The 115,343-nt window shown below is 58.2% G+C and carries 92 protein-coding genes, 1 tRNA gene, 1 pseudogene and 1 riboswitch (2 of these 95 only partly in view); of the genes and pseudogenes, 37 read left to right on the forward strand and 57 right to left on the reverse strand.

From position 1 onward, the window contains the following. The 4 genes from I6J19_RS09875 to rho all read right to left on the reverse strand — a co-directional run. Nucleotides 1–238, reverse strand: partial view of an L-threonylcarbamoyladenylate synthase gene (locus tag I6J19_RS09875; protein WP_038628463.1) — the start only. 419 nt of this gene lie to the left of the window's left edge; only the first 238 of its 657 coding nucleotides appear in the window; it begins with the start codon at nucleotides 236–238; its stop codon lies off the left edge, out of view. A 37-nt stretch (nucleotides 239–275) separates the two neighbouring features. Further along, a complete protein-coding gene (gene prmC, locus I6J19_RS09880) occupies nucleotides 276–1,220 on the reverse strand; it encodes a peptide chain release factor N(5)-glutamine methyltransferase (RefSeq protein WP_038628461.1) in 945 nt (314 codons plus the stop codon). Then, nucleotides 1,207–2,280 (reverse strand): peptide chain release factor 1, encoded by a 1,074-nt coding sequence (gene prfA, locus I6J19_RS09885; RefSeq protein ID WP_038628459.1) that lies wholly within the window; start codon nucleotides 2,278–2,280, stop codon nucleotides 1,207–1,209. Before prfA ends, prmC begins: the two co-directional genes overlap by 14 nt. Nucleotides 2,281–2,394: 114 nt before the next feature. Next, nucleotides 2,395–4,377, reverse strand: a complete 1,983-nt coding sequence (gene rho, locus I6J19_RS09890; RefSeq protein ID WP_187402570.1) for a transcription termination factor Rho — start codon at nucleotides 4,375–4,377, stop codon at nucleotides 2,395–2,397. Between the two features lie 514 nt (nucleotides 4,378–4,891). Between rho and I6J19_RS09895 the strand changes: the two genes are divergently transcribed. Next, complete coding sequence (locus I6J19_RS09895) at nucleotides 4,892–6,610, forward strand: long-chain fatty-acid--CoA ligase (protein ID WP_038628455.1); 1,719 nt, start codon at nucleotides 4,892–4,894, stop codon at nucleotides 6,608–6,610. A gap of 45 nt (nucleotides 6,611–6,655) precedes the next feature. On the opposite strand, the gene thrB is transcribed toward I6J19_RS09895, so the two are convergent. The 4 genes from thrB to argS all read right to left on the reverse strand — a co-directional run bounded on the left by thrB (nucleotide 6,656) and on the right by argS (nucleotide 11,999). Continuing rightward, on the reverse strand, nucleotides 6,656–7,582 hold the full coding sequence (gene thrB / locus I6J19_RS09900) for a homoserine kinase (protein ID WP_038628453.1): 927 nt from the start codon (nucleotides 7,580–7,582) through the stop codon (nucleotides 6,656–6,658). Continuing rightward, nucleotides 7,583–8,917, reverse strand: a complete 1,335-nt coding sequence (locus I6J19_RS09905; protein ID WP_038628451.1) for a homoserine dehydrogenase — start codon at nucleotides 8,915–8,917, stop codon at nucleotides 7,583–7,585. Continuing rightward, the gene (gene lysA, locus I6J19_RS09910; protein ID WP_049180808.1) at nucleotides 8,914–10,332 is read right to left on the reverse strand and encodes a diaminopimelate decarboxylase; all 1,419 of its coding nucleotides are present in this window, start codon (nucleotides 10,330–10,332) and stop codon (nucleotides 8,914–8,916) included. Before lysA ends, I6J19_RS09905 begins: the two co-directional genes overlap by 4 nt. A 65-nt stretch (nucleotides 10,333–10,397) precedes the next feature. Further along, entirely contained in the window at nucleotides 10,398–11,999 is a 1,602-nt protein-coding gene (argS, locus tag I6J19_RS09915) for an arginine--tRNA ligase (RefSeq protein ID WP_222867213.1), read from the reverse strand. 263 nt (nucleotides 12,000–12,262) lie between these two features. Here argS and I6J19_RS09920 point away from each other — a divergent pair, with 263 nt between their 5' ends. The 3 genes from I6J19_RS09920 to I6J19_RS09930 are packed head-to-tail and all read left to right on the forward strand — an operon-like array spanning nucleotide 12,263 to nucleotide 15,359. After that, the gene (locus tag I6J19_RS09920; protein ID WP_038628447.1) at nucleotides 12,263–13,051 is read left to right on the forward strand and encodes a (Fe-S)-binding protein; all 789 of its coding nucleotides are present in this window, start codon (nucleotides 12,263–12,265) and stop codon (nucleotides 13,049–13,051) included. Then, nucleotides 13,051–14,625: a LutB/LldF family L-lactate oxidation iron-sulfur protein gene (locus I6J19_RS09925; RefSeq protein ID WP_038628445.1), complete on the forward strand. Its 1,575-nt coding sequence runs from the start codon at nucleotides 13,051–13,053 to the stop codon at nucleotides 14,623–14,625. The genes I6J19_RS09920 and I6J19_RS09925 overlap by 1 nt, the downstream gene beginning before the upstream one ends. 2 nt (nucleotides 14,626–14,627) lie before the next feature. After that, nucleotides 14,628–15,359, forward strand: coding sequence for a LutC/YkgG family protein (locus I6J19_RS09930; protein WP_038628444.1), 732 nt, complete (start codon nucleotides 14,628–14,630; stop codon nucleotides 15,357–15,359). Nucleotides 15,360–15,508: 149 nt separating this feature from the next. Here I6J19_RS09930 and I6J19_RS09935 read toward each other — a convergent pair. The 10 genes from I6J19_RS09935 to I6J19_RS09980 all read right to left on the reverse strand — a co-directional run bounded on the left by I6J19_RS09935 (nucleotide 15,509) and on the right by I6J19_RS09980 (nucleotide 28,208). Next, nucleotides 15,509–15,581 (reverse strand) — tRNA-Arg (locus I6J19_RS09935). A gap of 93 nt (nucleotides 15,582–15,674) precedes the next feature. Next, complete coding sequence (locus I6J19_RS09940; protein WP_038628441.1) at nucleotides 15,675–16,466, reverse strand: ABC transporter ATP-binding protein; 792 nt, start codon at nucleotides 16,464–16,466, stop codon at nucleotides 15,675–15,677. After that, entirely contained in the window at nucleotides 16,466–17,641 is a 1,176-nt protein-coding gene (locus I6J19_RS09945; RefSeq protein WP_038628438.1) for a FecCD family ABC transporter permease, read from the reverse strand. The genes I6J19_RS09940 and I6J19_RS09945 overlap by 1 nt, the downstream gene beginning before the upstream one ends. 30 nt (nucleotides 17,642–17,671) lie before the next feature. Further along, nucleotides 17,672–18,874 carry an ABC transporter substrate-binding protein gene (locus I6J19_RS09950; RefSeq protein WP_038628435.1) on the reverse strand — a complete coding sequence of 401 codons (1,203 nt, stop codon included), beginning with the start codon at nucleotides 18,872–18,874 and terminating at the stop codon, nucleotides 17,672–17,674. A 169-nt stretch (nucleotides 18,875–19,043) separates the two neighbouring features. After that, entirely contained in the window at nucleotides 19,044–19,496 is a 453-nt protein-coding gene (locus tag I6J19_RS09955; protein WP_038628433.1) for a MarR family winged helix-turn-helix transcriptional regulator, read from the reverse strand. A 69-nt stretch (nucleotides 19,497–19,565) separates the two neighbouring features. Further along, on the reverse strand, nucleotides 19,566–20,057 hold the full coding sequence (locus tag I6J19_RS09960; protein ID WP_187402569.1) for a MarR family winged helix-turn-helix transcriptional regulator: 492 nt from the start codon (nucleotides 20,055–20,057) through the stop codon (nucleotides 19,566–19,568). A 14-nt stretch (nucleotides 20,058–20,071) separates the two neighbouring features. Continuing rightward, nucleotides 20,072–22,729 (reverse strand): ATP-binding protein, encoded by a 2,658-nt coding sequence (locus I6J19_RS09965; RefSeq protein ID WP_049180812.1) that lies wholly within the window; start codon nucleotides 22,727–22,729, stop codon nucleotides 20,072–20,074. Between the two features lie 3 nt (nucleotides 22,730–22,732). After that, complete coding sequence (locus tag I6J19_RS09970) at nucleotides 22,733–23,908, reverse strand: metallophosphoesterase family protein (RefSeq protein WP_038628425.1); 1,176 nt, start codon at nucleotides 23,906–23,908, stop codon at nucleotides 22,733–22,735. 2 nt (nucleotides 23,909–23,910) lie between these two features. After that, nucleotides 23,911–24,969 carry a hypothetical protein gene (locus I6J19_RS09975; protein WP_038628422.1) on the reverse strand — a complete coding sequence of 353 codons (1,059 nt, stop codon included), beginning with the start codon at nucleotides 24,967–24,969 and terminating at the stop codon, nucleotides 23,911–23,913. Then, a complete protein-coding gene (locus I6J19_RS09980; RefSeq protein ID WP_038628419.1) occupies nucleotides 24,969–28,208 on the reverse strand; it encodes a DEAD/DEAH box helicase in 3,240 nt (1,079 codons plus the stop codon). Before I6J19_RS09980 ends, I6J19_RS09975 begins: the two co-directional genes overlap by 1 nt. Before the next feature lie 593 nt (nucleotides 28,209–28,801). Between I6J19_RS09980 and putP the strand changes: the two genes are divergently transcribed. The 3 genes from putP (at nucleotide 28,802) to I6J19_RS09995 (ending at nucleotide 31,672) form a co-directional block, all read left to right on the forward strand. After that, nucleotides 28,802–30,325 (forward strand): sodium/proline symporter PutP, encoded by a 1,524-nt coding sequence (gene putP, locus I6J19_RS09985; protein WP_080972811.1) that lies wholly within the window; start codon nucleotides 28,802–28,804, stop codon nucleotides 30,323–30,325. Nucleotides 30,326–30,457: 132 nt separating this feature from the next. Further along, nucleotides 30,458–31,063 carry an HNH endonuclease family protein gene (locus I6J19_RS09990; protein ID WP_235191244.1) on the forward strand — a complete coding sequence of 202 codons (606 nt, stop codon included), beginning with the start codon at nucleotides 30,458–30,460 and terminating at the stop codon, nucleotides 31,061–31,063. 108 nt (nucleotides 31,064–31,171) lie between these two features. Continuing rightward, on the forward strand, nucleotides 31,172–31,672 hold the full coding sequence (locus I6J19_RS09995) for a DUF2269 domain-containing protein (protein ID WP_187402568.1): 501 nt from the start codon (nucleotides 31,172–31,174) through the stop codon (nucleotides 31,670–31,672). Nucleotides 31,673–31,868: 196 nt separating this feature from the next. On the opposite strand, the gene I6J19_RS10000 is transcribed toward I6J19_RS09995, so the two are convergent. Next, nucleotides 31,869–34,016 carry a DEAD/DEAH box helicase gene (locus tag I6J19_RS10000; protein WP_038628407.1) on the reverse strand — a complete coding sequence of 716 codons (2,148 nt, stop codon included), beginning with the start codon at nucleotides 34,014–34,016 and terminating at the stop codon, nucleotides 31,869–31,871. Between the two features lie 579 nt (nucleotides 34,017–34,595). Between I6J19_RS10000 and I6J19_RS10005 the strand changes: the two genes are divergently transcribed. Beyond that, nucleotides 34,596–35,660: a bile acid:sodium symporter family protein gene (locus tag I6J19_RS10005; RefSeq protein ID WP_141737470.1), complete on the forward strand. Its 1,065-nt coding sequence runs from the start codon at nucleotides 34,596–34,598 to the stop codon at nucleotides 35,658–35,660. Here I6J19_RS10005 and I6J19_RS10010 read toward each other — a convergent pair. Further along, nucleotides 35,657–37,039, reverse strand: coding sequence for an MFS transporter (locus tag I6J19_RS10010; protein WP_070431928.1), 1,383 nt, complete (start codon nucleotides 37,037–37,039; stop codon nucleotides 35,657–35,659). The two genes, I6J19_RS10005 and I6J19_RS10010, sit on opposite strands and share 4 nt — an antisense overlap. Before the next feature lie 120 nt (nucleotides 37,040–37,159). Here I6J19_RS10010 and I6J19_RS10015 point away from each other — a divergent pair, with 120 nt between their 5' ends. Together I6J19_RS10015 and I6J19_RS10020 are read left to right on the forward strand one after the other, a co-directional pair. After that, the gene (locus I6J19_RS10015) at nucleotides 37,160–37,552 is read left to right on the forward strand and encodes a (deoxy)nucleoside triphosphate pyrophosphohydrolase (RefSeq protein WP_038629499.1); all 393 of its coding nucleotides are present in this window, start codon (nucleotides 37,160–37,162) and stop codon (nucleotides 37,550–37,552) included. Between the two features lie 41 nt (nucleotides 37,553–37,593). Continuing rightward, nucleotides 37,594–40,482, forward strand: coding sequence for a DUF3427 domain-containing protein (locus I6J19_RS10020; RefSeq protein WP_052155596.1), 2,889 nt, complete (start codon nucleotides 37,594–37,596; stop codon nucleotides 40,480–40,482). 98 nt (nucleotides 40,483–40,580) lie between these two features. On the opposite strand, the gene I6J19_RS10025 is transcribed toward I6J19_RS10020, so the two are convergent. Continuing rightward, nucleotides 40,581–41,720 (reverse strand): trypsin-like serine protease, encoded by a 1,140-nt coding sequence (locus I6J19_RS10025; protein ID WP_224786573.1) that lies wholly within the window; start codon nucleotides 41,718–41,720, stop codon nucleotides 40,581–40,583. Nucleotides 41,721–41,975: 255 nt separating this feature from the next. Next, nucleotides 41,976–43,058, reverse strand: coding sequence for a chymotrypsin family serine protease (locus I6J19_RS10030; protein WP_235191243.1), 1,083 nt, complete (start codon nucleotides 43,056–43,058; stop codon nucleotides 41,976–41,978). Between the two features lie 277 nt (nucleotides 43,059–43,335). Between I6J19_RS10030 and I6J19_RS10035 the strand changes: the two genes are divergently transcribed. After that, on the forward strand, nucleotides 43,336–43,890 hold the full coding sequence (locus I6J19_RS10035) for a hypothetical protein (RefSeq protein ID WP_038628397.1): 555 nt from the start codon (nucleotides 43,336–43,338) through the stop codon (nucleotides 43,888–43,890). A 28-nt stretch (nucleotides 43,891–43,918) separates the two neighbouring features. Here the strand turns inward: I6J19_RS10035 and I6J19_RS10040 are convergent, their stop codons facing one another. Together I6J19_RS10040 and I6J19_RS10045 are read right to left on the reverse strand one after the other, a co-directional pair. After that, the gene (locus I6J19_RS10040; RefSeq protein ID WP_038628393.1) at nucleotides 43,919–44,752 is read right to left on the reverse strand and encodes a hypothetical protein; all 834 of its coding nucleotides are present in this window, start codon (nucleotides 44,750–44,752) and stop codon (nucleotides 43,919–43,921) included. A gap of 198 nt (nucleotides 44,753–44,950) precedes the next feature. Beyond that, complete coding sequence (locus I6J19_RS10045) at nucleotides 44,951–45,763, reverse strand: (2Fe-2S)-binding protein (RefSeq protein ID WP_038628390.1); 813 nt, start codon at nucleotides 45,761–45,763, stop codon at nucleotides 44,951–44,953. Between the two features lie 186 nt (nucleotides 45,764–45,949). On the opposite strand from I6J19_RS10045, the gene I6J19_RS10050 reads away from it, so the two are divergent. From I6J19_RS10050 to I6J19_RS10060, 3 genes are all read left to right on the forward strand, one after another. Beyond that, the gene (locus I6J19_RS10050; RefSeq protein WP_224783718.1) at nucleotides 45,950–46,768 is read left to right on the forward strand and encodes a hypothetical protein; all 819 of its coding nucleotides are present in this window, start codon (nucleotides 45,950–45,952) and stop codon (nucleotides 46,766–46,768) included. Nucleotides 46,769–46,859: 91 nt separating this feature from the next. Next, nucleotides 46,860–50,705 carry an ABC transporter ATP-binding protein gene (locus I6J19_RS10055; protein ID WP_235191242.1) on the forward strand — a complete coding sequence of 1,282 codons (3,846 nt, stop codon included), beginning with the start codon at nucleotides 46,860–46,862 and terminating at the stop codon, nucleotides 50,703–50,705. A gap of 103 nt (nucleotides 50,706–50,808) precedes the next feature. Continuing rightward, nucleotides 50,809–54,477: a multifunctional oxoglutarate decarboxylase/oxoglutarate dehydrogenase thiamine pyrophosphate-binding subunit/dihydrolipoyllysine-residue succinyltransferase subunit gene (locus I6J19_RS10060; protein WP_038628381.1), complete on the forward strand. Its 3,669-nt coding sequence runs from the start codon at nucleotides 50,809–50,811 to the stop codon at nucleotides 54,475–54,477. Nucleotides 54,478–54,894: 417 nt separating this feature from the next. On the opposite strand, the gene I6J19_RS10065 is transcribed toward I6J19_RS10060, so the two are convergent. Next, nucleotides 54,895–55,650, reverse strand: coding sequence for a type 2 periplasmic-binding domain-containing protein (locus tag I6J19_RS10065; RefSeq protein WP_038628378.1), 756 nt, complete (start codon nucleotides 55,648–55,650; stop codon nucleotides 54,895–54,897). Nucleotides 55,651–55,693: 43 nt separating this feature from the next. Between I6J19_RS10065 and I6J19_RS10070 the strand changes: the two genes are divergently transcribed. Beyond that, the gene (locus I6J19_RS10070) at nucleotides 55,694–56,917 is read left to right on the forward strand and encodes a magnesium and cobalt transport protein CorA (protein ID WP_049180822.1); all 1,224 of its coding nucleotides are present in this window, start codon (nucleotides 55,694–55,696) and stop codon (nucleotides 56,915–56,917) included. 43 nt (nucleotides 56,918–56,960) lie between these two features. Here I6J19_RS10070 and I6J19_RS10075 read toward each other — a convergent pair whose 3' ends face one another. Beyond that, nucleotides 56,961–57,443: a YflT domain-containing protein gene (locus I6J19_RS10075; RefSeq protein WP_038628373.1), complete on the reverse strand. Its 483-nt coding sequence runs from the start codon at nucleotides 57,441–57,443 to the stop codon at nucleotides 56,961–56,963. 319 nt (nucleotides 57,444–57,762) lie between these two features. On the opposite strand from I6J19_RS10075, the gene I6J19_RS10080 reads away from it, so the two are divergent. Beyond that, on the forward strand, nucleotides 57,763–58,896 hold the full coding sequence (locus I6J19_RS10080) for an Mrp/NBP35 family ATP-binding protein (protein WP_038628370.1): 1,134 nt from the start codon (nucleotides 57,763–57,765) through the stop codon (nucleotides 58,894–58,896). Between the two features lie 281 nt (nucleotides 58,897–59,177). Here I6J19_RS10080 and tatB read toward each other — a convergent pair whose 3' ends face one another. The 4 genes from tatB to sigE all read right to left on the reverse strand — a co-directional run bounded on the left by tatB (nucleotide 59,178) and on the right by sigE (nucleotide 62,290). After that, entirely contained in the window at nucleotides 59,178–59,762 is a 585-nt protein-coding gene (gene tatB, locus I6J19_RS10085) for a Sec-independent protein translocase protein TatB (RefSeq protein ID WP_187402567.1), read from the reverse strand. Nucleotides 59,763–59,874: 112 nt separating this feature from the next. Beyond that, the gene (locus I6J19_RS10090) at nucleotides 59,875–61,194 is read right to left on the reverse strand and encodes a S1C family serine protease (protein WP_038628365.1); all 1,320 of its coding nucleotides are present in this window, start codon (nucleotides 61,192–61,194) and stop codon (nucleotides 59,875–59,877) included. Then, nucleotides 61,194–61,586, reverse strand: coding sequence for an anti-sigma factor family protein (locus I6J19_RS10095; protein WP_052155595.1), 393 nt, complete (start codon nucleotides 61,584–61,586; stop codon nucleotides 61,194–61,196). Before I6J19_RS10095 ends, I6J19_RS10090 begins: the two co-directional genes overlap by 1 nt. A 50-nt stretch (nucleotides 61,587–61,636) precedes the next feature. After that, entirely contained in the window at nucleotides 61,637–62,290 is a 654-nt protein-coding gene (gene sigE, locus I6J19_RS10100) for an RNA polymerase sigma factor SigE (protein ID WP_038628362.1), read from the reverse strand. A gap of 158 nt (nucleotides 62,291–62,448) precedes the next feature. Here sigE and I6J19_RS10105 point away from each other — a divergent pair, with 158 nt between their 5' ends. Continuing rightward, nucleotides 62,449–63,123 carry an O-methyltransferase gene (locus tag I6J19_RS10105; protein WP_038628360.1) on the forward strand — a complete coding sequence of 225 codons (675 nt, stop codon included), beginning with the start codon at nucleotides 62,449–62,451 and terminating at the stop codon, nucleotides 63,121–63,123. A 311-nt stretch (nucleotides 63,124–63,434) separates the two neighbouring features. On the opposite strand, the gene glgC is transcribed toward I6J19_RS10105, so the two are convergent. Beyond that, nucleotides 63,435–64,652 (reverse strand): glucose-1-phosphate adenylyltransferase, encoded by a 1,218-nt coding sequence (gene glgC / locus I6J19_RS10110; RefSeq protein WP_038628357.1) that lies wholly within the window; start codon nucleotides 64,650–64,652, stop codon nucleotides 63,435–63,437. A gap of 112 nt (nucleotides 64,653–64,764) precedes the next feature. On the opposite strand from glgC, the gene glgA reads away from it, so the two are divergent. The 3 genes from glgA (at nucleotide 64,765) to budA (ending at nucleotide 68,577) form a co-directional block, all read left to right on the forward strand. Beyond that, complete coding sequence (gene glgA / locus I6J19_RS10115) at nucleotides 64,765–65,961, forward strand: glycogen synthase (RefSeq protein ID WP_038628355.1); 1,197 nt, start codon at nucleotides 64,765–64,767, stop codon at nucleotides 65,959–65,961. A gap of 200 nt (nucleotides 65,962–66,161) precedes the next feature. After that, complete coding sequence (locus I6J19_RS10120) at nucleotides 66,162–67,685, forward strand: glycoside hydrolase family 5 protein (RefSeq protein WP_038628352.1); 1,524 nt, start codon at nucleotides 66,162–66,164, stop codon at nucleotides 67,683–67,685. Between the two features lie 151 nt (nucleotides 67,686–67,836). Continuing rightward, nucleotides 67,837–68,577 carry an acetolactate decarboxylase gene (gene budA / locus I6J19_RS10125; protein WP_049180867.1) on the forward strand — a complete coding sequence of 247 codons (741 nt, stop codon included), beginning with the start codon at nucleotides 67,837–67,839 and terminating at the stop codon, nucleotides 68,575–68,577. A 3-nt stretch (nucleotides 68,578–68,580) separates the two neighbouring features. On the opposite strand, the gene I6J19_RS10130 is transcribed toward budA, so the two are convergent. The 6 genes from I6J19_RS10130 to I6J19_RS10155 all read right to left on the reverse strand — a co-directional run bounded on the left by I6J19_RS10130 (nucleotide 68,581) and on the right by I6J19_RS10155 (nucleotide 73,937). Beyond that, on the reverse strand, nucleotides 68,581–69,456 hold the full coding sequence (locus I6J19_RS10130; RefSeq protein WP_038629489.1) for a methyltransferase domain-containing protein: 876 nt from the start codon (nucleotides 69,454–69,456) through the stop codon (nucleotides 68,581–68,583). Between the two features lie 303 nt (nucleotides 69,457–69,759). Continuing rightward, entirely contained in the window at nucleotides 69,760–69,927 is a 168-nt protein-coding gene (locus tag I6J19_RS10135) for a DUF3117 domain-containing protein (protein ID WP_005509573.1), read from the reverse strand. Nucleotides 69,928–70,149: 222 nt separating this feature from the next. Then, nucleotides 70,150–70,962 (reverse strand): dihydropteroate synthase, encoded by an 813-nt coding sequence (gene folP, locus I6J19_RS10140; protein ID WP_038629488.1) that lies wholly within the window; start codon nucleotides 70,960–70,962, stop codon nucleotides 70,150–70,152. A gap of 45 nt (nucleotides 70,963–71,007) precedes the next feature. Continuing rightward, complete coding sequence (locus I6J19_RS10145; RefSeq protein ID WP_038628347.1) at nucleotides 71,008–71,835, reverse strand: LOG family protein; 828 nt, start codon at nucleotides 71,833–71,835, stop codon at nucleotides 71,008–71,010. Nucleotides 71,836–71,904: 69 nt separating this feature from the next. Continuing rightward, nucleotides 71,905–73,041 carry a succinyl-diaminopimelate desuccinylase gene (gene dapE / locus I6J19_RS10150; protein WP_038628344.1) on the reverse strand — a complete coding sequence of 379 codons (1,137 nt, stop codon included), beginning with the start codon at nucleotides 73,039–73,041 and terminating at the stop codon, nucleotides 71,905–71,907. Between the two features lie 5 nt (nucleotides 73,042–73,046). Then, nucleotides 73,047–73,937, reverse strand: a complete 891-nt coding sequence (locus tag I6J19_RS10155; protein ID WP_235191241.1) for a hypothetical protein — start codon at nucleotides 73,935–73,937, stop codon at nucleotides 73,047–73,049. Nucleotides 73,938–74,020: 83 nt separating this feature from the next. On the opposite strand from I6J19_RS10155, the gene I6J19_RS10160 reads away from it, so the two are divergent. The 3 genes from I6J19_RS10160 to dapD all read left to right on the forward strand — a co-directional run bounded on the left by I6J19_RS10160 (nucleotide 74,021) and on the right by dapD (nucleotide 77,628). Next, nucleotides 74,021–75,013: a 2,3,4,5-tetrahydropyridine-2,6-dicarboxylate N-succinyltransferase gene (locus I6J19_RS10160; RefSeq protein ID WP_038628339.1), complete on the forward strand. Its 993-nt coding sequence runs from the start codon at nucleotides 74,021–74,023 to the stop codon at nucleotides 75,011–75,013. Nucleotides 75,014–75,121: 108 nt separating this feature from the next. Continuing rightward, complete coding sequence (locus I6J19_RS10165) at nucleotides 75,122–76,540, forward strand: amino acid permease (protein WP_038628336.1); 1,419 nt, start codon at nucleotides 75,122–75,124, stop codon at nucleotides 76,538–76,540. A gap of 116 nt (nucleotides 76,541–76,656) precedes the next feature. Then, nucleotides 76,657–77,628, forward strand: a complete 972-nt coding sequence (gene dapD, locus I6J19_RS10170; protein ID WP_038628333.1) for a 2,3,4,5-tetrahydropyridine-2,6-dicarboxylate N-succinyltransferase — start codon at nucleotides 76,657–76,659, stop codon at nucleotides 77,626–77,628. On the opposite strand, the gene I6J19_RS10175 is transcribed toward dapD, so the two are convergent. The 7 genes from I6J19_RS10175 to typA form a co-directional block, all read right to left on the reverse strand. Further along, nucleotides 77,621–78,565, reverse strand: coding sequence for a pseudouridine synthase (locus I6J19_RS10175; protein WP_038628331.1), 945 nt, complete (start codon nucleotides 78,563–78,565; stop codon nucleotides 77,621–77,623). The genes dapD and I6J19_RS10175 overlap by 8 nt on opposite strands. Nucleotides 78,566–78,654: 89 nt before the next feature. After that, entirely contained in the window at nucleotides 78,655–79,782 is a 1,128-nt protein-coding gene (gene dapC / locus I6J19_RS10180) for a succinyldiaminopimelate transaminase (RefSeq protein ID WP_038628328.1), read from the reverse strand. 53 nt (nucleotides 79,783–79,835) lie between these two features. Further along, on the reverse strand, nucleotides 79,836–80,159 hold the full coding sequence (gene fdxA, locus I6J19_RS10185; RefSeq protein WP_005509435.1) for a ferredoxin: 324 nt from the start codon (nucleotides 80,157–80,159) through the stop codon (nucleotides 79,836–79,838). A 244-nt stretch (nucleotides 80,160–80,403) separates the two neighbouring features. Further along, on the reverse strand, nucleotides 80,404–80,925 hold the full coding sequence (locus I6J19_RS10190) for a hypothetical protein (RefSeq protein ID WP_038628324.1): 522 nt from the start codon (nucleotides 80,923–80,925) through the stop codon (nucleotides 80,404–80,406). Beyond that, nucleotides 80,918–81,871 (reverse strand): N-acetyl-1-D-myo-inositol-2-amino-2-deoxy-alpha-D-glucopyranoside deacetylase, encoded by a 954-nt coding sequence (gene mshB, locus I6J19_RS10195; RefSeq protein ID WP_038628321.1) that lies wholly within the window; start codon nucleotides 81,869–81,871, stop codon nucleotides 80,918–80,920. The genes I6J19_RS10190 and mshB overlap by 8 nt, the downstream gene beginning before the upstream one ends. 8 nt (nucleotides 81,872–81,879) lie before the next feature. Beyond that, nucleotides 81,880–84,024, reverse strand: a complete 2,145-nt coding sequence (locus I6J19_RS10200; RefSeq protein WP_038628319.1) for an ABC transporter family substrate-binding protein — start codon at nucleotides 84,022–84,024, stop codon at nucleotides 81,880–81,882. An 83-nt stretch (nucleotides 84,025–84,107) separates the two neighbouring features. Further along, complete coding sequence (typA, locus tag I6J19_RS10205; protein ID WP_038628316.1) at nucleotides 84,108–86,021, reverse strand: translational GTPase TypA; 1,914 nt, start codon at nucleotides 86,019–86,021, stop codon at nucleotides 84,108–84,110. A gap of 635 nt (nucleotides 86,022–86,656) precedes the next feature. Between typA and I6J19_RS10210 the strand changes: the two genes are divergently transcribed. The 5 genes and pseudogenes from I6J19_RS10210 to I6J19_RS10935 all read left to right on the forward strand — a co-directional run. Beyond that, nucleotides 86,657–87,349: an Rv1157c family protein gene (locus I6J19_RS10210; protein WP_038628314.1), complete on the forward strand. Its 693-nt coding sequence runs from the start codon at nucleotides 86,657–86,659 to the stop codon at nucleotides 87,347–87,349. 96 nt (nucleotides 87,350–87,445) lie between these two features. Continuing rightward, entirely contained in the window at nucleotides 87,446–88,090 is a 645-nt protein-coding gene (locus I6J19_RS10215) for a ribonuclease FAU-1 family protein (RefSeq protein WP_038628311.1), read from the forward strand. A gap of 30 nt (nucleotides 88,091–88,120) precedes the next feature. Continuing rightward, a complete protein-coding gene (locus tag I6J19_RS10220; RefSeq protein ID WP_038628309.1) occupies nucleotides 88,121–88,732 on the forward strand; it encodes a suppressor of fused domain protein in 612 nt (203 codons plus the stop codon). A 107-nt stretch (nucleotides 88,733–88,839) separates the two neighbouring features. Continuing rightward, a complete protein-coding gene (locus I6J19_RS10225; RefSeq protein WP_038628306.1) occupies nucleotides 88,840–89,337 on the forward strand; it encodes a hypothetical protein in 498 nt (165 codons plus the stop codon). 14 nt (nucleotides 89,338–89,351) lie between these two features. Next, a pseudogene (locus tag I6J19_RS10935) lies at nucleotides 89,352–89,483 on the forward strand (amidohydrolase); the annotation flags it as partial. Between the two features lie 383 nt (nucleotides 89,484–89,866). Here the strand turns inward: I6J19_RS10935 and I6J19_RS10230 are convergent. The 6 genes from I6J19_RS10230 to I6J19_RS10255 form a co-directional block, all read right to left on the reverse strand. Then, on the reverse strand, nucleotides 89,867–91,051 hold the full coding sequence (locus I6J19_RS10230; RefSeq protein WP_038628303.1) for an acyl-CoA dehydrogenase family protein: 1,185 nt from the start codon (nucleotides 91,049–91,051) through the stop codon (nucleotides 89,867–89,869). Between the two features lie 107 nt (nucleotides 91,052–91,158). Next, a complete protein-coding gene (locus tag I6J19_RS10235; RefSeq protein ID WP_038628300.1) occupies nucleotides 91,159–92,004 on the reverse strand; it encodes a YdcF family protein in 846 nt (281 codons plus the stop codon). Further along, a complete protein-coding gene (locus tag I6J19_RS10240) occupies nucleotides 92,004–92,519 on the reverse strand; it encodes a nucleoside/nucleotide kinase family protein (RefSeq protein WP_038628299.1) in 516 nt (171 codons plus the stop codon). The genes I6J19_RS10235 and I6J19_RS10240 overlap by 1 nt, the downstream gene beginning before the upstream one ends. A gap of 19 nt (nucleotides 92,520–92,538) precedes the next feature. Further along, a complete protein-coding gene (locus I6J19_RS10245) occupies nucleotides 92,539–93,357 on the reverse strand; it encodes an energy-coupling factor transporter transmembrane component T family protein (RefSeq protein ID WP_038628296.1) in 819 nt (272 codons plus the stop codon). Continuing rightward, nucleotides 93,354–94,970 carry an ABC transporter ATP-binding protein gene (locus I6J19_RS10250; protein ID WP_038628292.1) on the reverse strand — a complete coding sequence of 539 codons (1,617 nt, stop codon included), beginning with the start codon at nucleotides 94,968–94,970 and terminating at the stop codon, nucleotides 93,354–93,356. The genes I6J19_RS10245 and I6J19_RS10250 overlap by 4 nt, the downstream gene beginning before the upstream one ends. A 9-nt stretch (nucleotides 94,971–94,979) precedes the next feature. Continuing rightward, a complete protein-coding gene (locus tag I6J19_RS10255; RefSeq protein WP_038628289.1) occupies nucleotides 94,980–95,588 on the reverse strand; it encodes an ECF transporter S component in 609 nt (202 codons plus the stop codon). Nucleotides 95,589–95,746: 158 nt separating this feature from the next. Here I6J19_RS10255 and I6J19_RS10260 point away from each other — a divergent pair, with 158 nt between their 5' ends. Further along, on the forward strand, nucleotides 95,747–97,798 hold the full coding sequence (locus I6J19_RS10260; protein WP_038628287.1) for a DUF2339 domain-containing protein: 2,052 nt from the start codon (nucleotides 95,747–95,749) through the stop codon (nucleotides 97,796–97,798). Between the two features lie 88 nt (nucleotides 97,799–97,886). Next, nucleotides 97,887–98,084, forward strand: coding sequence for a hypothetical protein (locus I6J19_RS10265; protein WP_038628285.1), 198 nt, complete (start codon nucleotides 97,887–97,889; stop codon nucleotides 98,082–98,084). Between the two features lie 169 nt (nucleotides 98,085–98,253). Here I6J19_RS10265 and I6J19_RS10270 read toward each other — a convergent pair whose 3' ends face one another. The 3 genes from I6J19_RS10270 to I6J19_RS10280 all read right to left on the reverse strand — a co-directional run bounded on the left by I6J19_RS10270 (nucleotide 98,254) and on the right by I6J19_RS10280 (nucleotide 102,535). Next, a complete protein-coding gene (locus I6J19_RS10270) occupies nucleotides 98,254–99,597 on the reverse strand; it encodes an alpha-amylase family protein (protein ID WP_038628282.1) in 1,344 nt (447 codons plus the stop codon). A gap of 4 nt (nucleotides 99,598–99,601) precedes the next feature. Further along, complete coding sequence (locus I6J19_RS10275; protein ID WP_038628279.1) at nucleotides 99,602–101,017, reverse strand: M20 metallopeptidase family protein; 1,416 nt, start codon at nucleotides 101,015–101,017, stop codon at nucleotides 99,602–99,604. A gap of 135 nt (nucleotides 101,018–101,152) precedes the next feature. Further along, nucleotides 101,153–102,535, reverse strand: coding sequence for a M18 family aminopeptidase (locus tag I6J19_RS10280; RefSeq protein ID WP_038628275.1), 1,383 nt, complete (start codon nucleotides 102,533–102,535; stop codon nucleotides 101,153–101,155). A gap of 264 nt (nucleotides 102,536–102,799) precedes the next feature. On the opposite strand from I6J19_RS10280, the gene I6J19_RS10285 reads away from it, so the two are divergent. After that, nucleotides 102,800–102,997, forward strand: coding sequence for a hypothetical protein (locus tag I6J19_RS10285; protein WP_038628272.1), 198 nt, complete (start codon nucleotides 102,800–102,802; stop codon nucleotides 102,995–102,997). Between the two features lie 2 nt (nucleotides 102,998–102,999). Here the strand turns inward: I6J19_RS10285 and I6J19_RS10290 are convergent, their stop codons facing one another. From I6J19_RS10290 to thiC, 3 genes are all read right to left on the reverse strand, one after another. Next, a complete protein-coding gene (locus I6J19_RS10290) occupies nucleotides 103,000–104,475 on the reverse strand; it encodes a glycosyltransferase family 87 protein (RefSeq protein ID WP_235191240.1) in 1,476 nt (491 codons plus the stop codon). A 180-nt stretch (nucleotides 104,476–104,655) separates the two neighbouring features. After that, nucleotides 104,656–105,639, reverse strand: coding sequence for an HtaA protein (locus I6J19_RS10295; RefSeq protein WP_236658483.1), 984 nt, complete (start codon nucleotides 105,637–105,639; stop codon nucleotides 104,656–104,658). 380 nt (nucleotides 105,640–106,019) lie between these two features. Next, a complete protein-coding gene (thiC, locus tag I6J19_RS10300; RefSeq protein ID WP_038628270.1) occupies nucleotides 106,020–107,726 on the reverse strand; it encodes a phosphomethylpyrimidine synthase ThiC in 1,707 nt (568 codons plus the stop codon). After that, nucleotides 107,725–107,846, reverse strand: a riboswitch (TPP riboswitch). It overlaps the preceding gene by 2 nt. A gap of 383 nt (nucleotides 107,847–108,229) precedes the next feature. Here thiC and I6J19_RS10305 point away from each other — a divergent pair. From I6J19_RS10305 to I6J19_RS10965, 5 genes are all read left to right on the forward strand, one after another. Beyond that, complete coding sequence (locus tag I6J19_RS10305; RefSeq protein ID WP_224792285.1) at nucleotides 108,230–108,760, forward strand: hypothetical protein; 531 nt, start codon at nucleotides 108,230–108,232, stop codon at nucleotides 108,758–108,760. Continuing rightward, nucleotides 108,757–110,604, forward strand: coding sequence for a hypothetical protein (locus tag I6J19_RS10310; RefSeq protein WP_038628264.1), 1,848 nt, complete (start codon nucleotides 108,757–108,759; stop codon nucleotides 110,602–110,604). The genes I6J19_RS10305 and I6J19_RS10310 overlap by 4 nt, the downstream gene beginning before the upstream one ends. A 237-nt stretch (nucleotides 110,605–110,841) precedes the next feature. Then, nucleotides 110,842–112,338 carry an MFS transporter gene (locus tag I6J19_RS10315; protein WP_038628262.1) on the forward strand — a complete coding sequence of 499 codons (1,497 nt, stop codon included), beginning with the start codon at nucleotides 110,842–110,844 and terminating at the stop codon, nucleotides 112,336–112,338. Beyond that, complete coding sequence (locus tag I6J19_RS10320; protein WP_239122786.1) at nucleotides 112,325–112,711, forward strand: TetR/AcrR family transcriptional regulator; 387 nt, start codon at nucleotides 112,325–112,327, stop codon at nucleotides 112,709–112,711. Before I6J19_RS10315 ends, I6J19_RS10320 begins: the two co-directional genes overlap by 14 nt. Before the next feature lie 24 nt (nucleotides 112,712–112,735). Beyond that, a complete protein-coding gene (locus tag I6J19_RS10965; RefSeq protein ID WP_262384452.1) occupies nucleotides 112,736–112,870 on the forward strand; it encodes a hypothetical protein in 135 nt (44 codons plus the stop codon). Nucleotides 112,871–112,876: 6 nt separating this feature from the next. Here the strand turns inward: I6J19_RS10965 and I6J19_RS10325 are convergent, their stop codons facing one another. After that, nucleotides 112,877–114,079, reverse strand: a complete 1,203-nt coding sequence (locus I6J19_RS10325; RefSeq protein ID WP_038628255.1) for an alpha/beta hydrolase — start codon at nucleotides 114,077–114,079, stop codon at nucleotides 112,877–112,879. A 387-nt stretch (nucleotides 114,080–114,466) separates the two neighbouring features. On the opposite strand from I6J19_RS10325, the gene I6J19_RS10330 reads away from it, so the two are divergent. After that, nucleotides 114,467–115,343, forward strand: partial view of a Re/Si-specific NAD(P)(+) transhydrogenase subunit alpha gene (locus tag I6J19_RS10330; protein WP_038628253.1) — the 5' portion only. Its footprint extends 713 nt past the window's final position; the window shows 877 of its 1,590 coding nt (coding positions 1–877); its start codon is at nucleotides 114,467–114,469; its stop codon lies beyond the right edge, outside the window.

Genomic DNA, 115,343 nt, shown 5'->3' on the forward strand with positions numbered 1-115,343 from the left:
GGACGAGCCCCTCAATCGTGCTCCAGGAACCCACCAGCACCGGCACCGGCATATCTGGGCCGCGGTGTTTAGCACGCAGCAAGGAGGCAACGGCCTGGTTATCAAAGGCATCGCAGCCAAGGCCGTAGACGGTATCGGTAGGCATTACGACCAGCCGTCCTGCCTTCACAGCATCTACTGCTGCTGCAATTGCGCGTTCGCGGTTTTCATCTGTGCTGCAGTCCATAATCCTGCTCATCAGATTTTTGCTCCTGCTTCAAAGTTTGCTTTTAAGATCAATTCTTGCGTCCCACCGTAAAACGATCACGGCCTGCAAAGTCACGGCGGACCTCTACATCAGCGTAATCCCAGGTTTCCTTCAGCAGTGAACTGACATCACTGCCCGAAGAGTCATCGTGCTCAATGCCGATGACTCCACCCGGCCGCACCAGCGCATCCACTAGGTTAATCATAGGTCGAATGACATCTAGCCCATCATCGCCGCCAAAGACCGCAGAGTGCGGATCAGCTCTCACCTCGGGGTCAACCTCCGTGTCTTCGGGCACATATGGAGGGTTGGACACAACAATGTCGGTCTCGCCTACCCAATCTGCGAGCTCACCGCCATCATCAATCAGCTGAACATCCGTGACATCGCCAGAAACTAGGTGCACACGCCCATTGCCATACGTCTCGATGTTCTTCGCAGCCCACGCCCGTGCCCGCTCAGAGAGCTCTACAGCCACCACGTCCGCTTCGGGTACGGCGTCGGCAATCGCCAACGCCAGCGCCCCAGATCCGGTACACAGGTCAACGATTTTCGGCTTGACGACGCCACTTGCGACCAGTTCACGGGCTCGATCGATTGCCCACTGCGCAAGCAGTTCCGTCTCTGGCCGGGGCACAAAAACACCGGGCCCAACCTGTAGTTCCAGGCTCATCATCGGCGCTGTACCGATGATGTGCTGCAGTGGCTCACGAGCCACTCTGCGGGCCAGCATCTCTGCCAAATGCTTGCGACCGGCCTCATCGGTGTACGGTTCGTCTCCACGGAAGATAATGTCTGCCGGTCCCGCATTGACTGCGGCTGCAAATAGCGCCCGTGCGTCGGCATCCGGAGAAGCCAGCGCCGCGTCGTTAAGCGTGCGACGCGCATAGCGAAACAGCTCGCCGAGAGTACGGACGGAATCCGGTAACGTCGGCGAGCTATTTTCTGCGGGCGTGGGACTACTCGGCTTCAAGACGCTCAGCGCGCTCCGCGTCGTGGAGGGCCTTGAGCAGGTCATCCATGTCGCCGCCCAGCACCGAGTCCAGGTTATGAGCCTTGTAACCGATGCGGTGATCGGACACGCGGTTCTCCGGGAAGTTATAAGTGCGGATGCGCTCGGAGCGATCCATGTTGCGCACCTGAGACTTACGCTGGTCAGAGGCGGCCTCGGCGATCTCCTCCTCCTTCATCTGCTGCAGTCGAGCAGCAAGGACCTGCATAGCGCGGGCCTTGTTCTGAATCTGAGAGCGTTCCTTCTGACAGGTAACAACCAAACCAGTCGGCAGGTGCGTCAGACGAACCGCGGAGTCCGTGGTGTTAACACCCTGACCGCCCTTACCGGAGGAGCGGTAGACGTCGACACGCAGATCCTTCTCATCAATCTGGATGTCTTCGACCTCGTCGGGCTCCGGGTAAACCAGAACACCAGCGGCGGACGTCTGAATACGGCCCTGCGATTCGGTGACCGGAACGCGCTGCACGCGGTGGACGCCACCTTCAAACTTGAACACGCTCCACGCACCGTCGCGGGACGGAGTCTTAGCTCGGACGGACATAGTCATGTCCTTCACACCGCCGAGATCAGACTCGGACAGGCCGAGGATCTCGGTGGTAAAGCCGTGCTTTTCGGCATAGCGCTGGTACATGCGAGCGAGCTCACCTGCGAAGAGCGCTGCCTCCTCACCGCCGGCACCGGACTTGAGCTCCATCACGATGTCATCGCTGTCGTGCGGATCGCGCGGAGCCAGCAGGTCAGCGAGCTTCTCCTCGAGCTCCTCTGCCTCGGCAGCGAGACGCTCAGCCTCAGCTGCAAACTCGGAGTCCTCGTAAGCCATCTCGCGCGCTGCCTCCAGGTCATCCTGGACTTCAGTCAGCTTCTTGTGAGTCTGAATGACCGGCTGCAACTCATTGAAGCGCTTGCCGACCTTACGGGCAGCCTTCGGGTCGTTGTGCAGTTCGGGGTCAGCCAGCTGAGCCTCGAGCCCGTGATACTCGGAGAGGATGTCGTCAACTGCGGAAACCTGATTAGCCATTGAATATTCCTTCAGATTGTGATGGGTGAAATGCTGGTTGGTGCTGTGGTTTCGGACGGGGTGGCGCTGTCGCACCGCTGGCACTGTGGCACCGCCCCTTGTGGCTAACCCCAGCTAAAGCATGTCATCCACATCAACGTCGGCGGCCATTGGCGCAGAAGAAGCCACCTGCATCAGGAATTCCTTGTTATTTCGGGTCTTCTTCAGCTGCTTAATCAGCAGGTCGATAGCAGCCTGCGACTCCAGCGCGGAGAGGATGCGACGCAGCTTGTGCATAATGCGCGCCTCCTCGGTGCTGAGCAGCAGCTCATCCTTACGAGTACCCGACGGGTTGACATCCACTGCCGGGAACACGCGGCGCTCGGAGATTTTACGGTCGAGCTTCAGCTCAGCGTTACCGGTGCCCTTGAACTCCTCGAAGATAACGGTGTCACCTGCGGAACCGGTCTCTACCATCGCGGTGGCGATGATGGTGAGGCTGCCACCTTCTTCGATGTTTCGAGCAGCACCCAAGAAGCGCTTCGGTGGGTACAGAGCGTTGGAGTCCACACCACCGGAGAGGATTCGTCCCGATGCCGGCGAAGAGTTGTTGTACGCACGTCCAAGGCGGGTAATGGAGTCCAGCAGTACGACGACGTCCTGCTCCTGTTCCACCAGACGCTTTGCGCGCTCGATAGCCAACTCGGCCACTGCTGTGTGATCTGACGGCGGGCGATCGAAGGTGGAGGCAATGACCTCGCCACGGACACTACGCTGCATGTCGGTGACTTCCTCCGGGCGCTCGTCGACAAGCACGACCATCATGTAGCACTCGGGATTGTTCGTCGCGATAGCGTTCGCGATGTTCTGCAGGATCGTGGTCTTACCAGCCTTTGGCGGCGAAACGATGAGCGCACGCTGCCCCTTACCAATCGGCATAATCAGGTCGATGACGCGAGTGGTGAGGATCTTCTGCTCGGTCTCCAGACGCAGACGACGGTTCGGGTACAGCGGAGTGAGCTTAGCGAAGTTCGGGCGCTGCTTTGCCTGCTCCAGATCGAGGCCGTTTATGGTTTCGACCTTGACCAGCGGGTTGTACTTGCGACGATTACGGCCGTTGCCATGAGTGACCTGGCCTGAGCCATTCTCGCGCGGCATGCGGACCTGCCCCGTGACGGCATCGCCCTTGCGCAGGCCGTACTTACGAACCATTTGCGCGGACACCAGCACATCGTTAGAGCCCGGCAGGTAGCCGGACGTGCGCACGAATGCGGTCTTGTTATCTAGCACATCGACGATGCCAGCCACCGGCTGAAGAACGTCATCCTCACGGATCTCGTCCTGACCACCGTGTCCCCCACCGTTGTTATCGCGTCCGCGACGGTCGCGGCGATTGCGACGGTTGCGGCGGTTACGGTTGCCACGACCTTCATCGTCATGGTTGTTGCGATCGTTATTTCGATTGTTGTTGCGGCCACGACGGTTGTTGCGGTTGCCACGACCGTCATCGTCGTTGTCTCGATCGTGGTTGTTGCGATCGTTGCGGTTATTGCGGTCGTTGCGATCACCGCGTTCATTACGATCATTGCGGTTGTCCTTACGATCACCGCGATCACCGCGATCATTACGATTGTCGTTACGCTCACCGCGGTCGTTGCCGTTATCGGAATCGTCGCGGCTATCGTTACTGCGATCGTCCTGATTCTCCTGGTCGCGCTGACGAGCACGGTTACGACGATTTCGACGCTGCTGAGAGCGGGACATCTCCTCGCGACCATCCGCGTTGGCGTCGTCACGCTTGTCGTTGCCCTTGTCGCTCTTGTCGGCGCTCTTGCTGGAATCCCTGTCCGCGCTTTCCGACGGCGATTCCTTGGCATCCTTCACCTTGGAACCGGTATCCGCAGCCCCAGCCGCAGCCTTCTTCGCGCGGGATTTCCGAGCAGGCGCGGAACCAGCAGCCGGGGCACCATTCTTGATGGCCTCAATCAGCTCATGCTTGCGCATGGCGGAGATGCCGCGAATGCCCTTGCTGGAAGCGATTTCACGCAGTTCTGCCATTCGGAGGGCCGCAAGATTCTCTGGGCCGCCTGCCGTGGCAGTGGTGTCCGTATCGGTCACGGATGTCCTTTCATCGACCTTCCCTGCAGTCACTCTCTACAGGGGCTATGTCATTGACACTTTTTCGTTCTTACTGCCCGCCACCGCGTGTGCTCCGTCGTCGAACCTTTACCACGGGCGGAAAAATATCCGCAGCTGGCGGGAAATTATCGAAAAAGCCAGGCAAAAGGCCTCGACGTTGAAACTAAACCGAGGCATCTTGCCTACATTATTTCCGCATCTCAAACCCGAGCGTCCAGGTCGAAGATAGTTAGGAAATTTTAGGTCCACAGCACCGCAAGACTATGTAGTCGCACTACTGATTTATGTGTTTTCAATGTCACGTTGCGCCATCGCGTTGTGTGAGCAACAGCGAAGGTCAACGGCATGCGGAGTACATGAAGAAGTACGTATCTAACCGCGTATTGAAAACGACCTATTGCCCAAGGATAGTCACCAAATAGTCAGGTAGCAACACTAGTTCTCACCTGCGTTTCGCTAGGTCGCGCGGCTGCGAGTCGGTACTGTAGAGCTTATGCGCAGTACGATGCCTCATATTCCTCTCAATATCGCTCAGATTGTGGAATACGGTCGCACCATTCACGGTCGGACTCCGGTGACCTCCTGGAACAGTGACGGACCCGAGACCACCACTTTTGCCGCCATCGCCGCGCGCGCAAGTGCGCTGGCACATGCACTTCGAGATGAGCTCGGTATCGACGGCGACCAACGCATCGCTACCCTGATGTACAACTGCGCAGAACACTTCGAGGTCTTCCTCGGCGTTGCCTCTATGGGCGCAGTATTCCAGCCGCTGAACAAGCAGCTCATGCCGGATCAGATTGTGCACATTATCAATCACGCCGATGACCAGGTCATTATCGCGGACCAGACCGAGATTGAACTGCTCGCCGAAGTTCTTCCGCACTGCCCGTGCGTCCGCGCTGTCATCATTATCGGTATCGGAGATCTGTCCGACGTGGCCGAGCACCTGCCAGATGGCATCCCGTGGTACTCCTACGAATCACTCATCGACGGACGCCCTAGCCGCTTCGACTGGCCTGAGCTCGACGAAAACTCCGGCGCAGCCATGTGCTACTCGACGGGTACCGAGGGCGCACCTAAAGGTGTCGTCTACAGCCACCGCTCGCTGTACTTGCACAGCCTGAATATGCGCACCACTGACTCCTTTTCAATTTCGCACGGAAACCCGTGGCTGTGCTGTGTGCCCATTTATCACGTCCTGTCCTGGGGCGTGCCGCTGGCCTCCTTCATGTGCGGGGCATCGCTGATTTTCCCCGGCGCGGACCTCTCCGCGCCACGTCTGGCAGAAATCATCGAATCCTCAATGCCACGCGTAGCTCAGGGTGTGCCGACGCTGTGGATTAACCTCATGGCGCACTACCTCAGCAATCCTCCGAAGCGCATGAGTCTGCAGGAGATTTTCTCGGGCGGGTCCCCTGTTCCACCTGCGCTGATTCGACTATGGGAAGAGCGTTACGGTGTCGACGTCATCCACTTCTGGGGCATGACCGAGACTTCGCCTATCGGTACCGTGGCACGCCCTCCGTACGGAGCCTCCGGTGAGGCCCGCGAACGCTACCGTGTCAGCCAAGGGCGTTTCCCGGACATCATGCAGTTCCGCATTGTTGATGACAACGACCGCGTGCTCGACCTGCATGACCGCAACCAGGGGGAGCTGCAGGTGCGCGGCAACACGGTCACCGGAGGCTACTACAGCTCTCCGGAGGCTCAAGCTGGAGGCACCGCTCACTTCTTCCGCGGTGCGGAGGTCGACGAGGCTAGCGAACAGTTCACCGAGGACGGCTGGCTACGCACTGGCGATGTCGGCTCGATTACTCACGACGGCTACCTGACTATTCATGACCGTGCTCGCGATGTCATTCGCTCTGGTGGCGAGTGGATCTACTCTGCCCAGCTGGAGAACTTCGTAATGGAAAGCCCACAGGTACTCGAGTGCGCGATTATCGGCATGCCAGATAAAAAGTGGGGTGAGCGCCCGCTGGCAATTACGGTGCTGATGCCGGAAGTTGAACCGAGCAAAGAGACCGCGGAAATGCTCCGCGATGAGCTGCGGCCAAAGCTGCCGAAGTGGATGCTGCCGGAATACTGGGCCTTCGTGGACTCAATCGATAAGACCTCAGTGGGCAAGTTCGACAAGAAAGACCTGCGCTCGCACTTGAGCGCAGGCCAGTACAGCATCGTGAAACTGAAAGGGCCGGGCGAAAAGTAGGTGGTAGGCTAAGCCACCGGCTCGGCAGCTGTCCGCAGTAACGGCTTAGCCGTCGACCACGACCTTAACCGGCTCGCCGATTCCCAGCTCCATGACCTTGATGCCAGCCTCGCGGGCATCGTCCAAGATCTTCTCATCCACTGCAGTAGTTCCCAGAACCATACAGGTCGGGCCAGCGCCCGAGAGGAATGCCGCGTAGCCACGGTTGCGCAGGCGGTTGACCCACTCTGCGGTCACCGGCAGCACGTCGGAGCGGTACGGCTGGTGCAGGCGATCTCGCGTTCCCTCCCACAGCAGTTCCGGGTGGGACTGCAGCGCTGCGGTCATAACCGCAGTACGGGAGACATTGAAACGAGCGTCGACATGCGAAACATCGCTCGGCAGCACCTGACGGACCGCATTCGTGGAGGCGTGAAATGCCGGTACGAGTGCAGTCGCCTGAATGGATTTATGCACCGGAATGCTCACTGCTCGGTACTGAGGTGCAGTGCGACCATCGACAGGCTTGTCAGTCCAGCTGACCACTGCTCCGCCGAGGACGGATGCGCCAGCGTTATCCGGGTGGCCCTCGAAGATCGAGGATTCCTGGATTACCTGGTCGTCGGTAAGCGGGAAGCCGGCCAGACCGTTAGCTGCAGCGACACCAGCGACGGCGGCTGCTGCGGAAGAGCCCAGGCCGCGCGACTGCGGAATGGTGTTATGGCAAATAACCTTCAGCCCCGGTGCCTCGACACCTGCGGCGCGAAGGCCCGCGCGAATCGCGCGCACTACCAGATTAGACTCGTTGCGCGGCAGGTCGACTTCGCCCTCACCGTGAATCTCAACGACGACACCCGATTCGATGACCTCGACCTCGACAATGTCGTAGAGCGCGACGGCCAACCCCAGGGTGTCGAAGCCCGGGCCCAAGTTCGCTGACGAACCTGCAACCGTGACAGTGACCTTCTGCCCCGGGAAAAGCTCCTGTGCCATTTAGATATCCATTCCTTCGATACGAATGACGTTGTTGACGGCCAGAACCGCGTCGTTGGCGCGCAATTCGTCGACCGTTGCTTCCAAATCCTTCTCCAGCGCCTTGTGAGTCACGATGACCAGGCGAGCACCGTTGGCGCCCTCTTCCTGGCGGACGGTGCGCAGGGAGATGTTGTGATCAGAGAAGGTGCGAGCGACATCGGCAAGTACTCCGACTCGATCGTCGACGTGCAGGTCGATGTGGTAGCGGGTGCGAACGTCACCGAAGTCGAGAATCGGCAGGTTAGCGTAGGTGGAATCCCCCGGTGCGCGACCACCGTGGACAATGTTGCGAGCGGCGGCAACAAGGTCACCGAGCACTGCGGAGGCTGTCGGGTTACCACCGGCGCCGTTGCCGTAGAACATCAGGCGACCAGCGGCCTCGGCCTCAATGAATACAGCGTTGAAAGACTCACGCACAGTTGCCAGCGGGTGACGACGTGGAATCAGCGCTGGGTACACGCGGGCGGAAATGGACTCCTTGCCATTCTCGTCCGTGACCCGCTCACAGGTAGCCAGCAGCTTAATGGTGCAGTCTGCGCTCTTGGCGGCTGCGATGTCATCAGCGGTGATCTCGGTAATGCCCTCGCAGTGAACGTCATCAGCAGTCACGCGGGTGTGGAATGCCAGGCTGGCCAGAATAGCTGCCTTGGAAGCGGCATCGTGGCCCTCGACGTCTGCAGTCGGGTCGGCCTCGGCATAACCCAGGCGGGTGGCCTCTGCCAGCATCTCGTCGTAGTCCGCACCGGTGGAGTCCATCGCATCAAGGATGAAGTTAGTGGTGCCGTTGACAATGCCCATGACCGTATTGACAGTGTCACCGGCCAGCGAACGGCGCAGCGGCCCGACGACCGGAATAGCTGCAGCCACAGCAGCCTCAAAGAAAAGGTCGACGCCTGAGGAATCGGCAGCCTCAGAGAGCTCCTCACCGTGAGCTGCGACAAGTGCCTTATTGGCCGTCACGACCGACTTGCCCGCACGCAGTGCCTCCAGCACAACGCGACGTGGGTAATCAATGCCACCGATGACCTCGACTACCAGGTCAACGCCATCGCGCTGGACCAGCGAAAAAGCATCGTCGGTAAGAAGATCCTGATCCACATTCGGACGCGGCTTGGTCTTGTCGCTCACAGCAATACCAACGACCTCGACCGGGCCGCCGATGCGGCGCTCGAAGTCCTCAGCCTTCTCGTTGAGCAGGCGGTAAACCTCAGTACCGACTGTGCCAAGACCTAAAATAGCGACACCAACTTTGTGGCCCTCGCCCTTTCCAGGATTATTCGTTGCGGCAGTCATCGTGGCGTTTCACACTCCAGGCTTAGTAAGTCTTGTACGGTTTCTCGTCTTAATATTTGGGTCACTTGACCATCGCATACCGACACTACTGGTGGTCGCGTCAGCATGTTGTAGCGGCTGGCCATTGCGTAACAGTATGCCCCAGTAGCAGCCAGCGCGAACAGATCACCCTCAACAATGTCGTCCGGGTAGTTCGCGTCATTAATCAGAATGTCTCCCGATTCACAGTGCTTTCCGACGACACGGGTGGGAATCCTGGAACCTGATACTTCGCGATTAACGACGCGACCATCATAGTTCGAGCCGTAAAGCGCCGGACGAATATTGTCGCTCATTCCACCATCGACCGATACATAACGACGGGTCATGCCTTCATCGATGGTCACATCCTTCAAAGTGCCCACTTCGTACACCGTGACCATGGACGGGCCAACGATGGCACGACCCGGTTCAACAGCCACTGTCGGAGTTTCAATGCCGATACGCTGCGCAAGCTTGTCCACAGCAGTGAGGATCTCGTCGGCAAGCGGAGCAACGTCAAGGGGCTGCTCGCCTGCGGTGTATGCAATACCGAAACCGCCACCGAGGTCAAGGGTGTTGAAGTGTTTCGAGATTTCAGTGCCGTGGCGTTCGACGAGCTTTTCCACCAGCGAGAACACGCGCTCGGCCGCGAGAATGAAACCGTCGGAATCGACAATCTGGGAGCCGATGTGACAGTGCAGACCAATCAGGCGCAGATTGTCGTCCTCTTCTACGAGGTTGGCAGCTTCCAGCGCTGAACCGGACGCGAGGGAAAAGCCGAACTTCTGATCCTCGTGCGCGGTAGCGATGAACTCATGGGTGTGTGCTTCCACACCGGGCTTCACGCGGACGAGCACGTCCTGCACCACGCCTGCTTCAGCCGCCACCTGGGACAGGCGACGCAGCTCCGAACGGGAGTCAAGCACAATTTTGCCGACGCCAGCTGAGATAGCATCGCGCAGCTCTGCGGTGGACTTGTTATTGCCGTGGAAGGTCATGTCCTTGGCTGGGAAGCCCGCAGCAAGAGCGATAGCCATCTCGTTGCCCGAGGCGACATCGAGATGCAGCCCCTCCTCCATTACCCAGCGGGCAATGGTCTTCGACAGAAAAGCCTTGGACGCGTAGTGGACATTCTCCGCGCCGCGGAAGGCCTTGGCCATCGAGCGGCAGCGGGAGCGGAAGTCCTGCTCATCGACGACAAAAACCGGAGTGCCAAATTCTTTGGCAATGTCGATCAGGCTCACTCCGCCAATTTCCACTGAGCCGGGATTCTCTTCGTCATTACCCCGACGACGGGCGGTAGTTGGCCAGACATGCGCTGGTAGTTCATTAAATTGAGTGGAATCGGGCCGGGTGTAGCCACCCAGCTCGAAACCATTGCCGTCGATAGGCACGAAACAGCTCTCTTTCTCCGTTACCCGGGCGGAGCAACGGGGTGTAGTTTTACGGGCGCGTTCGACTACATGCGCTCAGGTGCGGTAACACCGAGCAGCTGCAGAGCATTGGCCAGCGTCTGGCGGGTAGCCTCAGCCAGGCCGAGACGAGCACGGTGCAGCTCGGATACCTCTTCGTCGGCCTTAGGCAGAATCTGGCAGGTGTCGTAGAAGCGGTGGAAGACACCGGCGAGCTGCTCAGCGTAACGGGCAATGCGGTGTGGTTCCCGCAGGTCAGCAGCGGACTTGATGATCGCCGGAAACTCACCGATAGTGCGGATGAGCTCACCTTCACGGTCCTCTACCAGCAGGGAGAAGTCGGCATCTTCGCTGGTCACACCAGCCTCTTCGGCACGGCGGCCGATTGAGCACAGACGAGCGTGGCCGTACTGGACGTAGTAGACCGGGTTGTCGCTGGACTGCGAAGCCCACAGCCCCAGGTCAATATCCAGGCTGGAGTCCACGGAGGAACGGATTAGCGAGTAGCGAGCAGCATCGACACCGATTGCCTCAACCAGGTCGTCCAAGGTCACTACTGTGCCCGCGCGCTTGGACATCCGGACAGCCTTGCCGTCGCGAAGCAAGTTGACCATCTGACCGATGAGCACCTCGACACCGTCTGCGTTGTAGCCGAGCGCGGCAGCGGCGGCACGCAGACGTGCGATGTAGCCGTGGTGATCGGCACCCAGCATGTAAATGCACAGGTTGTGGCCGCGGTCGAACTTGTTCTTAACGTATGCGATGTCACCCGCAATGTAGGCTGCATCGCCGTCGGACTTGATGACCACGCGGTCCTTATCGTCACCGTAATCGGTGGACTTCAACCACCACGCGCCGTCAGCTTCGTAGAGTTTGCCGTTTTCCTTCAGGGAGTTGACAGCTGCTTCCACCTGACCGGACTCGAACAGCGAGTTTTCGTGGAAGTAAACATCGAAATCGGTGCCGAACTCGTGCAGAGACTCCTTGATGTGCTCGAACATCATGTCCACACCGATGACGCGGAAGTGCTCCTGGACCTCCTCCTCAGAGCCCTCGAGTGCCTGCGGATTCTTCTCCAGCACAGCAGCAGCAATGTCCTGGATGTACTCTCCGCCGTAGCCATCCTCCGGGGTCGGCTGGTTCCGAGCGGCGGCAACCAGGGAGTCGGAGAAGCGGTCAATCTGGCGACCGTGGTCATTGAAGTAGTACTCGCGGGTGACCTTGGCGCCCGTGGCGGACAGGACACGACCAAGAGCGTCACCGACTGCTGCCCAGCGGGTACCACCCAGGTGAATCGGCCCGGTCGGATTTGCGGAGACAAACTCCAGGTTCACGTCGAGGTTGGAGTTGAAATCGGCATGACCCCACTTCTCCCCCGCTGCCAAGACGTCCTCGACGATCTTGCCCTGGGCATCGGAGGCCAGGCGGATGTTAATAAAGCCCGGGCCTGCGATGGTTGCTTCATCGATACCCTCAGAGGCGCCGAGCGCTGTGGCAATTTCAGTTGCCAAGTCACGCGGCACCATACCGACACGCTTGCCCAGCTGCATAGCGATATTGGTTGCATAGTCGCCGTGCTCAGGGTTACGCGGACGCTCGACAGTCGGGTTTTCCGGCACGATAGAGACATCGGCATCGTGGGAAGTCAAAACCTCGACGGTGACTTTTCGGACTAGTACAGCAAGATCAGCAGGATTCACGATTGCCTATCCTATTAGGTCAATCGCAGTCGTGGAAACATCAGCCACCAAAAGATTCATTTGAGGGGCATCTGCAGGTCGTGGAGTCCGACTGCAACTAGCCATTTTCACGATCCAGGCGAATTTGCGTTGAGAACAGATTTAATCCGGGCCTAGGCGTAGCATTCAGGTAGGAAATTATTGCCTTATCCTCAACCCATTTTGGAGCGACCGTGAAAGTAGCACTTTTCGCGACCTGCATCGGGGACATGATGTTTCCGGATGCAGTGAGTGCGACAGCCAGAGTTCTCACGCGGCTCGGATGTGATGTGGTCTTTCCGCCACAGCAAACCTGCTGCGGACAAATGCACGTCAACACCGGATACCAGAAGGAAATCCTTCCTCAGCTAGACACCTACGCTGATGCTTTTGCGGATTCCTCGATTGACTACGTTGTCGCCCCGTCCGGTTCCTGCGCCGGCGCCGTTCGCCACCAGCATCCGATGATCGCGGGCCGCTACGGTACCCGTGCCCAAACCCATGCGGCACAGGCCTGCGCGAACAAGACGCTGGATCTCTCCGAGTTCATCACCGATGTCGCTGGTGTGACTGACGTCGGTGCTTACTTCCCCCACTCAGTGACCTACCACTCCACCTGCCACAGCTTGCGGGTGCTCAAAGTGGGTGACCGTCCGTGGCGGCTACTCAGTGCAGTCGATGGAATCGATTTGCGCGAGCTGCCCGGCGCGGCGGAGTGCTGCGGTTTCGGCGGCACCTTCTCGGTGAAGAATGCGGAGACTTCCGCTGCAATGGTTGCCGACAAGACAGCCAATATCCGCGCTACGGAAGCGGAGTTCGTGACCGCTGGCGATGCCTCCTGCTTGCTCAATATCGGGGGTGCGCTGCGTCGCCAGGACTCTGGCGTGCATGCCATCCATATGGCCGAGATTCTGGCCTCCACCAAGGAGACCCCGTTTGATGTGGACAACCGTCAAGAAGCTTCCCTGCGAGGTGAGCAGTAATGGTCGCAATTAACGTCGGCATGCCAGCCCTTCCTCCACGCGCGCCGCACAACGTCGGGCATCTGCGCGGTACGCGCGGGTTCACGGCCGCGGCGCACGAGGAACTCAAGAACACTCGCATGCGTGAAAATGTCGGTCATGCCACGCGTTCGATTCGTAAGAAGCGCGCGCATGTCGTAGCGGAGAAGAATGACTGGGAGCAGCTGCGGCTCGCGGGCAGCCACATCAAGCGCGATGTGATGGCGCGTCTGCCAGAACTGCTGGAGCAGTTCGAAGAGTCAGTGACGAATGCCGGCGGTCACGTCCACTGGGCGCGGGATGCCGCTGAAGCAAACCGCATCATTACGGATTTGGTGAAAGAGACCGGCGAAGAAAAGGTCGTCAAGATTAAGTCGATGGCCACGCAGGAAATCGGCTTGAACGAAGCGCTTGCCGACGCCGGCATCACCGCCCGCGAAACCGACCTGGCGGAACTCATCGTTCAGCTTGCCGACGACATGCCGAGCCACATCCTGGTTCCTGCTATCCATCGCAATCGCGAGGATATCCGCGAGATCTTCCTCAATGGAATCCCCGGAGTCGACCCGGATTTGAAAGCCAATCCGGCCGATCTGGCCGAGGCATCCCGTAAGTTCCTGCGCGAGCAGTTTATGGAGGCCAAGGTCGCGATTTCCGGTGCCAACTTCGGTGTGGCCGAAACCGGTACGGTGGCTGTCGTCGAGTCAGAGGGCAATGGCCGCATGTGTCTCACGCTGCCGGAAACACTGATTTCGGTGATGGGGATTGAGAAGCTGCTTCCCACTTTCCAGGACTTGGAAGTATTCTTGCAGCTGCTGCCACGGTCGTCGACAGGCGAGCGTATGAATCCCTACACCTCCCTGTGGACGGGAACCACGGACGGCGACGGCCCGAAGAATTTCCACATTGTGTTGCTGGACAATGGGCGCTCGGCCACCCTTGCAGATCCGATTGGGCGTGAAGCGCTGAAGTGCATTCGCTGCTCGGCATGCCTGAATATCTGCCCGGTGTACGAGCACGTGGGCGGGCACGCTTACGGTTCGGTCTACCCGGGTCCGATTGGTGCAATTTTGTCCCCGCAGCTCACCGGCATGGACTCCTACGATGATCCGAATGCCTCCCTGCCCTATGCATCCTCGCTGTGTGGAGCTTGCTTTGAGGTCTGCCCGGTGCGAATTGATATCCCCGCGGCGCTGCTGGAGCTGCGACACCGTAAGGTCACGGAGCACCGCCCGCCGGTGGAGGGCAAACTCTTTGCCACGCTCGGGTTCATCATGGGCAATCAGAAGCTGTGGGACATGAGCGCTAAGATGACCTCCCTCGCCCGCGTACTCGGGTTGAAGGACGGCGAGATTCACACCCTGCCACTTTTCCTCAGCGGGTGGTCGGATGTGCGTGATACTCCGATTCCGCCGAAGAAGCCGTTCCGCTCACTGTGGGGTTCGGAGGATTTCTCGGCGCAGCTGTCTCGTGAATCGGCAAATCAGGTTCCGACGAAGATTAATGGGCTGTCGGATGACAACAAGCAGCCCGACATGTCCGGCAAGGAGGCCTAGCGATGTCCCATTCCTCAGCATCCGCGAACATTGCCAAAAGCGAAATCCTCGAGCGTATCCGCAATGCTCAGAAGATCGCCTTCGAAGGCCGTGACTTGGCCTCTGACGCAGGCATCGTCACCGGCGAGCCCGGTACACATTTCAACATCCCCCGCGATTACGAACGCTCCTCCGACCTGACGGCCAAGGAGATCATTTCGCTTGCCGACGAACGCATCGCCGATTACAAAGCCGATGTGCGCCGCTGTGGGAGCTCGGCAACTGAAATCAATGAAGCTGTGAAGAAGGCAATTGCTGATGTCGGGGCTTCATTGATTGGTATTCCCGAAGGCCTAGACCGCGAGTGGGTTGCGGGGTTGGAGTCTGGTGGGGGTAAGGCCACCGCCGAGATTCGCGTCGATACAGGTTTCACCGCCGAAGAGCTGGACGAGCTCGACGCGATTGTCACCAGCTCTGCTGTTACCTGCGCCGAGACCGGCACCATTGTTCTGGACGGTTCGGCCACTTCTGGCCGCCGCGCGCTGACCTTGGTGCCGGATATTCACATCTGCGTTGTGCCGGCTTCCACGGTTGTCTACGGCATCCCGGAGGCAATTTCCCGTCTACGCGAGAGTGATCCCACCGCTCCCATCACCATGATTTCGGGACCTTCTGCAACCTCGGACATCGAGCTTGCCCGAGTCGAAGGTGTCCATGGGCCACGCACGCTGATTGTGATTATTGCTGGCCAGTAGCACCAAGGTGAATTGTCATGGGCGACTCGAATTCCTCCGCCAGGCTGTTCCGCTGGAAGAACGGTAACTAAACGTTTCCGCTAGGTGGCCGCTAAAACAAAAATCCCTCAAGCAACCAGGAAAAACCTAATCACTTGAGGGATAGAACGTGCCCCCGAGAGGAGTCGAACCTCCGACCTTCGGTACCGGAAACCGGCGCTCTATCCACTGAGCTACGGGGGCGTGTGGCACAAGTACAACAAGTGCAACGAGAAAAGATGTTACCACTTGGCTGGGGCGATTAGCGAAATGCCCCGCGCCCCAGCCAAATCTCCACTACGCGGCTTCAGAAACCTGGTCTTCCTCAATAGGACACACCACGGGCACGCCCTCGTCATCGAGTACGCGGGCTCGAATTCCATAGACGCGGGCCAAAAGGTCCGGAGTGAGAACGTCAACAGGACTCCCCTGGGCAACCACGTGGCCGTCGTGAAGCATGACAAGCTCATCGCAGTAGCGGGCGGCGAGATTCAGATCGTGGATTGCAACGAGTGCCAAGGAGCTCCGTGAGGCGACCTCCGCGCGGACGAGCTTTAGGAGTTCCACCTGGTGACGCAGGTCGAGGGCGGAGGTGGGTTCGTCGAGAAGCATGATCTCGGGATCGCGGACAAACATCTGCGCGACGGCGACGAGCTGCCGCTGACCGCCGGAGAGCTCGCCGACGAATCTGTCGGCAAGGTGTTCAATGCCAACCTTTCGGAGAGCCACCGCCGTGTGCTCAATCTCTGAGCCACGCACCCGCAGACGCCCGGCGCGCCGCCCGGAGACCAGTACCGATTCGAATGCGGTCAGCGAGGCGCTGGCCGGTAGATCCTGCGGTACGTAGCCGACGACTTCGCGCAGTTCGGAACCGATAACCCGTTCATTGTCACGGGTCAGAACAATCTCCCCGGACATGGGCTTTCGAATCCCCGCCAGCGTGGTCATCAGTGTGGACTTGCCCGCAGCGTTTGGCCCGAGCAAACCCGTCACCGTACCTGGCTTCAGCGTGCGTATTGACGCCCCGCGCAGCACCTTTCGCTTGCCATAGCCTGCAGCTACGTCATTGACATCGAGAAATACGCCCATTAGTTCCACACCGTCCTCTTACGCAGAAAAACCAAGCCGACAAAGAATGGGACACCGACGATTGCGGTAATGATGCCAATCGGCACTGCCACACCCGGCACCACCGTGATGGATACCGCATGAGCTGCCGCAAGCAGCGCCGCGCCCGCCGCCATCGATGCCGGGGCAAAGAAGCGCTGTTCTTCACCGACCAGCATGCGTGCAATGTGTGGGCCGACCAGTCCGATGAAGCCGATGATGCCGGCGAAGGCCACTGCGGTTGCTGCCAGCAGCGAGGCTACAATCAGCGTCGCAATGCGCAGCCTATCCACATTGATGCCCACGGCTTTTGCTCGGGCATCGCCAAGCCGCAACACCGTCAGCGCCCACGCATAGCGGATAGTGAACGGAATAGCGATTAGCAGCGCCGCCGCAATGATACCGTTGGCCACCCAGTTCGCGCGCTGTAGCGAGCCCATCGTCCAGAACACAATCTGCTGGAGCGCCTCGGTAGTCGCGCGGTATTGCAACAGCGCCAACAGCGCTTGGAATAGAAACACCAGACCAATGCCGAGCAGAATCATCGATTCCTTACCCGAGCCGCGCCATACCGACGCCGCCGCCACAATCGCCACAGCGACGACGGATGATACCCAGGCCACGGCCGCCAGGTTGAACTGCGCATGCGGAATAATCACCCAGCCCAGCACAATCGATGCCGCCCCACCGAACGCCGCTGCAGCCGAGATACCGAGCGTAAACGGCTCCGCCAGAGGGTTATCGAGGATTGTCTGCATCTGTGCACCGGCAAGCGACAGCGCTGCACCAATCAGCACTGCCATCACCGATGCAGGCAGACGCAGCTTCCACAGCACCGTACGAGTGGTTTCGTCCACATCATTCGGGCTCACGATGCCACGGACGACGTCCCCCACGCTCAGTGCCATCGGCCCCACAATCGTCGCCACCACAAACGCGCACACGGCCAGCCCCACCAGCACCGCAATGATGGCGATTTTCCGTGCCGAGCGTCGTCGGTACTGTCGCGCAGAGTCGTAGGTCGTGCTTGACGACGGACACTCGTGCTGTTCGGTGGCGGGCTGCGACTCTTGACCTCCACTGCCGTTGGTGGAGGTGGACTCGCGGGGTTCGTCGTCAAGCCCTGACGCGGGAGCGTGCAGATTGGTGTAAGTCATCGGATTCCTTCTTCGATGGTGGAAGATGGGTTACTTGGTCGGCTCCAGCGCGGTGAAGAAGGTGCCGCTGAGTTCGAAGGGCAGGTAGTCCTTGTGGAACTTGGCGAAGTCAGCGACCGGGTCGAGGTCAGCGAACTCCTCTGGGTGAATCCACTTGGCGAATTGCTCGAGCGCGAAGACGTTGTACGGCGAGTCGTAGAACTGGTGGAAGGCGGCGTACAGATCACCCTTCTTCGGCGCGGTCAGGGTGTCAAAACCCGGAGTCTTCAGCAGGCCTTCCAGAGTGCGCTGTGCGGTCTCTGGGGTGGCGGTGTAGCCGAGTTCGACGTGTGGCAGCACTTCCGGCTTCTTCGGATCGAGCGCCCAAGAACCACCGGTGGCGATGATCTTCTCCGGCTGGACGGACAGGACCTTCTCTGCGGTCACGTCGCCCGATTCGGTGTCGAGGAGGCTGTCTCCGAGGTTCTCACCGCCGGCTGCTGTGACAAGGTCACCGAGGTTGGACTTGTTGACGGTCGAGCAGCAATCCTTGAGACCGGCTGCTCGCCAGACGAAGGTCTTTGGCTTGTCTTCGAGCTTGGCGGCACGTTCGGTGATCTCGTTGACGCGCTTTGTGTAGAAGTCGGTGAACTTCTTGGCATTGTCCTGCTCATCGACGATCTGGCCGAGGAGCTCGACGGACTTGGCGGTATTCTCCAGGGGCTTTTGCCGGAAGTCGGTGAATACGTACTTCAGACCTGCCTGATCGAGCTTGGTGAGGAAACCGGACTGCTCCGCGGCCTTCTTGTGGTCAAGGGTCATGACGACCACGTCTGGGTCGTGGGAGATGAGGTTTTCAACTGTGACATCGCCCTTGGCGATATTGCCGATGGTCGGCATGTCTTTCAGCTCGGGGTTCGTCTCGAAAAGCTTGGTTTCAAACGACGGCGCGCCCGAATGCAAATCGCTGCCCATGGCGACAACGTGGTCACCCGGGTTTTCGTGGTCAAGCATCGCGGTGACAAACATGGCGCGGCCTTCACCGAGCACGACTCGTTCTGGCTGCTTGTCGAAGGTCACAGTGCGACCTGCGACATCAGTGACAGTGAGTTCTCCTTTGTTGTCGGCAGCCTCGTTCGACTCTGCGTCCGCACCGCATGCTGTAGCGACGAAGCTCAGCGCTGCACACCCGATTGCGGCCAGAGTTTTGGTCTTTGGCGCGGTTTTAGCCTTGGCGAAAATATTGACTCTCATGCGTTTCAGTTTCTGCCTTGTTTATTTCTGCGTAGTTTTTGGTACTTAGGGTGCACAAAGAGAAGTGAGCACTCACCCCTTTGCTTTAGGCACGCCTTACTTTACAACTTGAAACGTAGAGAAAAAAGCGCCCTGCTAGTGATTGTTTTACTAGCAGGACTTGGAAGTCTTATTTCCTTTCGAGAACCGACTGGAAGCACCTCAGCATCACTTCGCGGTCTTCATCAGCAAGTGGTGAAATAACTTCCTGGCGAACAGTGTCTACATAATCCGGCGCCGCCTCGGCAAACACGTGCCGACCAACGCCTGTTAAGACGACGACATAATCCGAATCCGGGTCTTCGCCGTGGTCTTCGGTGTGAATAAATCCGCGCTTTTCCAACCTGTTGGTATGTAGCAGCGCGCGGGGATGGTTCCACTTCAGTCGATCACAAATCTTGTCAACATGCAGAATCCCCTCCTCTACCTCATGCAGAGCGATGAGCAGGGTAAAGTCCGCGAACGTCAGCCCGGTTCGAGTGCGTAGGCTCCGCTCGATATTGCGCTCTACCTCGCGAAAAGCAGCTACCATCGACTGCCAAAAGAGCTGTTCATCATCACTCAGCCATTCAAATGAGTTCATACTGCTCTAGGCTAATGGTGAGAGCCTCGTAGCGGAGACAAATGAGAAAACACTCACAAAAACTTTTGGCTACTCTGCTTGTCCGTCGACTGAATCGGTGACCGTAGCATTGGCGGTCTCTGCAATCTTATCGAGCACAGCGGAAATCCCCTGATAGTCGATATTTTCACCGAGCACATCAAACAAAACATGGCGCACAAGCTTCACATGGTTCGGCGCCGCTTTCTCAATCACAGTTCGACCGTGTTCAGTAAGCGTGACATCGATACCACGGTTATCGCAGGCGCAGCGTTCCTTAGTTACTAGCCCGCGTCGCTCCATACGAGTAATTTGGTGTGACATTCGGCTGCGGTCCCACTCCAGGGATTCACACAGGGTGCGCATGCGCACTACATTGTCTTCAGCCTCGGAGAGAACAACCAGAACCGAAAAATCTGCAGTGGAAATATCGAGAGAATCTTGCAGCTGAAGGTCGATTGACCTGTCAACGGCCCGTTTAGCGTTCAGAATTGAGCGCCATAACCGCTGCTCTTCATCACTTAACCACGGAATATCTTGCATATGTACAGAGCCTACTATCTTGAAACCAAATCCTGAATTTTCATAAACTCCGCTCCTGTCACACGATCAAAGCGGGCTTCATCGCACGTCAGGACTAATACCTGCATATCGCGCCCCGCTTTGGCAAGAGCATTATTCATCCGCCGCAAACGGTGTTCGTCTGAATAACCTAATGCATCATCAATAATCACCGGAGCGCCTTGCCCGCCCTCCATGACACCGGCAACGGCCAAGCGCAGCAGAATGTCCAGCTGCTCCTGCGCTCCACCAGATAGCTCATCGACATCGAACTTGCCATCGGCATTGGACCGTGACTCAATCTGCAAGTCCTCATTCATCGTGAACTGAGTTCCCGCACCGAACACACCGCCACCGTACTCTTCGAGCTTGCGCAGCAAGGGGTCAGCCAGCGCATTCCGCGATGCCACACGTGCCTGTGTCATTACCTCCATGAGAGTCTTGGCGGCAGCTGCACGTCGACGCATTGAATTCCGATCTCGCTGTGTTCGCTCCACTACTCCCTCAGCTGCTGCCAGTTTCTCATTCGCGCTGTCGAAATAGTCCAAGTGCACCCGAATCTCTTGCCGACGCTTTTCCAGCTCAGCCAGGCGATTCTCAACTGCATCCCGTCGCTGCTTAGCGCCCGCGAGCGATGCTTCCACGTCGTCGGCATCCCGCTGCGCCAGCTTCTTCTGAGCCGCAGCCAGTTGCTCTTCTGCCGCCTCATAGTCCTTGCCTCGGTTTTCCACCGCAGCAAAGATCTCGGCGTCCGAGGCTTTTTCTCGCGTCGCCGTGAGCGAATCTTCGCGGACCTTCAGAACGGACCGAGCCCCTTCAAGCTCGCTGCTGGCCTTCGTATAGTTGGCGTGTGCAGGACGCTTCTCCAGCTTCGATAAGCGCATATCAGCACTGTCGCGCTCCGACTCGGCATCCCTACGCCCCACTGCAGCTTCTTCCAGCCGGGACTTTGCCGATACCAAGTCAATCTCCGTCGGCGCATCCTCGCCCGCAAGTTCCTGATACCGCTCGCCGTGTACTCGTGCTTCTTCCTTCGCATCATCCAACTCTGCTGTGAGCTGGTGATACTCCACACCGTCGGACACCGCAGTTATGGATGTCTCCACCTGGAATTTTGCTTTTTCCGCTTCCCGACGTCGTGTGTATGCCTTTTGTGCTTCCGCGACGGAATCAGCGCCTGCAACCTCAAGCTGTTCTTTGAGCGATGTCTCTGCTTTTTCTAGCTTGCGCTGCTGCGAATCTGAGCCGTCTCCGGGCTGTATAGCAACCGTGACGTCGCCGACTTCGATGGCCAATGGCTTAGTAACCGCGCGTTGAACTGTCTCAGCCTCCGGAGCTAGCCCCACTTTCTCGCCGTCGACCGTGACCTCCTGCGCACTACTAGCCGAGAGCTGCACACTCGGGCTCGATGCCTCCAGCACAGCGGCGGCTGTTGCAACTTCGCGTTCGCAGGTCAACAGTTTTTCCATTACCTCTTCGGTAACGGAATTCCGAGTAATTATCTCCTTGTGCTCTGCCAATTGCGCGCGGAGCGCATCGAGTTTCTTCACTCGCTTCGACAGAGCTTCAACCAAACCGCGCTTCTCTCCCAATGCAACTTCAGCTGCGGCCAGTTCTTCTGCCTTTCGAGCTTCGCGGTACGTGTTTACAACCGCATCGCGATCTTCCTGCGCCTTCTTTAAAGCTGCGACCTCCTTATCGAACGCTTCCTTAAATTCAGCAACTTTCTTCTCTGCGGCAGAATGCTGATCCTTGGCTTCTTGTGCCTGCTGAATGAAAGCTTCGCGCTCTTGCTGAGCCTGTTTAGCTAAGTCCAGCTGCTGCTTCGCCGCTGCAGAGACCTCCTGTGCCTGGGAGACGGCAACCCTGAACTTTTCGAGTTCTTCTAGTGCCTGGCCCCAGTGCTCGACTTCGTTTTGGGCTTCTGGCAACGATGCCCGCTGCGTTTGCTGGCTTTCTTCATTACGAGCAGCTTCCTCATTGAGCGCTTCGAATTCCCGGACCTTTTTCGCCGCTTCGTCGCGCACCTGCTGGGCTTCCGCCAGCTCCTTGTCTACGTCGGTAAGCTGCTTGCGCTCTTTGCCATTTTTTTGGAAATAGTTGCCGTATTCGGCTTCAACGGCTTCAAAAAGGCCTACCTCTTCTGCGGTTTCCGCGCGCTGCCCCGATGCCGACTGCAATGCGCTAGTGACTTGTACATAACCGCCCAAGGAGAGGGTCTTTTGTGCTTGCCCCTGTTCAGCAACGAAAACCTGCCACAGGTTCTTGGTATCTGCATTGTGCATTCGGGCGGCCAGCCACTCCTCCGCCTGGTCATCTTTGAGAACCTCGGCTGTCGGAGAGTGGACGGTGACGATTGTGCCGGTGTCCTTGGTGCCACCAAAGATCTTGTCCAGCGTAAATTCGTAGCCGTCAAGCTCCAGCCGGAGCTTAACCTGCGGCTTTTCCTGGCTGGAGTGACTGTTCAGACTAAGCGCTTCGCTTGACCTGGACTTCCATTTTGTCGTCAGTGCAACGTGAATAGCTTTGGCGATTGTCGTCTTACCCGACTCATTTTCACCGGAAATCACTACCACGCCGCGCTCGGCGAGCCCTGTGATTGAGAGTGAATCAATCGCACGTACATTGTGTAATTCGATGTCGTGAAAACGCATGATTTATTCCTTCTCTCCGGCTAGGCGGGCCAGCAAGCGAAGCGCATCAGCTGCTGCGGTGGTTTCAGATTCTGATAGGGGGCTACCGCTCTCGGTTCGCCCTTTACTCAAGACCGTTAGTTTTTCTGCAGCTATGAGCGGATAACCGGTGAGATTGAGATTAGAGATATCTCCTTCGGACGGAACCACCGTTAAATCGGAGCCACTTTCCCGGCGATAAAGTGCAGCGAAAAGCTGTTGGTACTGCTCAAGTCGGTTTTCAAAGGTAGTCGACTCTGACAGTGTCACGGTTCCTCGCAATGAATACTTCACCGCTGTGTCTGTCTTCGCCTCGATACCGTCCAGTTCAGCAAAGAACTCATCGAGGTCTTCCGCGCCAGTGATATCCATGTCGATGGCATGAAAAGCCCACTGCCCCACTCGGTGGGAGGCCACGGTAACTGAGCCCTTTTCGGGGTCGTCCTCTGCAATGTCGACGACTAGCGCATTGCCGGAATCCCGTTCTTTGTCGTCATACGCTGTGGTTTCGTGCGCGCCGGAGAAATAAACTCTGCCAGCATGGTCAAGTTGGCTCGTGGAGTGGGAATCCCCCAGCGCCACATAGTGCAACGCCCCACGGTCAATAGCCTGTTCCAAGCTGGTCAAATCAATGGTGGCTCCCGCATCAGCACCAAAGCCTTCTACTTGGCCGTGTGCGACCATCACTCGGATTCCATCGGCCGGCTCAAGCTCCGTGGCTATTTCCGCCACGATGTCGTCTGCCGAATACTTGCCGTGTACTGGCACACCGATGAGTTCCACCCCGTCACGGATGGAAATGGGCTCGCTGTCGCGAATTACGTAAACTCCTCGGTCTTCCAAAGATTCGAAAGCGCTACGTCGATAAATGGAAGAAGCATCAAGCGCATCATGGTTGCCGGGCAGGAGATACACCGGCACGGGTAGCTTGGCGATTCGCTCAAGAGCCCGCAAGAACACCTTGTCCGGCAACGTATTGGAATCGAACACGTCTCCAGCGACGACGATGAACTCAGCGCCTTCGCTGGTCGCCAACTCACCGATGCGGTCGATGGCGTTGAGGCGACTTTCGTGGAACCTAGCTTGGGCTTCACCGCCATCGAGCTCTAGGAACCACCGAGTCATTCCCAGTTGCCAATCTGAGGTGTGAATGAATTTCATGACTAGCGCTCCTTTTGTTCCAGGCTCAGCGATTCCTGCAGATGTTGCCAACAATCTTCCAAATCGGCGACTGCACGAATGGTCTCTCTCGAAACTACGCAGGTTGGCTGCAATGCTTCATGCAGCAAACTACGGTCGGTAACTGTTAGCGGGTCAATAACCTCGAGCGAAGGAACACTGACTCGTTCCAAATCATTGCCCCAGTAGTCGGCTTCGACCGCGAAAAGCTCGGCAACCTTTTTCTGCTCGTTGTCACCGCCATCATTTCCACCAGCGTCACCCGACTTCTGGGTGGTTTTATTGGGATCTTCCCGAACCTCGCCGCCAAGCCCGAGGCGCTTTGGCGCAGTCCGGTTTCGCAGCTGTGTTAGTTCCTGAAGCCGGCGTTGCAATTCGCGCTGCGGATAATCGCGCAGCTGCATTAGCGACAGCGGATCACGGTCGATATCAGCGACAAGTTGAGCGGCGACTGCAACGGTGTGCTTACACACAGGTGCTGGGTCCGGGCAGGTGCATTCGCTATAAATGTGCTCTTCACCATCGCACAACAGCATTTCCATCTGCTCATACGGCAACTCGCCGTGCTCAAACTCCGTAAAAGCCGACGGATTGTTCACCAACCACCGCAGTACGTCGTCAGTTTGTTTCTGCTCCCGCCGTGGGAACCGAATAAAGACTGAGAATGGTTCCGGCTGGCTGCCCTGCACTTCCCCGATGATGTAACCATCCGCGATTCGAAGCCCGAGCACATTGCCGTCGAACCTGTACTTCTCGCCTCTGTGAATACGACCCGAATCGGCACCACGGATGATGAACTCCCACACCCACCGGGCAAAAGTAGTACGTGGCTCGACCGCCACACGCGCTGAGGTTCCACGTCGCTGCTGCCCGGTAAATGCACCAGCCCAGTCCTGGGTGGCCAGGAGCTTTTCAATCGTCGAGCTGGTTGCTGGTGCGCTTCGCGCCGTAGTCCTTTTACGACCGCGCTTTCCAGAGGGGCCCTTGCCAAACTCGGCAAAGATGACATTGTCGCCCCATGTCACGTCTCCGTCACCGGCCATTAGTACCACCTCTTCTGGACTCTAAACGGTGTCACATTGTTGGGAATCGAATCGTCATCCGAGGTTGCGGAATCCAATGCCGTGGCCTCCGGGTTCACCCCATCGGTCACCGTCCCACCGGACTTTGACTCCGCTGCGTCCATCGATTCACGCAGTGACTGAATCTTGTCCTTGTCCAATTGCCACAGTGACCGCAAACGGTGAAAGTCCATCTCCGTCAGCTTGGTTTCACCAGCGCGCACAACTGCATCCGCCAATTCTGCTTTTTCAAAAATCAGCTCGTCGATGCGTTCTTCAAGCGTTCCAACACTGACCAGCTTGTGCACATGGACGTCTTTACGCTGACCGATGCGGTAGGAACGGTCCGTGGCCTGGTTTTCAACCGCTGGATTCCACCACCTGTCAATGTGAATGACGTGGTTGGCGGCAACTAGGTTGATGCCGACACCTGCCGCGAGAGTCGACAGCAAAATGATTGGCGGACCGTCCGGGGCATTAAACTCTGCCACTACTTTCTCGCGCTGTGCTGGGGTCATTGCCCCTTGAATAAACGGAATGTCCACGCCCAAGCGCTTGCTGAAATGAGGGGCAAGCATCTTGCCAAACTCCACGAACTGCGTGAACACAAGCGCGCGTTCACCGTTTTGCACAATCTCATCGACGAGCTCTTCCAACCGTGCGACCTTGCCCGAGCGATGCTGCCCATGATTAAGCAGCCCCGAGCCGTCGTGCTGGTAGTGCGCTGGGTGGTTGCAAATCTGCTTCAACTTCATGATGCCGCCGAGGATGATGCTCTTTCGCCCGAAGCTGCCAGAACGATTCCGCTTCGAGCGCTTAAGCTTGTCCTCGATATCCTTCACGGCCTCCTGATACAAGAAAGCCTGCTCCGTCGTGAGAGGAACCATCTCCACCTGCTCATTCTTCTTGGGCAGGTCCGGCGCGATAGCTGGATCCGACTTGAGTCGGCGCAGGATAAAAGGTGCTGTAATCGACTGCAATTGCAGTAGCATTTCCGCATTCCCATCACGCTCGATGGGAATCGCAAACTTGTTGCGAAATGCATTCGCCGAGCCCAGCATGCCTGGATTACAGAAATCCATGATGGTGCGCAGTTCGCCCAAGTCATTTTCCACCGGAGTACCAGTCATGGCGATGTTGTGTCGCGAGCCCAGGCTCCGCAGCGCTCTGGATACCTGTGCGTTGGGGTTCTTAATTGCCTGTGCTTCGTCAGCAATCACATGATCCCACTGCACTTGGGCGAGTTCGTTCACATCGCGGGTAGCAACACCATAGGTCGTCACAACAACATCGTGTTTTCCGATAAATTCTTGTAGTTCTCCACCATGAGGGCGGTTTGAACCATGCAGCAGCCCAACCTTAAGCTCTGGAGTGAACTTAGCCGCTTCTGCTGCCCAATTGCGCAACACACCTGTCGGAACCACCAGAAGCGAAGTCCTGTGCTCTTGAGCCGTAGCATCTGCTTTCCGACGGCAGCGCTCATACTCCAACAGCGCCAGAATTTGCACAGTCTTACCGAGCCCCATGTCATCAGCGAGAATGACACCAAAGCCGCGGTTGGACATATCCGTCAGCCACTCCACACCGCGCTGTTGATACTCCCGCAGCTCACCGACAAAACTCGGTGGCACCTCGACGGACTCTGCGAGGACCGTGGAACCGTCTGAGTACTTCGACACCAACGCCTTGAGCCAAGAGGGATCCCTGGGGGCGACTGGCACTGCTGCTGGAGCTTGCGACTCTAAGCCACCGTCGAAGACCAGCTCTTTCAGGGTGGCTTGCCCCTTACCGGTTTCCTCCCCGGCCTTGGTCTGCTCCACCAAAAACTTCAGGGCTTCCCTAGCTACCTCTGGGTTCGCGTGCACCCAATGGTCTCGCAGATGCACTAGCCCCGTACTCGATGCAGCGAGCTCACGCATTTCCGCTTCCGTCAGTACGGCATCCCCCACGGCCAGCTTCCACTCGTAATCAACCAGTTGGTCAAATCCGAGTTTCGGTTCCGAACGGCGCCCAGCAGGCCCCGTCGGATCTAACTGGATGACTTCAGTGTGCAACTGCAGGGTGGTCTCCACTGACTTCCAGTTCGGCGGCAGCATCACATCGATATCAACCTTTGCCAGCTGCGAGATGCCATCAGTCATAAGCTCTATCAGCTGCTCTGAGGTCAGCAGCAGATCCAAGCCCGGGTGGCCCGCTGCCTTCGCATATTTGAGCGTTGGGAATGCCTCCTGTGCAGCCAATAGCTGCGGGCGAAGCAGCGACAGCACGGACCGGCGACACATTTCTGGATTCAGGTGCTCCGGAGCTGCGACGCCGATGCGGTAGTACATCCGCAATGGCCATAGAGTCTCATGTTCCACCGCAGCTGAACGAGGATTGAAGCGAGTTACTGAGCCCCCTTCTTCATCCGCTCGATCCTGCAACTCCAACAGCTGCGGAAGATCCACATCCGGCAAGTCTTCCAGCTGGCCTTCAAAACCAACAGGTTCCTGCACCATTAGCTGCAGACGAACATCCTCACCATCGGCCGACAGTCTCCACTTTGCCAGTGACTGCGCCACCCCCGGCGTCGCACGCCCCAGGGACTGAGACTGCAACAACGACCGCACGAAACTCTGACGCTGTTCTGCCGGTTCATCCAAATCGGCCAGGAGCGCGTTGGTGACCCAATGAAACATCCGATTGATGAAGTCCTCAGCCACCGTGGCACCTCCGTTATCAATCAACACCGGTGGTGTACGGGAAATGACCTGACTCTGCCAAGCAATCTCACTCAGCCCCTCCGACATCCGCCACGTCGGCCACCACTCATTGTCTTCCCATGTCAGCGCCACCAATGCCCGCCCAGAGCGTGCGAAAGCATCCAATCCCTGTACAACATCCACAAAGAACCGAAGATCCGGTGCCATCGCCGCCGAGGCAACTTCCTCCTGCAATTGCACCAGTGCTGTCACCGCAGCCCATGGCGGGAACACCCATGTGGGTACCGCTTTCTCTACTGCCCGCCCCTTCGGTGTGCGCAGTTTTAGCGTCAGTTGCGCTCGACTCCCCTGGTCCAGCACTGCAAAAAGCCGACGCTGATGCGCCGGGACTTCCAGCAAATCCACGTCCGCAATAATCCGGTGCCCCTCTGGCCGCTCCACCCATAGGTGAAGACCCGAATCATCTTTCCAGACCGCGTGCAGCAGCAACGGCACCGCTGACTTAGCAACTTGATCCATTACTTCCTCCCCACTGCTTGCTCAGTCATCGCCTGCTCAGTCATCACCGTCTAATCACCCGGCGACTTCGCCACCAGATATTTGTTCAATGAAGATTCTGCCACGCACCCCGGATCAGCTTTTCCACCACACCACAACATTAGCACGCTTGTTCGAATTATGTATCTTGCAAAAACTACTCCCCTTCTGCCCAAATACCCCTTTTCCCAGGTAATTTGTCGCACTTAACCGATTTTTAAAAGCTTTTTCAACGCTTCTTATCTTGCAATGCAGCGCATCACATGAAAACGTCGTATAGGCCACAAGAATTAAAAATGTGTGACTCGTGCAATAGTTCTGCCATGGTTCGCATGTGCCAGTAGGCTCCGATGACTGTCGAAGATAGTCCGGAAGCTGAAGCTGTGTTGAATCGCGAACCGCAGGTTCCACCGTGGACGTCGGCCACTTTTTGGCTCGATGCTGCCGCGTCGCTGTGAACGTCGTCAAGCAGACTTGATTAAGCGAAATTGAGTTGTGCGCCGAAAATGCTTTTTGGTGCGCTAGGTAGTGCGCGAGTCCGACTGTACGACTAATAAATAATGAGGAGTTGCCCTGTGGACCAACACACATGGTTCATCATCGCACTAGTCATTTATCTGCTGTTGATGGTCTACATCGGTTGGACCGGATGGAAAAAGACTGCAGAGTATGACGAATACATGATTGGCGGCCGCGGCCTACATCCGTTCGTCGCGGCACTGTCAGCGGGTGCATCGGACATGTCCGGCTGGCTGCTGATGGGTCTGCCCGGCGCGATTTACCTTTCGGGTCTGAACCAGACCTGGATTGCAATCGGCCTGGTCGCAGGCGCATGGCTGAACTGGAAGTTCACCGCACCACGCCTGCGTAGTTACACCAAGATTGCTCGTAACTCGATTACCGTGCCGTCGTTCCTGGAGAATCGTCTGCACGATACATCGAAGGTGCTGCGCGTTGCCGCAGGCCTGATTATTTTGCTGTTCTTCACCTTCTACGTGTCCTCGGGCATGGTGGCAGGTGGCCGTTACTGGGAGTCGACGTTCGGTGGCAACTACCTCGTCGGCATGCTGTTGGTAGCGGCTATCACTGTCGCGTACACCCTGTTCGGTGGCTTCCTGGCTGTGTCTTACACAGACACGGTGCAGGGCATCATTATGTTCATCGCGCTGCTGACGGTTCCGACTGTCGGCATCATCTACCTAATCAACAATGGCAACTCCGCCTCGGACATCTTCAGCTTTGCTGCTAACAACCCCTACCCGGGCAGCGAGGGACAGCCGGTCGAGACCTTCTTCGATCCGTTCGCTGGCATTCCGCTAATCACGATTATCGGTCTGCTCGGTTGGGGTCTGGGCTACTTCGGCCAGCCGCACATTATCGTTCGCTTTATGGCTCTGCGTAGCGCGAAGGACGCAACCGAGGGCCGCCGCTGGGGCGTTGGCTGGCAGGCACTGTGCATGCTCGGCTCCGTCCTCGTGGCGCTGACTGCAACTGTTTTCTTCACTACGAACCCAGATGCTTCGGTCACTGATGCGTCTTCCTACGAGACCATCTTCCTGGACATGACCCGCATCCTGTTCCACCCGCTGATTGCAGGCCTGATTCTGACTGCAGTACTGGCAGCAATCATGTCCACCATTTCCTCGCAGCTGCTGGTGTCTTCCTCCGCGCTAATCGAGGACTTGTTCAAGGCAATGGTCAACAAGTCCCTGCGTCCGAAGACCTACATGGCTCTCTCCCGCGTCGCGGTTGCGCTGATTGCCATTATCGCCGCAATCATCGCTGCGAACCCCAACAGCTCCATTCTGGATCTGGTTGGCTTCGCGTGGGCTGGCTTCGGCTCGGCATTCGGCCCGGTGCTGCTGGCCGCCCTCTACTGGTCGCGCCTGAACACGCCAGGTGCTGCTGCCGGCATGATCACTGGTGCGGTTGTCTCCTTCGCATGGGGCATGAGCTCGCTCAGCGACACTCTCTACGAGATCGTCCCGGGCTTCGCCGCTGCAACTGTCGTGATGATCATCGTCACGCTGGCTACGAAGGAACCGAATGAGAAGATCAAGGAAGAGTTCGACCACGCAGCAAAGCAGGCTCTGGTCTAACACTTCGATTTAGGCTTGGCCTCCGCTAGCCCCACAGGCTAGCCCCGGCGCATACCTACAAGGAACCGAAAAAGTATTTTTCGCGCCCAACTAGGTATGCGCCCTTTTTTATTTGCCATCCTAGCCGCCGTCTTGACCGCCGCCTTTGTCTCATCCTTTGCACTTACGCGAGTTCTCGTCACATCCTCCCCCGCTGGGCCGGACGCCGAAGCCGTCGTCAAGCAACTGCGCACTGTGCGCGTCGTCGCAGGCCGCCCCACCGTCACCGGGTACAAGCGCGAGCGCTTCGACGTCTGGGCAGGTTCTGCCGATTGCAATACACGCCATAAAGTGTTGGCGGCGTGGTTCGGGGGCTCTGTATGTTCGCTTGACGACGGCGCCCTGCGCGAAATCCCCGACCCTTACACGGGTGACCCGGTGGGTGCGCATGAGGTCGATATCGACCACATTTATCCGTTGGCAGCGGCGTGGGATTTCGGAGCCTACGCCTGGGATGCCGAGCGGCGTCGGCGATTTGGCAACGATATCGAGGCCAACCTCGCGCCCACCCGAAGTGCGGTCAACAGGGATAAAGGAGATGCCAGCCCGGCGGAATGGCTTCCCGAAGATGCGAAGGCGTGTGACTATTCGCAGCGTTACTTAGCGGTGGCCATTAAATGGGACCTGCCCGTATCTTCGGCAGACTGGACGGCGCTGGCAGCTGCGTGTGGGATCCGCGCTGGGAAAGGCACGAAATAGAGAAAATAGTGCGAGCACGTTAAGTTAAGGACTGGTCTTAATAAGGAAATATCCAGGCCACTCCTCGCTTGAACGCGAGGCCTACATTCAGTCGTGGAAAGGTAATACGTGCAAAACGTAGTTCTTATGGTTCACGTCCTAGCGGCAATTCTGCTGCTTGGACCGGTGACTGTCGCAATTTCGATGTTCCCGAAGCTCGCGCTTGCAGCCCGCGGCGGAGAGGCTGGAACGGTCGGCTCCGCGCGCACCATGCACGCCATTTCGCGCACCTACGGCATGTGGTCGCTGCTCGTGCCGCTGCTCGGCTTCGGTGTCATGTTCACCGATGTGTCGACCTACATGAAGTCCGGGGCAATGCACGCCGCAATCCTGCTGACAATCATCGCCTGGGCACTGCTGTTCTTCCTGATCATTCCGCGTCAGCGTCTGATGATGGCCGGCCTCGGCATCGCTGATGAAGACGAGGATGTTGACGATCCGAAGTTCATCGAGCGTCGCAAGAAGGCTGACGAGCTCGACTGGGACAAGCAGAAGGGCCAGCTGGCCATGTTCTCCGGCATCTTCTCCCTGCTGTGGGTTGTCGCCGGCATCCTGATGTTCTTCATCTAAGGATTGAGCTCTAGCGCTTAGGCCCCGCGCCTACGCACACGCTCAGACACAATAAACTGCCGGTGCGCCTGTACGTTTCGGCCCGACTTTTAGGGCTGGGAAGTACATGCGCACCGGCAGTTTTTTTATTTTCTAGGTCAGCGCCACGGACAGTGGTCGCCTGACGACGCCCCCCCTGCTCGCCTGCCTAACAGGTCTAGCGGCGTCCGCCTCGGTAACCACCGCGGCGGTCATCCCGGTCACCACGGTAGCCACTGCGACCGCGTCCGCGACCACGACCGCCGAAACCGTCACCGTCATCGAAGTTTCCACGGTAGCTACCCCGGCCACGTCCGCCACCACGGCGGTCATCGCGGCCACGACCACCACGGTATCCTCCGCGACCGCGACCGCCATCACGACGATTGCCACGGTAGCCACCACGGCCACCGCGGTAGTCATCGCTGTCGTCGACCGAGGTGCCGTCGTCAAGCTTCAGCCCAATGAGCTGGCCGGAAATGCGGGTATCGGAGAGGTTGTTGATGACTTCTTGCGGCAGGTTGGCCGGCAGTTCGACCAGGGTGTGGTCGCCACGGATGTCGATGTGTCCGAAGTCCTTTGATGACAGGCCGCCCTCGTTGGCGATGGCGCCCACAATGGCACCCGGGCGGACGTGCTGGCGACGACCGACGCTGATGCGGTAGGTTGCGGTGCCCTCGCGTTCGAATTCGACCAGGTCGGCGCGCTTGCCCTGACCGCGCTCACCACGGGAGCGACCATCGCGGCCACGGTTGCGGTCGCGGTCGAAACGATCACGGTCACGATCATGACGACGGCCACGCGGTGGCTCCTTCATCAGGAAGTCGCCCGACTGTGCCTGCGCAGCGATAGCAGCGGCGATATCGACCAGCGGAGTGTCGTGCTCTTCAGCGTACTCCTCGATGAGCTCGCGGAAGACCGGAACCTGCGAATCAGCAAGTGCCTCAGTCAAATCATCAGCGAACTTCTGCTTACGGGAGTCGTTGACCTCATCGACGGTCGGCAGCTTCATCTCGTGCAGCTGGGACTTGGTCGCACGCTCAATCGAGCGCAGCAGGCGCCCCTCACGCGGAGTGACAAACAGCAGCGCCTCACCGGAGCGGCCAGCGCGACCGGTACGACCAATGCGGTGGACGTAGGACTCGGTGTCGTGCGGAATGTCGTAGTTGACCACGTGGGAAATGCGGTCAACGTCCAGGCCACGAGCAGCCACATCGGTTGCCACCAGGATGTCCAGGCGGCCGTCCTTGAGCTGATCAATCGTGCGCTCACGCAGGGTCTGCGGGATATCGCCGTTGATGGCGGCAGCGGAGAATCCGCGGGCACGCAGCTTCTCAGCGAGCTCCTCGGTCTCGTGCTTGGTACGCACGAACATGATCATCGCTTCAAATTCCTCGACCTCGAGGATGCGGGTCACCGCGTCCAGCTTGTTGCGGTGGCTGACCATCAGGAAGCGCTGGCGAATATTGTCCGCAGTGCGAGTCTGGGACTTGACGGTGATCTCTTCCGGCTCCCTCAGGTACTGCTTGGACAGGCGACGAATCGAAGCCGGCATGGTAGCCGAGAACAGTGCGACCTGCTTGTCATCCGGAGTGTCGGCAAGAATGCGCTCGACATCCTCCTGGAAACCCATCTGCAGCATCTCATCGGCCTCGTCCAGTACCAGGAAGCGCAGGTCGGAGATGTCCAACGAGCCCTTTTCCAGGTGGTCAATGACACGACCCGGCGTGCCGACGATGATCTGTGCACCTCGACGCAGACCCGACAGCTGCACTCCGTAGGACTGACCACCGTAGATTGGCAGGACCTGAATCTTGCCCAGGTGATCAGCAAACGACTGGAAGGAATCCGCAACCTGCAGTGCCAGCTCACGGGTCGGAGCGAGCACCAGCGCCTGCGGTGCGCGGACGGAGCGATCAATGCGAGCCAGAATCGGCAGCGCGAACGCCGCGGTCTTACCAGTACCAGTCTGAGCCAGGCCGACGACGTCGCGGCCGCTCATCAGAGTCGGGATAGTTGCAGCCTGAATTGGGGAAGGAGTCTCAAACCCAACCTTGCGAACTGCATTGACAATGTCATCCGGCAGCTCGAGCTCATCGAAGCCGACGGTGTCGTCATCGTTGTCGTGTTTGTTCTTTTCGGCCTTCTTTTCGGCCTCGGCAGTCTTTTCTACCTTCTCGGTCTTTTCCTCAGCGGCCTTCTCTCCGGCCACTGGTGCTTCCCCGGCCACTACATCCTCGGCCTTCACAATTGCGTCCTCGCGCTGGTTTTCGCGCTGATCCTCGCGATTTTCCTCGACGCTGCCATTCATTTCATTATTAGCCATTTGGGGCTCTTCCTGGGCCTTTTCGCCCGCACACTCAATATTCAACAGTTGATTACTCACAGTTGGGTCGCACATACATGACCCGCCCAATTTACGTTCTTGTTTTCAGTGCTCTCACGTCGGAATTGCGATGACATCGCTTCTCTTGCACATACTTCGAAAAATTGCGCCCAAACCCAATTCAGCTTTTACTTCCGAGGAGGGGCGCCCATCATGCACTATGCACTCTCAAGCGTTTCACCAGCGAATTTATACCGCTGCCAGATTCTCTGCGACATTGTCGTCAGGATTTCACACCGACTGCCCAGACTACGCCACCGTCGGTCAAAAAACCATTTCCCGTTAGCAAGGCCACAACACTAGGTGGTCGATTTCTTGGATGAGGCCCGGCGCTGGGGCCGACGTCAAACGAGCACATTGCACCCACTTCGGGGTATCTATTTTGCAATTGCATGGGGTGAGGTAGTTAACATTTTCCCTACACGTTTGTACACATATCTGCTATTTTCCGCCGTGGAACACCCACCGTTCGGCGGATTTTTGCAATTTCGCAACGTATAAACCCAAGGTCGCTAGAGAATGTCCAGCAATAACAACGCACCAGAAACGCAGCTGTCTTCGCCCCGACAGTCCCCGCTAAAACCACATTCTCCCGAGGAGATTTCTGGGAATGGCAAGCAGGAAAATAAGGCACCGTCGAAGCTCTCGGCGATAATTGAGGTTCTCGGATTTCCGGGCTTTATTTTGGCGGGTTCGGCGCTGGCATTCTTCTTCCCCGCCCCGTTTACTCCGCTGACGGACTACATCACATATTTCCTGATGATCATCATGTTCGCGATGGGCCTCACCCTGACCATTCCGGACTTTAAGCAGGTCGCTAAGCGCCCGTTGGCGATTCTCGTCGGCGTCATTGCGCAGTTTGTCATCATGCCGCTGCTAGCAATTGCCGTGGCGAAAGTGCTCGGGCTTAACCCGGCGCTGGCCGTCGGTCTGCTGATGCTGGGCTCCGTCCCAGGCGGCACCTCATCGAACGTCATCGCTTACCTGGCACGCGGTGATGTCGCGCTGTCCGTCGCTATGACCAGCGTGTCGACGCTGGTCTCGCCGATTATGACGCCGTTTCTCATGCTCGTGCTTGCCGACGCGCACACGGAGGTCGACGGCCTCGGGATGGCGTGGAGCCTCTGCCAGACAGTCCTCCTGCCTGTGGTTGGTGGCCTGATCATTCGCTTTGTGGCCGACTCGTTTATTAATAAAATCCTGCCGATTCTGCCGTGGATTTCCATCCTCGGTATCGGCGGCGTGGTCTTCGGTGCCGTGGCCAAGAATGCGGAGAGCCTGGCGCACATTGGCCTCATTGTGTTTGTGGCTGTAATCATCCACAACGTGCTGGGCTACGTGCTCGGCTTCTTTGCAGGCCAGCTGGTCGGGATGCCGACTGCGGGCAAGCGCACGGTGGCCGTGGAGGTCGGTACGCAATCCGAGGGTCTGTCTTCCGGTATGGCGGCGAAGTTCTTTACCCCAGAGGCCGCGCTTCCTGGCGCGGTGGCCGCGGTGGTGCACAACATTACTGGCGCTATCTATGTGACTATTTGCCGAAAGCTCGATGAAGGCAAGGAATCTAGCAAATCCGCTTCTGTTTAAGCTGTTTTCGCTTTGGCTTCTTTTGCTCCGCTGTTCGACGAGTGGGCTGGTAGAGTCTCGCGCCCGAATATCCAGCCCACCATCGCGACCAGCGAGATGACACCGCAAACAAGGAATCCGGCCTTGAACCCTGCGGCATCCACGATTGCGCCGACAATCAGCGGGCCGGAGATCGCTCCGAAGTCCTGAGCCATTTGGAAATTGGCGAGCACCTTTCCACCTTGGCGGTTGGCGCCGATGACGTCGGCAAGCACGGCCTGCTGCGATGGATTAATCATGCCAGCGCCGAAGCCGGCGAGGACTGAGAGAATCAGTAGCGGAATGGCGCCGCTGCTAAATCCGATTGCGCCAGTGAATACGCCGTTGATAAACAGGCCTGTGATGAGCAGTGGACGACGGCCGATGCGGTCGGACAAACGACCGGAAAACTGAAGTGCCGTAACATTGCCGAGCGCGAAGGCCGTCAGCGCGAAACCAGCTGTGGCAGTGGCAGCTACTGCCACATCGCTGCCCGGTTCTGGGGCGCCGACATGGGAGAACGTTGCCGCAGCGAACAGCGGGACAATCGCGACGCGCACGCCGAAGTTCGACCAACCGTTGGCGAAGGCTCCGACTAGTGCGCTTCGATATGCCGAGTCCCGGATTGCCTCGGAGAACTTCAGCACTGGAGTCGTGCGCTTTGGCACTACGTGGCGAAGATGCTCCGCGCTCAGCGACATGCCGACCACAATCGTTGCCACAATCAGCGCGCCACCGTAGATGAAAAACGGCACTCGCATGCCCCATGCGCCCATTGCCGCACCAATAATTGGGCCAAAGACATTGCCCAACAGGAAGGCTGTGCCGTAGGCGGCCGAGCTCTTACCGCGGATCTCCGGCGGTGAAATCCGCACAATCAGCCCCATTGCCGAGACCGTAAACATCGTCGAACCGATGCCTCCGAGCGCACGAAACGCCAGCAGTTGCCAATAAGTCTGCGCAATACCGACAAGCAAAGTCGAGAATGCGACAATGCTGATGCCGGTCAGGTACGTGCGTCGATATCCGAGCTTCTCTACCAGCGAACCCGATGCCGGCGCGAAGATCAGCCGAAAAATGGAGAACGAACTGACCACGAAGCTGGCCGCGAACACACCCACATCGAAGCTGCGTGCGTACTGCGGAAGAATTGGAGCAATCAGCCCAAAGCCCAGCGCGATGATGAACGCGGCGCTGACCAGAATCCAAATCTCTCGCGGAATCGGCTGTTTTGTCCGGTCTAATTCACTCGACTGAGGACCCAGACCTTGTGATTCGCTTCCCACCTCCGATGCGATAGCCGGCTGAGATTCGCACTTTGCTTTACGACGAAGCAGGCCGCGCGAACGGGAAGCTGACAAGGTAACGGTCCTTTCTACTGTGCAAAAGAGAAAATAAAAAGCCCAGGAGTTCACCATAGCCCGATCTGCAAACAGTGACGATTACTAGAATGAGGCGCAATGACAGAACGCGGAGTTGAGATGAAAAAACGAATCGAAGTTGTAGGTGCGGTTCTTACCTACGAAGGAAAAATCTTCGCCGCCCAACGCGGCCCAGGTCGCTCGATGGAAAACTATTGGGAATTTCCCGGTGGAAAGATCGAAGAAGGTGAGTCCCCTCGTGAGGCTCTAGCCCGTGAACTAAGAGAAGAGCTAAAACTTGAAGCTGAGATTGGGAACCACATTCTCACTGTCGACCATGAGTATGACTTCGCCGTTATCTCACTGGCGACATACTTTTGTTCCGTTTCTTCTCCCGAAATCAAGCTAACGGAGCACACTGAATATCGTTGGTTAGAACCGGCCGAACTTTATTCCGTTGATTGGGCGCCAGCGGACATCCCTACAGTCGACATTCTTGTAAACGAACAATAATCAATACAAGCGACGCAGCGTGCATTTAGTATGCTAAAACAATGATGAATTCCCTGGTCGGAGACCTGCGATACGGCTTCATCGATAAAAACATCGTTGCCGACAAAAAATACAATCCCCGACTCATTCGCAACGATGAGTCGGCCACTATGTACAATGCGCTCCGCGAGGAGCTACGCACCGCTACGAGTTTCATATTTTCAGTAGCATTTATTTCTCCGGCCGCTCTTGCCATGCTGAAGGAGGATCTCCTTCAGTTTTCTGGCCCAATGACGATCATCACGTCGAACTACCTTGATTTCAATTCACCATCGATGTTCAGAGAACTACTCGAAATTGAGGGACTGAACGTCTACATCTACCCCGAGGATCATCACCGGGGTTTTCATCCAAAGGGATACCTCTTTTACAAAGAGGTTGAGCTTTCAGCCATCGTCGGCAGCGCAAATTTGACGCAAAAGGCGCTCCAGGAAAACGAAGAGTGGAATCTACACTTTTCCAGCCACCAGAATGGTGATATCACGTTCCAAATTGAGACGGCCATTGATATGCAACGTAACCGTTGCATCCCACTAACTCATCAATGGGTCGATGAGTACGAACAGAACCGCGTACCTCCAGTTTCGAAAAACACGCACACAAAGTTGCTGCCCGAGGGCCCAGTTATTGCCAATCAAATGCAGCAGGTAGCGCTGTCGAATATCGCTGACTTGAGGCAGTCAGGCGAGCGGAAAGGCCTCATAATTTCCGCTACCGGCACGGGGAAGACGATCCTTGCTGCACTAGCAGTTAAAGAAGCAGAGGCCGAGCGCGTCTTGTTCGTCGCCCACCGGGAACAGATTCTGGAAAAGACTAAGAGTGAATTCCGAAAGGTACTTGCTTATTCCGGTTCTGAGCTTACGGACGCCGACTTTGGACTCTTGGTTGGTGGGAAAAAAGAAACTGATGCACGATACCTTTTTGCCTCAGTTCAATCCTTGTATTCCCAATCGACTTACAAAACCTTTTCTCCAGATGCCTTTGACTTCATCATTATCGATGAGGTTCATCGTGGCGCTGCTAATTCCTACAAGCCAGTTTTTGAATACTTCAACAGCGAGTTTGTCCTCGGCTTGACCGCAACTCCCGAGCGTCCAGATTCAGGGGACATCTTTCGCCTCTTTGATTTCAACGTTCCTTACGAAATCCGACTGCAAGCCGCTCTTGAAGCCGACATGCTCGCACCATTCCATTATTTCGGTGTCACCGATTTTGATGATGGAGTTCGAGCGATCGGTGATAAGACTGCATCCATCGATGCTCTCGTCGCTGAAGATCGTATCGACTATCTCCTGGAGAAGCTCCGTGTCTACGGGTTTCCTGAGAGAGTTAAGGGGCTCATGTTTTGCAGTCGGAAAGACGAAGCGAAAGCGCTGTCGGAGCAGCTCAACCAAAAGCAGCTCTTTGGCCGGCAGCTACGGACGAAGGTGCTTCTAGGTGAAGACTCAATCTCGACACGAAATGCTGTCGTTGCGGAGTTATCTGCAGGCGAACTCGACTACATCATCACCGTTGATATTTTCAACGAGGGCATCGACATTCCGGCAGTAAATCAAGTAGTGATGCTACGCGGCACCGAGTCAAACATCATTTTTACCCAGCAGCTGGGCCGTGGTCTTCGCAAAGCCCCAGGAAAAGACCACCTCCGAGTAATTGACTTTATTGGAAACTACAAGAACAATTACATGATCCCGATGGCTCTTTTCGGCGATTCATCTAGAAATAAGTCGAAGCTCAAGAGCAAAGTCGTTGATCCCTCCAATATCCCATCGGGCTCCACTGTAAGCTTTGATGAAATTGCCAAGGAGAAGATCCTTAAAGCCATCGATACAGCCTCGGTAGACACGATTGCTGAATTTAAAAAGGATATTCAACTTCTCCAGTACCGACTGAATCGTGTACCACGACTAATGGATTTTGCTCGGTTCAACCTCGTTGACCCTGCAGTGATCTCGACCAGGCGTACCAAGAATTATTGGGAACTCCTCCACCGAGTAGACAAAGCAGCAACAGGACCAACGGATAAGCAGAGTGAATACTTGAAGTTTTTGTCCCGCGAGCTACTTCCCGGAAAGCAACCCCAAGAGTTACTTCTACTTGACCAGCTTATTAAGCATGGTTCCATCACACGTGAAGAATTTTCTGACTTTCTCGACACAAGGGCTGTTTCTCACAGCGAGCTGGATCTCTCTGTTGTCGAACGAGTGCTCAACCTCGAGTTTTACCCGAAGCGGGCCTACGAAGAAATTAGATTGGTCCGGTACGATGACGAAACCTCACGTTACAGTCTGACTGAGGAATTTTTGACTTTGTACAACAAGTGGGATTCGACATATCCAAATAGCTTTCGAGAGCATGTGGATGACATCATTCAAACTGGTCTTTTCCTGTCCCGCGAAAATGATTATTTCGCGGGTGTGCTTCGCCGCAATCAACGCTATTCCAGAAAGGATGTTTCTCGTCTTTTGAGGCTTCGGTCGGATCAAACAGGCACGCTAAATGGCTACAAGATTGATTCCCACTCGCAGACGATCCCTATCTTCGTGAACTACCGTAAACACAAGGGGCTTGCTCCGAGCATTGCCTACGAAGATGAATTCATTGACCGTTCGACGATGCGCTGGTTTACACGTTCAAATAGGACCCTCAAGAGCCAAGAGGTCCAGAGCATCATCCAACACAAGTTCCCAATCCATTTGTTTGTGCGTAGGGATGATTTACCAGATGAAGGATTCACCTACCTTGGCGAAGTGACTCCCAGCGATCCACAACAAACGACAATGAAGGGGCTAAAAGACAAAGAATTAGATGTTGTCACAATGAAGCTTCACCTTGAACATCCCGTTCCCGACACATTCTTCGAGTACCTTCACGCAAAGCCGATTGACTAACAAAAGCTAAACCCCCTACTCCGCCACCATGGCGGAATAGGGGGTTAAACGGAGCGTCGTAAAGCGAACGCTCTATCTACGAGACTGCAGTGACCTGATTAGAACAGGCTCGGAAGACCTGCCTGCGAGGAGAGGTTGCTGACAGCCTGTGTTGCCTGAGCGGTCGACCCCGACAGCTCCGGAATGGGCAGCTCCGGGAGAGCTGGGCTCTCCGAGATGATGTCGGCAATCTCCGGCGGGACCTCGACGCCCTCTGGAAGCAGCTCGCCAATCGGACCCAAATCCGGCTCTTCCTGCGGGACGTGCTGGTTGGTGTACTGAACGTCCTCGTCAATCGTGCGGAACTCAGACTGCGGTTCAGTGGAGGTCTCTACCTTGAAGCGCTCGTTAACCTGGCCGTCTGGGATGTCGTACTGCTCTTCAAGAGCAACGTCAATCGGCTGGAAGCGGCTCAGCGGGCCAATACCCATGGAGTTAACGCCGATGGCCTCGCGAGTCTCTGGGTTGTAGGCGTTTCCGCCCGAATCGCCGTGGTCAATCGGAGCGATGGCCCAGACACCGTTGCGGACACGGAAGACCTGGAAGCCGCAACCGCGGCCAGTACGGGAACCGTCAGTGCACACGGGCTCACCGAAGTTGTCGACGGAAATCTCCATCGGGTCGAGAGTGCGCTTGTCCTCGATACCGACGATCTGGACCGGCTCGCCGTGGACGTTGCCGAACTCATCCACAGAGTGGGACATGGAGGTGGTCTTAATGTCGTCCTGAACCTCAATGATGCCGTAGTCACCGCTATTGAAGAGCTCGTTGAAGAACTCCGGCATAGTGGTGTTTTCGTCGAAGTCGCTCTCTTCCGGCATGACATCGGTGCCCATGTAGTCCTTGTTGACCAGCTTGTCGCCGTCCTTGGTTGGGATGAAGAACTGGCCGGTGACCTCTTCGCCGGTTTCAGTATCCTTCGCCACAACACAGTGGCCGGCAGTCATGATGACGCGATGCGAAACACCATTCTGATCCACAACGGTGCCAGGAACTCCCAGAGAGCACATCGGAGACTGAACATGACGTCCGTCGATGTTCTTGCTGCTCGGGAACGGCATCCGCAACGGCGAACCCGGGCCGATGACAACATCCGAGTTTGCCGGTGCAGCCTCAGCTACCGCGATTCCGGGCACAAAGCCACCTGCAGCTACCGACAGTGCAGCCGTGAGTGTGGCGACCTTCTTCGAACTGGCCATAGTGTGCGCTACTCCATTTCTGTACAGAAAACTTGTCCCACTCAGTGTATTAGGGACACCTTTACAAAGCTCTCCAAAAATGAAACCTAGGGTGAAATTCTCAGTCGAGGAACCGTTCATTCGTCTTCATTTCAGACTCATTAGACATCAAAAAGTTTGCTCAACAGCAATGCAAGAGCCAGAACCATCCGCCTTGGATGATTCTGGCTCTCTTAACGGTTCGGGGGTGATTTTTGTCAGATTCTCAGACTGGTGCTAGCTCTCAAAGCTTGGAAGCTGAATTTCTGCCAACTGAGGCGACCCAGACAGGTGTGACGATTGTGGCAATTGGGGCGATTGTGGCAGCTCAGGGAGTTTCGGCAACTGCGGCAGCTGGTCCACGAGATCGACTAGCTGCGGTACAGAACCTTCCTGTGAATCCTGTGAATCCTGCGCCCGGACATACTCCTGATCCGCCGCCATATCCTCGTTGAGGGTGCGATAGGTGGAGTCGCGCTGAGCCGTGGAATCCGATACCTCGAAGTGGTCGTTTACTTGACCGTCGGGAATACCGTAGGCCTCCTGAATGGCAATATCTGCGGGCATCACACGCGAGACCGGACCGAAGGTCATCGAATTCACGCCAATAACTTCATTTGTGGTCGGGTCGTAGGCATTTCCGCCAGAGTCACCGTGATCAACGCCAATACCAACCGTCCAGATGCCGTTTCGAGCTCGGAATACCTGGTATCCACAGGCCCGTCCGGTGCGCATACCGTCCTTGCAGATAGGCTTGCCAAGATTATCGAAGGAGACTTCGCCACGCGGCAGGTCTTCATTGTCCTGAATGCCAGTCATCACTACCGGCTCCCCGTAGCTCTGACCATTTTCATCAATGGAGTAACTTGCGCCGGTAGTCTCTACGTCCGGATCCAGGTTGATTATTCCGTAGTCCGCGCCATTAAAGCCTGCCGGCAACGACTCCAGTCCGGCATCTTCCTGCGGCAATTCCCAACGATGGGCACCTGCGGTACCAATGCGCTTATCACCTTCAGTGGTTGGCACATACACCTCACCAGTGACGATTGGCAGACCCACATCCGGAGCATCATTCAGGCAGTGCCCTGCGGTCAACATGACCCGATGCTTCTCGCCGTTGCGGTCCGTCACCGTCCCCGGAACACCCGCCGAACACATCGGCGAGTTGATATTTCGATACCCATCCCACGGACTTCCCTCCATGGGAGTTCGAATCGGGTCACCCGGACCAACCACGACAGCATGTGCAGCGACCGGGGCCACCAAGGACAAAAGTGCTGCGAAAGCCGCTACCGCCAGTCGACTTCTTGCGTGCTTCATTGAGACGAATCTTTCAGATTTTTAGTTTTTCTTTAGGGCCACTACTCACACTAATCCACCACCCCACCCCCGGAAATAGTGTTTTCTCAGACTCTTGGGCTTTTACAAAAGTCGTTATCGAATCGTTTCCACAACCCCACGCGTCCCTGCAATAACACCAAACACCTAGCCAATTGACTACCCCCACTTGGGTGGCCCACTGATACTAATCTTATTTCGAACACGAGTTCTAGGCGTTCGAAAAAATGAGTCCGGGGTGTTCGATAATTTGTGAGCCATGAGTACAACAAACGAGTTTCCCATTCACCGTCGCCTAGCCCTTCCCCCGCTATCCGCTACCTACCGTGCAGAATGTTTCGAAGACCTCGCCCTCATCCGCACAATCCTCTGCCACCCCACCATCGGCCGTAGGCATTGGCCCGGCGCGCTGGATCACACCTTCTCGCTTCCCGACGGGCCTGTGGTCACCGTCCGAGCGTCACGGATAGCGCTTCCTCGCGCACTGGTCTCTCAGCTTGCCGACGTGCACGCGGAATACTTCATCCTGAAGGATGAGCCCATGTTCATGTACTCCGTTTCCGTCAAGGTGGAATCCTCATCGGAGGTAGTCCTCCGCGGAATTGGCGGTTCGAATCGGACACGGGAAGAAAACCGCCGACGCACTCGGGCTGTAGCCGAGGCTCTCCATCGTGCGCAGGACTGCAGCAAGATACACGAAAACGGCACTGACCTCGCACTCCCCGGGCGCCGTTATAGTTGGATTGGCACCAGGGACGCGCGGCCACTGCCGTGTCCTAGCGAGCTCTTTTCTTCTCGCCCATCAGCGGCTTAGCACTAGTCACAGCGCTGCCGCAGTATAGCTACTCGCTGTCGTCGCCTTCTTCGTCGTCCTCGTCGTCATAGTCGCCATCGTCGTAGAGGTCATCATCGTCCTCGTCGTCGTCATCATCCTCGTCCAAGGAGGCAACGTGATCAGAGTAGATGTACTCTGCATACCCGTCATCGACGGGTGCCAGCTGATCTTCCCATTCCTCTGCGCGGTCTACCACGAGCGCAAGGACATCCATCAGCTTGTCAAAGTCCTTGAAGGTGCCCAGTGTCAGAACCTCATTGCGCAAGGTCTGGATGTCAGAGTAGAGGTCAGCAAACATCTTGCGACGGTCATCATCGGTGAGAACCGTTTCGGTGTCCGAGTCCCAGAACTCCGCGATGGCCTGATCGACGATGTCGTCCAAGTTTGCGTCCTGGGAGATGAAGCGGACGTGTGCGCTGGGCTCGTTGTTGTGGGCAGTTACCAAAACCTGTACCAACGAGGAGGTACCAACTTCGGAGGTAACCAGAGTTGCCTCTTCGGGGTCCTGTTCAAACTCCAGGTCAGCAATGCGGTCATCGTCGCCATCGAGCAGAGTGCGAAGCAGGCCAACAACCTGGTCAGTAGCTACATGGTGAGCGACTGCTGCGACGGCGTCTTCGACGGAGAATACAGCGGAGACCAGAACAGCTTCGAACTCGTCGTCCTCATCATCCACATCGGCAGCGGCTACGTAAACTTCGGCAGCCGGGATGTCCTCATCAATGGTGACGAACTGAACCTCCAGGTCAGAGGTAATGGGAACGAAGAGGGTGTCATCGTTGACACGACTTTCAATGCCCTCGCGGTCCAGTGCCGCAGCAATCTGCTCGAAAAAGCTCATGGGTGGAATCCTCCCTTGAAAGATAATTGGCCTCTACCCGCAGCCAATCGTAGCGACAAACGCGCAATCATGGGGTGGCTCATGCCCCCGGCAATTGCTGCGAAAGATCACGCCGGCAGTGCGCGTGCTACATCAAAGCCGCCAACGCGGCCGGTTGAGGGACAGGCCGCCAGCTGTCGATTCTCGAAAACAGAGCGCTCAGTAGCGTGCCCAGAGTTGATGGCGTTCCTCACGCGAACGTTTCGGACACGAGACACACAGATCGGCGTCTGGGCTGTGATAAATCATGCAGCAAGTAGCTCTCTCCAGGTGAGTAACTACATCGAAGTCCGGTTCTTCTCCCGATTCCGCGGCGGCTTCGTCCCAGGGGCGCACCTCGCCTCCACAGGAATCCATGAAACGAGGAAGAGGAACCCGATGTACTCGCTGTATTCCCTCAACGACATGTTTGCCAATAAGCGCTCCGCGCCAGGGCTCCATCAGCTCATTACCGGCGGATATTGCGGCATTAGCTACGGCATCGGCAGCCACGGCCCAAAGAGGAGCAGGCTTGATTTCCCCGACTTCTCCAACAACCTGAGCCAACGGCTCCAAGAAATGGGCCAGTGCTTCGCCGGAATCCTTCAGCTCATCCGCATCCTCAGCAGAAATGCTTTCAAACTGTTGAGCTTGGAACCCAACCCAATAGTCATCTCGGAGAAATGTGAACCAAGAAGACCACTGCCACACTGGAACTCGATCGGAAACCAACACGCATGCCAGCGATGGCCCCACCAATGCTCCGCACATGGACCACCACCACAACTGCGCTTGGAAACGGGTATCGCCCGCAACCTCAGGCATGGGAAACAGCTTTCTCCCGGCCTCAATTCCGGCAGCTACAGCTTCGGTTGAAAGGTGCCAATCCGCAGCACCGTCGTGAGGAATGACATCTGCGGAAAACCGAGGAAAGTCCGCCAAAAGCTGGGAGTACTCGGGAGGCAATGCGGCACCCCGCATGACATCGTTCACCAGTCTCGTCCTTCTATCAACTGTTTTAATCGCCGTACACCTGTCTATTTTTCCACCGACTACGGAATTTCCCCACAGCTCAGTAGTGTTTATATGGGCATATGGCTCTCAACGGACCCGTTTAGGAGGTCTACTACTTTGTTCCAAAAGACGAAGAAGGATTCAACTCGCACAGTAACTGATGCAGTGAACTCAACCCCCGAAGCGATTGAACGTGATGCCGGAAAACTGGGAACCCTTCTTATCCAAACCCTGGATAAGACCATGAGCTGGCAGTCATCTGCCATCACCGGGTACGTCAGTTCCCTGCACAAGCGCAAAAAAGATGAAACTCCGGCGCAGGTACAGGAACGTATTGATTCCCACTACCTGAACCTGGTCACCGGCACCGGTGGTGCAGCTGGGGGCAGCGCGGTTCTTCCCGGCGTCGGCATGATTACGGGCTTGGCTGCAGTTACCGGTGAATCGCTGCTGTTCCTGGAAGCATCCGCCTGGTACACACTGGCCTCAGCAACCCTGCGCAATATTGACATCACCGATCCACAACGCCGTCGCACGCTGATTCTTGCGGCCATGAGCGGTTCTGAAGGGACAGCTATTATGGCCTCCCTGCTTGGCGAGGAATCGCTGCGGAAGCAGACCAAAACTTCCGTGAATTCCCTACTGCCACGGCTTGGCGTTCCGCAGCTGGGTGCAGCAAACCGTCTGCTAATTCGCGAGGCACGCAAGCGCTTGATGAAGAACGCTCGTCTGGCCATCATCGGTAAGATTTTGCCATTTGGAATTGGCGCCGTGGTTGGGGCCTCCGCAAACCGCAAGCTCGGTGGCATTCTTATCAGCTCCACTCGCGCATCTCTGGGCCCACTTCCCCAGGATTGGTCGGACTTTGAACGAAAGCTACCGGCTAAATCCAACACCTCTGAAGACTCGAAGAAGGACTCAAAGTCATCGAGGTTCTCGATTCCCTCGGCGCTGAAGTGGCCGAAGAAAAAGAAGAATAAGTAGTTCCTCTTACTCCGATTACCCTTCAGCGACGTTTTTCAATGGAAGAGCGGTACCCACCATGGCCCAGAGCAAACCCCGCAGAACCTCTCCTATGAAGTTCTTGTGGAAACAGTCTCTTCACAGGCCACTACCGCTCTATGGTGTCGTTGTTGCAGCGCTAATCGTTGTCGGGGTGGAGTCCGTACTTCCGCTTCTCACTAGAGATGCCATTGATGTAGCAACGGGCTCGTCCGATGGCGGTGTCCCCGCGCGCCTGCTGCCGTCCCTAACTCCCCTGCAGGCAGTCATTTCCGTATTTCTGGCCATCGCGTTAGTACGCTTCATCGCCCAGGTGGGGCGCAGATTCTTCTCCGGCAAACTCTCCATTGATGTTCAGCACGACCTGCGACTAAAAATCCTTCGCTCCCTACAAAACCTCGATGGTCCAGCACAAGACCGAGTCAACACCGGCCAGGTTGTGTCACGGTCAATTTCCGACCTCCAGGCTGTGTCCGGACTACTGGCGATGCTGCCGTTGACGCTGGGGTCCGTCGTCAAGCTATTCATCACTATCGGCATCATGCTCGCCCTCTCGCTGCCCCTGACACTGGTCGGCCTCGCCGTGGTGCCAGCGATTGTCTACATTGCAGTGAATTCGCGTGACAAACTCCATGCCGCAACCTGGGCTGCCCAACAGCAAGCAGGCGAGATTGCCGGACAAGTCGAGGAAACCGTTTCCGGCATCCGTGTTGTCAAGGCGTTTGCGCAGGGTGACAACGAAGTTGTGAAGATGGAGCGTAACTCGTCTCTGCTCTATTCCCTCCGCCTGCGAGCGGCAAAACTCAGCGCTCGATTCCAACCGGCGCTGCAGTCGTTGCCGCAACTGTCCCTCGTCGGAAATATCGCGGTCGGTGGCTGGCTAGCGATTCACGGACACATCACCCTAGGCACGTTCGTAGCTTTTGCCACGTATCTCACCAGCCTGACTGCCCTGTCGCGTCTGGTCTCCAACATGGTCATCTCGATACAGCTGACGTCGGCAAGCATCGACCGCATTTCCGATGTCATCGACGCCCGACCAGACAACCCCGAACCCACCGACGCGCTTCCTCTCCCCGACGGCCCCGTTGGCATCAGCTTCAACCACGTCACCCACAGCCGTGGCGGACGCACGCTTATCGACGATGTCTCATTCTCCGTCGCGCCAGGGGCGACCTTAGCGTTGATTGGCCCACCGGGGTCCGGAAAGACTATCGCCACGGAGTTACTCGGCCGTCACTATCTGCCGGATTCGGGAACTATCACTATCGATGCGCCCAGCCACGGCACATCCACAGATACCGCGCGCACTCTCTCCAGCGACGTATATGACGCTATTACTGTCGTTCCGGACACTCCTTATTTATTTGCGGGCACGTTGCGTGAGAACATTGCATTCGCCAATCCCGCGGCGTCCCAGGAAGAGATTATCGCCGCAGCGACCGCCGCCCAGGTCAACTTCGTCGACGACCTGCCTCAGGGGTGGGACACAGCCATCGGCGAGCGCGGGCATAATCTCTCCGGCGGACAAGCTCAACGCGTGGCATTAGCACGGGCATTCCTCGCCCTTCCTCGAGTTTTGGTTCTCGATGACGCAACCTCAGCAATCGATGCTGCAACTGAGTTGGAAATCTTCAACGCGCTGACCTCACAGCTGGCGGATACGACTATCGTCATCGTGGCGCATCGATCTTCCACTCTCGAGCAGGCGGACCACATCGCCATTTTCGAAGACGGTGCCCTCACCGGCATTGGAACCAAGGCCGAACTGATTACTTCTCATCCGCGCTTCACCGAGCTGATGGACATCGACCAGAGTGCCTACCCCGAAATCGAAAACCTCGTTCTCGACCCCATCGACAGTGAGGACCCCAGCCCCGAGGAACTCTGGCCCGACGAATCCGCACCAACCTCCGACGACTCCACGTCAGACACCTCTGCGCGGCTTCCCGGAGGCGCCACTTCTCAAATGGCCCGCGGGGCTGGCCGAGCCGGAGGCGGTCCAGGTGGACCCGGTGGCCCTGGTGGTCCCGGTGGCCGCGGCGGCGGGCGTGGCGGCATGGGGGCGGCTCTCGCCAATGCTCCTGCGACGCCAGAGCTTCTCGAGCGTGTGCGAAACCTCCCACCCGCTAGCGAAAAACCGCGTGTACCAGCTCGAGCACTCGACAACTCCGAGCCTTTTTCTCTGCGCCGGCTGCTCTCCTACGTCCGCGGCCTATTTATAAGCGTCATTGCGCTGCTCGCCCTCATTGCCGTTGCCGATCTCGCGTTCCCCATGCTCGTGCGCTACGCCATTGACCACGGCATCCGTGAGCACAATGAAGCCGTGTTGTGGGCCTGCGCCGCAGGCGGTTTGGCGACAGTCCTCATCAGCTGGATTGCCGTAGCCACAAATGCTGTTATTACTGCGCGTACTGGTGAGCGGCTGCTCTATGCCCTGCGTGTGCGCTGCTACCGTCACCTGCAGTCGCTTGGCATTAACTACTTCGAGGCCAATCGCTCGGGTGCCATCATGACGAGGATGACAACCGACATCGACGCGCTGTCGTCGTTCCTACAAACGGGATTGGCAGAGGGCGCGATTGCCACGTTCACTCTGCTCGGTGTCTCAGTGCTGTTGCTTGCCACACAGGTGTCACTCGCCGCGGTGGCGTTGGCGACGCTTCCCATCATTGTGGCGGCCACCCTGGTATTCCGCCGAATCTCCTCGCGCCTATACAAGGCTGCACGCGAGCAACTTTCCTTGGTCAACGCTGATTTCCAGGAGACCATTGGTGGGCTTCGCGAGATTCAGATGTACCACCGCGTCGCCGATATCGAATCTTCCTTTGCCGAGGAATCCGATAAGTATCGCGCAATTCGTCAGCGAGCACAGCTGGCCGTGGCCTTATTCTTCCCCGGCATCAACTTCGTCTCTGAGTTGGCAACAGCTGCGGTGTTGGCTGTCGGCGCCCAACAGGTTGCTGCGGGAACTACGACGCCCGGCGTACTCGTCGCCTTCACGCTATACCTGGGAATGCTCTTTGGCCCGATTCAGCAGCTGTCCCATGTTTTCGACGGCTACCAGCAGGCGAAGGTCGGTCTCAATCGCATTGGTGACCTCCTACAGACCGCCCCCATGCCAGATTACGGCACTACTGACGGCGCGTCCCGTGCAGCCGCTGGCGACCTGCGCTTAGACAAGGTGACTTTCTCCTACCCCGCCGCCAACTCTGAGCACGAACGCCCGCAGGTCCTCGATGCTCTCGATTTGCAGATTCCTGCCGGAGAAACAGTCGCAATTGTCGGGTCCACCGGTGCCGGAAAATCAACAATCATTAAGTTGTTTGCCCGTTTTTACGATCCAGTTGACGGTGTGGTGCGAGCCTCTGAAACTGACATCCGCGACTTCCCTCTTAACGATTGGCGACGCCCCCTCGGCTATGTCCCCCAAGAATCACACCTATTTTCGGGGACAGTAGCAACAAATATTTCCTACGGTCTGCCGGACAGCAGTCATGCTGAAATCCAGCAAGCCGCGAAGAATGTCGGCGCTCTCAGCACCATTGCCAGCCTGCCCGGTGGCTTCCACCACCCCGTCGGCCCAGATGGCCGAGGGCTCTCCTCCGGACAGCGTCAACTCATCGCACTCGCTCGTGCCGAAATGATGCGTCCTGAACTGCTGCTTCTCGACGAGGCCACCGCGACACTCGACCCTGCAACAGAGTCGGCAATCCTCGAAGCCACTGACCGTGCGTCGCGTCAACGCTCGGCAATTATTGTGGCCCACCGCCTGGCTACGGCTGCTCGGGCCAACCGGATTTTGGTACTTGACCACGGGCGTATTGTCGAGGACGGCTCCCATGACGAGCTTCTCGCGGCGGGTGGCCAATACGCAGAGCTCTGGAGCAAGTACCATATGGGGAGCGCGACGGTGTAGTAATTCAGAATTTTCGTTATCCTTGAATGACACTTTGACGCTTGCGCTCATTAGAATAAACGTGAGTTAGTAAAACTAAGACGAAAAGAGGCGAGTACCTGCCGTGAGCAGCGACATGAGCTTCGGCCAGAACGAATGGCTGGTCGACGAGATGTACCAGCAATTCCAGAAGGATCCACAGTCTGTGGGTCAGGAATGGCGCGAATTCTTCGCAACCCACACCCCGTCCCAAAAGGGCGAGGACCTTTCCAACATGGCAAAGCCCGCAGCAGCCACGAAGGAGGAAGCAAAGGCAACCGGACGTCGTGAGTCCAAGGGGGTCGAACCAACCAAGACCCCGAACAAGCCGTCGTCTCCGAAGCCGAAGAAGTCCCCGATGGATGCAGCAGCCAAGGTTTCGGCTGTTGAATCCGGCGAGGAGCCTCTGAAGGGCGTCGCACGGGCTATCGCTAAGAACATGGATGTCTCCCTGGAGATGCCGACTGCTACGTCGGTTCGCGATATGCCGGCACGTCTGATGTTTGAAAACCGCACTCTGGTTAACAATCATCTGGCACGCGCCCGCGGCGGCAAGATTTCCTTCACCCACATCATTGGTTACGCCATGGTGAAGGCTGTCATGCTCCACCCGGACATGAACAACAACTACAAGGTGGTTGACGGCAAGCCAGTTCTGGTTACCCCGGAACACATTAACCTCGGCCTGGCCATTGATATGCCAGCTAAGGATGGCTCTCGTTCTCTCGTAGTTGCCGCTATCCGTGAGTGTGAGACCCTGACCTTCAAGCAGTTCGTCGACGCCTACGAGGACATCGTCGTTCGTGCTCGCCACGGCAAGCTGACCGGCAAGGACTTCCAGGGTGTCACCATTTCCCTGACCAACCCGGGCGGCATCGGTACCCGCCACTCCGTCCCGCGCCTGACCAAGGGCCAGGGCGCGATTATCGGTGTCGGTTCCATGGATTACCCGGCTGAGTTCGCCGGTGCTTCCGCTGACCGTCTGGCAGAGATGGGCATCGGCAAGCTGGTGACCATCACCTCTACTTACGACCACCGCATCATCCAGGGTGCAGAGTCCGGTGAGTTCCTGCGTACGATGAGCAACCTGCTCGTCGACGACAAGTTCTGGGACCACATCTTCCAGACCATGCGCGTCCCGTACACCCCAATCCGTTGGGCACAGGACCTGCCGAACACGGGTATCGACAAGAACACCCGCGTTATGCGTCTGATTGAGGCCTACCGCTCCCGCGGTCACCTGTTGGCTGACATCGACCCGCTGCGTTCTGACCAGCCGAATACTTCCGCTCCGAACCATGCTGACCTCGATATCGAGGAGCACGGTCTGACCCTGTGGGATCTGGACCGCACCTTCAACGTCGGTGGTTTCGGCGGCAAGGAGACGATGACGCTGCGCGAGGTGCTTTCTCGGCTGCGCAACGCATACTGCCTCAAGGTCGGTTCCGAGTACGCTCACATTCTCGACCGCGAAGAGCGCGAGTGGTTGGAAGAGCGCCTTGAGGGCGGCCAGCCGAAGCCGTCCCACGCTGAGCAGAAGTACATCCTGCAGAAACTGAACGCAGCTGAGGCATTCGAGAACTTCCTGCAGACCAAGTACGTCGGGCAGAAGCGCTTCTCCCTTGAGGGTGCAGAGTCGCTGATTCCGCTGATGGACTCCGCCATCGATACCGCTGCTGGTGCTGGCCTGGATGAGGTCGTCATCGGTATGCCACACCGCGGTCGACTGAATGTGCTCGCAAACATCGTCGGCAAGCCACTGCGCCAGATCTTCACCGAGTTCGAGGGCAACATCGACCCGGCACAGGTCGGCGGTTCTGGTGACGTCAAGTACCACCTGGGCACTACTGGTCGTCACATCCAGATGTTCGGCGAGGGCGAGATCGACGTCACCCTGACTGCGAACCCGTCCCACCTCGAAGCCGTCAACCCGGTCGTTGAGGGTCTTGCTCGTGCACGCCAGGACAAGATCAACAAGGGCGAAGAGGGCTACTCCGTCATGCCGCTGCTGCTGCACGGTGACGCTTCCTTCGCCGGCCTGGGCATTGTCCAGGAGACCCTGAACCTCATGTCCCTGCGTGGTTACAAGGTCGGCGGTACCGTCCACATCGTGGTGAACAACCAGATTGGCTTCACCACTTCACCGGACTCCGGTCGCTCCTCCTACTACGCAACCGACATTGCCAAGGCATACGGCTGCCCGGTCTTCCACGTCAACGGTGACGACCCGGAGGCTGTCGTCTGGGTCGGCCAGCTGGCTGTTGAGTACCGTAACCGCTATGGCAAGGACGTCTTCATCGACCTGGTCTGCTACCGCAAGCGCGGCCACAACGAGGCCGATGACCCGTCTATGACTCAGCCGATGATGTACAAGATCATCGACGAGAAGGAAAGCGTTCGCGCTCAGTACACCGAGGACCTCATCGGTCGCGGTGATATTTCCGAGGAAGAGTACGAAGCAGTACGCCGAGACTTCCACGACCAGATGGAAGCTGTCTTCAACGAGGTCCGCGCAGCTCAGGACGCAAAGCCGGGCGAGCAGACCGGTATCGCCGGTTCTCAGCCGCTGCCGCATGGCCTCAAGACCGGTATCGAGAAGGCTGAAATCGTCGAGATTGGTCAGTCTTACGTCAACCTCCCTGAGGGCTTCAAGATTCACCCGCGTGTTGCGCCGGTCGCTAAGAAGCGCGCGGAGATGACTCAGGAAGGTGGCATCGACTGGGGTATGGCCGAGCTGCTGGCAATCGGCTCCTTCACCGGTGCTGGCATCGACGTCCGCTTCGCAGGTGAGGATGTCCGCCGCGGTACCTTTACCTCTCGCCATGCAGTTCTGATTGACTCCGAGGACGGTTCGGAATACAACCCGATCGACGCCTACGGTAAGTCCAAGAACGGTGGCCGCTTCATGATCTACAACTCGGCTCTGACCGAGTACGCAGGCATGGGCTTCGAATACGGCTACACCCTGGGTAACCCGGATGCAGCAGTGTTCTGGGAGGCACAGTTCGGTGACTTCGCCAACGGCGCTCAGACCACTATTGACCAGTACGTTTCCTCGGGCGAGGCTAAGTGGGGTCAGACCTCCAAGCTGATTCTGCTGCTTCCGCACGGCTACGAGGGCATGGGCCCGGACCACTCTTCGGCACGTATCGAGCGCTTCCTGCAGCTCGCAGCCGAGGGTTCCTACACCGTTGCTCAGCCGTCCGAGCCGGCTAACTACTTCCACCTGCTGCGTCGCCACGTCCTGTCCGACCTGCACCGTCCGCTGGTTGTGTTCTCTCCGAAGTCGATGCTGCGCAACAAGATGGCAGCGTCCGCTGTCGAGGACTTCACCAACCCGAACAAGTTCCGCTCGGTCATCGATGACCCGAACTTCGAGTCTAAGGGCAAGTCCGGCATCAAGACCTTGCTGCTCTGCTCCGGCAAGATCTACTGGGAGCTGGAGAAGAAGCGCAAGAAGGACAAGCGCGACGACATCGCAATCGCTCGCCTGGAGATGCTGCACCCGTTGCCGCACAACCGTCTCCGCGACCTCTTCGAGTCTTACCCGGATCTTGAGGAAGTCCGCTGGGTCCAGGATGAGCCGGCTAACCAGGGCCCATGGCCATTCCTGGCACTGAACCTCCCAGAGGCTCTGCCGGATATGCCGAAGCTGACTCGCGTTTCCCGCCGTGCGCAGTCCTCCACCGCAACTGGTGTGGCCAAGGTCCACCAGATTGAGGAGAAGGCTCTTCTGGAAGAGGCTCTTAAGTAGGTCTCGCGAGACCGCGGTGAAGTCGCGTGATTGAGAACACCGCTTCACCAGGTGGTCTTCACTGGCGGTCTTCACTGGTGGTCTTCACTGGTGATCAAACGCTAAGGGGCTCCAACCACTCGGTTGGAGCCCCTTAGTCGTTGTCTAGCAATTGTCAGACGCACAGTAGATAAGGGTTAATAGACAGAATGCGTGTCCGGTCGGCGTGTTACCGGGTCGGCACCATTTACTACTTAGTCCTCAATGCGAGTTACTGACTGCGTTTATGACAAAATGACCTGAAAAATGGCATGAAAATGTCATAAACTCGCACAGTTTCACATTTGCAGCCGGCATTCAAGGGCGAATAGACAAACACAGCAGCAGCCAACAGCGGATACGCGTCAGATACCGCCGCAACTAGCCCCGCCGCCCCGGCTACGCCTTATCCAGCCACTCCTGAGCGACCAACTCAGGGCTGGCGCCACCAGCCACAGCCCGGGTCATCAGCTTTAAGTCCTCAGTGCTCAGCGAACCAGCAATCTCATTGAGCACTCGGACTCGATCGCTCCGGTCCAACGCTGGCTTGACGTAGAAAGGCACAAGCCATTGCGGCAAGTCAGCCCCAGCATTGTCAGCTGGCACATCCGTGCACCCCTGCGCCATGCCCGCGTCGGTGGCCATAACTTCACCCGGCAACGACCGCGAAAATGCGTCGTAAACACGGTCTCGCCACTCGCCGCTGAATTGCTTGTGCGGGGTGGAGTCGTCGGCGTACTCCTCAGCCAGCGAAGCCGCGGACGCGGAATCGCTCAGGCCGAGCAGCTCACCTGTGCATCCGAAAGAGACCAGGACTGCTTCATTGCGTACGGCCCGCAACCGGTCATCAGCATCGCGAATGCCGATGACCTCCGCTTGCCGCCCTATCCTCTCAAAGCTTTGCGCATACAGGTACGCAAGAGCTGCCTGCTCGGGGTTGCGTAGGTCTGCCCCGACAGTCACTACCGCCTCCTGTTCGGGAGGAACGGGCATCTGCGGATCTAAATCAGAACATGCGGCAAGACCGAACCCCGCTGCCCCAGCGACCAATGCCAGGGCGGTAAAAGTGCACGCAGTAGCCTTGGAGCTCCCCTTGCACCCCATTGAGCGGATGCGAAAGTGGAACCCGGCGTTCGCACGTCTAAAATTAATCATCGACACCAGCGTAACCTACGAACGGATTGTGAGGTCACCCAGAATGGGCGATGAGAAAAGCCGCAACAACAGCGCTTCGTCAAAGGCTCGCAATCCGCGAACTAACTCGGTCAGTAAAAGCCAAACGCCGTCGGCCACAGCAAAACCCGGCAAAACTGCTCGGGCAACGAATGCAGCTAAATCCGCAGCAATGTCAGCTGTCTCGAAGGTGACGCGCACCAACGGATCGTCGTCAAGCGTGGGAGAAACGCAGTCGGAGGCGGTGCGCGATGCCCTGCGCGATTGCGGCGTCTACATCGGCGGCAAGCGTTTGCCGGGCACCTACGACCACTTCTCCGGTCTGTCCGAGGTGCGTAATTTTGGCGAGGGCTTCACGTGGCTGTCATTGTCGCGCCCCAACGCGACACAGATGGACGCCATCGCTGAGCTTTACGGGCTGGATGAGCTGACGGTGGAGGATGCACTGACTAACCGCCAGCGCCCCAAGATTGAAATCCACGATGATCACGTGGTTTTTGTGATTCGCTCGATTCACTACTCCCCGGAAGGTCTCGCGGACGACGAAAATGAGATCATTCGTTCTGGCCAGCTGATGATTGTTATCGGCCAGGAGTACGTCATCACCATTCGCATGGGCATGCCGAGCTCGGATATGCAGCGCATTAGCGCGCGTGTGGAAAACACCACCGACGCCATCGACTACGGTCCCGCGGGCGTGCTGTGGGCGCTGACGGACAACCTCGTCGATGCGTACCTGCGCATTGCGTTGCAGCTGGAAGATCGCGTGGAGATTATGGAAGATGCCGTCTTCGAGCCGAATTTGGTGTCGGATATTGAGGACATTTACATCCTCAAACGAGAAATCCTGGAGATGCGCCACGCAATCGATCCGCTGACGCCGGCGCTGCGCTCCCTGATGAATCTGCGAGAAGACATCATGCCGAAGGACGTCAGCCGTTATCTTTCCGATGTTCTCGACCACCAGCTCGCCGCGGCGGACCTCGTAGCCGGACTCGACGAACGCCTCTCCTCCCTCATCGACGCCGCCGCAGTGAAGATCCAGCTGCAGCAGAACCAGGACATGCGTACTATCTCGGCATACGCGGCTATTCTCGCCGTGCCAACCGCCCTGGCCGGTATCTACGGCATGAACTTCGACCGCATGCCCGAACTGCACTGGGAGTACGGGTACTTCATCGTCCTCGCCATCATGTTCGCCATTGTGGCGTTTTTGGTGTGGCTCCTGCGCCGCAACAAGTGGCTGTAGTTTCCGCTTCTGGCAGGCAACGCTTTACGACGAGTACAACAACCTACCCGCGGTTCCCACCGAGAGCCCGCTGCGCCAACAGGTCGCGAGCACGCTCGGCATTGCGGGGATTGCACAAAACATCGTAGCGACGAGCAACAATCTCCGTGGTGGTGGAGAAATCCCGCTTGCCGTTTTGCATGGCGTATGGGACTGCCGCCAGCACGATGCCAAAGATGGCGCCCATCCCGAGGCCAACAATCAACGGGCTAACCCAATCTTCCTGGAAAAGCCCCAGAATCAGGCCGAAGAACAGGCCCATCCATAGGCCGTACAGCGCGCCACCACCGAGCACTTTCGGCCAGGTCAACCGACCTACCACGCGCTCCACCTGCATCAGGTCAACGCCGACGATGGTGAGGTCGGAAACCGGGAACTCATCGCGATCACTGAGCGAATCAACCGCAGCCTGGGCATCGGCGTAGTTGGTGAAGCTACCCACCGGCCACCCCTCGGGCACCTGCCGCTGAGGCAACCGGGACTTCATGCTCTGTTCCCGGCCGCTCCCCCAACCGCTGTTCGCTTCCCCATTTGCCATCGGTACTTTCACCGTTCCCTTGCAGTTGTTGTCACAGCAATTGGTGACTCAGTTGCTGAAAATATTGCTAAAACTATCGCTAAAAAGCGTTCTATCAAGGACAACGCCTGACAGTTTCCAATTGTTCCACCGTCTGGCCCACCACCCATTCCACCGCCACCGCGCTTGTCGGAAGGGTTGGGCGCTGTGACCGTCGTAAAGCGGAAAACTGCTGATTTTGTCAGTAGTTCTTTGTCTTACGGGGTCTCACGATAAGATTCACTACATAATGTCTACGATTACTGAAGCTGAAGTTCGCACCGCCCTGGCGCAGGTCGAAGATCCTGAGGTACGTCGCCCGATTACCGAGATTGGCATGGTCAAGTCCATCTCGGTGGCGGACAACAACGACGTGGCCGTGGAGATTTACCTCACCATCGCCGGTTGCCCCATGAAAAACACCATCATCGAGCGCACCGAAGATGCGCTCAACGGTATCGAGGGCGTTGGCAACGTCACCGTCACCACCGATGTGATGAATGACGAGCAGCGCCGCGAGTTCCGCAACGCCGTCCGCGGCACCGCCTCCGAGCCGGTGATCCCATTCGCCCAGCCGGACTCCCGCACCCGCGTGTTCGCCGTCGCCTCCGGTAAGGGTGGCGTTGGTAAGTCCTCTGTGACCGTGAACCTCGCTGCCGCGCTGGCTGCGAAGGGTCTATCTGTCGGTGTGCTCGATGCCGATGTCTACGGCCACTCCATCCCGCACATGATGGGCTCCGAGGAAAAGCCGCACCAGGTCGACGACATGATTATGCCTCCGCAGGCACACGACGTGTCGCTGATTTCTATCGGACACTTCGTCGACGACAACGCACCGGTTGTCTGGCGTGGGCCAATGCTGCACCGCGCTATCCAGCAGTTCCTCGCGGACGTGTTCTGGGGCGACTTGGACGTCCTGCTTTTCGACCTGCCCCCGGGAACCGGCGACATCGCCATCTCCGTGGCGCAGCTCGTGCCGAACGCTGAGCTAGTGATTGTTACTACCCCGCAGATGGCCGCCGCCGAAGTTGCCGAGCGTGCCGGCACCATCTCGCTGCAGACCCGCCAGCGGATCGCCGGTGTCATTGAGAACATGAGCTGGATGGAAATGCCCGACGGCTCCAAGATGGAAGTCTTCGGCACAGGCGGCGGCGAGACCGTTGCCCGTCGTCTTACCCAGATCACCGGAGGAAAGGTCGAGCTGCTCGGCCAGGTGCCACTGGACACCGAACTCCGCGAGGGTGGCGACAAGGGCACCCCGATTGTCCTATCCAAGCCGGATTCGGGCGCGGGCGAGGCCCTGAACGCTATCGCCGACAAGCTGGTTGTTCGTCGCGAGTCGCTCGCAGGCAAGTCGCTAGGCTTGGGCGTGACGCCGAAGTAGTCCTTCGCTTTACGACGATCATAGCGACGCCCCCTCCCCGGTATTTTCAGTGCCGGGAAGGGGGCCTTTGCTCATTGTGGCTGCAGTGTCTGGGGCGTATGTGGTTTGGGGGTTTTCGGCGGTGTAAGTGTTGTCGGTGGTCCGGGGTTTGCGGGCGGTGTATCCACCGACGCGGCTGCGTGCACTTACTGACTAGGTTTATGACAGTTTCGTGGCAAAATTTGTGCTCAAAGTGTCATAACCCTGGTCAGTAACTTGCGGTCGGGAACGGTTTGCCACCTCTATAGGTTGTCGTCGTCGACCCAGGCCTGCACCCCACGGGGCTGCTGTGGTGTTTGCTGTGCCTGCTGTTGGCGGGCCTGGGCAACTGGATCCTGCCACGTTCCTGGCTGCTGAGCCGACTGCGGGACCGGCTGCTGCGACGGAGCCGGTTGCACTGGCTGGCTCTTGTTGGATTGCTGGTACTGCTGGCCTGCGGCACCAGTTGCTCCAGCCGCACCAGCTACTCCAGAGGATCCACCGGCTCCTGCAGCTCCGGTTGCACCAGTTCCGCCGCCACCCGCTGCGGGCTTACCGGAGAGCATGTCCAGGTAGGTGTCATCGCCGTCGAAAAGCGTCCTGGTGATGGCGGTCTTCGGGTTGAGACGACGGAGATCGTTGAGCTCCTGCAGCGGCTTGCGAAGATCGTCGAAGTCTTCACCGAACTCATCCGAGAGGTTATCGCGTGCGTCATTGATTGCGGTGCGCGCAGCCAGAAGCAATGCGCGGATGTCCTCAATTACCTTCGGCAACCGCTCAGGTCCGATGAGAATTAGTCCGAGGATAAAGAGGACGAGAATCTCGCCCCAGCCAACATTAGAAAACACGTTATACCACCTTAGTTACAGTGCACCTCGCATGCAGCATTGCGCGGCCAAATCCGCCAAATCCGCAGAAACCAGCCAACCCCAGGCAAGTCCAAGCAAAACCAGCGCCACCCTACTCCGGCGTGATCTTCGCCTCCAGCTCGGCTCCGTGGCGAACGATCTTCAATACCGCCTCATTACCAGCGCCAACAGTCCACAGTGCCACCGTGAGCTCATCTGCGGACGATACCGCGCGGTCCCCCACAGCCGTAATCACGTCGCCTTCCTGCAGGCCTTCCCGATCAGCGACACCTCCCGGCAGGATGCTGGCAATCTCGGCACCAGTCAGTGCGCCATTGGAAACCGTGCGCGCTGTCACGCCGATCCCCGGATGAACCGGCTTCTCACCGGCAATGAGCTGCTCAGCGATGGCAACGGCTGAATTGATCGGGATCGCAAAGCCCAACCCCTGTGAGCCACCCGAGCTACTGAAAATCACTGTATTAATACCAATAATGGCACCGCGGATATCCACCAGTGGACCACCCGAGTTACCCGGGTTGATGGAGGCATCGGTCTGAATCGCATCGGCGTAGCCATCCGTATCAGTCCCCTCAGCAGCCAGGCGCACCGGCCGATTAAGCGCCGAGACAATGCCCGAAGTCACCGTTCCGCCCAGCCCCTGCGGCGACCCCATCGCAATCACCGTGTCACCGACCGCAACCGCATTGGAATCACCAAGCTGCGCCACGGTCAGCCCCGCAACGTCTTCGACCTTAATTACGGCGAGGTCGGTCTTCGGGTCGCGGCCAATGATCTTGGCCGGCACCTCTTTCAGCTTGCCACCGTCCCAAAACGTTACCGAGACCTGCATATCCTGCCGGTCCGCCACTGCCGAAACGACATGGTTATTCGTCAAAATATGACCGTCACCATCAATGACAAACCCCGAGCCCACGCCCGAAACCTCACCGGCACTGACCGCAATCGACACCACCGCGGGACGAAGAGTCTCCGCCACCTTGCCGATTTCGGTCAAATCGCCGTTGCCCGGTCGCCCCTCGACCTGTTGCAACTCCACACGCTGGTAGTCCGAGCGGAAAGTCTTACCAGCCCAACCGCCGACAAAGCCACCAACACCGCCAATCAGCAGCACCACGGCCGACGACGCCGCAATCACACGCCACGGCACCTCACGGCCAAAAATCACTTCCCGCGCGCTGACGCGGGGGGCCATCTTCGGGCGAGGTTTCTTCTTCGCTTCGGGTTTGCGGGCTGGACGCCCCGTCGTCATGCGTGACGACGAATCCTGCCACGGCGAATACTCTCTAGTAGTGGCGCTGGTGTCGTCGTCAAGCTTATGCCCTGGCGCACGCTGTAACCCGCCAGTTGCGGCGGCACGATCGGCGTCCGGGGCAAACGCGGAATCATCGAAATCGCGATGTTTGCCCACTAGTGACTACCACCTTTACGAAAACCGCGAACGATCTGCTCCAACGCAGCGCTCAGCGACTCCGGCGGACGGTGCGCGAGATGCCGCGCCGACCTATGGGGCTCTGAGTCCTCGCAGCTGCCTGCGAAATCAGCAATACGAGCGCGCAGCTCAGCTGGAATGTGCAAGGCCGCGCTATCACGCAGACGCTTGGCTGCCTGCCGCTGCTTCGCGACCTCCCGGCGACATTCCGGGCATGCCATCAGGTGCGCCTGCGCACGTCGCTCAGCTACGACCGACAACTCGCCGTCAACAAAAGCGGCAATTGCCTCGGTGCCGAGATGCTCCGTTGACAAAAAACGCTTGTCATCGCCCTGCTGAATCACAGACTGCAGCACCTCCAGAAATCGCACCTATTAACTAGCCCCACAATAGCCGCTCCCACGGATTGAGTGCGGGAAAACTAGCCTGCGGTGACCGACTCCGGCAGCTCCTGCCGCTGCCTCTCCAGACGCTCCAACGTCGCCCGCAAGCTGGAACGTGCCCGGTGAATGCGCGAACGCACGGTGCCCATCTTGAGCCCAAGGGTGTTAGCAATTTCCTCGTAGGTCAGCCCCACCACATCACAGAGGACAACCACCGCGCGATAGTCCGGCTGCAGCTCAGCCAGCGCGATTTCCAAATCCGGATCGAGCATCGCGTCATCGACGGCCTGCTCCGGCGTCTTCAGCGTGCCCGGGACGCGGTCGTAGTTCTCCGGCAACGCCTCCATCCGGATCACCTGCCGATGCCGGACCATATCCAAAAACAGGTTAGTTGTAATCCGATGCAGCCAGCCTTCAAAAGTGCCGGGACGGTATGACTTCAGCGAGCGGAACACACGCATGAATGTCTCCTGCGTCAGGTCTTCCGCGTCCTGTTGGTTACCAGTCAACCGATATGCGAGCCCGTAAACACTATCCGCGTGGGCTTGGACAAGTTCCGACCACGACGGCATCTCTCCCACACCTGCGTCAAAAGCTGCGGTGCCGGACAGTTGCTCAGTTGCGTCAGCGGACGGGGCGTCCTCGCGGCTGGCGCCTGCGCTGACTCGTTCGGACTTGACTCGTTCGGGCATGAGGTTCAGTGTTCCTTACCAACCTTAGGTTTGTAGTGACCTTACCCTGAAAATAGTTTGAGAGTCCAGACAAATTTGAGGCTTGTTTACCCGCCTAGTCCGGCACGGACCGGCGCGCCCCGCTGCCCTGCACGGAGTTTTTTCCTACGCTATAGAGCGTGTCCGAAACGAGTTCTTCTGCTACCCCGCTATCCGCACGTGACGCTATTGCACAGCACGTCAACAACACGACCGTAGTCTCCGAGGCCCTTGAAAGCGCCCGAGAGAGCGCTAGCGAATACGGAGTTGCCGTCCCCGATACGATGACCGGCGCCGCTTTGACCTCGCTCATGGCCCTGACCAGTGCCCGCCGCGACGGCCACCCCGCCGCTGTCATCGCATCGCCTGCAGCAGGCGTAGTCGGTTTGCACCTGGCCGCCGGTCTCGGCGATGACGGCGTTCTCACCTGCATCGACCCTGAGCTCGAGCACCAGTCTCTGGCAAAGTCCGCTTTCCGAGCCGCAGGCATCCGCCCCAACCGACAGCGCTTCCTGCCCTCGCAGCCACTGGAGGTCATGGATCGCCTGGCAGCCGACTCCTACGACTTGGTCTACTTGGACGTCGCCCCGGCAATCCTCCGCGCCGCCCAGGAAAAGGCCTGGCCGCTGCTTCGCTCCGGTGGCGCGCTCGTCCTGACCGGCGCGCTCCTCGACGGCACTGTTGCTGACTCGTCACGCACTGACCGTGACACCGTCGCTGCCCGCGAAGCCGACGAATACATGCTCCAGCTTGACGACGCTTACGTGATGCGGCTCCCCTTAGCAGCCGGAACCACTGTGCTGGTGAAGAAGTAGTTTTCTACTGTTGGCCGGCTGGCTGGCGGCCTCCCGCCAATGCGAGTTACTGACTGCGTTTATGGCTGGCGGCCTCGGGCCAATGCGAGTTACTGGCCGCGTTTATGTCAGAAATGAACCAAAAAAGTGGCCTGAAAGTGTCATAAACTCGCACAGTTTCACTTTTGCAGCCCGTAGCCCCACGTGCAGCCCACATTTTTGGGATTGCCAGTTTTGGGGCTAGGTAGCAACTAAGCAGCAAAAAGCTTAAAAGAAAAAGGCACGTACCCCACGGTACGTGCCTTCTTGCAGCCTGAGCCGGCTTTGACAGGCTAGATAACCTTGCCCTTACCGACGGCCACAACGCCACCAGCGCTGACCTTGAAGCGCTCTGCGTCCTTCTCCGGATCGACACCAATGATGGCGCCGTCGGAGACAACAACGTTCTTATCCAAGATCGCGTGACGAACCACTGCTCCGCGGCCGACGCGCACACCTGGGAAGAGAACCGAGCCCTCCACCGTCGCGCCATCCTCGACCACGACGTTGGTGCTAATCACCGAGTTGCGAACTGTGCCACCAGAGACAATCGAACCGGCACCCACCATGGAAGCCTGAGCAATACCACCCTGGACAAACTTCGCCGGAGGCAGGTTCTCCTCCGAGAAGGTGTGGATTGGCCACTTCTTGTTGTAGAGGTTAAACACCGGGTGGACGGAAATCAGGTCCATATTGGCCTCGTAGAAGGCATCGATGGTACCGACGTCACGCCAGTAGCCCTTATCACGTTCGGTCTCACCCGGAACGTAGCTGTCCTTGAAGTCCCAGACGAAGGCCTCGCCCTCCTCTACCAACATCGGAATGATGTCTCCGCCCATGTCATGGTCGGAGTTTTCATCTTCCGAGTCACGCTTAATTGCGTCGATAAGCGCGGAGGTAGTGAAGATGTAGTTACCCATCGACGCGAACGTCGAGTCCGGGTCATCCGGGGTGCCAGGCGGATCAGCCGGCTTCTCCAGGAACTCGGTGATTCGGTTGTTGTCATCCGCATCGATGACACCGAATGCGCTGGCCTCGGAGCGTGGGACACGGATACCAGCAACGGTAACGCCAGCGCCAGACTCGATGTGGGCCTCCAGCATCTGCTGCGGGTCCATACGGTAGACGTGGTCGGCACCGAAGACGATGACGTACTCCGGATCCTCGTCATAAACCAAATTCAGCGACTGCAGAATCGCGTCAGCCGAACCAGTGAACCAGCGCTTACCCAGACGCTGCTGAGCCGGCACCGGAGTGACGTACTGGCCGGTGATGCCGGACAGCTGCCACGCCTGCGAAATGTGACGGTCGAGCGAGTGGGACTTGTACTGGGTCAGCACACAGATCTTCAGGAAACCTGCGTTAACCAAGTTCGACAGCACGAAGTCGATAAGCCGATAGCTGCCGCCGAAAGGCACGGCGGGCTTAGCGCGGTCTTCCGTCAGCGGGAAGAGACGCTTGCCTTCGCCACCGGCAAGGACAATGGACAAAACATGTGGTTGACTCCTCACACCAACCAACCTATATGCGATTTACGTTCCTCGCTGCCAGTCTCCCCTCCTCACTACCCACACCCAGACATATCAAGCGACGGAAATTGTCAAATCTGGCTACGCTGGAACTATGCGTGTTGCCATGATGACCAAGGAATACCCTCCGGAGATTTACGGCGGAGCAGGTGTTCACGTAACTGAACTGACTCGTTTCATGCGCGGCCTCGACGGCGTTGACGTCGATGTGCACTGCATGGGTGCTCCTCGCGATGAGGCGGATGTATATGTCCACGGCGTTGACCCGGAGCTGAAGGATGCCAACGCCTCGATTAAAACGCTGTCCACGGGTTTGCGCATGGCTGATGCCGCTGCGGCAACCGACATTGATGTCGTCCACTCTCACACCTGGTACTCAGGCCTGGGTGGCCATCTCACCGGTCTGCTCAAGGGCATTCCACACGTGGCTACCGCGCACTCGTTGGAGCCGCACCGCCCGTGGAAGCGCGAGCAGCTCGGTGGCGGTTACGACGTTTCCAGCTGGTCCGAGCGCAATGCTATGGAGTACGCAGACGCTGTCATTGCTGTCTCTGCGCGCATGAAGGACGCCATCTTGGACGCCTACCCGCGTATCTCCCCCGACAAGGTCCACGTCGTTCTGAACGGCATCGACACTGAGCTGTGGCACCCGCGTCCGACGTGGGAAGAGTCCAAGGAGCAGAACGGCTGGTCCGTCCTGGAAGAGCTCGGCGTTGACCCGTCTCGTCCGATGGTTGCGTTCGTCGGCCGCATCACCCGTCAGAAGGGTGTCGCTCACCTGGTCAAGGCCGCATCGCTTTTCGACGACGGTGTGCAACTTGTACTGTGCGCCGGCGCGCCGGACACCCCGGAAATCGCTAAGGAGACCGAGCAGCTCGTTCACGACCTGCAGGAAAAGCGCGACGGCATTTTCTGGGTGAAGGACATGCTACCGAAGGAAAAGATTCAGGAAATCCTGACGGCCGCGGATTCCTTCGTCTGCCCGTCCATCTACGAGCCGCTGGGCATCGTCAACCTCGAGGCTATGGCCTGTGGCACCGCCGTTGTCGCCTCTGATGTCGGCGGTATTCCGGAGGTTGTCGTCGACGGTGAAACCGGCACTCTGGTTCACTACGACGAGTCCGATCCGGAGGGCTTCGAACGCGACATTGCTGCCGCTGTCAACAACATGGTCGCCGACCGTGACCACGCTGCCAAGGTTGGCCAGGCGGGTAAGAAGCGCGCTGAGGATGTGTTTAGCTGGGAGAACATCGCCGAGCAGACCGTCGAAGTCTATAAGTCTTTGATGTAACAGGCTGCCTGCGAGACGCTACGGCTGTGCAGTGGACGGTGTGTCCTCATAAGGCCCATCGCTTCCAAAGAGGAAGCGGTGGGCCTTTTAGCCTTTTTGCTAACCCCATTCAGGACGTTTATTTATGCGTTTGCCCACTTTTCTGAACCTAATTTGAGTTTTGGATGAATTTATCATTACTGGTCAATAGCATATTGAGTATGAGATTCACTAAGAAGGTGGCAGCAGTTGGTGCCGCCATTGCCATAGCGCTAGCGGGGGCAGTACCGCATCAGGCGCTCGCGACAGAAGTAGCACCATCCCCTAGTACCGCTACCATCACCGAGCGTGGTCCCCTGGGACAGTCCGGTCGCTGGTTTACCGACGGTGATGGCCGAGCTTTCCTCACTCAGGGGTCGAACATCGTCTACAAGCACGATCCCTACACCCCCGAGGCCGGAGGCTTTAACGAGGACGACGCTGACTGGCTCGTGCAGCAGGGCTTCGACTCCATGCGAGTCGGCATTATCTGGAAAGCAGTAGAGCCAGAGCCCGGCGTCTACAACGACGAATACCTGGATTCCATTGCCCGCACCATCTCTATGCTCACTGAGCGTGGAATCGCGGTCTTGGTCGATGCCCACCAGGACATGTACAACGAAAAGTTCGAGGGCGAATTTGCCCCGGATTGGGCTGTCATTGACGACGGCGTTCCCAGCCTTCTGAAGGTTGGCTTCCCAACTAACCAGGCCCTCAATATCGGTCTCATTAGGGCATACGACAACTTCCTAAATAACCGCGAAGGACCGGGTGGCGTTGGGCTGCAGGAGCGTTACGCTGCCATGTGGGGTCATGTCGCAGAACGTCTCGGTGACATGCCGGGCCTGATGGGCTACGACATCATAAATGAACCGTGGCCAGGTTCTGCGTACCCACTGTGCTACCTGGCTCAGGGCGACTGCGGTCCAGCTAAGGCAAAGCTCGATGAACTGCACCAGAAGGCTGCCGATCAGATTGTCGCCAAGGACCAGGACGCTATTGTCCACTACGAGCCCTACTCCATGTGGAACACCGGATTGAATACCGATCCGGCCGCCCCGCAGGTTCCTGATACCGCTGGCACGGCCCTCAGCTGGCATGTCTACTGCACCACGAACGCCCTGTTCAACACCTACACGGGCTGCGACTTCTTCGATGGTCGTGTCTTCGACAATGCGGAAATCGTCTCATCCGGTAACGGCTCGGCCACACTGCTTTCCGAGTTCGGCGCCACCGACGATGCCGATACCCTCAATGGCGTAATTTCGCTTGCCCGCCGCCACATGGTCGGCTGGCAGTACTGGTCCTACTGCGGATGCAACGACCCGACGACGCAGAACCAGAAGGAACAGGGCATGGTCTTCGACCCGACTGTTCCAGGACCTGTAGGTGCCGATGCCTTCAACCGCGACAAGATGACCATCCTCGCTGCTCCACACCTGCGGGCAGTCGCGGGCACCCCGCAGGCTACTGACTGGAACGCAGACACCCGGGTCTACGAGGCCAGCTGGAACAATAGTCGCGTCGATGGCACCGGAGTTTTCGCACCTGGTTCCACCAGCGAGCTCGTTGTGCCCTCGATCAACTTCCCGAATGGGTTCACAGTGAATGTCGAAGGCGGCCACGCCACTGTCGCTGCCGATGGCCAGACCGTTCATATCGTCTCCACTGCTGACCAAGTGACAGTCACCATCCAGCCGAAGTAGAACCAACCGCTCGATTCACCAAATCGCGCCCTGTGGATTTTTCCGCAGGGCGTTTTTCTTGCCACGATTTCCTTACCCACAAGCCGATCGGACATCTAACAGACGACCCGCCCCAGCTTGGGCTACAAATATCGCGAATATAATGGCTTCCATGACCACTCACGAGAATTTTCCAACGGTCCGACACACAATTTTCCAAAACTCACTGATGTCCGCACTGCTCGATGGCATCTACGACGGCGAGATGACCATTGGCGAAATCCTTGGTCATGGAAACTTCGGCATCGGTACCTTCGACGGCCTCGATGGCGAAATGGTAATCCTCGACGGGGTCTGCTGGCAGGTGCGTCACGACGGCTCCGCAACCCGGGCCACCATGGATCAGCGCAGCCCCTACACGGTGGTGACCAACTTCGTCCCGCACACGGTGATGGATGCGCCGGAAAACCTGACTCGCAAGGAAATTAGCCCCATCATCGATTCCCTGGTGCCGAGCCAAAACTTTATGTACGCACTGCGGATTACCGGCGAATTTGAGTGGGTGAAGACTCGAACCGTCGTAAAGCAGGAAAAGCCGTACCAGAAGATGGTTGATGCGACGGAAGAAGACGCCTCGGTTGATTTTGAGAACTTACGGGGCACGATTGCGGGCTTCCGCACGCCGGTCTATGAGAAGGGAATTTCGGTGCCCGGCTGTCACGTGCACTTCCTCGCGGAAGGCGGCACCGGCGGCGGGCATGTGCTGGACTTTAAGCTGCGCTCGGGCACTATCGAGTTGTGCCCGGGCACCGACCTGCAACTTCGCCTTCCGCTAACGGCGGAATTCTCGGATGCTGATCTGGATCCGGATGACCTGGATGAGCAGATTCACAAAACCGAGGTCAAGGAGTAGGCGCTAGTCTCCCGGGCGCCCCAGACGGGTGACATAGGCACGGGCGGTGACGTGCATTTCTGCAGGTAGCGCTGCAATACGTTCCTGCAGCACCTCTGGGTGGATATGGCGTGCCGACGGGCTCATCCCGATCTGAGCGGCAATTGCACTCTGGTTGAGGTTCATACCGAACTCCACCAACTCCGGGTCACCAACAGGCACGAGGTGCCCCTCCGCCTGGGAAATCATGCGCTCGACCTTGCCGCGCTCGACATCGATGATGCCCAGCGGCTCACGAAGCTCGCCCAGGTGACCAGTAGTGGCAGTCAGAACCACGACCTGGCCGCCCGGCTTGAGCACGCGAGCGAACTCCTCCGCGTTGCGAGGTGCGAAGACAACCGTAAGCGCATCGATGGAGCCATCACGCAGCGGCAACCGTGCCCACGCATCGGCCACGACCGCACCGAGCCGCGGGTGACTCTTGGCCAGATGCTTGGCGGCCGGCACAGACACATCAATGCCTACGCCACGAGAATTGGGAATGCTGTCCAGCGTGTGTGCGAGGTAGTAACCAGTGCCCGCACCGACTTCGCAGATGACTGGGCTGGCGGCCTCGGACACATTGGCGTCGTCAAGCACGTCCTGGACGTTACCTGTAACTGCCTCAACGAATGGAGCATAGTGGCCACCAGAGAGGAACTCCTCTCGAGCGGTAATCATCTTGGCGTCATCGCCGGTGTAGCGCAGACCAGCCCCACCGGCGAGCGTAACGTAACCCTGGCGGGCGACATCATAGCTATGTCCGGATTCGGACTTCAGAGTCATTCGTTCGGCATCACCAAACTTCAAATCAGTGCCATCGATGGGGTCAGCAAGCACATCAATGATGTCAGCTAGCACGTCGGTCACTCCTCAAACTGAGCTAGAAAAATAATTTTCACTATCTTAGCCCGTGTCGAGCTCAGCCAAGTAACTCCAATGCGAGTTACTGACTGCGTTTATGACAAAAATGGTCCGAAAGACGGCTTCAAAGTGTCATAAACTCGCACAGTTTCACATGTGCAGCCCGTACTTTTTGTTTATAAACCCGCATTCGAGCCGTTATCACCTGAAAAAAGAAAAGGCGACCTACACCACTTGTGTAGGTCGCCCCTGGGGCAAAACCGGACAAGCCCGGCCGCTACCCCGCTACCCGGGTATCCACTACTCCACTACTGCTACGAGCTCTGCGCCGAGCTCCTTGGCCTCCTCTGGGGAGAGTTCCACCACCAGGCGCCCACCACCATCTGCGGGGACGCGCATCACAATCTTCTTGCCCTCTTTAACTGCCTCCAGCGGACCATCACCGGTACGCGGCTTCATTGCTGCCATGTGAACTCCTTCGTTCTAAGACAATGTCGATGCAGGAGACGACCAGCTACCCCAGCTCAGCTGTGGTAGCCGGGAGATTGACAATCCGGTTCAAGACCTCGGTCTAAGACCCCGGTTCAAGATTCCGGTTTAGAATCCCTGTCGGCATTTTCGACTACTTCTCTTCATCATAATCCTTTATTTCACGCAGCGGCATGGGTGAAGCGCCTCAAACTACGCCCCTTACACCAGCCCACGCACCGGATGCAGTGGTGCAAAATCACCGAAAATAGCCAGAGTCATGCGACAGACATCAAGGGTTTCGGACACCTGATGCGAACGGAACACCGCAACGCCGGCAGCTGCCGCATGGGCAGTCGCGGCCAAGGTGCCGGGCACACGTTGCTCGACCGGGCGGTCCAGAGTCTCACCGACGAAGTCCTTATTCGACAGCGCCATAAGCACCGGCCAGCCTGTATCCACGAGCTCATTGCAGCGCCGCAGAAGTTCGAGGCCGTGGTAGGTGTTCTTGCCAAAGTCGTGGGTGGGATCGATGAGGATGCGGTCCTCCGGCACGCCAGCGTCCACTGCCCTCTGGGCGAGTTTGCCGGTTTCTGAGATGACATCGTCCACGATGTCGTCGTAACGCACGCGAATCGGATTGGTGCGTGGCAGAGCCCCACCGGTGTGCGAGCAGACGTAACCCATCCCGTGGGAACCCGCGACTTCCAGCAGCTCCGGGTCATGGCCCGCCCAAGTGTCGTTAATGAGGTTGGCGCCAGCGTTGATGGCGGCCTCTCCGACTTCTGCGCGCCAGGTGTCGACGCTGATGTGCAGGTCAGGATAGCGCTCGCGAACCTTCGCGATGGTCGGCACCACGCGCTCGATTTCCTCGGCAACAGTTACTTCTGCACCGATACCGGCCTTGACGCCGCCGATGTCGACAATGCCCGCGCCTGCCGCAACAACTTCGTCGACGCGAGCAAGCGCAGCCTCCTCCGCAGCCGTCTCGCCACGGTCATAGAAGGAATCCGGGGTGCGATTGACGATGGCCATCACCGTCGGCACCGCGGAGTCCTGATAAAAGCTCCGCACAGCGTCCTACCTTTCGCTGAAACGACGGACTCGGCGGAGCTTTTCGCGAACGTCAGAGGTCTGCTTACAGTCTTCCATCAGCTTTTCGTGCGCGGCCTCGATGTACTCGACAGCTTCTTCAATGGAGTCGGTGACCAGGAAAAGGTCCATATCAGTCGGAGAAATTAGCTCCATGGCCACTAGTTTCTCACGCATCCAATCAACCAGCCCCGACCAGAACTCAGTGCCGAGCAGCACGATTGGGTGATTTTCCACCTTCTCGGTCTGCACCATCACCAGTGACTCAAAAAGTTCATCGAGCGTGCCGAAACCACCCGGCAGGCAAATAAACGCCTGCGAGTACTTCAGGAACATGGTCTTACGCACGAAGAAGTAGCGGAAGTTCATGCCCAGGTCGACCCAGTCGTTCAAGTGCTGCTCGTGCGGCAGCTCAATGCCCAACCCAATGGACAGGCCGTCGGCGTCGTAGCAGCCGCGGTTGGCGGCTTCCATGATGCCCGGGCCGCCACCAGTGATGGTCGCGTAACCCGCCTCCGCCAGCGCCTTGCCCAGGTCGAAGCCCCACTGGTAGTAAGGGCTGTCCTCTGGCAGACGTGCCGAACCATATACCGTCACCGCCGGCGGGATTTCCGCCAACGCACCAAAGCCGTCAACGAACTCCGACTGAATGCGCAGCACACGCCAGGTATCGTTGTGCAGCCAATCCGTGTTCGGATTGTGTGACAACAGCCTGCGGTCGGTCGTAGACGCCTGCGGTTCGCCTGCCTGTCGGATCGCGATTGGGCCGCGGAGTGCACGGCGCTTAGCTGGGGACGGAGTACGTACAGGTTTCATAACCTCACAATGTATGCCAGCAATGACATACGCGCACCCGCTCGGCGAGGGCGGGGTGTGATTCTAGGCTCACTCAGCCACCGGCGCGGTGGTCAAATACCGCCGCAAATCCTCCCACAGTGCCGCTATGCACTCGACCGGAATCTGCTCATCCTTCTTGTGGCAGTACGCCGGGTCACCCGGGCCAAAGTTCACCGCAGGAATGCCGAGCGCCGAAAAACGCGCCACATCGGTCCACCCAAACTTGGGCTTTACGACGTCGCCTGCGACCGCAACCAACTCCTTCGCAGCAGCCGCATGCAGTCCAGGCAGCGCCCCAGGGCTCACATCCTCGACATCGACAGTGAGGTCCTCGGCCGCGAACTCGTCGAGCCCCAGCACCTCGCGGAAGTGTGCCATAGCCTCATCGGCGCTGCGGTTGGGCGCGAATCGGAAGTTGACTCGCAGCACCGCCTCGTCGGGAAGCGTATTGGTAGCAACCCCGGCTTCCAGCCAGACGACGTTGAGCCCTTCGCGGTAGGCCAAGCCATCGATGTCCACAGTCTGCGGTTCATAGGCGGCAATGCGTGACAGCACCGGCGCTAACTTGTGCACGGCATTGTCGCCGAGCCACGCCCGAGCCGAGTGCGCACGTGTGCCGTGAGCGGTCAAACGCAGGCGAATAGAGCCCTGACAACCGGCTTCGATGACATTGCCGCTGGGCTCGCCCAGCAGAGCGACATCGCCAGTCAGAAGCTCCGGATGCGACTCACTCAAGTGCCGCAACCCGTTGAACTCCGCGGCGATTTCTTCGCATTCGTACATGATGAGCGTCAGGTCGCGCTGCAGCTCCTGGTTTGCCGCTAGCGTCGCAAAAGCATGCAGATAGACCGCGTCCCCGCTTTTCATATCCACAGTTCCGCAGCCAAAGAGCGTGTCTCTCCCCTGCGCGTCTACCCCACGCGTCGAAGGCACATTGCCCGCAGTCGGCACCGTATCCAGGTGCCCTGCCAAAATCACGCGCTGCGGCAACCCGCGATGAGTCCGCGCAATCACGTTGTTATCGATGCGCAGGACCTCAATCGACTTATCTGCCTGCGCTACCTCACGCAATGCCACCTCGACGGCATCCGCAATCGCGGTCTCATTGTGGGACACCGATTCGATGTCAACCAGTGCCGCCGTGAGGTCGACAGGATCTTGGAGCAGATTTAACTTCGATTTCACATCAATTAAGCGTACAAACCATTGTGCGCCAGCGAAACCAGAATTTTGTGATGAATATGCGCCGCACGACCATTGATCGCATCCCCATTGGCAGGCGCGCCACCGCCGAGGAACAGCGCCAGCTCATGCGGTTCGGCGGAGGTCACACCAACTCTCCCCTCCGCCGGACGCTTAAGCCCATCAGCCACCTCAAAGACCAGGGTTTTCGCTCCTTCCGGGAGAGTTTGGGCAATGATTTCCTCCGGAGTTTCGCTTGCCGACGACCCCAGCGCCCGCTCCTCCCCCGCAGAATCGGTCACCTCTCCGTTGCCGCTTTCTTCCTCGACAACGCCCGCGCCGGGTCCATAGACCACAGCCACACGGGAGCCATAGACCGCAATCACCGGACGAAGCTCATTCGTGCTGACAATCACCGTAGAACCGGCCAACGGCTTGCAGACGGCCGCGACAATCTTGGCCGTTGCATGTGGCAGCTGCACTGGAGTGGGATCGATGTCTCGTCGATAAGCAGGACGAAGCGTTTCGGCGACATCGCCCAGCTCATCGCGCTCCCACATTGGCAGAGCGTCGATGCGTGCCTGCTGATCGCGGTTCTTGCGCTCCAGCAGAAGACGGGCGATCATGCCACCACCGAGCCCCACTGCGATGGCAACTGCGATAACCAGCACAAGACGGTTCGGCGCGATGAGCGCAACCACTGCGGCAATCACCACGCCGACTGCCCCAATTGGCATTGCTCGCGGTGGCAAAACGAAACCAAAGAAGCTGGCTACGGCAAGAATCCAAGCACTCAGCAGTGCGAATCCGACATAGAAGACCACCGGCAGGGCCAGGACGAAGCCGAGTCCGAGCACACTGACAGCAATGATGAGGCTAACTAAGAACCACTGCTTCATTTTCTGTGTGCTTTCAAGGCCAGCTAGGGGCATAGTTCATCCTTCCGCGAAGATTCCTCTAAGGGATACTAATATTAAGAATCATGATTACATCTGGTGCTGTCGCTACGGGAATCGCCAACATCGCAATGGACGGTACAGTTCTCGATACTTGGTTTCCCGCACCTCAGTTAAGCGATGAGGTCGTAGAGTCGAGCACTCACCGGCTCGGCGCCGCTGATTTGACCCCACAGCTGCTTCGTCAGGTGATTTTGGACGAGGATCGCCGCGTGGAGCAGGTGGCAGTGCGCACGTCCATTGAGGATTTGTCCAAGCCGGCTGTCGACCCGCACGATGCCTACCTGCGCCTGCATTTGCTCTCCCACCGCCTGGTCAAGCCGCACCAGCTAAACACCAAGGGGCTCTACGAGCTGCTCCACGTCGTGGCGTGGACCAACAAGGGGCCATGCCTGCCGGACAACTTCGAGCAACTGCGTACCCACTTGCGCGTCCGCGGCCTGATTCACGTCTACGCCATCGACCGTATGCCGCGCATGGTCGACTATGTGCTGCCCGCAGGTGTCCGCATTGCAGAGGCCGAGCGCGTGCGGTTGGGCGCTTATCTGGCACCGGGTACGTCAGTACTGCGCGAGGGATTTGTCTCGCTGAACTCGGGCACTCTGGGCCCATGCAAGATTGAGGGACGTCTATCCTCCGGTGTTGTCATTGGCGCGCACACGAAGGTGGGGCTGTCGGCCTCCATCATTGCCGCTCACGACGATTCCGGTCAGCGTAAGCCGCTCACGGTTGGCGAGCGCTGCCACATCGATATCGCGGCCGGCACCGTCGGCGTCAGCCTCGGTAATGACTGCATTATTGACCGAAGCATCCTCATTGCCCCCGATACGCCCATCGATGTCCCCGCAGAGAACCGCCGTATTCAGGCATGGGAAATCTCCGGCCGCAACAATATGCACTTCTACCATCACCCGGACCACTCGGCGGTGTGCGTCCGCCGCACGGAACGCCCGGGCAATGACGAAGGTGCCGCTACTTTCACTCAGCTTGCCGACGTGCCGGATGAGCTGGCCGGATAACCTACTTTAGGTGTCTTGAAGGCACATTAATGGACCCCGAAACGGTGAATGGGGGTAAACCCGTAATACGGTTATTGCCCCTGTTATCAGCGAGGTAATGTTTGCGACATGACCGAATCGCAAATTACCTCCACCTCCGGCGAGACAACTCAGCTGGGCAAGGGGCTGCAGGTTCGACACCTGACCATGATGGGTCTTGGCTCCGCAATCGGTGCCGGTCTTTTCCTTGGTACGGGCGTCGGCATTAAGGCAGCTGGCCCGGGTGTTCTCATTTCCTACGTCATCGCTGGCTTCATTGTCGTCCTCGTCATGCAGATGCTCGGCGAGATGGCCGCTGCCCGCCCGACACCGGGTAGCTTCTCCACCTATGCTGAGATGGCCTTTGGTTCTTCGGCTGGCTTTGTCCTCGGTTGGCTCTACTGGTTCATGCTCATCATGGTGCTCGGTGCTGAAATCACCGGCGCCGGTGCCATCATGGGTGCGTGGTTCGGTATTCCGGGCTGGATTCCAGGCCTGATTTGTGTTGTCTTCTTCGCTGTAGTGAATTTGGCGAATGTGCGCGGTTTCGGCGAGTTTGAGTTCTGGTTCGCGTTCATCAAGGTCGCGGTGATTATCGCGTTCTTGGTTATTGGCGTCCTTCTTTTCTTCGGTCTGCTGCCAGGTACCAGCTTCGTCGGTACGACGCATATTGCCGAATCCGGATTCCTCCCGAATGGCGTTTCCGGCATTGCCGCTGGTCTGTTGGCTGTGGCCTTCGCCTTCGGCGGTATCGAGATTGTCACGATTGCCGCTGCTGAGGCCGAGGATCCGCAGCGCTCCATCGCTGCTGCTGTCCGCTCGGTAATCTTCCGCATCTCTGTGTTCTACCTGGGCTGCGTGACCGTCATCATCCTGCTGTTGCCGTACTCCCAGATCGACGGCGCTGACTCCGCAGCTGAGTCGCCGTTCACCCAGGTTCTAAAGCAGGCGAACATTCCAGGTGCGGTTGGCTTCATGGAGGCCATTATCGTTCTGGCGCTGCTGTCCGCATTCAACGCTCAGATTTACGCCACCTCTCGCCTGGTCTACTCGATGTCCACCCGCGGTGAGGCACCGCGCTTCTTCGCCCACACCAATGAGCACGCAGTTCCGAACCGTGCGGTCATCATGTCGATGGTCTTCGCCTTCGTCTCTGTTGGCCTGCAGGTTGTCTTCGACGGCTCGAGTGTCCTGGTCTTCCTGCTGAACGCTGTCGGCGGCTGCTTGCTGGTGATCTGGCTGGTCATTGCCCTGTCCGAGATTAAGCTGCGCCCGCAGATGGAGGCCAACAACGAGCTTTCCGTTCGCATGTGGGCCTACCCGGCACTGTCCTGGGTAGCGGTCATCCTGATCCTGGGCCTCGCTGTTGGCATGCTCACCGATTCTGGTGCTCGCCAGCAGGTTATCGCCGTAGTGTGTGTTACTGCGTTCCTTGCGGTGCTCGCTGCACTGACTAAGAAGAGCCGCACCGCGGCTCGCGAGGCCTTCGAGCCCAGCGATAGCAACTAGCCCATGACAACTAATCGCAGGGCCTAACCGCCCTGCTACCCCTATCCGAACACTTCCTTACTACACATTTGCGGAACACTTTTCATAGATAGGGATATGCCGGTAGCCTGTTTTCCATGAAATTTGGAGCACAAGCTACCGGCATTGCCACTTTTAACAACGATACTGTTCTCGACGTCTGGTTCCCCGCCCCCAAGCTCATCGAAGAGGGCACGGCAACCTCCACCACGACCGGAACCATTGACACCGACGCGCTCCCCGAAGATTTCACCTACCTCGCAGACCTGGCCGTAGCCGATGCGGACCGCGGTACCACACGCCGTCTGGTCACAGCTACCATCGCTTCACTCGATGACGCACCAGTCGACACCATCGATGCCTACCTGCGCCTCCATCTGCTCTCCCACCGCCTGGTTGTGCCCAACAGCATCAACCTGGACGGTATCTTCGGCAAGCTCAACAATGTGGCGTGGACCAATTTTGGCCCCTGTGCTGTCGAAGGCTTCGAGGTAACCCGAGCCAAGCTGTCACGCCGCGGGCCTGTCACCGTCTACTCCATCGATAAATTCCCCCGCATGGTCGACTACGTCACTCCCACCGGAGTCCGCATCGGTGACGCTGACCGCGTGCGCCTTGGAGCCCACCTCGCTGAGGGCACCACAGTTATGCACGAGGGCTTCGTCAACTTCAACGCAGGCACGCTTGGACACTCCATGGTGGAAGGCCGTATCTCCCAGGGCGTCATCGTCGACGACGGCTCCGATATCGGCGGTGGAGCGTCCATCATGGGCACACTATCCGGCGGAGGTAAGGAAGTTGTGTCCGTCGGCAAGCGATGCCTACTCGGTGCGAACGCTGGACTCGGCATCTCGCTCGGCGATGACTGCGTACTGGAAGCCGGGCTCTACATCACCGCCGGCACCAAGTGTCACGTTGCCCTGGACGGCGTGAAGAAGACGCTCAAGGCCCGCGAGCTTTCGGGCGGATCGAATATGCTCTTCCGCCGCAATTCACTCTCTGGTGCAGTCGAGGTTGTGCCGTGGGCTGCCGAAAAGGTGAAGCTCAGCGCCGAGCTGCACGCTAACTAACGGTGGTCGGCACGTCTGCCGGGGCCGAAATATTCCGCGCGCTCCGGTAGGCACATCGCTCACCAGTGACGGGGTCGATGAACGCCAATGCGGTCGCCGTCAGGCGCAACTGCGGCGTGTACCTTGGCGCGCTGCCCGCGCTTGCCGACGGCTCCTGCGTCCTAACCTCTCGGCCATACGTGTCCTCACCGAGAATGGGATAGCCTAGCCAGTCCATCGTCGCCCGCAGCTGATGTGTGCGGCCCGTATGGGGCTGTAGCCGCCAGTGCCCTACCTGCATGCGGCTGCCGCAATGCCCGCAACCACAGCCGACTGCATGCAGCGGAATGCTGGCGCTGGTCGCACCACCGCCACGGCTGCTCGCCAGCACATCGCCGATATCCGCCGCTACCGGACCTAGGAAGGTCACTGTTGTGTGTGCGAGCTTGAGCTTGGGATTCTTCGCAGCGGCGCGTGCGGGATCATTGGTCTCCACAACTTTTACTCCGTGCTCTGCCGGGTTGGGGTCGAGCAGGAGTGTGACTTCCCTGCTTTCTCCCGCATGCCAATCATCGGGCATCACGGTGAGGCATTCGTATTCTTTGGTGATTTCCTGGTTTTGGAAAAGCTGCTGGTAGCGCGCACGGGTAGCCGGATTCCGAGAGAGCAACAGGAGCCCGCTGGTCAGCAGGTCCAGGCGGTGAACGGCCACAATCTCCGATTCCCCGAGACTACGTCGCAGGCGCTCCTGCACGGTATTGGCCACGATGCGGCCATTGGGGGTCGCTGGCAGAAAAGGTGGCTTGTCTACGACCAAAAACTCATCAGTGTCGGCCACAATTGCCGGCTCAAAGGGGATGTACTCCTCGCGCTCGTGAGCGGCGGCATCGACTTGCGCTGCCTGACGGTTCTTCTCAAGTCCCCACCAGGCATCGCGATTGCCTGCGGCACGTCCCACGGCACACTCCCCTTTTTATGATTTGGTCTATGCCGATGTCGGCACCGTTTGCAGCATTCGGCCTACTCGGGCCAGCACATCTGGCCGAGCTAGCCGCGAATGCGCGCCGCGGCCACTTCGATATCGTCGAGCGTCGCTGTGAGCCCCACCCGCACGTGCTGTGCACCCTTGGGGCCGTAGAAGCTACCCGGCGCGACCAGGATGCCGCGTTCGGCCAGCCAATCAACCGTCTGCCAGCAGTCTTCCCCGCGAGTAACCCACAGATAGAGCCCGCCCTCGGAGTCATCGACACGAAAACCTGCGGCTACCAGTGCATCCCGCAGAATCTCACGGCGGTCACTGTAACGCTGCTTTTGTTCGGCCTCGTGGGAGTCGTCGTTAAGCGCGGCGATCGTGGCGTGCTGGATGGGTCCCGGCATCATCAGTCCCATGTGACGGCGCACGGAAACCAGCTCGGCAATAAGGTCCGCATCGCCGGCGAACCAGCCGGTGCGGTACGACGCCATGTTCGACGTCTTGGACAGTGAGTGGATAGCCAGCAGGTTGGTGAAATCACCGTCGCACACTCGCGGGTCGAGAATACTGACTGGCTGTTCAGTCCAACCGAGCCCCAGATAGCACTCGTCAGAGGCGACGATGACGTCCCGAGCACGAGCCCACTCAACCACCTTGCGCAGGTGTTCAACACCGAGGACCTTGCCGTTGGGGTTGCCCGGGGAATTGATGAACATCAGTGTCGGCGAGGCGGGGCCGATTTGCGTCAGCGAGTCCGCACGCAGCAGCTCAGCGCCTGCGATGCGAACGCCAACCTCGTAGGTGGGATATGCCAGCTCGGGGATGACGACGGTATGCCCCACGCCCACACCGAGGAGGAAAGGAAGCCAGCCAATCGCTTCCTTGGTACCGATGACCGGAAGCACATTGCCGCCGTTGACCGCTGACTCCAGTCCCGTCACGCCGTAACGCCGCGCCATCGCTGCAACAATCGCCGCGCGTAACTCAGGCGTGCCGACGGTCTGAGGATAACCCGGTGCGGCAGCGCCTTCGGAAAGGCCCTGCCGGATTATCGACGCGACTTCATCGACCGGTGTGCCGACCGAGAGATTCACCATGCCCTCTTCATGCGCAGCCACAGTGGCTTTCGCCCGCGTGAGAGAATCCCACGGAAACTGAGGCAAAAGAGAACCGGGAGTTACGCGCTTGCGGGCAGCTGACATGGGCGGTGATGAAATCCTTCCCGGGAAAGAAATAGGTTTAGTCCTCTGTGGCTTTAGTCTTCTGCCTGTGGCGGCAGAGCTGCCACGAATGGCACATCGAAGTCCTGGGGGCCGAGCTTGGCGGCACCGCCTGGGGAACCCAGCTCATCGAACCAGTCGACATTGGCATCGATGAATTCAACCCACTCATCCGGAACATCGTCCTCATAGAAGATGGCCTCGACTGGGCAGACCGGTTCACAAGCGCCACAGTCCACGCACTCATCAGGATGAATGTAGAGCATGCGCTTGCCCTCGTAAATGCAGTCAACCGGGCACTCCTCGACACAGGCACGGTCGAGGACGTCAACACATGGCTGGGCAATGATGTAAGTCATGGTTTTAGGTTTAAGAACCTTTCTCACAAGATATGGGATGAGGCTTTCGCTATCTGTCGATTATGCCGTTCCAACGAGAAACAGAGCAAAATAGACAGAGCGGTATATTCAGATTGGAGTCTACACCCAACGTGGGTGTTGTTATCAACTAGCTCCAGAAAGATGCGCATTCATGCAGGCCTGCCCTGCATCAGTTCCCCACCGTCTCCTGCAGCATCGACTGCAGGTTCCGCTGCATTTTCCGTTAGAGTGCCCGCAGATGGCGCAGTGGCCAGGCACCGCCCAGCACACCGCAAACAAGCAGCAGAACTGTTCGCAACCACTGCCCTATTGCCAAATCACCACCGAAGGGCAGCACTGCCCACAGCAAAATGCCTGCAAAGCCCAGCACCCAGATGACAGTCGGAATCGCAGCTTTAGAACGATCACGAGTCCACAGCAACGCTGTATTGGTGATAACCAGATTGGCAATATAGGCCAACGGAATAGTCCACGGCAACGGAATAGCAACCGAGCCGATGGTAATCCACGCTCCGAGGAAAACTACCTCAATCACCAGCGTTGCCAGCGCAGCCAGCGACAGCCAGACCAGCGCTACCGTGGCTTCCCCCTGATGGAAGTTCTCGCGTGGCTGCGAACGTTCCGGATCGCCCCAATAGCGCTCATCTCCAAACGTGCGCTTTTCAATACTCAAGCGCTCGTTTTTCAACTTTCCGCCAGCAGCGTTAATCAAGTCTTCGCTTTCGTGAGGTTGAAAGTCACTCATCGTCCGCACTCCCCTCCGCCGCCAGATCCACGCCCGGTACCGACTCGACGCTCGCTACCGGCTCCGACAGTAATCGGATATTCACCAGCTCCCCTAGCGCTTCCATGGACGCAGCGGTCGCCGTACCAAAACGGTATGCCTCAGTCGGCGTCACCGGTTGACACAGCAAATTGGAAAACGCCCAGACGGCTCGCGCACGACCAGAGCCATCGGTCTGCCCATAGACAGCATCCGGATTGACCTCGCTGACGGAACCATCGGCGAACCACACCTGCGTCGCATGCGCGCGCATGGCCTCAACCTTGGCAGCCACAGCGGCGTCATCCAGCTGAACCTCGAAATGGCCAGTCACGGTGGCGAAGTCGTCGATATCGCACGACTGCCAGCTCTCCGGTACCACGGTAATGGCATCCAGCCCCGCCGCCATTGCCTCACGATCGGTGACCGCCCACAGCGTCGGAAAGCGATTTCCGCACGCCGCGACAGTGATATCGTGCGCACGAATGTGGTCCGGATGCCCATAGCCACCATCAGCATCGTAGGTAATGACCAGGTCTGGCTGCAGCTCATCGAGGATGGTGCGAAGCTGGGCGACCGCCTCATCACCTGAGTTCACGAACGCACGGGGATGCTCATTGCCCTTGTCACCGGCCATACCGGAGTCACGCCAACGCCCGGCACCACCGAGGAACCGCGGCGCATTTTCTGGAGCATTGGCCCCAAGCGCACGCAGCGCCGAGCGCAACTCGGCGACGCGGAAACCGCCCAACTGGTCGGCTTCATCAGCAACTAGCCCCTGGTACGGCGCGCCGATGACCTCTCCCAGCTCGCCCATCGTGCAGGTCACTACGCTTACCGACGCTCCGGACCGCGCGGCAGCCGCAATCAAACCACCTGTCCAAATGGACTCGTCATCTGGATGTGCGTGAACAAAAAGTAACTTCACGGACTTTCTTACTTCCCCTTGTTCTCCTGGTCGACGTTATCGCGGCCATCTTGGTTCTGCCCCGAACCGTCCTGCTCTGTATCTTCGCGCGGATCATCTCCCGGCTGAGAATTCTCAGACGATTCTCGAGCCCCACTCTGTGTCGAGACACGGCGAACCTCGCCCAGAACACCGAGGCGGCCCAACACTGGGTCATCGGTCCACTGCGAAGAGTCCCTCCTCCCGGTAATTGTAATTTCCGGGCTGACCACCGTCAGCAAGCCGTCTTTCACCAAGGTCAGCTCGATACTGTGGCCAGCAATGATATCGGCGAGTTCAGCGGGCAACGCAGAACTGTCGGGAGCGAGCAGTTCATCAATCTGTGGGTCACAAAGACCGGAGAGATTCTCGCTCCGAGCAGCCGATTTCGGAGCAACTGGTACTCCATTTAGGTCAGCCGGCTCCGCTGAGGTAGAAGATTTGGACTGCTCAGATGGTGTTGTCCCGTCCGACGAGCCCTGCTCTTCAGCACTCTTTTCCCGATCTCTACTTGGCGCAGGCTTTGTCGAACTGTCGACACGCTCAGAATCAGACTCGGACTCAGACTCAGCAGCCGACTCTGCGCCCGCTTCGTCCAGGTCCTTCGGCGGCAGCGAGCTGACCGAGCCTTCCGTACACGTATAGCGTTCCCGGGCCGCCTGGACAGAATTGGGCTGCTCTGCCCATGCCACCACGGCATCGACAGTTCCGTAGGGCAACGAAGACCGCAGCATGTCCGCTGGAGAATACGAAACAACGGTGGCGGGGATACCAGCTGCAGTCAACTGGTCAGCGACCGCAAAAGCCGCAGCGCGTGCCGCTATACCGTCGCTAATGATGCCAATTCGTAGCGGATTGTCCTCAGTAAAACCAGCCTGTGGTGTCTCGGATCGCTCCTGGTCACCACCGTCACCAGAACCACCCGCAATTCGGCGGCCGGTGGCCACCTCTGAGACCTCTGCAACGTTGATGCTGCTCAGAATGGCCCGGCGGACGGACTCGTCGGCAAGCCTGTTCGACGCGAGATTGGTACTGAAAACCAGTTCCCGGTTTGGCTCATGGAAAAACTCAGCAACACCGGGGACCAGACCATACGTCAGCTCAGATGTCTCCGTAGGACGGACCTGCACAGCCTGGATCTGCTTCGAACGCAGTTGCTCCGCACCATCGATGGCACTACGCATGGCACGCAGCGTAATAATCTCCGAGGCCGCTGGCTGCTCACCCCAGTATCGGTCATTTCGAACCAGCCGAATAATGTTGCGGCCGACATCCATCGACTCGACGGTGTACTGCCCACCGGAAGCCGGGAAACGACTGGCCAGCCCTTCGGAAAAACCATCAGTGTTCGACCGCATCAGATGCGCTGGCAAGAGATGCGCAAACAGGCGCTGCCAATGCGTAATCGGCTGAGTGAACGTCACGTCAATCTGATGGCCCCCGTCAGAGACATCAATGGATTTAATCAGCTCATAGGTCGCTGTATCCAACGATCCTGGAGTGGACGTGACTTGGGTATGCAGATAGCGGAAGTCCTCGCCGCTAATCGGCGTGCCATCGCTCCACTGCGCCCCCTTTCGAATGCGGTAGCGGACATGCTCTGCCGCTACCGTCGGATCCGTGATGTCAACATCGGCTGCTTTCCAGCCTCCAGCTCCATTACTGGTGTCGCCGTCTTTGCTGTCATCGTTCCTGATGACCTGCACGGAATCCAATAAATCGGAGTTGAGCAGCCACTGGGGAGCACCTGCCAAACGGGCATTGGCAGCGTTATCCACCACTCCGGGAGCTTGCGCGGAGGCAGTAGCGTCACCAGCCTCGCCCTCAACTGGCGCGGGGGTGAAAACACTGGGCAGTGTCAGTCGCGCTACCAGGCTGGTCACTGGGGAGACGTCGGCAAGCAAATGCGGATTGAAGCCTTCGACAAACTCGTCGACACCGACCGTGACTTCACGCATCTTTTTAGCCTGGTCAGCGGTGTCTTCCTGCTGTACCGGCACTTCCTGCTGCCCGGGCACAGTCGGAGCGTCGGACGGGCGAGCCATGCACGAGGACGCCAAAGCCGCCGTCACGCAGAGTGTCGATGCTACGAAAAATCGACGAGAAGCTGCGTGACGACGGCTGCGAATAAACATATTCACGAGATTACTCGACACCTGGCCGAGTCAGTTACCCCGAGACTGGTTTTCCAGGTCGCCCAGTCCCCTAGTAACCCGAATTACTTCTTATTCATTGCCTTCGCGCGGGAACGGGCGCGAGCGCGATCGGTGGCGCTGAGGATCTGCTTGCGTACGCGAATGCCCTCCGGGGTGACCTCAACACACTCGTCAGCGCCACAGAACTCCATAGCCTCATCGAGGGAGAGCTTGTGAGCCTTCTCCAGGGTCACGGTCGCATCAGCCGAGGCTGCGCGCATATTCGTCAGCTTCTTTTCCTTGGTGATGTTGATGTCCATGTCCTCATCACGCGGATTCTGGCCAACGACCATGCCCTCATAGGCCTGGTCACCCGGCTCGACGAAGAAAGTACCGCGGTCAGAAAGCTGGATCAGCGCGTAAGCGGTGATCTGGCCGGTACGGTCAGCCACCAGCGAACCAGTCGGGCGATCCTTAATCTCGCCTGCCCACTCGCCATAACCTGCCGAGTAGTGGTTGGCGATACCGGTGCCCTTGGTCTCCGTCATGAAAGTGGTGCGGAAGCCAATCAGACCGCGGGACGGAATGAGAAACTCCATGCGCACCCAACCGGTGCCCTGGTTACCCATCTGTTCCATGCGTCCCTTACGAGCCGCCATCAGCTGGGTGACCGCACCCAGGTGCTCTTCTGGAACATCGATGGTCAAGTGCTCGTACGGCTCTTCAACCTTGCCATCGACGGTCTTGGTCACAACCTGCGGCTTACCGACGGTCAGCTCAAAGCCTTCACGGCGCATGGTTTCAACCAGGACGGACAGCGCCATTTCACCACGGCCCTGCACCTCCCAGGCATCCGGGCGTTCGGTCGGCAGCACGCGCAGCGAGACGTTACCGATCAGCTCCTGGTCCAGGCGGGCCTTGACCATACGAGCGGTCAGCTTATCGCCACCACCCTGGCCTGCCAGTGGCGAGGTGTTCACACCGATCGTCATGGAGATAGCCGGCTCATCGACCAGAATGCGTGGCAGCGGATCCGGGTGCTCAGCATCACAGAGAGAGTCACCGATCATGACCTCATCGATACCGGAGATAGCAGCGATGTCACCTGCAATGGCCTCTTCAGCAGGAACACGGGTCACACCGACGGTACGCAACAGCTCCGCGACCTTCGCGTTCTTGATGTGCTCATTGCCATCAGAGTCATAGTGAATCCACGAAATCTGCTGTCCCTTGCGGATACGGCCCTTGTGAATACGAATCAGGCCAATTCGACCAAGGAAGGAGCTGGAGTCCAGGTTAGTAACCTGCGCCTGCAGCGGGGCATCAATCTCAGCGGACGGCTCCGGGAGCACCTCGGTGATGACGTCGAACAGCGGCTGCAGGTTCTCAGACTCCGGCAAGTTGCCGTTACCCGGGTTCTCCGTCGAAGCCTTACCGGCACGACCGGAAGCATAGAGAACCGGCAGCTCAAGGTTGCGCTCTGCGACCTCAGCAGCTTCCGGGTCTTCCAGGGTAGAGGCTAGCTCTAGCAGCAGATCCTGGGCTTCCTCAACAACCTCGTCGATACGCGCATCTGGACGGTCGGTCTTGTTGACCACAATGATGACTGGCATGGACGCAGCCAGGGCCTTGCCCAGCACGAAGCGAGTCTGTGGCAACGGACCTTCGGAAGAGTCAATCAGCAGCACGACGCCGTCAACCATGGACAGCGCTCGCTCCACCTCACCACCGAAGTCGGCGTGGCCAGGGGTGTCAATGACGTTGATGATGAGATCTTCGCCGTTCTTGCCCTCACCTTTTCGGCGAATAGCGGTGTTCTTCGCCAAGATGGTGATGCCCTTTTCCTTTTCAAGGTCACCAGAGTCCATCACTCGGTCTGCAACTTCTTCGTGGTCGCTGAAAACGCCGGACTGCTCCAGCATGGCGTTCACGAGAGTGGTCTTGCCATGGTCGACGTGCGCGACAATGGCGACATTACGGAACTCGGTATCGCTCACAGGCGGATAGCTCCTAACAAGCTAAGAGGACTAAAAGAAAAAGATACGGCCTTGCCCTAAAGGACTGTCTTTGCGACTGTCTTTAACGCCCCGCATCAACGCGTAATAAAGCGTTCTACAGTGTACTCCTTCTTAATGGCCCTGCACATCTGGCAGAGCTTCTCGCAACCCCGAGCACCTATCCGTCATGCAAAGTGGCATTGCCGCGCCGCCCCTAGGCATAAATTACCCCCTTGCTGCACCCCCGCTTTACCGACAGCCATAACGGCATATCCACCCACACCACAACGCTTCACGACGGCAATCTCTCAGCCCACCATGTGATAGATGTGACCAAATGCCATAGTTGTAACCCCACGGGATGAGACTTGACTCCACCTGCTTACACGCTGCGAAACGCCATTAACCCCATAAGCATGCAGTGTGCCTCAATTGTCACAATCATCTCTTTCTACACCTTCATCCACTCTGATTGACTTGCGACACGCGGGAACCCGTGCGTTAATCTCCTGAGAAGATTCTGAACATTTCTTTTTCAAATCTTTCCAATTCACGTTGGAGTCGTTCTAAGATGAGCAACGATTCCGAAATTTTGATTCCGACTCCAATAGCCCACGAATGAGAGGTACTTCACCGTGGTTTCGACTGGACGCTCCTTCCTTCGCCGTGCCGCAGCGACCTTGGGTGCAGCTGCAATTCTCACTGCGGGCATGACTCCCGCCGCTTCTGCTTCCCCCTCGCTGGACTCCCTGAACATCGCTTCGCCGGATCTTTACGGCAACGCGCGCGACATCATTAACTCCCCAGGCGTTCCTGAGGAAATTTCAAGCGCGCTGAACAAGGGAATTGACTTCCTGACTGGTGAGGGCGACGGCGAGCCGGGCTTCAAGGTTCCGGAAGGCGCCCCGAAGACCAACCAGTTCCTGCTGCCGACCGTGGCTGACAAGTGCATCGGTGGCGAAAGCCGCTCCATCGGTATGGCCACCTCCGTTCCGGGTCCGGCTGACCTGCCGCTGCCTGGCGTTCCGGAGAACCAGCTTGGCTTCGTCTTCACTGGCCTGGGCACCAAGCAGCTGGCTAAGGAACAGAACACCGAGATGAACGTCTACTGGGTCAACGTTGCCAACGGCAAGTACGGCAAGACCACCCTGCAGAACAACGGTATTAACGCCGAGGAGGGCCCGGGCGCTGTCAACGGCACCGCTGACACGGGCAAGGGCTTGGTCATCGCTGTCATGCAGGGCGGTATCACCACTCAGGAAGAGCCTGGTCCGACCAACTGCAGCTACACCCCGACCGCCGGTGTCTTCCCGGTCGGCCTGAACTAAGTTTTTCTAGTTCTCCCCTAGCCCTTTTTGCATCACGTATGCAGAAAGGGCTTTTCTATGCCCAAAAAGGCAGCACCCACACGTTAAGGTATTCGCATGTCCACTTCACCGGCCACTTCGGCTTCGACCGCGGCAGCTCCTGCACTCTCCCCGATTCACTCGAGTCAGGACACACATCCTCCAAAAGTCGAGACCTTTGACCTACGTGAAATGGTCAACACCGACCCCAAGGGCTTTCAGCGCAAAGTCGACGAGTTCCGAGCTCTCACGCCCAGCCGCCTCTATATGCGCCGTGGGATGGATCATCCAAAGTTTGGATATCTTGAGTCATTCCTGCTTGCCGACGAGGGGTTGCGCATCAGCATTTATCACTTCCGCCCGGGCGTGAAGGTGGAACACCAACGCTACGTCGATATTGTCAGCATCGACCGGACTGATCCGCAGTGCTGGCGTATGACCGATTTGTATCTCGACATCCTGCAGGCACCGACCGCCCCTGAGGCCATAGCTCCCCTACCTGTCGATGCGGCCACACAGATTCGAGTTGAAGATGTCGACGAGCTCGTCGCGGCCCACACTCAGGGACTGATTAGCGATGAACTCACCGAGTTCGCTATCGAGACCACGCTGACTGCACGCGCCGCAATCGCTGCACACGGTGACAACATTGATGCGTGGATGCAGACTTTGAACCTCGAAGCGACGTGGGCTGACGCTGTTGAGCTTTCGCCTGCAGCCTAGAACTACCACCTCAACAAAGGAGTACCGTTCGTGTTCGATAACTTAACCGGCCCCATCCCTCCCGCCGGCCCTGATGGCAATGCGATTATCAAAGCCGTCCGAGCAGCATTTACCTCCTACTTTGAAGAGTCCAACCCCGGCGAAGCCCAGCTGACCTTCCTCGGCTCTGCTCCGCTGAAGATGCTGCGCTTCGGACCTGACACAGGCCGGATTGTCACCTACGCAACACTCGGTTGCAGTGCCGAGGCAATGCAAGATCCGTCCGCAATGGTGGTGGACACCAACTCTGGCCCGCGTGCCGAGCTCATCTTGCCTATTCGTGGTGGTCTGGACGAAGTCATCCGCCCGCTGGGTATTCTTGCCGCTTCCCCAAGCATCGAAGGCCTCATCCTCACCGAGGGTGCACTTATCGACTTCGGCCAGCCACTGTGGGATCAATCGCGCTTCACCGGTTTTGTGCTGCTCAAGGCAGAAATCCCGCCGGTCGTGGTAGAGGAAACCGAAGTCACGATCTTCCAGCCAGTCCCGGCCACAACCAACGAATTTGCCCTTGCTCGCGCTAAGGGCGTTGACGAACTGCGTCGCGTGTGGGAAACCCAAGGTGTCGACTTCACCGACCCGTACCGCACCAGCGCTGTATAAAAGTTAGCTTTTTCGACGGTTGCCGATTATCTGCTCGTCGGCAAGCGATAAGTGCAACCTAGCAGTGACGTTTCGCGCCGAGACAGCGTGGTTTAGAGTGTGGAGTTATGGTAGTCAATTCGGCTAAAGACGTTCCTTACCATGCGGCGCAGTCCTTTAGGTGGTGGCGGCTGGCGGTATATTCTTACGTCCCGGCGCTACTCCTCACCGTGGTCAGTTCCCTATTGAAATGGGATGCGACTGTTACGGAAGCGGCAAAGGCCAACAACATCGAGATTTCTGCTGCTCAGACCAGCTTGGCTGTGAGCTTCGCGTTTGCAATTATCGCGCAGACGGCAACGGCGATTGCGTGCTGGTGGCTTGCTGGCAAACTCCTTGAAGGATCGACTGCAGCGCGCACGGTGCTGTCCGTGGCAGCGGCAGTTTTTGTCATTAATGCATCAATGACTCTGGTCGGAACGATTTCCCAGTTGCGCTCCGGAGACTCATCGGTGCTCGGTTTGATTACAGCTGGCCTGCTGATTGTTGCCTCTATCATCGCCGCAACTGCAACCGTCCAGTCCTACCGTGGCGAGCGAAACCAGAAGTTCTTTGTGACGACGTAGGCAGCTCTTAGTGACTCGGCGGCTTCGCGGATGAGAGCAGCGCTGTTGGCAACCACAACCCAGCTTTCGCCCCTGACCTCCAACCCACTCTTGACCGGGGAGTAGAGGCAATCGTTGTAGCTACCTGTGCTTGGTTGGCGAAATGAGGGTGTGATTAGCGAGGCTGATGCGTGCGGCTGCTGGCGAGCTGGTGGATGGTGTGGTGCCGGACTCGTGCGGGACGGCCGAAAACCTGGGGTTAAGAGACAAACCTAACCCCGGCCACACGCCGACCGGACATGCTTCTTGCTACTTATCCCAAAAACTTACGGGCTGCAAATGTGAAACTGTGCGAGTTTATGACATTTTGAAGCCGTTTTTCGGGCCATTTTTGTCATAGACGCAGTCAGTAACTCGCATTGGCTCGCGGTCGCCAAACATAAACGCAGTCAGTAACTCGCATTGGGGTTAATAGACAAATTCTGGGTGATGTGGTGGCGTGAAAAAAGCCCCCGCCTTGATAGCGAGGGCTTAGCGTTTGCACTGGTGACTAGCGCTTCTGAGCGTCTGCGAGAATCTGGCGACCTGCGACCATGCGGCAAATCTGGTTGGTGCCCTCGTAGATCTGGGTGATCTTGGCGTCACGCATCATGCGCTCAACCGGGAAGTCACGGGTGAAGCCGTAACCACCGAGCAGCTGCACAGCGTCAGTGGTGACCTGCATAGCAACGTCGGAGGCGAAAGCCTTGGCGTTTGCGGCCATCATGCCCAGGCGAGCGCCGCCCTCAGCAGTGCCACGCTCAGCGTTAGCGGCTGCGGTGTAGACCATGAGACGAGCAGCGTCAATCTTCATACGCATGTCAGCCAGCATGAACTGGGTGTTCTGGAAAGCAGCAATCGGCTTGCCGAACTGCTGACGCTCCTGCACGTAACCAACGGCGTAGTCGTAAGCACCCTGCGCAATACCCAGTGCCTGTGCACCAATGGTCGGGCGGGTGTGGTCCAGGGTCTCCAGGGCGGTCTTGAAACCAGTGCCCTCTTCACCGATGATGCGGTCAGCCGGGATACGGCAGTTTTCGAAGTACAGCTCCGCGGTCGGGGAGCCCTTGATGCCCAGCTTGTGCTCCAGGCCACCGACGCGGAAGCCCTCGTCGTCCTTGTGAACCATGAATGCGGAGATGCCGTTGGCACCCTTCTCCGGGTCGGTGACAGCCATGACGGTGTACCAAGTGGAGCGGCCACCGTTGGTGATGAAGCACTTGGAGCCGTTGAGGACCCACTCATCGCCCTCACGGACAGCGCGGGTCTTCATGGACCCGGCATCCGAACCAGCCTCGCGCTCAGTCAGCGCGTAGGAAGCCATTTCACCGTTGGCGATGTCCGGCAGGACCTTGCTCTTCAGCTCGTCGGAGCCCTTGAGGATCAGGCCCATGGTGCCCAGCTTGTTCACAGCCGGGATAAGGGAGGACGAGCCACAGACGCGAGCAACTTCCTCAATGACGATGCAGGCCGCAACCGAGTCCGCACCCTGACCACCGAACTGCTCCGGCACGTGGACGGCGTTGAAGCCAGCCTCGTTGAGAGCCTTCAGGGCCTCCTCCGGGAAACGCTCATTCTCATCGACGTCCGCTGCGTACGGAGCAATCTGCTTCTCCGCCAGATCACGGATAACGGCGCGGAGCTCCTGGTGCTCCTCTGGCAGCTGGAACAGGTCGAATCCTGGGGTCAAAGCCATGTGGGTGTTCCTCCCGATTTAATGATTCCGATGTCGTGTTCGATATCGCGCTCTACGCATTTCTACGTAGCACTATCACCGCACGACGTAATTATCTTCGTTTGATACTAATGGCTAACACTTTGTTGCACCCGCGAAATTCGTAAAATTCTCGCGTTGCCGCGCGGCGCCCACAGAATAAACTGCGCTAGGAATTCTCGCAGCAGCGATGTCGCCCAGTACCTTAACGGCGTATAGGCTCCGACGACACACCAGGATTCCAGCCCCCGTTCGCGCACGAGCTTCGCTACCCGTGGCGCATGAAAATCACTGGTCACAACAACCGTTCCAGCGCTCAACGCACCGTCCATGCCGCGCATCAACTCGCACGCATAGTCAATGTTTTCCGACGTATTCGTCGATTGGTCCTCGGCAATCAACTCGATGTCGCCACGCTTTACGACGTCCCCAGCGTTCGCCTCCAACCACTCCGCCATGGCATCCGCTTCGGAACTGATGGCATCTGTCACCGCTTCACTGCCGCGCCCACCGGAGCAGATGATTCGCTCGGTGCGCTCATCACACGCTGCTACTGCCCGCTGCAATCTTTTGGCCAGCAGGGCCGAGGGCCGATTGTTCTTCAATGCGCATCCCAGCACAATCACGGTGTGTGGCGGTACAGTTGGCTTTTTGGCAGCACATCGAAGGCGAACGGCCTCGAAAACTATCGCTGCGGCTCCTGGTACTGCGAGGCCGGCGAGCAGGGGCGTCGTCAAGCGATGCGATGCGCGGGCGTAATAGGCGCGGTAGCTGGCCAGCGTCCACGCGGCACCGACTGCGGGAAGAACCCACCGTGGAGGTCTGCGATTGGGCAGGCGTGGTGGGCGTAGCTCCGAACTAGCGGCGACACGTAGTCCGCCGACGAGGAGCATGGAACCGAAGCCTGCACCGAGGCACGCGAGCGTTTTTCTCATCAGAGCTTCCACGTTAACTGTTCTGGGACGTTGATAGTCCAGTCGACGAGCTGTTGCGGATTGTGCTTGGCCATGTGCTGAGATTCCTGCTCGGCCCACATGTCCCAGTGTTCCTCGAAGTGGTCGTCGCGAGCCATGGCGCGGGCAAAGCGAGTCTGCGTGTCCAGCTCTACCCAGACTCCCCACGCGTTGCCGTCGCCGATGGCACGGGCAGCGGCAAGATTAGCTTCAGTGACAGCGCCGCAGCCTTCGACGATGAGAGAGCAGTCCGGTGGCATCGGCACCCACTCAGCGAATTCGCCGGCGTACCAGTCCCAACGGCGATAACCACGCTCATCGGCCGGTAGCGCGGGGTTCAAAATGGTCTCCGCGACTGCGGCCGATGCTTTGTGCAGGCCGGACCAGCCCGGATAGACATCCTCCAAGTGGATAACTGGCCAGCCGAGGATACTGTGCAACTTTGCCGAAAAGGTGGTTTTGCCACTGCCGGAACGGCCGTCGATAAGCAGAATCATCGTGATCGAAACGCCTTTACTACGCCACGCCCAGGAAGCGGAACTCCCCGGCCCACACGGAAATACCGATTGCTGCGACGGCGATGGCGAGGCAGGCAGCCATGGTGACATAGTCACGCGCGGCCAATGTCGAGGTGTGCCACCACGTACGCTTAATCGGCGCGCCAAAACCGCGGGCTTCCATGGCGGTGGCCAGCTTGGTGCCGCGGCGCAGCGCAAACACCAGCAGAGCGAACACCTGGGAAATAGTGCGGCGAATTGCGCCGTGGTCACCCAAACCGCGTGCGCGACGGGCTCGGGTCAGCGCCTGCCAATCACTGATGAACAGACCGACGAGCCGCAGACTCGCCACCGTTGCCAGCACAAACCGGCTGGGCAGCTTGAGAACCTGCGCCAGCCCATTGCCCAGATCGGTGGGATCGATATTAGCTGTCAGCACGATAACTGGAGTACCGATAGCCAGCACACGCAACATGATCGCGATGGCCAGGGAAATGGAATTATCCGTCACATGCGCAAGCAGAAAGGAGAAATACTCTTTGCCCTCCGGGTTGCCGTAGAGCGCCATCGAGATGCCCGAGATGGGCGCGGCGATAAGAAGCGGCAGGCTGCGTCCTAGAAAACGACGAAAACCCAAACCCGACAGTGGCACCAAGAAAAGCGTGCAGACAAGTGCCACCACTGCGGAGACCCAGTCGATGGAAATCAGCAGCGGTGTGGTGAGCAAGAATAGGCCCAGAACTCTCGCCACCGGGTTGACCGTCGCGAGGAAAGGCTGCTTGCTCTGCTCGGCGCTCTGCGTACCTTCAGCCGTACCGGCGGAACCGACTTCAGTCACGATTTCCCTCCTACTTCGCCCTGGCCGCGCGAACCGCTATTGCTGCTCGGACCGGCCTGCTCCCCCGAACCACGCTGTCCCGGCGCCGCACGGCCTGACCGCTCCGGATGAAACGCATCCATGTCGACGACGTAGTCCCCCATTGCTTGGACCACCAACGGATCGTGGGTAATCGAAATAACAGTTCGACCGTCGTCTGCAAGTTGGCGAAGCAAAGTGAGCAGCTCGGTGAATGTCCGGCGGTCTTGGCCGAAGGTCGGTTCGTCGAGAAGCACAATATCCGGCGCTGTCGCCAGCATGGTCGCCACCGACAGACGTCGCTTCTCACCGCCGGAAAGCGAGAATGGATTCGCCTTGGTCAGGGCGGTTAGTCGCAGCCGCTCAAGTAACTCCTCGATGCGCTGATCAGCGTTGACACCGACAAGCTTGGGGCCAAGCTGCAACTCTTCCAGCACTGTGCCGGTGACGAATTGATGCTCGGGGTCCTGGAATACCGTGCCAATCCGAGTAGCCAACCTCTTCGATGGCCATTTCCACGGCGCGCTACCGCTGCCTGCCACTTGGACCGTGCCCGCCATCGGCTCAAGCAGACCGCCGAGCGTCAGCGCTAACGTGGACTTGCCGCTGCCATTGTGACCAACAATGCAGGTGGAAGCTTGAGATGGGATTGAAATTGATACACCGCGAGCAATCGGTTCAACAGTTTCGCCACCGCTGAACCAGGACTTCTTCGCGCCATAGCCGATGGCCAACTCGCGGGTTTCAATCGCGATGTCACCGCTAGGGTGCCCGTCCTGGTCGCAGGCAACGGAACGGGCGCCCGGCAGCGCGGGCGGCGCATTCGGAATCCACACCCCAGCATCCGTCAGAGCCTGTCCGTGGTCTTCCAAGACTCGATGAGGCGCACCATCGGCAATCACACCTTCGCGGCCCAGCACGATGATGCGGTCAACCACATCGACCCACGCATCCACTCGATGCTCGACCACGATCAGCGCCGCACCGGTTCTCTCCGCCGCGGTAATCGCCGCATCGCGCAGTACCGGCACACCGGCCGGATCGATGTTGGCCGTCGGCTCGTCCAAGCAAATGACCCGTGCGCCCATCGCCAGCACACCCGCCAATGCGAGGCGCTGTTTCTGTCCCCCGGAAAGCCGGTGCGTGGGATGGTCCAGCGGCAAATCCAGTCCCACCACATCCAGGCTGGCGCGTACTCGGTTGCCGATCTCAGCCGGGGCAACGCCAAGGTTTTCCGCACCAAAGGCAACATCGTCGCCAACGCGGGCACTAATCGTCTGCGAGTCAGGGTCTTGCAGCACTAAGCCCACCGCGCCCCGTGCGGAAGCGGGAGTACAACCTTCAATCAGGAGCTCTCCGGTGGCTTCGCCATCGGAGTCGTCGCCAAGTACGCCAGCAATAGCGGCAAGCAGCGTCGACTTCCCTACCCCCGACGCGCCGAGCAACAGCACCTTTTCACCACGCTCCACGTCCAGTGTGATGTCATTCAGTACCGCAGCTTTGCGCCCCGCGTGCCGATATCCGAACCCCCGCGCGCTCACCGCAGGGACATTTCCGCTTGACGACGGCCTCCGCGTCAACGCCTCATCTGTCATCGATTTTTCCTAGACGTCGCCGTGCCGCTCTCGCCCGATGGCAAACCGATCCAGCGCTCCAGTTGCCGCCAGTGCCTTAGCCAGGAAGTAAGCCAGCAGACCGGCGAGGACGGCACCAGACAGCGCCGTGGAGATCAGGTAGATGATGTTGAATTCGAAAGTCTTGGCCAGGTTGCCGGTGAAAAACTCATAGGTCCACGCGCCGACACCTGCCATGAGACCGGAGATAACCACGGTGGCCAGGTTGTAGCTCTTATACGTCAGAATGAGGAACACCAGCTCCGCGCCGAGCCCCTGCGCCAAACCTGAGTACACGGTAGGGATACCCCACTGGTTACCGATTAGTGCTGAAACTGTCGCTGCGATTACCTCAACGAAGATAGCGGCACCCGGCTTGCGAATGATGTACGCGCCGAGTGGCCCACCGAGGAACCACATACCCGCGACCAAACCGCCAAGGCCAGGAGTAAGCGCGTTGACTGCTTCATAGCCCGCACCGCCGATGATGTTCCAGATAACAAAAATCAGGCCAACGGCCACGCCGATAACAGCTGCAATGATGATGTCAATATTGCGCCATGAGAAGTTAGCGCGTGCTGCACTCGCCGATTGCGTCATCTCACTTGCTCCCATTTTTTCTTTAACTCGAGCGATATTGCTCAAAAGATTTTGATGTATTCATTAGCGGCATATGGGGCCTGTGCCGACACGCCCTAAGCACTAACTTTTGCCTACCCTACCGCGCCCAGCAGATGGCCTAGATAACATAAGGAACCATGACTAAAGCCGAGCGGTCATCTACTGGAGATACCCCAACTGCCCAAACCCCTCATCCGCCGACAGTCGGCGATGAGAGGACAGCCGCGGATTCCGCAGTGAAAACTGCCGAGTTCCCTGGTGCTGACAACACCGCTGAGCAGGAAAGTTCTCGCCCATACTACATGCCCTCATTGACGTGGGGCGAGAGACTTGACCTGTCTGCGAAGCAGTGGTGGCCACTCATCGGAGTTGTTATTGCGATACAGCTTGTCGCTCGCATTCTGGTTCTGACTAGCCATGGTTTTTACTGGGATGACTTCATCATCGTTGGCCGCCTTTACGACACCTCGCTGCTGAGCAAGGACTACCTGCTTCAGGATCACGACGGGCACCTTGCACCACTGGCCTTCCTGGTGCAAGGCCTCTATCACCTCATTGCGCCGTGGAACTGGTGGCTGCCGGCTATCACCATGGCCGTGATGTCGGTAGCGCTGACATACGCCACCACTAAGCTCTTTGAGCTTCTCACTGGCCGCACGCTGGTGTCGCTCTTCCTCATCACGGTCGTCGCCTGGACTCCGCTGATGCTTCCGGGAGACACCTGGTGGTCGGCTGCGGCCAATTCCCAGCCGTTCCACCTGGCATTCGTGGTTTTCATGATTGTCGCTATTCGCACCACTATGCGTCGTTCTTTCGGCCCCCGCCCGTGGGAAGCCGCTGGTCTGTTTGTACTGCTGGCAGTGGCGCTGGGATTCTTTGAGAAGTCCCTGGCTATCGCGCCGATTTCGATGCTGGTTGTCATCACTTTGGCTTACATGGAGCGCAGCAATATCCTGCAGGTTCTCCGTCGCGGCCTAGTCATCTGGATCCCATCGATGCTGCTGACCGGCGCCTGGGCACTGTGGTACTACTTCGGCCCCGCCGAAACTACCGGCTTCATTTCTGACAAGCTACAGCCCGAACTGTTCTTCAACGGCCTCGGCCAGATTTTTGCCGGCATCATCGGCGGGCCAACAAGTTGGGAACGTTGGGCTCCGGGACAGCCGTTTGCCTCCGCTTCGTCTCAGCTGATTACTCTCGGCGGCATTATTCTGTTGATTCTGTCTGCCACCCTCATTGGCCGCGACTACCGTGGCTGGGCTCCGTGGACGCTATCGGTGGCGTACATGTTCACCACCTTGTTCGCCATCACCCTGTTCCGCTCGGGAGAGAACACCTCCGGCGTGCTGGCGCACACTTTGCACTACTACTCTGATGTCGCGCTCGTGATCGCTATCTGTGTCGCGATCTCCCTGGCGGGACTCCCGCCAAAGGACGAGGCGCCGGCTCTGCTACCGGCTCGTACGCACATTCTGATTTGGTCGTTGGGTGTCGCACTGGCGGTCACCTCCTCGATTTCCGTGGTTACTTACCGCAATGCCTGGTCTGATGACATCGCAATGGAGTGGATCGGCAACACCAAGGCGTCGCTGTCCGCGCTGCGCGAGGAGGCCGACGCCGCTGGCCCCGACAAGGCGATCGACTACAACCTCATTGACCAGCCCGTCCCCTTCGAGATTCTCGTGCCCGTCGCCGCTCCGATGAACATGTACTCGCGCGTTTTTGATGCGGTCGCCGATCGCCCACCATTTGAGCGCGTCACCGGTCACCCACGCATGTTCAATACCGACGGTTCGCTTATCGACGCCAAGGTCTCCGAGATTACCCGGGTCACCGATGGCCCTGTCGAGCAGTGTGGCCATCACATCACAGTTGGTGAGGACGGCACTGCGTCGGAGGACATCAAGCTTGAGAACATTATCAAGCTCGGTGACTGGGTGCTTGAGTTCCCGGCCACCGCCTCTGAGGACATGGATGTGCGCCTGTCGCTACCCAATCCTTTCGAGACTGAAGAGCAAACCCGCGCTGGTTCCACGGTCGTGAAGATGAACAACGATCTGCGGCCGCGCTATGCGTACCTCAACGGTGGCGGAAATACTCTCCGTGTCGATGTGGAAAAGGCGTCTCCGGGGGCAACGCTATGCATCGGCGCGGGGGCGATTGGCCCCTTGGTTCCCGCAAGCCGTTAAGAATCCTCTAAGATATTGCTTTAAGATAATGTGAGAAAAGTTCATTAGCCCTTGTAGCTATTGTTTTTCCGACAGAGGAGCCACATCCATGCGTAACCGCATCGCCGGCGCTATCGCCGCATCCGCCATTGCCGCAGCAGCCCTGGTCGCTTGCTCTCCCCCGAACGAGGTTGACTCGGACGTAAAGGTCGGCGACCAGGCCAACCCGTCGGAGACCTTCGAGCAGAAGGCCACCACACCGGCACCCTCCGACGAGATGACTCCTGCTGAGACCGCAGAGATGTAACTGCAGATTCAATAATTGAAACTGCGAAAACCGAGGTAGTTAGCAAACAGAAACGCAGTCACTACCCCTTGTGCCCACTCATCGATGGGGCGCGAAAGAATTACCGCCCGGGCCATGGTGTCCGGGCGGTTTTGGTTCTCTGGGGGCAGCCTAGAGCCACGATGAGAGCCTAGGAAAACTCAAATTCCACGTGGTCACCATCACGGATTACCGCGCTGGTTGCGCCATTTTCCAGGTTCAGCTCGACAATGAGCGAGGGCATCTCGCCGGAAACTCCAGCCTCACCCGAGGCCCCGGCAGCATCGTCCACGAGCGCCGCATCGGTCGCGATCACGCGGTAGCGAAGGAAACCATTGCGCAATTCATCAGTCTCCACGCGAGCGGAGTGCAGCCATGGGAATCGGCGGCGCAACGCAACGAGCTGCTGATAGGAGCGGTAGAGAGCCTCGCCGAGCGTAGAGAGTTCCTCCGGACTATCCGGGAACACTGGACGGACCTGGTCGTCACCGCCGATGCGTTCCTCTTTGAGACCGGTATAGCCCTGTTCGTCACCGTAGTAGACCAGTGGCACACCGGCCACGGTAAACAGCACCGTTGCCGCCAGCACGGCCTTGTCGGCCCCTACCTGTGTCGCAATGCGTGAAACATCGTGGTTTCCCACAAACGTCACCGGCACAAAAGACTCCGCGAAGGTGTTATGGCGCTTCAGAGTCCAGTCCAACTCGAAGAAGTTTTCCTCCTTCAGCGCCGACCAGGTCGCTTTCCACAGCTCGTATTCCGTCACCGAGTCCATGCCGGACACCGACACAATCTCCGCATAGTCGCCGTGGATGACCTCCCCGTAGATAAAAGCATGCGGGTGCTCAGCACGCACTCGCGGCAAAACCTTGTGCCAGAATTGTGGATCCACTGCGTAGGCCGCATCCAGGCGCCAGCCATCAATCCCCCGCACCAGCCAGTAATTCATGACGTTCACGACAAAATCAACAGTCGCGTCACTGGTGTGATCGAATTCGACCAAACTCTCATGTCCCTCAAACACCGACGCGATCATGTCGCCATCTGAGTGCGTAAACGCAAAGAGCTGCGCTTCTTCAGAGTCAGGGTTTTCCTTCGCGGTCTTCAGCGCGGGCGCCTCTGACCCGATGTGGTTGAAGACGCCGTCGAAAAGCACTTTGATGCCGCGCTCATGGGCAGCTTCGATGACGGCCTTCATGTCCTCTTCGGTGCCTAGGCGCGAGTCAATGCGGTAGTAGTCCTCGGTATCGTAGCCGTGGCTGGTGGACTCGAAAACTGGTGCCAGTTGCAGGACGTTGAGTCCCAGTTCCTGGACGTAGGGCAGCCAGTCAATCAGTTTGCGAATTCGATTGACCGGCGCGGCGCCTCGATCCTTCTCACGGATGGGCGCTCCCACAAACCCCAGTGGATAGACGTGCCATCCAATCGCCCACTTCGTCCACTCAGGTGCGGCGGCAGCGAGCGTCTTATCAGGGGCGTTGGGGGTAGTGGACATTGTCCTATGCATCCTCTCTAGGTGCCTGAGGCTGATTGGAATTATCTGGTGCCGTCGCAGCCTCAGGGGTCGGTGAGGTCTCCCCCGCCGATTCGCTTGACGACGCCCGCGCCTGGCCCGCATGCGACTTCGGCGTGCCAAGGCCTGCATTCCGCGGCCGTGGAGGCACGGTACCTGCTGCGGGCATGATCGGAGATGCGACAGGGCGCTCCGGCGGTTGGCTCTTCGACGGGTTCAGTGCATCTAGCGCGATTTGGATTTCCGTGCGCATGCCGCTGACCATGGCTCTCTCCACAATTTTAAACTTGGAGTTGTGAAGAAAGAAGGGATTACCCGCTTCCGGGCCACCGGTGCCGAGGAACATGTAACAGCCCGGCGCTTCACGGGAAAAATACGAGAAATCATCCGAAGGAGCCCACGGATCGGCAGCGAACACCTTGGACTTGCCAACCGCCTTCGTCGCCGCATGCCAAGCACGATTGACCGCAATGTCGGCGTTGACCACCATCGGGTACGGAATCTGCCAGTCGAAAGTCGCCTGTGCACCGTGAGCCTGGCAGACGCCGTTGACGACGGCCTCGATACGCTGGCAGACAATCTCCCAGTCGGCCTCATCCACCGAGCGGATGGACACTTCCAGGTTGGCCGTATCCGGAATCACGTTGCCGGCCTCACCTGAATGCAGTGAGCCGACATTGACAATGTTCATGTGCTTCGGATCCACATCGCGGGAGACAATCGTGTTCAGCATCAGAGTCACCTCGCTGGCGATGAGCACCGGGTCAATCGACAGCTGCGGGTTCGAGGAGTGTCCGCCACGGCCACGAATCGCGATGGAGACGATGCCCGACATAGTTGTCACTCGCCCAGCGCAAATCCCAACATGCCCCACCGGATGCGGCGCGACGTGGAAGGCATAGACCTCATCTAAGTCATCGGCGGCGCCCTTGTCGACCAGCTCACGAGCCCCGCCCGGCAGCATTTCTTCGGCGTGCTGGAAGATGCACAGCACCTTGCCGTGCAGCTGATCGCGCATTCCGGAAAGCACCTTCGCAGTGCCCAGCAGCATCGCCGTGTGAACATCATGACCACAGGCGTGCATCACACCCGGCGTGCGCGAGGCGTACGGCAGTCCCGTTTCCTCCTGAATCGGCAGCGCATCAATATCCGCGCGGTAGCCGATCACACGGCCCGTGCTGGGGTCGCCTGCTGTGCCCTCGATGACGCCAATTACGGACGTCGGGGTCAACCGGTACGTCGGGATGTCCCACTGATTGAGCAGATCCTCAATCATGTCCGAGGTCCGGTACTCCCGGAAGCTCAGCTCCGGATTCTGGTGCAGTTGGCGACGCCATGCCACCGCCTCTTCGATGGGTACTTCAAGGCGGTGCGACGGCAGGGTGTCGTTAGCATCAGTCATGGTTCATAGCATGACAGAAAATGGACTCCACGACGAGCAGCTACGGAAATTCCCTCACCCATTTTCGCTTCACGACGGCCACAGCGCCCCGACATCTCCCCTGCTAGAGGTGACTTAAGCGCTGCCAGCGAGCTGCTAGTTTCCGGCACCCCAAAAATCCACGGTGAGTTCGGCCAACCACCATGGATCAATCGTGCCGCACATCTCACGCGCCGAGTGCATGGAGACCATCGCAGCTCCGATATCAATGGTGTCAATACCCAGTCGCGTTGCGGTGATTGGGCCGATAGTGGAGCCGCATGGCTTATGGTTCGCAGAGACAAAATACTGCACCGGCACTTCCTGACCAATGCGCTTGGAGGTTTCCGCTGCAATTCGGACAACCTCGGCCTGACCAGCCGCCGTGGTGGCATAGCGCTGGTTGGCATTGATCTTCACCACTGGGCCAGCATTGAGTTCCGGCTGGTGCCCCGGCTCGTGTTCACCTGCATAGTTCGGGTGCACACCGTGTGCGCCGTCGGCAGAGAGACAGATGGAACCGCGGTAAAGCTGCTGGGTGCGTTCCAGGTCAGCGCCTGTGGCCGCTGCGATGCGGGACAGAACGTCGGCAAGCAGTGGCCCTGCAGCGCCCGTGGTGGAGGCGGACCCGACTTCCTCGTGGTCAAAAGCGACCATGACGGGGATAGTGGTTGACGTGCTCCAGTCTTGGCGGAGCAAGGCCTCGAAGGCGACCAGGGAGGAGTGAACACTGAGCAGATTGTCCAGCCGGCCTGAAGCCAGGAACTCATCGTGAGCACCGAAGGTGCGCGGCTGCTGAGTGTCGAAGGAAATGAGGTCCCAGGCGACGATGTCGTCGATAGACAGGCCCGCAGCATTGGCGATGATCTGGTGCACATCGGTGCCGAAGGTATCCAGTCCGATGATTGGTGCAGTGTGATTCTGCTTGTGAAGCTTCAACCCCTCTTCGTTAACCGCACGATTGAGGTGGATAGCCAACTGCGGGATGCGTGCGACCGGACCGGTGCGGGCAAGGTGCTCATTGCCGCTTTTATCAATTACACGGCCAGCGAACTCAATTTCGCGGTCGGTCCAGCTTCCCAACAACGCGCCGCCGTAGACCTCGACGGCGACCTGCGCATAGCCTGCGGCCGAGGCGCGCGCATTGGGCTTCACACGAAAACCGGGCGAATCCGTGTGGGAACCCACAATACGGAAACCGGTCAAATCGGCAGCTGGTGTCTCCGGGACGATCCAAGCAACGGCAGCGCCATCGCGACGCAGGACATAGGCACCGGGTTCGCTTGGCCACTGTTCGTGCTCGTCGACGACCGTGGCACCGGCTGCACTCAGACGGTCAACGACCTGTTGTGCCGCATGAAATGAGCTTGGCGACGCAGTCACAAAATCTATTAAATCCTCAACGTGACTGAGCGCTGCCGCCGGAACGCTGCGCGATGCCGCGTCCGAGGTATCCGCCGAATCCGGGGACTCAGTGGTGGGTGCCGAAGAAATAGCCATAACCAAACTCCTACTTCACATTTGATTCCGCATTTCATTGTATTGGAGCCCACAACTGACCGTAACCGAGCATTAAGCCGGTCCACAGTGTGATGCAGCTTTCATGTTGGGAACGGTATCCACTTAGTCACTTTTGCCCGTTTTAACTCGATATCGGGCATATTCAGACATATAGTGGCAACCGCATCAAAGAAAACCGTTTGAATACAGAAACTCTCAAACCGGAGTCCCGACCGGATTCCGACCACAGAAAGGGTTTATACCGTGAGCCTTGAAAACCTGTTCCCCCGTTCTTTCACTACCAAGCGCGCCTTCTTCTCTCAGCCGCTACGCGAAGCTCTTACCCGCGACACCAGCAGTGACGCTAACGCAGTCCACTTCGGCCACCAGGTTAAGAGCACCCGGAATGAGATCTACAGCGACATGTCTCCCCGTGACATCGTCTCTATGCTGAGCCGCTAAATCTAGCGCTTCCTCAAGTCGAATAAGACCATTGGCTCTGGCTGAGGAAATTTCAACGTCTCCACGGCAGCTAATTCACTGCCAAAACCAGGTCCAACCTCGCCTGTATCACCATCGCCATACCGATGTACCGCAAACGCGTGGCAGCCACCAATAACTAGCATCAATGCCAGCGTCAAGAGCATCGCAGTAATCCCCGAATACATAAATCCGCCGGTATATGGCGTAGCAGCAATCGGGTTTGTCACAGGAAACGTCAGCAGGACCACTAGCAACGCAATACCGATATACGGCCACTGTCTGGTCAATCGGGTCCGCGCCATGGCGGCCAAACCGAACACAGATGTGACCAGCATCAACATGTAGTGGGTCCAAAGAATCGATGAGAATGTGGCTGCAATAAGCCAAGCGCCCGTGATCAGAAATTCAAACCGGTAGACCGGGTTCAACCACGCAACTGCCGTGACCATCAACACCACGCCAAGCGCAATACACAGTGGAATCGTTTTCACGTGACTCGGGTAATCACGAACCACTGTTACTAATAAATCAGGTTTGCCCAGGTCTGTGGCTAAAGTCGACGCCAACGACTGATTCGCACCGCCGACCAAGACCGATGAACCAATGTCGCCGATTCGATCAATCCAATCCGAAATCACCGACATATCAACGCGGATAAACATCCAGACCGCCAGTACCGCCGTGGTGGCCAGCGACCAGAGGGCTGCGCGCCGTCGATAAGCGAAAAAGAGCATCACAGCGATGAGCGCATACGGAGTCAATTTAATGGATGCGACGATGCCGAGCAGGATGCCCGCGAGCCAATGACGAGTGCGCGAGGCAGCAAGACCATAGGCGACGCCCGCGACAATCAGCGGTGTCGTCTGACCGATCCAGAACGAATTAAGAGTGGTCGGCAGAGCGAATACGCATGCGGTAACCAGCGCTGCGATGCCCCAGGGCATGGTGGACCGAAACCACAGGTGGTAGGAGGCTGCGACGAGGACCACGACGGCCATTCCAGAGAGAAAGAGCAACCAAGCAACCGAGGTTTCAAAGCTCATGACGTGGGATATCGCTCCCAGAGCCTTTGCGAACAAAGGGTTTTGCACAAAGGGATGCGTAAATGGCGCAGGCACTTCCTGCGCCAGGCGTGGCCAGACCTCTCCACTCATGGCGGTGAAATCGATTGGATCGGCGTCATAGAGATGGGACGCAAGCCCCCTGTCCATAAGTAGCCCGCCTACCCAGAGCGAAGCCCAATCGTCCGGCTGAGTACGACCATTCCAGGCCAACAGCGAGGCAAGACCACCGAGCAGCGAGACCAGAATAAGAGGCCAGCTCATCACAGGCGATTGCGCCAGCGCGGGGGCCTGACTGGGTTTGCGAGCCCACATTTTTCGCAAGACCTGTGACCGAGACTTCGCAACAGCACGTTGCGACTCCGCAGCCTGTGACGATGCTCCATCCTGTGACACAGGTCCTTCTGCCCGACTATGCCGTCCCACGTTCCTCCTCATCGCTGGTAAGCGCCTCTATCTAATGTAGTGATTCCAATACGGCAGTGGTTACAACCCGCAAGAACCCACAAGGTATAACGGCTTACTTTGAACAAAGTGCCAGGAGGACGACAGTTGGCGGCCGTGATGGCCGGAGGACTATCGAATCTGTGAAATAGTGCCGATAGTCGTGATCAGCTGATCTCCATCGCTGTTGACCACAGCGGCTATGGGCATGCGCTCCATCTCATCCGGGCCGACGTCGTAGCCCTGCGAGACCTCTGCGGTAATAATCTTTCCGGTCGGGCCTTCCTCAATGCGTGGATTACGGACGACCACATGAACCAGACTGAACTTCGCGGTGATGTGAACTTCTCCGCGGTAGCTCTCCCCTTCGGCATCGCTGTTGTCATTGTCGCGGGTAAATGAGACAACACCGGCCTCAGGCTCTAGGGCACCATTCTTGGCAGTGACCCCACCACCCAGTGCGCCGAATACCTTCTCCAGCGCAGACACAGAAATGACTAAATCCTCGCTGGAGGGAGCCGGGGCATTCTTGCCCGGAGCATCGGAATAATTCAACGGGATGTAGATTTCCTCGGCCTCATTAATGGAGCCTGCCGCCGGGTAGACGTAAATACCCCAGTTATCACCGGCAGGAGTCTCCGGCGGGTCAACAACAATGCGGGCCTCAAAACTGCCGTCATCCGCCATCGGGGTAGCCTGACGAGCGATAGAACGTCGCATGTCGACGCCCTGGTTCGGTATTGCCTCGAGAGTTCCAACCGGAGTGACCCAAGCAATGTTGTCGTGCGGATGTTTCCGCGACGAGGACGGAGCACCTTCACTTGGCTTCCAGGAGTCTGGGAACGCACTGTAGAGAACGTAAACACCATTGGGCACACCCGGAGGAATTGGAAGCGGGTAACCACCACGGTTGGCCGACGGATTGAAACCACTACCGCGAACGATAAGAACATCGCCGCGATGAACCGTGGCACCTTCAGCTGGTGTGCCGTCCTCAAAAGTGACAGTAACTTCCGGGGATTCGACATACTTCGGATCCTGCGGCTGGAAGTTCTCCGCTGGATTAATCACATTGGGAAAGTTGTCTGGCACGATTGGCTTCGCAGTTTCAGCCATTGCTGGGGACACAAACACCGAAAGGACCATGGCGCCGGACAGCGAAACCGCAGTAACACCTCTGCGCGCACTCTGCCTCACCGGTCGACGCTTGCCTTCTCCAACGGGCGATGATTCGGAGCCGGACGAAAGGCGAGTTTCGTGAGCATCCGCAAGATGGCGGTGGGAATGATCGAAAGTCAGGAACTTCAGACTGTGCATACAAGCAATGTACACCTGTATATTAGGCTCACCTAACCTATTTATTAAGGCGCGCCTTATCCACCCCCGTTTGAGTCTCAGCGCTGGGATTGGAAGAAATGGCTGAGGGCAAAAGAAAACCGCGGCCAAGCCCAATAGAGCTCGACCGCGGTTTGCTTCAGCAGCTTTGAGACAACCAATTACTCCGCGGTAATCGGCAGGTAGACGCGACCACCCTGATCAGCGAACTCCTGGGACTTCTCAGCCATGCCGGCCTCGATAGCTTCAACGGAGTCCAGGCCGTGTTCCTTCGCGTAGTCCTGCACATCCTTGGAAATACGCATGGAGCAGAACTTCGGACCACACATGGAACAGAAATGCGCGGTCTTTGCCGGCTCTGCGGGCAGGGTCTCATCGTGGTAATCCAGCGCAGTGTCCGGATCCAGAGCCAGTGCAAACTGGTCATGCCAACGGAACTCGAAACGGGCCTTCGACAGCGCGTCGTCACGCTCCTGAGCGCGCGGCAGCCCCTTTGCCAGGTCAGCGGCGTGCGCGGAAATCTTGTAAGTAATCACGCCGACCTTGACGTCGTCGCGGTTCGGCAGACCCAGGTGCTCCTTCGGCGTGACGTAGCAGAGCATGGCGGTACCAGCCTGCGCAATGATTGCCGCGCCGATAGCCGACGTGATGTGGTCATAGCCCGGCGCGATGTCGGTTGCCAGCGGGCCGAGGGTGTAGAACGGAGCTTCCTCACACCACTCCTCTTCCCACTTCACGTTGTCAGCGATCTTGTGCATCGGAACGTGGCCTGGGCCTTCGATCATGACCTGGCAGCCGCGGGACTTGGCGATCCTGGTCAGCTCGCCGAGGGTCCGCAGCTCAGCCAGCTGGGCCTCATCGTTAGCGTCGGCAATGGAGCCCGGACGTAGGCCGTCACCGAGGGAGAACGTGACATCGTACTGTGCCAGAATGTCGCACAGCTCAGCGAAGCGCGTATAGAGGAAGCTCTCCTGGTGATGCGCGAGGCACCATGCGGCCATAATCGAACCACCGCGGGAGACAATGCCGGTAACGCGGTTGGCGGCCAGTGGCACGTAGCGCAGCAGCACACCCGCGTGAACGGTCATGTAGTCCACGCCCTGTTCACACTGCTCAATGATGGTTTCGCGGTAGATTTCCCAGGTCAGCTTGGCCGGGTCACCCTTAACCTTCTCCAGCGCCTGGTAAATCGGCACCGTACCAACCGGCACCGGGGAGTTACGCAGAATCCACTCGCGGGTTTCGTGAATGTCCTTACCGGTGGACAGATCCATGATGGTGTCCGCGCCCCAACGGGTCGCCCACACCATCTTCTCCACCTCTTCGGAGATGGACGAAGTCACAGCCGAGTTACCAATGTTGGCGTTGATTTTGGTGGCAAAGCGCTTGCCAATAATCATCGGCTCGGTCTCCGGGTGCTTGTGGTTGGCCGGAATCACGGCACGCCCCGCAGCAACCTCTTCGCGAACAACTTCCGGATCCACATTTTCACGAGCGGCAATGAACGCCATCTCCGGGGTGACAATTCCCGCACGAGCCCATGCCAGCTGCGTCTTGACCTTCGGGGCCTCCTCAGAGCCTGCAACCGCCGGCACCGCCGGAGCCTTCGGCCACGAGTCACGAGTCTTAGCCAACCCCTCCTTCAGGTTCAGTTCCGGGTTTTCCTCGGTGTAAATACCCGAGGTGTCGTATGCATCGAAGTGAGTGCCGTCCGTCAGATTGATTCGACGGACTGGAACGCGCAGGTTCGCCTCACCGAAATCGTTGCTGAACGCAACCTCGTCGTAATGCTTGTTGCTGCGGTAAATCGGGCCAGTTGTAACCTCGCCCTCTTTCGGCGGAGCGGATACAGATACACGTGCGGCCATGAAGCAACACATCCCTTTCCTACGCTGGTATTACCCAGATTCAGGTTCGTCCGGTCGACGCTCGATCCCTAGCGTCCTCTCAGTGCCGGAATTTCGGTTGGCACTCCCGTGGTTTTGTAATGCGCCTCATAGTCTAACCAATCGTTCGGATTACTTCGGTTATTACACCCATGCTGTCCACCAACGCTTAACGACGTCCCGGGGAACGCACCCCAAAGGTGCAGGTGGTGGCTACGCAGAGGCGTCGTTTTGCACGGCGACCGCGTTGTCCACACCCCCTAAAAGTTATCCACAGCCGGTCTATTTTTCGGCTTCTCAGCAAGCGCAATTGCGACCGCGGTGTTATATCTTTCTCACACAAATTCTTTGGGGAGGGAAAATTGAAAAAGGCGACTACTGCCGCCCTACTGTCAGCACTTCTATGGGGAATAACGGGGACTAGTTGCGCATCGACCGAGGCATCCGTCGAGGACGTTCAACCTGTCGGCGACAATGCGACAACCATGACTACTGACTCGGGCGTGACGTTACCTGCGGGTGTGCTTCCACCCAACAATCCGCCGGAGCCCGGTGATGCTCCACTTGGTCCCGATGGGCACTACAACTACGACGCACCTGAATTCGTACTGACCAATCCGTGTGATGACCCTGCGATTATGGGGCGTTTAGACAGGCTGGGGTTCCGGGAGCAGACGTACATGGAGGGCCGAATCGAAGGAAATAAACAGATTGGCTGCGTTATTGAATCCGATGCTTCCGGCCTGCTGAGCATCTGGCATGCTGCGGTCGCTCACTCACAACTCGAACGCTACAGTGCCGAGCCTTTGGCTCATCACGAAGGGATTTTCAATTGGGTGACATTCACTCAAATCAATCCGCTCGGAAGTTCCGCCTGTATTGCTTCTGTCGAAACAGAACAAGGAGCTCTCGGATTCGTTATCGACACAACCGGACAAGATAGCCCTGACCCACAGCACCGGCTGTGCGCTCCAGTAAATGAGCTGTTAATTGATTATTTGGGGGAAGAATCATGATGCATGCCGTAATTCCAACAATCGACTCTGCAATTCAGAAGTTCCATTCCACGAATTTGCTGGCAAATAATGCCATCCATATCCAGCCAAACTTGGCCGGCTACTCACAGGTTCCGTCACTCCAGCTGGTGGCGACAGAACACAGTCTCGCAATTTCCGGCAGCTCAGGAAGCTCTGCTGCCATCGGATTGTCTCTGGGCAAACAGCTCACGTGGGCGCAAACAAATCTCGCTGACTTCCGTCGCGTGATCACTGAGCACGAGTCCACCATGAATCGGATTCTTCGAAGCATTAACCCATTCAATGGTGACGGCGCTTCCCTTGCCGAAGTAGCGCGCACAAGCGGTGTATTTCAGCGTCGGCCGATGTTTGAAGCTGGAAGTCTCACTTTCGCGCCAGTCACTCTTTCCGCGGAACTTGGTCTCGATGCGAAGTCCCTACTATCCATGTTTTCCTCAACAAACGACGGTGCCGTAGCCGAGGCAATCGCCTACTGGAATAACTTCGCCGACACTATGACCACGTTGGCCAGCAATCTAACCTCCATCTCATCCGGCTTGGTGTCGAGCAACAGCGGTGCTGTCTTCTCTGCTGCGGACTCAACAATGAAAGGTCTGGCCGCACGCGCTACCAGCATCGCCACCGCATCTGAGGTCATGGCCGGGCACCTTGCCGTATTGCCATCTGTGAAGGCGATGGCCGTCAATGCACTATCAGCGATCGAAGCCGAGTCCAAAGCACTCCCAAACCCTGGCGCGCAAAAGGCTTTTGAACAGGCCGAGGTAGCAGCCTTTCTCTCTGGTCCGTATACCGCACAACTACAGACCGCTATTCCCCGAATTCCTAACCTGGTTTCTGCCGATGCGGGAAGTGGTGTGACCGCCGAGGTGTCCGTTGGAGCCACAGTCGCCGGACGTTCTGGAACTAGCCAGTTCAGCCTTTCGCCTGCGGGGATGGCTGGAAGCATGCAGGCCGCCAGCGCACCAGTTGGTGCCACCTCAACTGTTCCGGATTCTCCGACACCGCAATCCACAACCGCGAGCCCTTCCGCTCCTTCGCACTTGCAACCGAGCGCTTCGACTTTGTCGAACCCTACTAATCCGTCTGCTACCCCTGTGCACCCCGCATCACCTAGCAGCCCAACGAGCTCCACAATCTCGCCAACATCCCCGACCGGTAAATCAGCTATGGCTCAACCGAATGCGGCGAATCCAGCCATGGTCGCTCCTTCGGGGGCGAGCACCCCACTTCAACGCTCATCACCGCAAGGAGTTTCGCCTTACGGAGTTCACGGCAACCGGCCGGCTGGCTCCCTCGGTGCAGGACGCACTGCGGGACTCACACCAGCGGGCAATATCCCGGCACTGCCGTATTCTGGAAACTCAAGCCCCCGTCCCCCGGCCTCGGGATTTCCGGCTTCGAGTCCCGGTCGTATGCCAGCGCCGACAGCGGGTCGCGGGATGGGAACCGGCTTGGGTCCCGGGGTCGCTGGTTCTGCCTTGCCAACCGTCTCGAATAGCTCTGGACAGCGCGGAAGTGGATTGATGAATTCCCTAATCAGTGCGCGCAACAGTACTGCTACCGGAGCTACGGGTGCTGCTGGCGGAACCGCGGGCGCCGCTGCTGGAAACCGTGGCGCAGGGGCTTTCGCGGCCACCACTGCGGGCAGCCGTGGTGGATTGCTCCAAAAGGGTTCCGCACCGTCGGCACGCAAACTGACAAACGTGGCCACGATCAGGGATAACGATGCTGGCGCTTTCGAGCAGAACGAATACCAGAAGGAGCTTTTCGGGGATGCACCCATTACTATCCCGGCGGTGATTGGCCACAACGTCCGAGCGTAAAGTCAGCGCGTAAGCCTCCGAGCATAAAGTCAGCGCGTTCATGCTGACTTTTACCCGCTCGGGCGCCACGGGGGATCGAACGGCGTCCGTGAATTCGCACCTCAACAACGCCTGCAACTTAGACACTTTTTCACCGGCTCCTTGGGCGGGATCGGCTTACTTTTCTTGAAGTTTTAGGTCTAAATCAGCACCCTTTAGAGGTTGTAACTAAACCGAACGTTCGTTACAGTTACTGGAATGACAAGTACTGACCACGCCGCTTCCACGAGGGCTAATCCGCCCACTTCAGTCACCCACAGGTGGATCTTCCTCGCTATCATCAGCGCCGGCCTACTACTCATCGGCATAGATAACTCGGTGCTCTACACTGCTCTGCCGGTTCTGCGCGAGCAGCTCCACACAACCGAGTTAGAGGGCCTGTGGATCATCAACGCCTACCCACTGGTGATCTCCGCACTCCTCCTCGGCACAGGCACCCTGGGCGACCGCATCGGTCACCGCAAGATGTTTCTTGTGGGCCTGACAATTTTTGGCTTCTCTTCCCTGGCCGCGGCCTTTGCGCCGCACGCCTGGGCGCTGGTCATCGCCCGCGGCTGTCTAGGACTGGGCGCCGCGACCATGATGCCGGCGACCCTCGCACTGCTACGTGAGACCTTCCACCACCCTCGTGAACTTGCCACAGCTATTGGCATTTGGTCTGCCACGGCAACACTGGGTGCCGCCGCTGGCCCCGTCGTTGGCGGTTTCTTATTGGAGCACTTCTGGTGGGGCTCAATCTTCCTTATCAATATCCCTGTAGTAGTTTTCGCAATCATTGGCACGCTGATTTTTGCTCCGCCGAATCAGCCCAACCCAGCCAAGCGCTGGGATTTTCTCACCAGCCTCTACGCGATGCTGGCCATGCTGGGCCTGGTCTCGCTCATTAAGGAACTCGCTGGTCATCACTCCTCCACCGTCATCGTCGCGGCTATCGCCTGCGGGCTAGTGGGCGCGGTACTGTTTCAGCGTCGTCAGGCACGTCTCACTGAACCCCTCATCGACTTCTCCGTCTTCCGTTCGCGGATGTTTTCCGGTGGCGTGCTGGCAGCCGCGCTTGCCATGTTTGTCCTGGCAGGCGCCGAATTGATGACGACGCAGCGCTTCCAGATTTCCGTCGGATACACACCACTCGATGCGGGCTTGCTAGTTGCCACCGCGGCACTGGCGTCCTTGCCAGTTGGTGTCATCGGCGGCATGGTGCTGCATCGAGTGGGTTTCCGCACACTCATCACCGGCGGATTCCTCCTCAACGCCATCGGCCTGGCAGGCATGTACTACGGTGTTTCCTCGGGCAATTTCCCGCTCATGATCGCAGGACTGATACTGCTCGGCGCGGGCGCAGGTTCTGTGATGTCGGTGTCGTCGACCGCGATTATCGGCTCAGCCCCAAGGTCAAAGGCCGGCATGGCGGCGGCGATGGAATCCGTGTCCTACGAATTTGGCACACTGATCACCGTCGCAATCACAGGCAGCCTCCTACCCATGTTCTACGCCTTGTTCACGCCTGTCGACGCCAGCATCTCACTCACCGATGCACTTCACACGCCAGCGCTTAACGACGGCGCCCGCGCCGGCCTCGACAGTTCCTACCTGGCCATTTTGATTATGCTGGCTGTCGTTGCTGTCATTGCAGCGATTGCGACTGCGGTGGCATTCCGCGGCAACCCGAAGGAGACTGAATATGCGCACGAGTAAGCGCACTGCCATTCTCGACACAATCGTTGAGATTATCGAGACAAACGGCTTTTCCGAGGTCACCTACGAAAATGTCGCAACTCAATGCGGAATGAGTAAATCAGGGTTGATTTACCACTTCCCCTCCCGCGAAGACATGATTCGCAGCGTCCATGAGCACATGGCGCAGTTATGGGAAGAGGAGCTTATCGAAGCCGCGGGTGGGCCTGCGGAGGAGGTATCCCCCGCCAACCGCCTACGCGCAAACCTCCAGGTCTCGCTGGAGACAGCAACAAGGGCCGAGCTACTCATGTCCATCGACTCTGCCGCCGAACCGGAGCTGCGCGAGATCTGGACGCGCCTTTTGCGCCGGTGGAATCCGCCGGTAGAATAGATTGCCACCGATGAGGAAGCCTGCATGGCCTACGTTGTCCAAATGATTTCCGATGGACTCTGGGCCAACGACTATCTCAACGGCAATCAGCTCACGAAAGCACAGCGTAAGGCAATCGCCGAGGCCGCGGCAAAGCTGATTCCAGAGTCGATGGAGTAGCCAGCTCTAAACGCCCTTGCGCTGAACGTCCTTGAGCTCGGAGTCAGTAGCCAGGCCGTAGTTAGCACCCTCATAGACGGCCTTTGCTCGACTCGTTCCGCCGAGCACATACTCACTAAAGGACAGCACCAGCGAGCCAAGCACATTCTTAGACGGATCATCCAGGTAGGTGCCGTGGTAGGAACCGGTGACTACCGCTTCCCAGGCGGGCCCTTCAGCATCGCGGTAACCACGTCGATCCGCATCAAAAGGAACGATGTCCTCGTGCTCCGCAATGGCCACCAGGCTTGGAATCTCCGGCGGTGTGGAGATTAGTCCAGCGTCGGAAGGCCCTGGGGTGATGGCGACCAGACCGCGGGTGACCATATCGATACCCGCAGCCTGGAAGGCTTTATCCATCCTGTTGTTCAGGAAGATTGCGGAGCCACCACCCGCAGAGTGCCCGACCAACATCGTGCGGGAGAAATCGATCTTGCCTGCAAGTGGTGTGGACTCGTCCTCATTGGCCGCTGCGGCAACCGAAGCTGCCAGCACCATCTGTGGCGCGAACCAGTTGGTGAAGTTGTAGCCAAGAGCCACGACGTATCCGTGGCTTGCATAGAGTCGCGCTTGCGCGTCGTACATACCCGGCTCAGTACCAATGCCAGGGCTGAGAACCATCAGTGGCGCAGACTCCATGGAGTCAATATCCGCCGGGTAGATAAGCTGCGCGCCAACTGGGGAGGCGTTGGCCGATTCTGGCAGTACGTCATAACAGCCGGTGGTGCCGTGGAGACCGTGGAGGTCCCGCAGTACGCGGTTATAGATGGTGTAGACGACACCATCACATGGCATTGCTTCGCGGGTTGCGGCAACTGGATGGGAGCCCATCGCTCCGAACTCCTTGCGCAGCTGCCCCGCCTCTGGGGCGAACGGCTCGGTGATATGGCCACTTTCGCCACCGGAGATGACACGGTTCACGCCACCCATGACATCCACCAGACCACCGCCAATTTTGTCCACGGTTTCCGAGTTCTGGTAGTCAATAGTGCTTTCGCGTGCAGTGATGTCCGGTAGCTGACCAATGCGCGGTGCCGCCTGCGCTGGCACCTGTCCGCTGAGAACTACACCAGCTGCGAGCGAGAGAGCAACCACCTTCGAGAACGTACGCCCCTGCCCTCGGCGGGATGCCAACACGGTCTTTCCGGCGGCACTTAGTGAACCAATCATCGTTTTCCTTAACTCTTGCCAAAAACCTTGGAATACAAATCTACCTAATGCGTAACGACGTACGTAAAGACAGAAATATCCTCCCCCATACTTCACCCCTCAAACAATCATTCAGGCCGCTACAAATGTTCACTCTCGCTCAAAATTAACACCCTCACCCCCATTTCCTACCCCCTTTGCAAGAGTGTGCAAATTCAGAAAACCCACCTCACCACCGTTACCCACATATTTTTATTACCTTTTTCCACAAACGCCTCCGCTGCCTCCCCACCAGCGCATACCTTATTGGCACCAAGGAGAAAGCGGCCACGCCCACACTCACTGTTAACCGACAACCGAGTGCGCATGGCCCTTAATAAAACCCCCGAACAGAAAAGAACTCCCACAATGAGAATCGGCATCCCTTTAGAACCCGATCCCCAGCAAACAATTGTGGCTGCGACCCCGGAAACCGTCGGCAAACTCGTCAAGCTTGGCTACGAGGTCGCCGTGCAGGCTGACGCCGGCCTGGCTGCAAAGTTCACCAACGCGGACTACGAATCCGCCGGTGCCACCATTGTCGACGAGTCTGTCTGGCACAGCGATATCGTCGTAACGCTCGACACTCCGCCGGAGCAGTTCCGTGCACTGCTTAACGACGGTGCCATGCTGATTAGCCGACTTGCACCAGGCCGTAACGAAGAGCTGGTCGAAGAGCTCGCGCACTGCAACATCACTGCCCTTGCTATGGATGCAGTTCCCCGCATTTCCCGGGCACAGTCGATGGACGTGCTGTCGTCGATGGCCAACATCGGCGGCTACCGCGCAGTAGTCGAAGCGGCTTCTGCATATGGTCGCCTTTTCACTGGTCAGGTGACTGCCGCAGGCAAGATGCCACCAGCTACCGTTTACGTCATCGGCGCTGGTGTCGGCGGACTTGCCGCAATCGGTACCGCCAACTCTATGGGCGCGATTGTCAAGGCAACAGACCTGCGCCCTGAAGCCGGTGAACAGGTCGAATCGATGGGTGCAGAGTTCATCCCGATTCCGGCTGCCACTGAGAAGTCCGAAGATGGCTATGCCAAGGAAATGACCAATGATCAGGCTGCCGCTGCCGCGAAGCTCTACTCCGAGCAGTCCGCGCAAGCTGACATTGTCATCACCACCGCGAATATCCCGGGCCGCCGCTCTCCGCTGCTGCTGACTGCTGCCGATGTTGCAGCTATGAAGCCAGGCAGCGTCATCGTCGACATGGCTGCCGCCGGTGGCGGTAACTGCGAGGTGA

Source organism: Corynebacterium amycolatum (genome assembly GCF_016889425.1).
GTDB lineage: Bacteria > Actinomycetota > Actinomycetes > Mycobacteriales > Mycobacteriaceae > Corynebacterium > Corynebacterium amycolatum.

What these genes read in the sequence shown, in the direction of transcription:
- I6J19_RS09905 (WP_038628451.1), bottom strand. Translation starts at nt 8,917, where the DNA reads ATGACTGCCGCAACGAATAATCCTGGAAAGGGCGAGGGCCACAAAGTT.
- prfA (WP_038628459.1), bottom strand. Translation starts at nt 2,280, where the DNA reads ATGGCTAATCAGGTTTCCGCAGTTGACGACATCCTCTCCGAGTATCAC.
- glgA (WP_038628355.1), top strand. Translation starts at nt 64,765, where the DNA reads ATGCGTGTTGCCATGATGACCAAGGAATACCCTCCGGAGATTTACGGC.
- I6J19_RS09940 (WP_038628441.1), bottom strand. Translation starts at nt 16,466, where the DNA reads ATGGGCGTATTTCTCGATGTCAATGACGTAGCTGCAGGCTATGGCAAG.
- I6J19_RS10145 (WP_038628347.1), bottom strand. Translation starts at nt 71,835, where the DNA reads ATGAAACCTGTACGTACTCCGTCCCCAGCTAAGCGCCGTGCACTCCGC.
- I6J19_RS10055 (WP_235191242.1), top strand. Translation starts at nt 46,860, where the DNA reads ATGAAGTTCTTGTGGAAACAGTCTCTTCACAGGCCACTACCGCTCTAT.
- I6J19_RS10320 (WP_239122786.1), top strand. Translation starts at nt 112,325, where the DNA reads ATGCGCACGAGTAAGCGCACTGCCATTCTCGACACAATCGTTGAGATT.
- I6J19_RS10200 (WP_038628319.1), bottom strand. Translation starts at nt 84,024, where the DNA reads ATGTTTATTCGCAGCCGTCGTCACGCAGCTTCTCGTCGATTTTTCGTA.
- I6J19_RS10215 (WP_038628311.1), top strand. Translation starts at nt 87,446, where the DNA reads ATGTCCACTTCACCGGCCACTTCGGCTTCGACCGCGGCAGCTCCTGCA.
- I6J19_RS10065 (WP_038628378.1), bottom strand. Translation starts at nt 55,650, where the DNA reads ATGATTAATTTTAGACGTGCGAACGCCGGGTTCCACTTTCGCATCCGC.
- I6J19_RS10240 (WP_038628299.1), bottom strand. Translation starts at nt 92,519, where the DNA reads ATGATTCTGCTTATCGACGGCCGTTCCGGCAGTGGCAAAACCACCTTT.
- I6J19_RS10315 (WP_038628262.1), top strand. Translation starts at nt 110,842, where the DNA reads ATGACAAGTACTGACCACGCCGCTTCCACGAGGGCTAATCCGCCCACT.
- I6J19_RS10280 (WP_038628275.1), bottom strand. Translation starts at nt 102,535, where the DNA reads ATGGCTATTTCTTCGGCACCCACCACTGAGTCCCCGGATTCGGCGGAT.
- I6J19_RS10025 (WP_224786573.1), bottom strand. Translation starts at nt 41,720, where the DNA reads ATGGCCAGTTCGAAGAAGGTCGCCACACTCACGGCTGCACTGTCGGTA.
- I6J19_RS10235 (WP_038628300.1), bottom strand. Translation starts at nt 92,004, where the DNA reads ATGAGAAAAACGCTCGCGTGCCTCGGTGCAGGCTTCGGTTCCATGCTC.
- I6J19_RS10260 (WP_038628287.1), top strand. Translation starts at nt 95,747, where the DNA reads ATGACTAAAGCCGAGCGGTCATCTACTGGAGATACCCCAACTGCCCAA.
- I6J19_RS10080 (WP_038628370.1), top strand. Translation starts at nt 57,763, where the DNA reads ATGTCTACGATTACTGAAGCTGAAGTTCGCACCGCCCTGGCGCAGGTC.
- I6J19_RS09930 (WP_038628444.1), top strand. Translation starts at nt 14,628, where the DNA reads ATGTCCCATTCCTCAGCATCCGCGAACATTGCCAAAAGCGAAATCCTC.
- sigE (WP_038628362.1), bottom strand. Translation starts at nt 62,290, where the DNA reads ATGCCCGAACGAGTCAAGTCCGAACGAGTCAGCGCAGGCGCCAGCCGC.
- I6J19_RS10230 (WP_038628303.1), bottom strand. Translation starts at nt 91,051, where the DNA reads ATGGCTTTGACCCCAGGATTCGACCTGTTCCAGCTGCCAGAGGAGCAC.
- I6J19_RS09895 (WP_038628455.1), top strand. Translation starts at nt 4,892, where the DNA reads ATGCGCAGTACGATGCCTCATATTCCTCTCAATATCGCTCAGATTGTG.
- I6J19_RS10225 (WP_038628306.1), top strand. Translation starts at nt 88,840, where the DNA reads ATGGTAGTCAATTCGGCTAAAGACGTTCCTTACCATGCGGCGCAGTCC.
- I6J19_RS10075 (WP_038628373.1), bottom strand. Translation starts at nt 57,443, where the DNA reads ATGAAGTCCCGGTTGCCTCAGCGGCAGGTGCCCGAGGGGTGGCCGGTG.
- I6J19_RS10035 (WP_038628397.1), top strand. Translation starts at nt 43,336, where the DNA reads ATGAGTACAACAAACGAGTTTCCCATTCACCGTCGCCTAGCCCTTCCC.
- I6J19_RS10030 (WP_235191243.1), bottom strand. Translation starts at nt 43,058, where the DNA reads ATGAAGCACGCAAGAAGTCGACTGGCGGTAGCGGCTTTCGCAGCACTT.
- I6J19_RS10000 (WP_038628407.1), bottom strand. Translation starts at nt 34,016, where the DNA reads ATGGCTAATAATGAAATGAATGGCAGCGTCGAGGAAAATCGCGAGGAT.
- I6J19_RS10040 (WP_038628393.1), bottom strand. Translation starts at nt 44,752, where the DNA reads ATGAGCTTTTTCGAGCAGATTGCTGCGGCACTGGACCGCGAGGGCATT.
- I6J19_RS09965 (WP_049180812.1), bottom strand. Translation starts at nt 22,729, where the DNA reads ATGCGTTTTCACGACATCGAATTACACAATGTACGTGCGATTGATTCA.
- dapC (WP_038628328.1), bottom strand. Translation starts at nt 79,782, where the DNA reads ATGTCAGCTGCCCGCAAGCGCGTAACTCCCGGTTCTCTTTTGCCTCAG.
- I6J19_RS09975 (WP_038628422.1), bottom strand. Translation starts at nt 24,969, where the DNA reads ATGGCCGGTGACGGAGACGTGACATGGGGCGACAATGTCATCTTTGCC.
- I6J19_RS10070 (WP_049180822.1), top strand. Translation starts at nt 55,694, where the DNA reads ATGGGCGATGAGAAAAGCCGCAACAACAGCGCTTCGTCAAAGGCTCGC.
- I6J19_RS10005 (WP_141737470.1), top strand. Translation starts at nt 34,596, where the DNA reads ATGTCCAGCAATAACAACGCACCAGAAACGCAGCTGTCTTCGCCCCGA.
- I6J19_RS10015 (WP_038629499.1), top strand. Translation starts at nt 37,160, where the DNA reads ATGAAAAAACGAATCGAAGTTGTAGGTGCGGTTCTTACCTACGAAGGA.
- I6J19_RS10265 (WP_038628285.1), top strand. Translation starts at nt 97,887, where the DNA reads ATGCGTAACCGCATCGCCGGCGCTATCGCCGCATCCGCCATTGCCGCA.
- I6J19_RS10120 (WP_038628352.1), top strand. Translation starts at nt 66,162, where the DNA reads ATGAGATTCACTAAGAAGGTGGCAGCAGTTGGTGCCGCCATTGCCATA.
- I6J19_RS10305 (WP_224792285.1), top strand. Translation starts at nt 108,230, where the DNA reads ATGACTACTGACTCGGGCGTGACGTTACCTGCGGGTGTGCTTCCACCC.
- I6J19_RS09980 (WP_038628419.1), bottom strand. Translation starts at nt 28,208, where the DNA reads ATGGATCAAGTTGCTAAGTCAGCGGTGCCGTTGCTGCTGCACGCGGTC.
- I6J19_RS09960 (WP_187402569.1), bottom strand. Translation starts at nt 20,057, where the DNA reads ATGCAAGATATTCCGTGGTTAAGTGATGAAGAGCAGCGGTTATGGCGC.
- folP (WP_038629488.1), bottom strand. Translation starts at nt 70,962, where the DNA reads ATGGCCATCGTCAATCGCACCCCGGATTCCTTCTATGACCGTGGCGAG.
- I6J19_RS10310 (WP_038628264.1), top strand. Translation starts at nt 108,757, where the DNA reads ATGATGCATGCCGTAATTCCAACAATCGACTCTGCAATTCAGAAGTTC.
- dapD (WP_038628333.1), top strand. Translation starts at nt 76,657, where the DNA reads ATGAAATTTGGAGCACAAGCTACCGGCATTGCCACTTTTAACAACGAT.
- I6J19_RS10190 (WP_038628324.1), bottom strand. Translation starts at nt 80,925, where the DNA reads ATGAGTGACTTTCAACCTCACGAAAGCGAAGACTTGATTAACGCTGCT.
- I6J19_RS10160 (WP_038628339.1), top strand. Translation starts at nt 74,021, where the DNA reads ATGATTACATCTGGTGCTGTCGCTACGGGAATCGCCAACATCGCAATG.
- I6J19_RS09945 (WP_038628438.1), bottom strand. Translation starts at nt 17,641, where the DNA reads ATGACTTACACCAATCTGCACGCTCCCGCGTCAGGGCTTGACGACGAA.
- I6J19_RS10155 (WP_235191241.1), bottom strand. Translation starts at nt 73,937, where the DNA reads ATGAAGCAGTGGTTCTTAGTTAGCCTCATCATTGCTGTCAGTGTGCTC.
- thiC (WP_038628270.1), bottom strand. Translation starts at nt 107,726, where the DNA reads ATGGCCGCACGTGTATCTGTATCCGCTCCGCCGAAAGAGGGCGAGGTT.
- I6J19_RS09970 (WP_038628425.1), bottom strand. Translation starts at nt 23,908, where the DNA reads ATGAAATTCATTCACACCTCAGATTGGCAACTGGGAATGACTCGGTGG.
- fdxA (WP_005509435.1), bottom strand. Translation starts at nt 80,159, where the DNA reads ATGACTTACATCATTGCCCAGCCATGTGTTGACGTCCTCGACCGTGCC.
- I6J19_RS10965 (WP_262384452.1), top strand. Translation starts at nt 112,736, where the DNA reads ATGGCCTACGTTGTCCAAATGATTTCCGATGGACTCTGGGCCAACGAC.
- I6J19_RS10250 (WP_038628292.1), bottom strand. Translation starts at nt 94,970, where the DNA reads ATGACAGATGAGGCGTTGACGCGGAGGCCGTCGTCAAGCGGAAATGTC.
- I6J19_RS10275 (WP_038628279.1), bottom strand. Translation starts at nt 101,017, where the DNA reads ATGACTGATGCTAACGACACCCTGCCGTCGCACCGCCTTGAAGTACCC.
- I6J19_RS10325 (WP_038628255.1), bottom strand. Translation starts at nt 114,079, where the DNA reads ATGATTGGTTCACTAAGTGCCGCCGGAAAGACCGTGTTGGCATCCCGC.
- I6J19_RS10165 (WP_038628336.1), top strand. Translation starts at nt 75,122, where the DNA reads ATGACCGAATCGCAAATTACCTCCACCTCCGGCGAGACAACTCAGCTG.
- I6J19_RS10270 (WP_038628282.1), bottom strand. Translation starts at nt 99,597, where the DNA reads ATGTCCACTACCCCCAACGCCCCTGATAAGACGCTCGCTGCCGCCGCA.
- I6J19_RS09925 (WP_038628445.1), top strand. Translation starts at nt 13,051, where the DNA reads ATGGTCGCAATTAACGTCGGCATGCCAGCCCTTCCTCCACGCGCGCCG.
- I6J19_RS09950 (WP_038628435.1), bottom strand. Translation starts at nt 18,874, where the DNA reads ATGAGAGTCAATATTTTCGCCAAGGCTAAAACCGCGCCAAAGACCAAA.
- I6J19_RS10255 (WP_038628289.1), bottom strand. Translation starts at nt 95,588, where the DNA reads ATGACGCAATCGGCGAGTGCAGCACGCGCTAACTTCTCATGGCGCAAT.
- I6J19_RS10295 (WP_236658483.1), bottom strand. Translation starts at nt 105,639, where the DNA reads ATGGCTGAAACTGCGAAGCCAATCGTGCCAGACAACTTTCCCAATGTG.
- budA (WP_049180867.1), top strand. Translation starts at nt 67,837, where the DNA reads ATGACCACTCACGAGAATTTTCCAACGGTCCGACACACAATTTTCCAA.
- I6J19_RS09955 (WP_038628433.1), bottom strand. Translation starts at nt 19,496, where the DNA reads ATGAACTCATTTGAATGGCTGAGTGATGATGAACAGCTCTTTTGGCAG.
- I6J19_RS10135 (WP_005509573.1), bottom strand. Translation starts at nt 69,927, where the DNA reads ATGGCAGCAATGAAGCCGCGTACCGGTGATGGTCCGCTGGAGGCAGTT.
- thrB (WP_038628453.1), bottom strand. Translation starts at nt 7,582, where the DNA reads ATGGCACAGGAGCTTTTCCCGGGGCAGAAGGTCACTGTCACGGTTGCA.
- I6J19_RS10020 (WP_052155596.1), top strand. Translation starts at nt 37,594, where the DNA reads ATGATGAATTCCCTGGTCGGAGACCTGCGATACGGCTTCATCGATAAA.